Origin of the sequence: Halosimplex rarum, assembly GCF_047715405.1 — an archaeon.
GTDB classification, from domain to species: Archaea; Halobacteriota; Halobacteria; order Halobacteriales; family Haloarculaceae; genus Halosimplex; species Halosimplex rarum.
In genome coordinates, this window is the sequence record NZ_CP180412.1 from 2,507,383 (window position 1) to 2,619,872 (window position 112,490).

Here is a 112,490-nt window from a genome sequence, read left to right on the forward strand (position 1 = left end):
TGGGTATCTTCGCCGTCAAGACCACGGCCAGTCAGGAGCGCACCGTCGCCGACATGATCATGAACCGCGAGGAGGAGTCCATCCACGCCGCGCTCGCCCCGGACTCGCTGACCTCCTACGTCATGGTCGAGGCCGAGGACTCCGCCGTCTTCGAGCGCATCTCCGACGAGATTCCCCACATGCGCGGCGTCGTCCCCGGCGAATCCGGGATCAGCGAGGTCGAGCACTTCCTCTCGCCCAAGCCGGACGTCGAGGGCATCGCCGAGGGGGACATCGTCGAGCTCATCGCCGGCCCGTTCAAGGGTGAGAAGGCGCAGGTCCAGCGCATCGACGAGGGCAAAGACCAGGTCACCGTCGAGCTGTACGAGGCGACGGTCCCGATTCCGGTCACCGTCCGTGGCGACCAGATTCGGGTCCTCGACTCCGAAGAGCGGTAGAATAGCATCCGGCGGCGAAGCCGCCGGTTCTCGCGACGAACGGAGTGAGTCGCGTTTTTTGCCCCATCTATTTCCAGGCGCGCGCTCACAGTGAGCGGCGCAAATGCGTTCATCGTCGAAACCGGAGATTCAAACAGCCGTCGAACATACGGGAAGACACTTACTGGACGACTGTGTGGCAGTGGACGAGAACCACACATGCCCTCCATCCAGACGAACGGGCTGACGAAGGAGTTCGGCGACGACGTGGTCGCCGTCGACGACCTCGACCTGACGATCGAGGAAGGCGAGATATTCGGCTTCCTCGGTCCGAACGGCGCGGGGAAGTCGACGACGATCAACATGCTGCTCGATTTCATCCGGCCGACCGCGGGGTCGGCGCAGGTGTTCGGCATGGACGCCCAGGACGAGGCGGCGGCCATCCGCGAGCGCATCGGCGTGCTCCCCGAGGGGTACGGGTTCGACGACTATCTGACCGGGCGCGAGTACATGGAGTGGGCCGTCGAGACGAAAGACGCCGCCGACGACCCCGAGCAGTTGCTCGACCTCGTCGGCATCCGCGAGGACGCGGGTCGCGTCGCCGCCGGCTACTCCAAGGGGATGCAACAGCGTCTCGCCTTCGGCATGGCGCTGGCAGACGACCCCGACCTGCTCGTCCTGGACGAGCCCTCGACGGGGCTGGACCCGAACGGGATCCAGCACATGCGGTCGGTCATCCGCGACCGCGCCGAGAGCGGGACGACCGTCTTCTTCTCCAGCCACATCCTCTCGGAGGTCGAGGCGGTCTGCGACCGCGTCGGCGTGATGAACGAGGGCGAACTGGTGGCGATAGACTCTATCGAGGGGCTGCGCGAGAGCGCGAGCGGCCAGGCCACCATCGAACTGGAGTGCGCCGAGGTGCCCCCGGCCGACGGCGTCGCCGACATCGACGGCGTCGCCGCGGTCGACGTGGCGGGGACGAAACTGACCGCGACGTGTTCCGACCCGCGCGCGAAGGTCGACGTGGTCAAGCGGGTCGACGCCCGCGCGGAGGTCGTGGACATCCTCGCGGACAACACGTCGCTCGAAGAGCTGTTCAACCAGTTCACCGGCGGCGGTCGGGACGGCGACGCCGAGGTGCCGGCGGGCGAGCCGGGTCGGCGCGCGGAAGCCCAGGAGGCCTCGCCATGAGCACGGTCACCGTCGCGAAGAAGGACTTCAAGGCGGCCCGTCGGTCGAAGTTGCTCTGGGCGGCGGCCATCGCCCTCGGGCTCATCGCCGCGTTCGTGGGATACGTCTCGGGGAGTGCTGCGGGGTCAGGCACCGAACGAGTGCAACTGCTCTTCCGCGTGCTGACGATGCTCCTCGCCGTCCTCTTGCCAATCGTCGCGCTGGTGGCGAGCTACCTCGCCATCGCGGGCGAACGCGAGGGCGGGGGGATCAAGTTCCTCCTCTCGCTGCCCAACACGCGTCGGGGCGTCTTTGTCGGGAAGCTGCTGAGCCGGAACGGCATCGTCGCCGGCGGCGTCGCGTTCATGTACGTGGCGGCGGTCAGCGTCGCGTTGACCCGCCACGGAGCGTTCCCCGCGGCCGTGATCTTCGGCACGCTGCTGGTGACGCTCGTCTACGGGAGCGTCTTCGTCAGCGTCGCGATGGCGATGTCCTCGGCCGTGGCCTCGCGGAGCCGCGCCATCGCCGGCGCGTTCGGGACCTACTTCGCGCTCGTGATCCTGTACCTGGTCCCCGGCGTGTCGGTCGCCGCTATCGCCCGGTGGTTGCACACGACCCTCCTCGGCGCCGACCCTAACCCCGACCTGTACAACGCGGTCCAGTACACAAGCCCCTACCTCGCCTATCGGAAGGCGATCAACCTCGTCATGCCCGAAGAGATGCGACAGAACATCTTCCGGTCGAGCCTGCCCGAGGACCTGCGGTTCGAGCCGGTCGGGGCCAACGACGCGCTCCCGATGTACCTGCAGGACCAGTTTTCGCTGGTCGTGCTGGCGTTCTGGCTGGTGGTTCCGCTACTGATCGGATACGTGCTGTTCGAGAGGGCTGATCTGGAATGAACCGACGCGACACACTCGGTACGGTGCTGGCGGTCCTGGCGGTCGTCCTGTTCACGGTCCCGGCCTTTTTCCCGGTCCAGCCGATGCTGGTCCACGAGACCGACGAGTACATGACCGGCTCGCCCGAGGAGCTCCGACAGGAGGGGCACGAGATAATCGCCTACGAGAACCTCTCGGCCCGCGGGCAGGAACTGTATCGACAGACGCTACGCAACGACGGCGAGTACCGCGTCGCGGTCGGCGAGGGCGCCTCGGAGTTCTCCTACCTCAATCAGACCGAGCGGCGGCGCGCGTACGAAAACGACAACCGGAGCGCTGTCAGAGCGGTCGTCATCGAGCGGCCCGAAGACGACAGCGACCTGCCGCCGCCTCAGGTGCCGAGGTTCCTCGGCGACCCGGGCGAGAACGCGAGCGAGGAAGAACAACAGCGGGCAGAGATGGCTCGGCGCTACGACGCGATGGACACGTCGACAGAGGAACCGCCGCTCGGCGCGACGCCGCAGCTGATCCGACTTGCGTCCGTGCTGTTCGCGGTCCTGTCGCTCGGCGTCGGCGGCTACCTGCTCTCCTCGAAGTAGCCGGCGCCTCGGCGGTGCGGTTTTCGGTTCGGCGGATCGAGACGGGAGCGGGGGCGCTGTCCGGTGGTAGATCGAGCGGGGAGAATAGCGATCAGATCGAGCCGCTGCCGCCTTCGAGACGGTCGATGACCTCGCGGATGTCGGCCTCGTCCTCGATGGTCTCTTTGACGTTCTCGCGGCGGCGGACCTCCTTGGCGGTGGCGTCGTAGGCGCGGACGTACTCCGCGCGGCTGTGCTCGTCGAACGCGTGGCGGATCGCGAAGTAGCCGTCGGGGAGGACGGTCCCGCAGACCTTGCACTCGATGCGTTCGTGTGCTGTCGACTGGTGGACGATCAGGTCCTCGACGCGCTCGAACTGGTCGTCGTCGCCGTCGATCGCACACTCCCAGGGGGCCATCGTACCCGAGACATGCCGGCCCCTTAATAAAAACATTCCCCCTCGAACGGCGGCTCGACCGCCCGGAGCCGCTCTCGGGGGTCCGGCGTCGGTCAGACCGGGAGCGAGCCGGCCACGTCGGGGAGGTAGGTCGGGAGCACGTAGACGAGGCCGGCCGCGACCGTGAGTTCGAAGGCGGTGACCGCGAGCATCATCGCGTCGGAGAAGTCGCTGCTGACGGGGACGCCCACGGGCGCGCCGAACTCCTCGTCCCAGAGCGGGTAGAACAGGGCGATCCCGCGGGTCGTGCCGAACACGTCGAGCACGTAGTGGGTGAGGACGCCGAGCCAGACCCACTGGAGGTTGTCGAAGTAGAGTGGATAGGCGGCGACGATGCCGAGGACGAAGACATTGTGGAGCGTCTTGCGGTGTTTGCCGAAGTGCGTGTCCACGTCGGGGAAGAGAGCGCCGAGGACCAGCGGGACGAACACCGCCGCGACGGTCCGGAACGTCGCCGCGTCGCCGGCCGGTTCGAGGATGAACCCCAGCCCCACGGCGAGGAAGACCGCGTTCAACACGTGACCGCGCTTGTTCATCGGCGGTATCGACGGACGGCGGGGTGACAAGTGTTCCCCTTCGGTGTGCTCGCAGGGCGGCTCGGGGACCGCGGGATCACTCGGAACGCTCGCGAGCGGCGCGTTCGAGGTCGGCGAGCGCGCGGCGCGCGAGGCGCTCGCGGACGGCGGCGCGGTCGCCGTCGAACTCGTAGCGCGAGACGGTCGCGGTCGAGTCGCCAGACTCCCACGGCGCGGCGTAGGCGACGCCGACGAAGCAGGTGCCGACGGGTTTCTCCTCGGTGCCGCCGCCGGGGCCGGCGACGCCTGCCGTCGCGATCCCCCAGGTCGCGTCGGCGGTGTCGCGGGCGGCCCGAGCGAGGTCTCGGGTGACCGGTTCGCTGACGGCGCCGTGCTCGTCGAGCGTCTCGCGGGCGACGGCGAGCGTCGTCCGGAGCGCGTCGTAGTCGTAGGGGACGACGACGCGGTCGAGGTAGTCGCTCGCGCCCGGCGCGCTCGTGAGGAGCGCGCCGACCAGCCCGCCGGTGGCCGTCTCGGCGACGGCGACGGTCTCCCCGCGGTCGCGCAGCAGGTCTCCGACGCGCGCCTCGACGGGCGGGTCCTCGGCGAACTCGTCCATATCGGCGGAACGCGCGGCCGGCCGAAAAATCCAGGGGACCCGCGTCGGTCGTATCGATCCGACTATCGGAACTTCAGCGCCGCTCGGCGTCGACCACCGAGAGGTCGCCGTCGACGGTCAGCGCGAGTTCGTCGTCACCGGCGGCGAAGGTGAATCGCGCCTCGAAGGGGTCGGTCGAGACGACTTCCTCGTCGAAGTTGTTGTACGCGCGGCCGATCGCAGGGAGCGTCTCGGCGGTGGGAGCGAAGGGGTTCAGGCCGTGGTCGAGCAGGAAGGCGACGAGCGGGGCCGAGTCGGCGAGACCGACTACCGCGGCCCCGCTCTCGCCGTAGATGCAGTTCGTGCATTCGAGGTCGATCGCGACGGCGTACCGCCGACCGCAGGCGTCGCAGAGGCCCGCGTTCGAGTCGTGGTCCTCGCAGACGCGCGTCGAGCGGTCGAGCGTCGCCGAACAGCGCGGGCAGACGCCCGCCGACGCCGCGAGTAGTTCGAGGTGCCCCCAGACCCAGGCCGCGCGGAAGACGGCCTCGGGGTCGCGGTCGGCGACGCCGGCGGGCGGGAGCGGGTGGTACCCGAGGTAGCCGTAGTCGGCGTCGCCGTCGGTGCAGCCCTCGTCGTCCGGTTCGGTGTGGGCGTACGTTCCCGCACACTCCGTGCAGTAGAGTTCGACGCGCTCCTCCCGGAAGCGGACGGCGACCGGGGCGCCGCAGTAGTGGCAGGGTTGGTCGATCTCCGTCCGTTCGAGCACCGGCGCGTCGGTGACCGCCCCGGAGAGGACCGCCTCGACGACTCGCTCGCCCGCCCGCCGCAGTTCGTACCCGTCCTCGCCGTTGCGAACGAAGTGGCCGGTCAGGCGGTCGAGGTGATAGTTGAACCTCCCGGAGTCGGTCATGCCGACGCGCCTGCGGAGGTCGGTGAACGAGACCGGGGCGTCGGCGCCGCCCAGCGCTCGGAGGATGTCGACACGAGTCTCGTTCCCGAGGACCTCGAACGCCTCGTCGGGCGAGAGCGTCCGGTCTGCCGGATCGTCGGTCATCGCTCTCGCCAACGGGCGCCGGCACCTAAAAGTCGCTCCCGCCGGCGCCTCGACTCCGTGCGAAACGCAGCGATACCGGCGATTCGAGGCCGGGCCCTGAGCGGGTCCCCGGTACGACCACGGCCCCGGGCCAGCGGCAGGTCAGCTCTCGTCTTCGAGAGGCGTGCCGCGGGTCGCGACGCCCCGGAAGACGGAGAACCGGGGTTCGAGAAAGTCGGTGTCGTGTGTGGAAGTGTTTCCACACCGTCAACTTCACCGGTCTCGTTCGGTCCGGTTCACCCGTATTCATAGGGGCCGAGGGTCGATAGTGGGGCGATGGGTCCGAGACTCGTGGTGCAGTGTGGCCTGCCGGGCGTCGGGAAGTCGACCGTCGCGGCCGAGATCGCCGACCGCCTCGGCGTCGAGCGCGTCCGGAGCGACGCCGTCCGAGCCGAACTGTTCGACGACCCGACGTACAGCCGCGCGGAGAAAGACCGCGTCTACGCGACGATGCTGGAGCGTGCGCGGGCGTCGCTCGCCGAGGGGCGGGCGGCAGTCCTCGACGCGACCTACGAACGCAAGGTCGATCGGGACGACGCGGCCGCGCTGGCCGACGAGGTCGGTGCAGAACTGTTCCTGGTCCGGGTCTTCTGCGAGGAGTCGGTCGCTCGCGAGCGCATCCGTCAGCGGACGGACGACCCGAGCGAGGCCGACGTCGAGGTGTACGAGAACGCCCGCGAGCGGTTCGAGCCGCTCGAACGCGACCACGTCACGATCGACAACTCCGGCGACCTCGCGGAGACCCGCCGACAGCTAGACGAACACGTCTGAGCGACCGGCGAGTACGTCCGAGCGAGCGGGGCGGACGTCGGGGCGCGGCGAGCGCCAGGATTTACGTCGCGGGGGGCCAACGGTCGTCTATTCGATGGACTACGAGACGCCGCAGTTCTTCAGAGTCATGCAGTACGCCGCCCGCGCGGACCGCGACGTGGTCGACATGGTCAGCGGGAACCCCGACTGGGAGCCGCCCGCGGCGCTCCGCGAGGGGTTGCGCGAGTACGCCGACGGCGAGGTGAGCGACTTCCAGTACCCGCCGAGCGTCGGCCTGACCCCGCTGCGGGACGAGATCGCCGAGCGCCGCGGCGTCGACCGCTCGCGCGTGCTCGTAACGAACGGCGCGGGCGAGGCCAACCACCTCGCGACGACGAGCGCGCTCGATCGCGGCGAGGGCGAGGAAGTGATCATGACCGACCCGGTCTACCCCTACTACGCCGGCCGAGCGAACCTGCTGGACGCGCCGGCCACCTACGTCCCCGTCGACGAAACCGGCCAGCTCGACCCCGCCGACGTCCGCGCGGCTGCCAGCGACGACACCGCCGCCATCGTCGTCAACTCCCCGAACAACCCGACGGGAGCGGTCTATCCCCCGGAGACGATGGAATCGCTGGTCGAGGTCGCCGAGGAGCGCGACGCCGTCCTCGTCAGCGACGAGGTGTACGACCACTACGACTTCACCGGCGAGTTCGAGAGCGCCCTGGCGGCCGACTCCGACCGCGTCGTCGCCACCAACTCCTTCTCGAAGTCGATGGCGATCACCGGATTCCGCGTCGGCTACGCCGTCTTCCCGCCGGAGGACGGGCCGCTCGGCGAACTCGTCGAGCGGGCCAGAACGCGACACATGATCCAGAACGTGGCCGGGAGTCGCCCGGCCCAGTACGCCGTCCTGCGGGCGCTGCGCGAGACGCCGGTCGAGTACTACGAACGGAACCGCGAGCGCCTCCGGGAGCGCATCGACCGGTTCACCGACGCGCTCGACGCGGCCGGCGCGGAGTACACGACGCCCGGGGGATCGTTCTACGTGATGGCCCGCTTCGACGGGTTCCCGGGGACGATGGAGAACGTCGAACGGCTGGTCGACGAGGCCGGCGTCGCGGGGATGCCCGGCGAGGCGTTCGGCGAGTCCCGCGCCGACTGGCTCCGCTTCGCGCTCGTCACGCCCCGCGTCGACGAGGCGGCCGAGCGACTCACGGACTACCTGGCGTAGCGCTCTCAGTCCAGCGTCACGGGTTCGCCGCGCTCGGCGGACTCGTAGATGGCCTCGACGATGGCGACGGCCTTGCGCGCCTCGGGGCCGTCGAGCATGAACGGCTCCCCGTTCTCACGGGCGTCGAGGAACTCGCGGAGGTTCGGCAGTTCGAGCGGGTTCGGCTCGTCGTCGCCTGCGGCGGGGCCGGAGAAGCGTTCGCGGACAGCCGGATCGTCGTCACGCTCCTCTCGGAACTCCCAGGTCGAGATCTCCTCGCCGCGGACCTCCGCGGAGCCGTCGCGTCCGCCGAGTTCGTAGCGGATGTCGCCGCCGGGGTAGGTCGCGGTCGTCGCGAGCACCTGTCCGAGCGTGCCGTCGCGGAAGCGCAGCGTCGCGACTGCGGTGTCTTCGACCGCTAAATCGTCGTGTCCGCGGACGTCCGCGAACGCGAACACCTCGGCGACGGGGTTCTCGCCGGGATCCAGGTCGAGACCGGCGCCGACGATCCACTGGAGCGCGTCGACGCTGTGGATCGCCTGGCTCATGACTGCGCCGCCGCCCCCCAGGTCGGGGTCGGCCTGCCAAGTGCCGTCGTAGTAGTCGTCCGTCCGCCACCACGGGACCGCGGCGGTCGCGACGGCGAGCGACCCGAAGCGCCCGCCGGCGACCGCCTCCCGGACGGTTCGGACAACCGGTTTGTACCGGCGCTGAAAGACGCACCCGAGCCGGATCCCGTGTTCGTCGGCCGCGTCGATCATCCGGTCGACGCGCTCGGTGGTGATCTCCAGGGGTTTCTCGCTGAACACGTCGACGCCGCGCTCGGCGGCCGCGAGCGCTGGTTCCAGGTGAGCCCCGTTCGGCGTGCAGACGTCGAGCACGTCCGGGTCGGCGTCGTCGAGCATCTCCTCGACGTCGAGGTACGGATCGCAGCCGTGTTCGTCGGCGAACGACTCCGTCCGGGCCTCCTCGCGGCCGGCGCAGGCCACGACGTCGACGTCGTCCAGCTGGTCGTAAGCTCGCATGTGCGTCCCCGCTGCGCCGCCGACGCCGACGATGGCGATCCGATGTACGGACATTGACGGACAGACGCCGAACGACGGCAAAAAGGTCGGGGTGGCGCTCGCGTCAGGCCACGTCTCCGGCGTCGCCGGCGTCGAGCCGGACGGTGACGGTCGTGCCCGCCGCGTCGGTGTCGAAGGAGAGTTCGCCGCCGGAGCGATCGACGACCCAGCTGACCAGCCACAGGCCGACGCCGGTGCCGTGTTTGAGCGGCGTCTCCTCGCGCTCGTCCAGGACGTCGAGTTCCTCCTGGGAGATGCCGGGCCCGTCGTCCTCGATCCGCAGCGTGACGGAGTCGCCGTCCGCGGTCGCGGAGACGGTCACCGAGGCGTCGTCTTCGCAGTGGGTCACCGCGTTCTCGATCAGGTTCTCGACCGCGTAGGGGAAGGCTCGATGGACGCGGACGGGCACGCGTTCCGTGACCCGAACGTCGTACTCGGCCGCGGAGTGGACGGCGGAGACGTTCGCGACGCTCCGGTTGACCACCGAGCGCAGGTCGAGCGTGACGCGGCCCTCGTCGCTGTCGATGACGCGCTCGATCGCGCGGGCCTTCTCGGCGGTCCCGACGAGTTCCTCGCTTCGGTCGACGATGGTCTCCGCCATCTGGCGCTCCTCGCCCGTGGTCCGCTCGGCAAGCACCTCCGCCTGGCCGCGGACGACAGTCAGCCCGGTCCGGACGTCGTGTCTGAGCACGCGCGTGAGCACCTGTTTCAGCAGGTCGAGCTCGTCTTCGCGGCGCTCGCGCTCGGTCACCTCGTGGAGGATCCCGACCGAACCGGCGGCGTCGGTGTCACCGAGGCCCGCGACGGTCGCCTCGAACTGCCTGACCTGGCCGTCGGCGTCCGGCAGTTCGAGGTCGCAGGTGGCGCTCTCGCCGGTCTCTCGCGCGCGATCGAGCGCCGCGACCGTCTGCTCGACCGCTTCCTCCGGGACGAACTCCGCGAGTCGGGCGCCGTCGAGCGCCTCGCGCGAGCTGTCGAACAGGGAGGCCAGCGCCTCGTTGCAGATCTCGACCCGACAGTCGTCGTCGACGACGTACATCGGGTCGCCGGCGCTCTCGACGAGGCGGCGGTATCGTTCGAGCGTCCGCTCGTGATCGCGGCGCTCGGTCACGTCGCGCGCGACGTTGACGAGCCCCTCGTACTCGTCGTCGTCCTCGCGGACCGAGAAGTGGACCGCCAGCGTCCGCTCGTCCCCGTCGGCCGTCTCGAAGGTCATGTCGATGACGCCGCTGTCCTGGCTCGTCGTGCGCAGCCGCTGGATCAGCCGCTGGCCCGAGGCGAGCTCGCCGTCGGCCATGAACGTCGCGGTGTGCTCGCCGACCATGTCCTCGTGTCCGAGCAGGTCCGCGAAGGACTCGTTGTGGTACTGGACGCGGCCGTTGGCGTCGACGACCGAGATGCCGTCCTGAACGTGGCGGTCGAGCAGCTCCAGCAGTTCGTAGCGGGCGCCCGAGCGGGCCGACCAGGTCACGTCCTCGATGACGACCAGGCGGAGGGGGCCGACCGTTTCCGGGAACTCGTGCTCGCTGTAGCGAAAGCAGGCCTCGCTGTCGGCGGTCGGCACCGTGAACCGTGTCGGCTCTTCGGGGATGTCGGTGCCGCGGATCGTCCGGATCGCCTCGGGGTCGTGCGTGAGCGCGGCCGACAGCTGCTTGTAGAAGTTCGGCGTCTCCGGGAGCGTGACCGACACGTCGCGGCGGTCGAATATCTCTTCCAGCGTCGTCGTCTCCCAGATGACGGTCCCGTCCTCGTACACGAGGAAGCTCGACGACGACTGCGTGTCGGGGTCGACGCGGTCGAACGACCGCGTGAATCGCGACTCGGCCTCCGCGGCGGTGCGGACCGCGCCGAGCAGTTTCTCGACGACGAAATCGAGTCCCTCCTCGGCGGTCCACTTCTCGACGAGCGTGTCGGCCGCGCCGGAGACCGCCGGATCGACGTCGTTCGGTTCGAGGCTCGTGTAGAGGGCGACCGGCACGTCCGCGCCGGTGACCAGGTCCGTCACGTCGGTCGGTGCGTCCGGCTCGACGACCAGGACGTCGACGTCCCCCTCGGAAAGGCGCTCGTGCGTCCGTTCGGCGTCGTCCGTCCCCTCGTAGGCCACGTCGTCGGCCGTGCGATCGATGACGTCGGCCAGCCGCGATCGGACGGTCTCGTCGGGGTCGAGGTGCAGTATCAGCACCGCCGATCCGTCGCTGTCCTCCCGGCCGTCGTCCGTGTCGTCATCCGATCCAGTCATCTGTCCTCCCGGCCGTCCAGTCCGTTCCGCGGCCCCACCGGCCCGTCTCGTCGGCCGTCGATGCGGGAAGTGCTGACTCCAGAACCATAAGTGTCCCGTGGAATCGCCACCAGCGGGGCGGCAGCCGAGCGCGCGGGGAGGCAGCGACCGCGGACCGACGGGGCATCCGTGCGTTCATAGGCGAGGACGACACAGGGATCCACAATGCCCGAGGACCGCGGCGCGGGCGGCGAGTCCGGGAGCGGATCGGCGAGCGGCGGGACCGCCAGTGGCAGTGCGGGGCGCGACGAACCCGCCGCCGACGGCGCGGGAGAGGACGGACCGGACGCCGGCGCGGCGTTCGGGAGCGGCGACCCCGAGACCGCCTGGCGCGACGTGTTCGGCTTCGACCAGCCGTACGAGAGCCAGACCGATGCGATCGAGCGGGCGATCGAGGTCGGTCAGCTCGGCGGCTACTTCGCGATGGAAGGGCCCTGCGGGACCGGGAAGACGATGGCCGCGCTGACCGCAGGCGCGACGCTCGCGCGTACGACATCGAAGTACGACCGCGTGATGGTCGTCACGCCCGTCAAGCAGCAGCGCATCCAGTTCGTCGAGGACCTCCGGACGATGAACGCCGGGCTGGCCGCCGACCCCGACGCGCCGGAGCCCCTCGACGGCGTCGCCCTCGTCGGCAAGCGCGACCTGTGCCCCTACGGGCGCGAGGGCGCCTTTCCCGACGACGCCTCGACGCACGACCGCTGCGAGGACCTGCGCGAGTCGACGGCGAACCTGGTCGAGGCCGACCGCCGCTCGGGCGACGCGCCCGCGGCCGACGCCTCGCTCGAATCCGACCCGGACGACATCTGGTGGGACCCGGACCTGGCGAGCGACCTGGTGCGCGAGGCGCGCATGGACGCCGACACCTACCGGACGTTCGACAGCGCGCTGGAGACTGCGGGTGCAGAGTCGCCGTACCCGCGGAGCCAGCCCAGTGCGCCGGAGGGGATGACCTCCGGCGACGACGACCCGCTCTACTGCCCGTTCGAGGCCGACTGGTTCGCCCGCAACAAGGGCTCGCCCGTCGACTTCTCGGCGGGCGAGAACCGGGTGGTGACCGCCGACGACTACCTGCCGGCGAGCGTCGAGCGCGGCACCTGCCCCCACCGCGTGATGGGCGTGATGCTCGAACACGCCGACGTGATAATCGGCAACTACAACCACGTCTTCGACCCGGGATCGCGACCGCTGGTCGCCGCCGCGCTCGACTCCTCGACCTTCCTCGTCGTCGACGAGGCCCACCGCCTCGAAGAGCGCGTCCGTGACCTGCTCTCCGACAGGGTGGGCCGTTCGACGATCAAGCGGGCGCGCAACGACTGCAACCATCTCCTCTCGCGGGCGCGAGAGAGCGAGGACCGCAAGCGGCAGGTCCGGGACCGGCTGGCCAGTCACGACGTGCCCCTCTCCGCCATCGACCGGGCCAGGGAGTTCTACGACGACCTCCTCGACTGGCTAGACGAGCGCGTCGAGGCCTACCTCGACGAGGAGTTCGAGCGCGACTGGCGCGTCGGCGACCCGGCTGACAGCGTCCCCGCCCGCGACGTCGAGATCCCCCTGCGCGATCCCGACGAACCGGAACCCGACGAACTGACCCGCTGGGCCGAACGACAGGGCTACGACGGGGACACCTGGCGGACGCTCGCGACGGTCGGTGCGGCGGTCGAGGACGCCATCGACGGCCTCGGACTGACGCGCTCGCCCGTCTGCGCCGCCGTCGGCGCCGTGATGAACCACTGGTGGGAGCGCGACCACGACCGCTACCTCCGTGAGATCGAACTCGAACACTCGCCGAAGACCGGACAGGCCGCCGACGCCGTCGACGAGGATTACCAGCGCGTCTACACGCCGGGGCTCGTCCTGTTCGACTGCATGCCCGCCGAGTCGCTGCGGGAGATCTTCGACTCGCTGGGCGGCGGCGTCCTCATGAGCGCGACGCTCTCGCCGCTGGACGTGTTCACCGAGGTGTCCGGGCTCGAATCGCTCCGCGCGGGCGACCCCGATCCCGGACCGACGCCCGACGACGGTGACCACGGTCGCCCCGTGGAAGCGGAGAGCTACCCCCTGCGATTCCCCGCGGAGAACCGCGCGAGCTGGGCGGTCGACGCTCAGCCGTTCACCGCGCGCAACCGCGGCGACCCCGGCGACATGGACCCGCTGGGCGACGGCTGGAACCAGACGCGGGGCGAGTACGCTCACGTCCTGCGGTCGGTCGCCCGGTCGCCGGGGAACGTCCTCGTGGCGATGCCCAACTACCGGGAAGCCGAGTGGGCCGGTGCTTACCTGGAGGAAACGGTCGACAAGCCGGTCCTCGTCGACGAGAGTTCGAGCAACGAGGCGACGGAGGAACTCAAGGCCGACTTCTTCAGCGGCGACGGGAAAGTCCTAGTCACGAGCACGCGCGGGACGCTCACCGAGGGCGTCGACTACGACGGCGAGAAACTGGCCGCCGCGCTCGTGATCGGCGTCCCGCTCGTCAACGTCGGATCACCGCGTGTACAGGCGGTCCGACGGGCCTACGCGGACGAATTCGGGGAGGACAACGCCTTCGAGTACGCGCTGACCGTCCCCGCGGTCCGCCGCGCCCGGCAGGCCATCGGGCGCGTCATCCGCGGGACCGACGAGGTCGGGGTGCGCGTGTTCGCCGACCGTCGCTACACCGCGGGGACCCGTCACTCGGTCCACGAGTACCTCTCGCCCGCCGAGCGCGAGGAGTTCGTCCGGATGACCGCGGAGTTCCTCGACGGGCAGCTAGAGCGGTTCTGGGCCGACCGGTCGCAGTGAGACGCCAGCGGGCGGCGCGGTCGGCGGTTTTCTCAGGTCGCCGAAAGGTAGTGCCGATATACCCCCGGGAAGCCGGCACCTGACAGCCGTCGAAGGGGAGTTAATCGGTCTATACCGCCATCCACGGCCGGAAAGCATATGGCGGAGTATTCCCGTTACTCAAGAGATGCCAGAGTGTCAGAACTGCGGGTCGTTTGTTACCGAGGCGTACGTACGCGTGTTCACGCCCGACGGTCACACTGGCCCTCGCGTCTGTCCGTTCTGCGAAGACAAACTCCGTGACGGTGCCGAGGTGCGCGAGGCTCGGTCGTCGCGGTCATAGGCATCACGCCTACCCGCTCGTGCCGGCCGTCCGGGGGGACGGTCGACCTTTCGCTGTCCGCCGACGCGTAGTCCTGACTGTCGTCGCTGTCGGGCCCGACGTCGAGTCTCAGTGAGCGACGGAACGGAAACCGATACGGTGCCCCCTGACAACGCCGACGTATGCAGGCGTACTTGTTCGTCCACTTCAGGGAGACGCGGACGCCGGACGGTGAGCAGGTGTACTTCGGGATCAGCGAGGACGGGTTGCACTGGGAGGAAGTCAACAGCGGCGACCCCGTCCTCTGGAGTTACCGGGGCGACAAGGGCGTCCGAGACTGCACGATCACCAGGACGGACGACGGCCGGTTCGTGATCATGGGGACCGATCTCAGCCTCGCGTACGGGATGCCCAACCAGTACGACGGGTCGTGGGAGGCGATCACCCGCAACGGGAGTGATTCGCTGGTGCTGTGGGAGTCCGAGGACCTGGTCGAGTGGTCCGACCAGCGGATGGCCGAACTCGGCGACGGGCAGTTCGGCTGTCTCTGGGCGCCGGACATCACCTACGACCGCGAAAACGGCGAGTACGTCGTCCACTGGTCGTCTTCGCACCGCAGCGACGACTACCAGGACAAGGCGATCTACTACGCGACGACCGAGTCGTTCGAGACGTTCTCGGAGCCGGAACTGCTCTACGGGAAATCCGACAGCGGCGTCATCGACTCCGCGATGTACGAGGAGGACGGGTCGTACTACTGCTTCCTGAAGAGCGAGGCGAACCCTGCTGGGATCATTCTGGTGAAGAGCGAGCGGCCGACCGGTCCCTTCACCCGGGTCGAGGCGTTCGACCGGACGATGGAGGGGCTGGAAGGCGAGCGGTACGAAGCGCCGACCGCCTTCCGACTCGACGACGGGCGGTGGTGTCTGTTCCTCGATTACTTCGGCGGGAGTCCGGAGACGCAGGGGTACGTCCCGTTCGTGGCGGACTCGCTGGAGGAGGCGTTCGAGCGCGCCGACGACGAGTTCGCGTTCCCCTACGGGTTCAAACACGGCACCGTCCTCCCGATCACGGCCGAGGAGTACGATCGGCTGCAAGCCTACGAAAAGGACCCGTCGGAGCGGTAACAGAGCGACGAGACGGTAAACACCGTCCCCGAGCGGAAGGAGACGGTTCGATGAATTCATCCGTCGCGCGGGCGCACCCCGAGGCAATGAGCGACATCGACGTCGAAGCGGTCGACGACATCGACGACGCGGCGGTCCCCGCGGGAGTCGACGCGCCGGAGTACGTCCTCTACGGGGGGAAAGGCGGCGTGGGGAAGACGACGATGGCGGCGGCGACGGCGCTGGCGAGCGCCCGCGACGGCACCGCGACGCTGGTCGTCTCGACGGACCCCGCCCACTCCCTCTCGGACACGCTGGAGACCGAGATCCCGGCAGAGCCGGCGCAGATCCGCGATGAAATCCCCCTCTACGCGGCGGAGATCGATCCCGAGGCCGCGCTGGAAGACGGCCCGTTTGCCGAGGAAGGGGGCGGGATCGGCGGCGCCGGGGGCGCGCTTGGGGGCCTGGGCGGGATGCTCGGCGACGCCGGCGACGAGATGGTCGACCCGCTGGGCGGGTCGATGCCCGGCGCTGACGAGGCGGCGGCGATCCGGCTCCTCATCCGGTACATGGACGACCCGCGATTCGACCGGGTCGTCGTCGACACCGCCCCGACGGGGCACACGCTCCGGCTCCTCGAACTCCCCGACGTGATGGACTCGATGGTCGGGAAGATACTCTCGCTGCGCGAGCGGATGGGCGGGATGATGGAGAACCTCGGCGGGATGTTCGGTGGCGACGACGAGGACGTCGACCCCGAGGAGGGATTGGACGACCTGCGCGTGCTCAGCGACCGCATCGAGCAGTTGCGGTCCGTGCTCCAGGACCCGACCCAGACCGACTTCCGCGTCGTGATGGTCCCCGAGGAGCTGTCCGTGCTCGAATCCGAGCGACTGCTCGCGCGCCTCGACGAGTTCGACGTGCCGGTCGGGACCGTGGTCGTCAACCGGGTCATGCAGGATCTGGCGGACGTTGCCGACGTAGACGCGGAGTGGTTCGTCTCGCCGAACCTCGACGACTGCGAGTTCTGCCAGCGGCGCTGGTCGGTCCAGCGCGAGGCGCTCTCGCGCTCACAGGACGTCTTCCGCGGCCACGACGTGCGCCGCGTTCCCCTCTTCGCGGACGAGGTTCGCGGCGAGCGCGCGCTGCGCGTCGTCGCGGCGTGCCTCGAAGAGTAGCGCGTTGTGGCGCGTCTCGAAGAGTGAGTCGCTAGCTGCGGTACACGTCTGTGCTGCGCTCGTACTCCATCGCGTCCTCGACCTCGAAGGCGACTTCGTGGCCCCACTCGCGCTCGACGAGCCACAGCGCGGCGTCGATGCCGGCGGTGATCCCTCCGGCGGTCACCACGTCGCCGTCGTCGACGACGCGGGCGTCGATCACCTCGGCGTCGGTCTCGCGCAGGTCGTCGAGCGCGCTCCGGTGGGTGACGGCGGGGCGGCCGTCCAGCAGGCCGGCCGCCGACAGGACCATCGCGCCGGTGCAGACCGAGAGAATCGTCGCGCCGCGTTCGTGGATCGTCCGGATCGCGTCGAGGACTGCCTCGTCGCTGGCTAGCGCCCGGGCGCCAGCGTCCTCGTCGCCGTCGTTCCACCCGCCGCCGGGGACGACGAGGTAGTCGAGGTCCGCGTCGGCAGCGAGGACGTCGTCCGGTTCGACGCGGAGGTCGTACGCAGCGGTGACGAGATCGGTCTCGTCGGCCGCCAGCAGGTCGACCGTCCAGTCCGCGCCCGCCGTCCGTGCGTTCTGGAACACCTCGTAGGGGCCGATCGCGTCCAGTTCCTCGAATCCCTCGAAGGCGAGGATGCCCAGCGAAGCGTCGTCGCTCATGATCCGACGCTACCCGCGAGACGCCCGAAAAGCTACCGGCCGGTCGGGGTTGGTGGCCGTGTTACGAACGCACCGTCATTCGACGAGCAACACGCGCAGGTCGTTGACGTTCGTCCCCGTCCGGCCGGTGTGGACGAGCGCGCCCCTGTCGGCGAGGAACGGCTCCGCGTCGTTGTCGGCCAGCGCGTCGCGCGCGGCGGCGGCCGCCTCGGTGTCGGCGATCGTCTGTCCGTCGACGAGCGCACCCGCCGCGTCTGTCCCGCCGTCACGACCGTCAGTGTCGACGGTACCAAGGACGGCCCTCTCGGGGAGTTCGAGCGCCGCGCGGAGGGCGAACTCCTGATTGGGGCCGCCGGAGCCGTCGCCGCGGACGGTCACCGTCGTCTCGCCCCCCGAGAGGACGACCGCGGGCGCCTCGATCGGATTGCCGGTCGCCGCGGCCTCCTCGGCGACGGCTGCGTGGGCCAGTCCCTGTTCCCGCGCCTCGCCGCGGATCCGCGAGGACAGCACCGCAGTCTCGTAGCCCGCATCGTCGGCCACCGTGCGGGCGGCATCGATGGCCGTCCACGCGTCCGCGAGCAGGTGATAGCGGACGTGAGAGAAGTCGGCGTCGGGACCGGGCGTCTCCTCGCGGTCGCCGGCCGCGCCCGCCTGGAGGTGCGCCCGGACCTCGGCGGGAACCTGGAGGTCGTAGCGGTCGAGGACGGCGAGCGCGTCGTCGAACGTCGTCGGGTCGGGGGCGGTGGGGCCGCTGGCGATCACGCCCGGGTCGTCGCCGACCACGTCGCTGAACGCCAGCGTCACGACCGTCGCCGGGGCGGCCGCGGCCGCCAGCCGCCCGCCCTTGACGTCCGAGAGGTGCTTGCGGACGGCGTTTATCTCGCCGATCGCCGCGCCGGCCTCCAGCAGCGCGGTGGTCGTATCACGCACGTCCCCCAGGGAGAGGTCGCCAGCGGGCGCGGGAAGAAGTGCGCTCCCGCCGCCGGAGATGACGGCGAAGACGAGCGTCCGCTCGCCGGCCTCCGCGGCCAGATCGCGGACGCGACGAGCGCCCTCGGCACCGGCTTCGTCCGGCACCGGGTGCGACCCCTCGACGACCTCCACCCGCTCGGTCTCGACGGGGTCGTCGGTGACGACGACGCCGCCGCCGACGGCCTCGCCGAGCCGGTCTTCGAGCGCGGCCGCGACCTGGCCCGCCGCCTTGCCGCCGCCGAGGACGAGAATCTCGTCGTACGCGTGCAGGTCGTACACCTCGCCCGCGATGCGGAGCTGGTCGCCCGACAGCGAGAGCGCGTCGGCGAGAACGCGCTCGGGCCGCGCGGCCTCGATCCCGGCTTCGAGACAGTCCAGGACGACCTCGTGGGCGTCTGTGCGGGTCAGGTCGGCGCGGTCGCGCACGCCGACCACGTCAGATCGCCTCCGGCCCGCTACCGGGCATCGTCAGGTCACCACCCAGCGCACGAGTCGGTAGGCCGCGTCGCGCCAGCGGTCGGGGAGATGGCGCGTCGCGATCATGACGCTCGCGAGCGTCCCGACGGGGTAGCGCGGATTCGGGTCCGAAGCGCAGGCGGCGTCGCCGATGACCGCCGCGACCTCCGAGGGGTGGACGCCGAAGTCGTTGCCGCTCCCCAGCACGTCCGTGTCCTCCTGCACGCTGTAGAGGTCGTGATACGCCCCGGAGCGCTCCAGGCGGTCGAACTCCGACTCGGCCCGATCACCGAACGCCGTCGCGACGGGCCCGGGTTCGACCAGTACGACGTCGATCCCGAAGTCCTCGACCTCGACGCGGAGCGCGTCGCTCATGGCCTCCAGCGCGAACTTCGACCCGCTGTAGGCGCCGGCGCCGCCTGTGGCGACTCGGCCCTGGACGCTGGAGACGTTGACGATCGTCCCCGACCCGCGCTTGCGCATGTGCGGGAGGACCGCGCGGGTGAGCCGGTGCGGGCCGTAGACGTTCACGTCGAACTGGTCGCGGACCGCCTCGACGGGCACGTCCTCGATCGGGCCGTACTGGGCGTAGCCCGCGTTGTTGACCAGGCAGTCGATGCGACCGGTCTCCTCGGCGATCCGATCGACGACGCGCTCGACGTCGGCGTCGCTAGTCACGTCGAGTTCGGCCGTCTCACACCCCGCCTCCGCGAGGTCGGCCACGTCGTCGGTGTCACGAGCCGTCGCGTAGACCGTCCACTCCCGCCGCAGGAAGTCGACGGCGGTCGCGCGTCCGATCCCGGACGAGGACCCCGTTATCAGCGCCGTCTTCGTCATGTGCCCGACGACGAACGCCCGCAAGTTAAGTCTCCGCCGTCGGAGGCGCCCGAGGCGACCCGCGGGCAGGCCGAGTCGCTCGCGGCCCGGTCACGGGAGGTATTTCACCGCGCGACCACAACCACGACGCCATGGGCCATCACACGTTCCCCGCCGAGGACGCGGACAGACTGGAAGACGCCGCCCGGCGCTATCGCCACTGCTCGACCGAGGAGCTCTACTGGACGCTGGACCCCGACCCGGACGACGCGGTCGTCGATCTCGGGAGCGGTACCGGCTTCTACACCGACGACGTGGCGCCGCACGTCGGCGAGGTCTACGCCCTCGACGTGCAGGAGGCGATGCACGACCGCTACCGCGAGAAGGGTGTCCCCGACAACGTCGAGCTCGTCACGAGCGGTGCGGACGAGTTGCCCTTCGACGACAGCGCGCTGGACGCCGCGTTCGCGACGATGACGTACCACGAACTCCCCGGCGCGGCGGTCGAGGAAGTCGCCCGCGTCCTCCGTCCGGGCGGTCGGTTCGCGATCGTCGACTGGACCGCCGAGGGAGCGGGTTCCAGCGGTCCGCCGGTCGAAGAGCGCTACGACGCCGACCACGCCGCGGCCGCACTCGGCGACGCGGGATTCACCGTCAAGTTCCGGGCGACCCGCTCGGAGACGTTCGTCCTCGTCGGCGTCCGCGACGAAAGGTGAGACGGCTCCGAAGCGGTCTCAGAGGTCGTCTCTGACTTCGGCCTTCACGTCGTCGGCGTACTTGTCGGCGAGTCGCGTCGGTTCGGGGAGCTTGTACCCGTTCGCGCAGGCCAGTGCGACGTCGGATGCGGTGTCGGCGCTGACGCGGTGGCCGGGACTGACGATCAGCGGGTTCACGTACCGGTCGGCGTTCTCGAACTGGCGGGTCTGGACGGCGTCGCCGATGTGCGTGCCCGGTTCGGCCGTCTCCACGTCGGCGTCGGCCTCGATCGCGACGCGGGCGCCCTCGGGGAGTTTCCGGTCGAGCGACTCCCGCGGCGTGCCACAGAGCAGGCTCTTGGCGACCCCGACGGTCGGGAGGTCGAGCGTGACGCCGACGTGCGTGGCGATGCCGGCCTCCCGGAAGTGGATGCGTCCGCTCCCGTCGAGCAGGGCGAGGTCGGGCTCGCGCGCGAGCAGGTCGAACGCCGAGAGGATGGCGTTCCCTTCCCGGAAGCTCAGCAGTCCGGGGATGTAGGGGATCTCCACCGGTTCGACGGCGTAGGCGCGCTCGACGACCTCGCCGCCCCGCAGGAGCACGATCGCGCTGACGGCGTGGTCGTCGACGAACGACTGGTCGACGCCGGCGACCAGCGGCGGGCCCGCGGCCGGGTCCGCACCGGCTTCGCCACCGCTCGCGTCCACGTCGGCGAGACTCGTCTGTTCGTCGTCGGTGGCGGCGGCGTCGTCGCCGCAGACCGCCGCGGGATCGACGGCGAGGTCGTCCGCGAAGACGGCGACCTCGGCGATCTCCCGCTGGAGGGACTCCATGTCCTCGCGGGAGAGGGAGGCGTCGGGGACGAATTCGGGGCGAACGATCTCCATCAGAACGGACCGCGGCCACCGGGGCCGCCCGGTCCGCCGGGTCCGCCCGGACCGCGGCCGCCGGCGCCGAACTGGAGCTGGTTCGGCACGCGGTGGCGGCCCTTCACGTGCCGGCCGTAGAGCAGGCCGATGACCAGCCCGAGCAGGTGGGCGACCTGGGCCGTGCCACCGGCGCCCGCACCGGCGGTGAAGATCCGGAAGACGGTGTAGCCGGTGTACCCGACCGTCAGCAGCCACAGCGGGACGGGCAGGATGAAGTACAGGTACACCCGGAGGTTCGGGTTCAACACGGTGAGCACGCCCATGATGGCGAGGCCGGCGCCGCTAGCGCCGACGACGCCCGCGGTCGCCGTCTGCGGGATGCCGCCGATCTGGACGATGTAGTACCCTATCTGGGCGAGGCCTGCGAGCGCGCCGCTCCCGAGGAAGAGGAGGGTGAAGTCCCGCGACCCGACGTAGTCCTCGACGATGCGGCCGAAGAAGTAGATCACGATGCTGTTGATCCCGATGTGGAACAGCGAGAACGGCGCGTGCGCGAAGATCGACGTGAACCACGTCCAGACGTACTCCGGATGGCTCGCCCGGAGGGTGAATATCGCGCTGTAGACGTCCCCACCGGCGACGAGGATCACGACGTGCTGGAGCAGGAACGTGACCCACATCGCGCCGAGGAAGGCGTAGGTCATGTTCCCGCGGAAGTACGCCAGCGGGCCGCCGGGACCGGTGTCGATCCCGAGTCGGTCGCGGAGGCCGCCCCCGCTGGCGTCGTCGTCGACGCTGTCGTCGAAGCCGCTATCGAAGACGCCGCCGGGGTCGGACCAGTTGTCCAGGCCCGGACACCCGTGGTTCTCGGGGAGGCGGTGTTCCGCACAGAACGTGCCGCCGCAGTGGCGACACTGGTACGGCATGTTCTCCTGTTTGCCGCACTCGTCACACCTCGACATTACAGGCTCTTGGGAAGGTACCGGCAAAGGGATTGTGTTTGGCCGTGTCCGCGGCGGTCCCTCCGGTGAGCCGCCACGGAACGGGCGCTGACGGAGTGACTGGCCCGAGAGTGGCCGCCACCCACGCACTTACATGGGATCACCGCATCAGTCCCCCTCGTGAACGAGACGAGTCCCGATCCGCGGGTCCTCATCGTCGACGACGAAGCGGAGGTCGCCGACGTCTACGCGCTCCGTCTCCGCGAGGAGTACGACACGGAGACGGCCTACGGGGGGGAGGAGGCGCTGGAGGTCGTCGACGAGTCGGTCGACGTCGTGTTGCTGGACAGGCGGATGCCGCAGGTGTCGGGCGACGACGTGCTCTCGGCGATCCGCGACCGGGGGCTCGACGCCCGAGTCATCATGATCACCGCCGTCGACCCGGACTTCGACATCGTCGACATGGCGTTCGACGACTACCTCTGCAAGCCCGTCCAGAAGGGGGACCTGGTCGCCGCCATCGAACAGCAGCTGACTGCCAGCCGGTACGACGAGCGACTCACCGAGTACCTCGAAGTCACCTCGAAGATCGCGCTGCTCGAAGCCGAGAAGAGCGAGCCCGAACTCGACGCCAGCGACGACGTCGCCGACCTTCGCGAGCGCGCCGCGCGCCTGCGGGAGGACATCGACGAGGCGCTCGCGGAGTTCGACGACTTCGAGGCCGCGTTCAACGAGATCAGCCGTCACGCGGAGTGACGGCGCCGCTGGACGCAGGTCGTCGGAAACGAGACCACACGCCCTGAGCGCGAGCCACGGTCGCCGATCGCGGCGACTCGGTCAGCAGAAGTTCGCGGTGGCGAACACGTCGCCGCGCCGGGTGATGTCGACGCCGACGCCGACCTCGTCGGCCCCTGGTCGCGTCAGTCGCGGCCGATACGTCGACGTGTTCCACCACGCGTCGACGACCGCCCGCGCGACGGCGCTCTCGTCGCCGTTGAACTGGCGCTCGCCGTTCTGACGGTACGACTCTCCTGCGATCGTACGCCCAACGGCTTCGAGCGCGTTGTCGTCGGCGGTCACGAGCGAGTTCCCGTCCGGCGCGGACCAGCGACAGCGGTCGTACAGGCTGTTCTCCCGGTACCGGTCTGCGCTGGCCTGTCCGTCGATCCGGTGGATCGCCTCGTCGACGTCAGCCATGCGGACGCTGTGGCCGCGGGCCATCTCGACAAGGTCGTCGACGCTGTCCCCCTCGTAGTCGAGGCGGTCGAGGTCCCGCTCCGCTCGGCGGTCGTTGATGTACTCGGCGACCAGCCGCTCGATCTCCCGTTCGTCGAACGACTCGGCCGGGACGTCGGTCAGCGCCGGCGTGGCCGTCGGCGTGGCCGTCGGCGTCGACGTGGGTGTGAGCGTCGGATACGGCGTCGGCGTGGTCGTCTGCGTTCCCCCGTTCGCCCCAGTACCGGCGGGTGCGTCGGTCGTCGGCGGGAGCGTCGGTAACGACGTCCGTTCGACGGTCGTCGGTGACGAGTCGTCGTCCCCGACGACCGGCGCGTCGGGCTGAGTCAGCGCGGCGCCGACGAGGACCGCGACGACGATCAGCGCGACGAGGCCGCCCCCCGCGACCAGCAGCGTCGGCTTGTTCACGTCAGCCATAGTCGGGGGTGAGTCCCCCTCCCAATAACTGTTGCGTCCACGACATCCGACGGGAGCCCACGCGACGCCCGCTCGCTCGACCGCTCAGTCGTCCGCCCCGACCGGCCCGTCGAGCGCCGCCCGGATTCCCGCGGTGACGGTGTCCGGCGTGGCCGCCGCCGCGGCGTCGACCGGCCGTCCGAACCCGTCTGAGTCCGCCTTCGGGGAGTTTCTGGCGTCGGATTGCCGCGAGTCAGTCGGGTCGCTCGCGTCTCCCACTCCGGTCGCACCGGTCGTGTCGACCGCGTCGTTCGTGTCGGTCGCGGCGGTCGCGTCGGCCACGTCCGCCGGTCTGACATCCCCGGTAGACACCCGGACGACCGCGGGGTGATCACGTGCAAGCGCCCGGAGCGCGGGGGCGACCGGTTCGACGACGACGGCCGCGTCGGCGGCCGACAGCAGGTCGCGGGCGCGGGCCTCGACGCCCGCGTCGAGGGACGCGAACGCCGGCGCGGTCACCGTCTCCGCGGCGAGTTCACCGGCCGTGGCGACCGCCACGTCGCCGTCCGGGGCCGGCCCCACTGTGACTGCCGCGCCCGCCTCCGCGAGCGCCGCAATCGTCCGCGCAGTCGCCGCGCCCGTACCGACGACGTGGACCGTCCGATCGAGGTCGCCGGACTCGGAGAGCGGCGTCACGGCGGGGGTCCCTGTCACGGGGTTGGGCAGGACCGCCGCCTCCGTGTCGAAGGCGGTCCCGAGGTGCTCGGCGGTCAGGACCTCCGGCGGCGGCCCGACCGCCAGCAGGTCGCCGTCCGCGAGAACGGCCAGCCGGTCGCAAAAGCGGGCCGCAACGTCCAGGTCGTGGATGGCCGCCAGCGCGGCCTTGCCTTCGGTGTCGACCAGGTCGCGGACGAGTTCGAGCGTCTGCACCTGGTGGTTCACGTCCAGGCTCGCCGTCGGCTCGTCGAGGACGAGCGCGGGCGTCTCCTGTGCCAGCGCCCGCGCGAGCACGACCCGCTGGCGCTCGCCGCCGCTGAGCGACGCGATCGAACGGTCGCGGAACCGCGCCGTCTCCGTGCGGTCGAGCGCGCGTTCGACGGCCGACTCGGCGTCGGGATCACCGCTGAACCGGCCGTGATACGGCGTCCGGCCCATCTCGACGACGTCCTCGACGGTGAACTCGAAGGCGACTGTCGTGTCCTGCGGGACGGTCGCGACTCGGCGGCTCGCCTCCCGCGCCGACAGGCCCGCGACCCGTTCGTCGGCGACCCGGACCGACCCCGCGTCGGGGTCGAGAACGCCGTTTATCGCCTTCAACAGCGTCGTCTTGCCGGCGCCGTTGGGGCCCACGAGGCCGACGAACTCGCCGGCGCCCACGGAGAGTGACACGTCGTCAAGTACCTCTACATCGCCGTACCCCGCCGAGATGCCGTCGACCTCGATGAGGGGTCGGTCAGTCGCGCGAGCCGCGGAGTCAGCGCTCGGTTCCGTCGCGCCAGGGCCGCGCTCGGACTCGCGGCCGCCCGCGAACTCGTCGTCCCGCCCCCCGTCGCCCCCGGTGTCGCCGAGGAGACTCTCCACCGAACTGGGCAGGCCGAGGCTCACAGCGAATGCACCTCCCGCGTCCGGAGGAGATAGAGGAAGAAGGGCGCGCCCAGCGCTGCGGTGACGATGCCGACGGGCACCTCGACGCTCCCGGAGCGCGCGACGGTGTCCGTCGCGACGAGGAAGGCGGCTCCCGCGATGGCGCTCGTCGGGAGCAAGATCCGGTGGTCGGGACCGACGACGAGCCGCATCATGTGCGGGACGACGAGCCCGACGAAGCCGATTGAGCCGGCGACGGCGACCGCCGCGGCCGTGGCGACGCTGGAGACCGCGAGCAGGATCCGCTTCGTCCGTTCGACCTCGATCCCGAGCGTGTGGGCGTCCTCCTCGCCGAGCAGCAGGACGTTGAGGTCGCGCGAGTACGCCGCGAGGACGGCGAAGCAGGCCACCACCACCGGCGCGGTCACGGCCACGTCCGACCACGCGGCGTTGTGGAGCCGCCCCATCAGCCAGTACAGCGCCTGTTCGAGGCTCTCGCCGGCCTGGAGGAGGAGATAGGAGACGACCGCACCGAGGAACGTCTGGATCGCGACGCCCGCGAGGAGGAGCGTCGCCACGGGAGTTCGCCCCCCTTCGGTGGCGATGACGTAGACGACGAAGGCGGCGACGACCGCGCCGACGAACGCCGCGGCCTGGATACTGAAGGGGCCGGAGAACGACAGCGCGATCGTCGCCACGGCGCCGACAGCAGCGCCCGAGGAGACGCCGATGATCGACGGGTCGGCCATCGGGTTCCGGAAGAACCCCTGCATCACCGTCCCGGCGGAGGCCAGCGCGAACCCGACCGTCGCGCCGAGGGCGATCCGCGGCAGCCGGATCCGCCGGACGATGGTCTCGTCGGTCGAGTCGACGGGGAACGAGAAGAGGTAAGTGTACGAAAGGTCCGGGACCGGCACCGAGAGCGTCGCGCCGAAGAGGGCCACGGTGCCGCTCCCGAAGCGGACGCCGGTCGGGATCCCGACGGCGTTGAGCGCGGCTTTCGCGACCTCGGGAAGCGGGACCGCGACCGGGCCTCTGGTCGCGCTGACCAGCGCGACGGCGACCAGCGCTACGGTCAGCCCGACCGACCACCCGGTCGCCCTGGTCCGGACGTTCATGGTCATCAAGTCTGGTTGCAGTAGGTAAGTATTTATTGCAAAGAGGCACAGCCACAGACGCCATGAGAGACGCGACAGCAGTCGTCGGTGCCGCGCTGGTGCTCGTCGCCGCGTTCGGGGCGGTCGCGACCCCGGCGGCGGGTGCCGGCGTCGGAACGGGTGCAGCGAGCGCGAGTGCGAGCGGTCTCGCGGACTCGCACTGCACCTATCCGATGACGCTCACCGACGAGACGGGAACGGAAGTAACGATCGAGGAGGACCCCGACCGAATCGCCGCCCTGGCCCCGAGCGCGGCCCAGATCCTCTGGAGTATCGGCGCGCAAGACGAGGTCGTCGCGATGCCTCGGGACTACAACCTGGGCTACCTGAACGGCACCGAAGGCAAGACGGACGTCGTGCAGGACGACGGGACCGTCATCACCGAGGCGGTCGTCGGGAGCGAGCCCGACTTGGTGCTCGCGCCGAACGTCGTCCCGAACGAGACCGTCCAGGCGCTCCGTGACAGCGGGCTGACCGTCTACAAGTTCGAGAGCGCCGCCGATCTCGAAGACGTCTACGCCAAGATCGAACTGTACGGGCAGTTGACCGGCCACTACGACGAGGCCGGGCAAACCAGCGCCCGCATGCAGGGACAGGTCCAGGCCGTCCGCGACGCCGTGAGCGAGGAGGAGAACCCCCGCGTGTACTTCTCGCTCGCGAGCGGGTGGACCGCCAGCGAGAACACCTTCATCGGCCGGCTGATCGAAGCGGCCGGCGGCGACAACATCGCCGCGGGCGAGATCAACACCAGCAACGGGTACGGTCAGCTCAGCGACGAGGTCGTCACCCAGAAGGACCCCGAATGGATCGTCCAGAACGGCCAGTTCGGCACAGTGCCGAAGACCGCCGCGTTCAACGAGTCGACGGCCGTTCAGGAAGGGAACATCGTCCGGGTGAACCGGAACTTCATGAGCCAGAACGGCCCGCGGAACGTCCAGCCGCTGAAGAAGATGGCCCAGGCGTTCCACCCCGATGTCTACGAGAGCATCGACTTCTCGGCCGTTGAGACGCCCGATCCGGTCTCCTGTCCGACGCCGACGCCGTCGCCGACCGCGACGGCCACCCAGACGGCGACGGCCGAGACGGGTGACTCGACCGCGACGCCGACCACCACGCCGGAGACGGGCGACACGCCGACCGAGACGCCCGTCGTCGAGACGACCAGCGACGGCGGCCCCGGCTTCACGGCCGCGACCGCGCTGGTCGCGTTGCTCGCGGGCGCGCTGTTCGTGCGTCGACATCGGTAGGACGGCCGTCACCGTCTTCGCGGCAGGACTGATGCGAACACCTTTTTTCGCCGGAGACCGCGCCGACCGGAAAGACCCTTACGTAGGCGGGTTCTCAGGGCCGCGTATGGTCGAGAACGTCATCTGGCCGGCGGCGCTCGACGTCACCCGCACGCGCAGCGAGGGGCGTCGCGTGTCGACGGATCTGGCGGTCCCGGAGCCGACGGTCGACGAGATCGCACAGGCCGTCCAGCAGGTCGGGTACGACGCCGTGATCGAGCGCGACAAGACGTACCCCCGCGAGTACGAGCCCCGAGGACGCGTCCTCGTGAAGGACGCCGACGACGCCAGCAAGACCGACCTGCTCGGCGCCGTCGCCGCCTATCTCGGCGTCATCCGCGAATGAGCGACGCGGAAAGCGGTGCGCGGCGCAGCACGGAGGTCCGGCCGTGAAACGCGTCGGAGAGGTCGTCCGGATCGCCCAGCACCTCGCGATCGTCCGCGCCCCCGACGCCGAGCACGTCGACATCGGCACGCCCGTCGTCGACGAGAACCTCGACGGTCTGGGCCGCGTCGTGGACGTGTTCGGCCCGGTCGACCGGCCCTACCTGGCCGTCACGACCGACGACGACGTGCACCCGCCGGCGCTCGTCGGGACCCCGCTGTACGCGCGGTAGACGGCCGGCGCGAGAGCGGCCTGCATCTGTCACCCCGGATCTTACACGCTACCGGTCCGAACGTGGAGTAGATGCAGTTGTTCAGTGGCGACCGGGGCATCGGCGTCACGGAGGCGATCCACGACCTGGCGGAGTGGCCGGTCGTCCTGCTGTTCGGACTGGTCACCCAACTCGGCGACGGGTGGTTCCTGTTCGTCCTCGGCGGTGCGCTCTTCGTCGCCGGCGAGGAGTTTCCGCTCTGGGGGATCGACCGCCGCCGCGCGCTGTTCGTCTTCGCGCTCGCGCTCACCTACGTCGCCGTCATCGGCGCGCTCAAGACGTTCTTCGGGCTCGGTCGGCCGCCGGGCGCGATGGAACCGCCCGACGTAGGACTGTTCCCGGGCGCGTTCGACGCCCTGTTCGAGAGCGCCACCACCGCCGACGGTCCCGGGTTTCCGAGCGGCCACGCGCTCGGGACCACGATGGTCTGGGGCGGACTGGCGCTGGTCCTCGACCGGTGGTCGCTCCGCCGGCGAATCGCCGGCGCCGCCGCGGTGATCGGGCTCGTCTCGCTCTCGCGGCTCGTCCTCGGCGTCCACTACCTCGTGGACGTCATCGTCGGGGCGGCCGTCGGCGCGCTCCTCCTCGGCGCGCTCTACCGGTTCGCCGACCGCGGAACCGACCCGGGGCGGGTCCTGGTCGTCGCAGTCGCGGTCGGTGCCGTCGGCCTGCTCAACGGATTCACCTTCGACAGCGTCGCGGCAATCGGCGGCGCCGTCGGCGGCTGGCTCGTGTGGCGGCTCGTCGCGGACTCGACGCCCGCTCACCCGTCCGACCGGCGAGAGGTCGTGGCCGGGTTCGCCGTCCTCGCGGTCGCCGGCGTCCTCTTCAGCGCCATCGAAGCGTTCGAACCGCCCCTGGCGCTCACCTTCACCGGGACAGCGGTGGCCGTGGGCGGCGCCGTCGGCGCGCCGCTGTTGGGAGAGCGACTCGGGTGAACGGCCGGCGATAGCGGCGCCGCCCGTCTCGACCGCATGGTGCGACCGCTTCGTCGTCGACGCGGGCCCGGCGGCGGTGGTCGACGACCCGTCGGCCGTAACCCTCAAACGGGTCGTGGGCGAGGTGTGCACATGGACCAGCGGTCGCGCGCGTACGTCGCTTCGGGGGCTATCGTCGGGATATTCTTGCTCGTGCAACTCGGCGCGCTCGCGCTGGTCGGTCCGTTCGAGGAGTCGGGGAGACAGGCCGTCGAAGACCCGCAGGACCCGGCGAACAGCCTCATCTACGTGGCCGTCATCCTCGTGATGACCGGCGTCATGCTCGCGATCATCAGGTACAACGTCGACTGGCTGCTGCGGGCGTTGCTCGTCGGGACGGGCGCGTACATCGGCCTGTTCGTCTTCCTGGAGCTGTTTCCGCCAGTCGTGACCGTCCCCGTGGACGGCGTGGCCGTCAACGTCCTGCCGTGGCTCGGTGCCGCCGCCCTCGGCCTCGCGCTGTGGTTCCACCCCGAGTGGTACGTCATCGACGCCGCCGGAATCGTCATGGGCGCCGGTGCGGCGGCGCTGTTCGGGATCAGTTTCGGCGTGCTGCCGGCGCTCGTGCTCCTGACCGTCCTCGCCGTCTACGACGCCATCAGCGTCTACGGCACCGAACACATGCTCACGCTCGCCTCCGGCGTGATGGAACTCAAGGTCCCCGTCGTCCTCGTCGTCCCGCTCTCGCTGTCGTACTCGTATCTCGACGGCGGGATGCCCGACCCCGTCGGTGACGACGCGGACGAGAACGAGGCCGACGTCGCGGAGGAAACCGAGAGCCAGCGAGCGGTCGAGACGGACGGCTCGGACGAACGGCGGGCCGAAACGGACGGCCGGGACGGCGAGACCGTCTGGGAAGACGAAGCCGAGGACCTCGATATCGACAGGGAAGCGCTGTTCATCGGTCTCGGCGATGCGGTGATTCCGACGGTGCTCGTCGCCAGCGCGGCGTTTTTCGCCCCCGATTCCGTCCCGACGGTCGACCTGCTGGGGATCCCCGCGACGCTCCCGGCGCTCACGGCGATGGTCGGGACCACTGCCGGGTTGGTCGTCCTGCTGTGGATGGTTCTCAAGGGTCGCGCCCACGCCGGTCTGCCGCTGCTCAACGGCGGCACCATCGCCGGCTACCTGCTCGGCGCGCTCGCGAGCGGGCTGACGCTCGCGCAGGCGACCGGGATCGCACCGTACATCTGAGCGAGCCCGGGGCCGTGATCGGCACCGAACTGGACACCCCGTTCCGCGACCTACCGATCAATAGTATCGCCTACTTCCGAACGAAGGCGACATCGAGAACCCGATTCGCGATCGCCCCTGGGGAATATTAGGACGCTAGTGGTGCTTCCACACAACGCTTCACTGTGGTGATAGAGACTCACACACTATGAGCAAAGCAGGCAGTTCGCGGCGGAGCGACTCCGGCGGTTCGAGGGGACGGCTCGGCTTTCGCGCAGCCGACGACAGAGGGTGTCCGAACTGCGGTGAGGTCGCGCTCGTGTTCGACCTTTCGACGGACGGTCCGCGCTGTCGGGTGTGCGGGGAAGCGGCCTGACACGAGGTACTCGTGGAACGGGTGGTCCGTCGAGCAGACGAGCGATCCGGCAGCGCCGGGTGATCCGCCTGGGACGGCCGGCCCGCTCGCTGGTCCCCCTTCGGACTGACTTCCGGATACAGAACAGTGAAATCGGCGTCGCCACAACACCGGCCCATGTCGCTCGACTCGCTGCCCCGACTCGGCCTCGGCACCTACTCCGACGACAACCGCGAGCAGTGGCGCGAGAACGTCAGCACCGCCCTCGACGTGGGCTTTCGCCACGTCGACACCGCGCAGGTCTACGAGAACGAGCAGTACGTCGGCCGCGGCATCCGGGACAGCGACGTCGACCGCGACGACCTCTGGCTCTCGACGAAGACCGTCCACCACGACGTACCGCCCGAGCCCGAGCAGGTACCCGACGCCATCGACGGCTGTCTCGACCGCCTCGGCGTCGACGCCGTGGACCTGCTGTACGTCCACTGGCCCTCCGGCATCTACAGCCACGAGGAGGTCCTGCCGGCGTTCGAGGCCGCCTACGAGGAGGGCAAGACCCGCCACATCGGCCTCTCGAACTTCACTCCCGAACTACTCGACGAGGCACGCGAGTTCCTCGATGCCCCGATCTTCGCCCATCAGGTCGAGATGCACCCGCTGCTCCCCCAGGAGGAACTGGTCGAGTACGCCCAGGAGCACGACCACTGGCTGGTCGCGTACTCGCCGCTCGGCAAGGGCGCGGCGCTCGAAGCGCCAGAGGTGCAGGACGTAGCGGAGAAACACGACGCGATGCCCGCCCAGGTCAGCCTCGCGTGGGTCCTCTCGCACGACAACGTCGCCGCCATCCCCAAGGCGAGCAGCCGCGAGCACATGGAGCAGAACCTCGCCGCTCAGGACCTGGAACTCGACGACGAGGACATCGAGCGCATCGACGCCATCGACCGCCGTCACCGGGAGATCGACGCCGACCACGGCCCCTGGAACTGGTAGGTGACGCCGGTGCGCTCCGTGGAGACAGTCCAGAGACGCTCGGCGTCCGCTCGGTCGTAGGAGGCGTCGCTGGAGCGCTGTTTCTCGGGGTAGCCGCGCATGCCGAACAGACCGCCGGGACCGACGTAGTCGCCCCCGTCGACCTCGGGCGCCGTCGCGGCGTAGATCAGCGGGAGCGCGCCCTTCTCGGCCGACTGGGCGAAGACTGCGTTGAGAGCGGTCATCGCGTATCGCTTGATGGTCGATCCCTCCTGTTCCGGGCCGCGTCCCTGGAGTTCGGTGTCAGCGTAGCCGGGGTGGCAGGCCGCCGAGAGCGTGTCCTCGATATCTGCGGCGTCGAGGCGGCGCTGGAGTTCGTAGGCGAAGAGGAGGTTGGCGAGTTTCGACTGGGCGTAAGCCTCCCACTTCCCGTAGGCGTCCTCGTGATCGAGGTCCGCGAAGTCGATCTCGCCGCGCTCGTGGACGCCGCTGGACTGGGTGACGACGCGGGTCTCGCCGGGCGTCTCGACGATCCGGTCGAGGAGGTGCCCGGTCAGCACGAAGTGACCGAGATGGTTGACGCCGAACTGCGTCTCGAAGCCGTCGGCGGTCTCCGAGCGTGGGATCGCCATCACGCCGGCGTTGTTACAGAGGACGTGCAGTTCGTCGTAGTCCTCGCGCACGCTGTCGGCGAACGACTCGACCGAGGCGAGGTCGGCCAGGTCGCATTCGCGCACGTCGAGATCCGGGTCGGTGATCTCGGCGCGGATCTCGTTCGCGGCGCGGTCGCCGCGGTCCGTGCTCCGACAGGCCATCACGACCGTCGCGCCCTTCACGGCGAACATCCCGGTCGCCTCGTACCCGATACCGCTGTTCGCTCCCGTGACGACGACCGTCTTCCCCGAGAGGTCCGGTGCGTCCGCCAGAGTCCACTCGCTCATACCGACGTGTCGGTCGCCGGTCACTCAAATCCCTCGCCCGACACGGGGGACGCCACCGGTGTCCGCGGGCCGCGAGACCCGGTGGTCAGTCGATCGACTCGGCCGAGTCACCGACCGGGCCCCCCGCGACGGTCACCGTCGTCAGGAGAGCGACGATGCCGACCGTCAACAGCGCGCCGAGGACGAACGGCGACCAGTAGACCACGACGGCGTAGAGAGCGGTCATGATCGGCGGGCCGACGGTCCGACCCAGGCTCCCGGCGCCCTGCGTGACGCCGAAGGCGCTGCCCTGGCGGTCGGCGCTGGCCGCGAGCGAGACGAGCGTCGTCAACGCGACGGTCAGCAGGCTGTTGCCGAGCGAGAGCAGCGTCAGCGCGCCCAGTAACGCGACGACCCGGGGGCCGAACCCGAACAGCCGAACCTCCCCGAGGAACGCGCGCCCGATCTCGGGCGAGAAGGGGAACGCCCCGAGCGCGACGACGAGCAGGAGCGCGCCGGCGATCGCGAGCCGGCGAGCGGGGACCCGCCGGGCGAGTCGCCCGACGAGGACGCCCTGGTTGAACACCGCGAGCGCGCCGACGTAGGTGAGCAGGAGACCGGCCTGCGAGGCGTCGTAGCCGTACACGTCGGCGACGTACGGGATGAAGGCGATCTGGATGCCGGAGAACGCGATGGAAGCGACGAGGAACGCCGCCACGAGCGGTCGCAGGGTCGCGTCGCGGAACGCGTCGACGAACTCGCCGATCACGCGCGGGCGACGGGCAGGCCCCGCGCGACGGTCGGGTTCGGGCAGGAACGCCGCGGTGGCGACGAACGCGACGAGGCTCAGCAGGGCGGCGCCGAAGCTCGGGAGCGAGAAGCGCGTCGCCGGAAGGAACTGGGGGAAGACAGCGTCGGCGCCGGCGACGACAGTGTCGCTCGCGAGCACGGACCCCAGCGCCGGCCCGAAGACGAACCCGAGACCGAACGCCGCACCGACCAGACCGAGCGCGCCCGCGCGGCGGTCGGCGGGCGTCACGTCGGCGATGTACGCCTGTGCAGTGGCGATGTTGCCGCCCATCGCGCCGGCGAGCATCCGCGCGAGGAACAGCGTCGCCAGCCCGGCGGTCGTTCCCGCCACCGCGCCGACCTCGCCGCCGAGACCGAACACCGTCCAGGCGACGGCGTTGGCCGCGAGCGAGATCATGAGGATCGGACGGCGGCCCCGGCTGTCCGAGAGCTGGCCGAGCAGCGGCGCGAAGACGAACTGCATGAGCGAGTACGAGGCCGCCAGCAGGCCGTAAACCACGTCACTCGCGCCGAAGTCACGCACGTAGAAGGGGAGGATCGGGATGACGACGCCGAAGCCGAGCAGGTCGATGAAGACGATGGCGAGCACGGCGAACAGCGCCCGGCGACCGCTGGCGGCCGGCCGGACGACGGCGCGGGGGTCCTGCACGCCTCTCTCGTAGGGAGTCCGCGGCCGAATAGCTAGGGGCCAGACCGACAGGACGGCGGTACCGGCGCGGTGGGCCCCTGGCGCGGCCGGCCGCGCTCCGCCGGTCAACGCCTCCCTCGCTCGTCGAATTCGAAGGCGAACCAGCCGCCCGCGCAGGCGACTCCGCCGCGCTGGACGCGGCCGTCGGAGGCGAGTTCGACGTCGTACCCGTACAGCGTCGCCTCGCCCTCTCGCAGTTGCGCGGCGATCGATTCGAGGTCGGCGGCGATTCGGTCCTCGCGGCTGCGGCGTTCGCTCATATCGGGATATGGCGCGCCGGGGAGAAAAATCAGTCCTCGCGCGCCCGCGAGACGACCGCGCCGAGTCCGCGCGTCGCGGCCTCTGGGTCGTCTGCGCCCGTGACCGCGGTGATGACCGCGACGCCGTCGGCGCCGGCCTCGACCACCGGCCCCGCGTTGTCGGCCGTGATGCCACCGATCCCGACGACCGGGATATCGACCGCGTCGGCGATGGATCCGACGCGGTCGGGACCGATCCCGTGCTCGTCGTCGTCGATGTCGTCCTTCGACCCGGTCTCGTACACCGCGCCGACCCCGAGGTAGTCGGCGCCCGCCCGCTCGGCGTCGCGAGCGTCGTCGACGAACGAGACCGAGCGACCGACGAGGGCGTCCGGTCCCAGTTGTTCGCGCGCGACCGGGACGGGCAGGTCGTCGTCGCCGAGGTGGACGCCGTCGGCGTCCACCGCCCGCGCGATGTCCACCCGGTCGTTGACGATAAGCGCCACGTCGGCCTCGCGCGTGAGCGCACGGAGCTTGCGCCCGAGGTGATAGCGCTCGCGGGCGCTCCGCCCTTTCTCCCGCAGCTGCACCACGTCGACGCCCCCGGCGATGGCCCCTTCGACGATATCGACGGTCGTGCGGTCCGCCGAGAGGCGCTCTTCCGTGACGAGATAGACGTCCCAGTCGGGCATTACCGAGCGGTTCGGCTCCACCGACCTGTTACTTTCGAACCATCTTTTTCCGGCGGGGGTGTCCTCGCACGCCTGCGGCGCGCTGCGGGCACAGCGTGGCGGCGTAGCCGCCACGTTATTCGGTCGCGGGCCGCCGGCCCGCGACCCCCCGACGCAAAAACATGGGTGAAAACACCGTCAGAGCAAAGCTCTGACGAGGTCTCGCTCGCTCCGCTCACGAGACAGGCCGAGCGCTCGCTTCGCTCTGACGGTGAACCGCGCCTCACTTCGTTCGGCGCGGATGCTCAGTACGGGCTGTAAACGCATCGCTCGGTGTAGACGAACAATTGACCGCTCCGTGCAGAAAACGAATTATCGGTAGAGGAGCGTCATCGCTTGGCACGGACGACGAGGGTGTCGGCGGCGTGGTCTCCGACACGTTGTCTGTCCTCGCTCAGTAGCATGATAACGAGGCCGAGTGCGTAACTGAAAAGCCCATCTACGACACGAAGGAGATTTCGGGTAATCGCCTGATAAAACGTGATAGGTCCCCCACGACGGTTGACAACGACAATCCCAGCGAGGCGCTTTCCGACGGTCTGCCCAGTCGCCCCCTCGAGGGCGATATAATAACCCAATACCCCGATAGGCATGCCGATATAGACGCCTGCGACCGAATCGAGCAGAGTCGCTAACCCGACACCAAGTATCCCTCCGATGACGAGTGAGAGTATCTGGTCAAGTACGAACGCGCCGACTCTCCCAAGAATAATATCGTCTTGCGTACCGACGTAGCCGATAGATGTTTCAGACATAACTAGTGTAATAGACAAGTGAGCTAAATATTTTCTGTGGATATGAAGGCAGTAATCAAGCGTTCAATTCGCAAGATCAACTGCACGACATCGCGACTGGCCGCGGTCTTATCTCGCCGGCGCCACTACCCAGAGCCATGACTGACGACACACCGGGGATCGAACCGGAAGCGCTCCAGGCACAGATAGACGCCGGGGAATCCGTTCGTCTCCTCGATCTGCGCAACCGCGACGAAGTCGACGAGTGGCACCTCGCGGGGTCGGGCGTGTCGCTGACGCAGAAACCCTACAACCGGTTCGTCCAGGCGCGGGTGACCGGCGATCTCGACGAGTTCCTCGCGGACGTCGAGGGCGAGGGACCGATCACCGTCGTCTGCGCCCGGGGAGAGGCCAGCGCGGAGGTCGCCGCGGAACTGGCCGGGGGCGGGTACGACGCCCGCAACCTCACCGGTGGGATGGAAGGGTGGGCGCGACTCCTCCTCGCCTCGGAGGTCGAAGACGCCGTCCCGGACGACGGCGAAGCCGACGCCGAGCTCGTCCAGTACCGCCGCCCGTCGAGCGGCTGTCTGGGGTACGCGGTCGTCTCGGACGGCCAGGCGGCAATCGTCGACCCGCTGCGGACGTTCACCGACCGCTACGTCGCCGACGCACGCGAGCGCGGCGTCGATATCGAGTACGTGATCGATACGCACGTCCACGCCGACCACATCAGCGGCCTGCGCGAACTGGCCGCGGCGACCGACGCGACGCCGGTGATGCCGGCACCGGCCGTCGACCGCGGCGTCACGGACGACGTCGAGACGGTCGCCGACGGCGAGGAACTCCGCGTCGGCGACCTGTCGATGGAGGCCGTCCACGCGCCAGGACACACGACCGGGATGACCGCCTTCGCCGTCGGCGACGCGCTCCTGACCGGCGATAGCCTCTTCGTCGACGGCGTGGCTCGGCCGGACCTCGAACGGAGCGACGACGCCGCGGCGTTCGCCATCGACCTCTACCGGACGCTCACCGAGCGCTTCGCGCGGTTCCCCGACGAGACGGTCGTGGCGCCGGGCCACCACGGCGAGGGTGCGACACCCGACGGATCCGGGACGTTCACGGCGTTGCTGGGCGACTGTCGGGACCTGCCCGTCTTCGCGCTGGACGAGGAGTCGTTCGTCGACCGGATCACCGAGCGGACGCCGCCGCGGCCGGCCAACCACGAGCGGATCGTCGCGATCAACCTCGGCCGCGAGTCGGCGACCGACGACGACGCGTTCGAACTGGAACTGGGACCGAACAACTGCGCGGCCGCGCCCGCCGACGACTAATCCTCACCAACGGCGTCTCGGCATCGAATCGCCTGTCCGCGGCCGTCGGCGAACGCGATCCGACGCCGTAGTCTGACCCGCCGACGAGACGGCCGACCGGATCGCGATCCAGTTCCCACCGAGACGCGAGGACGAGAGCCGAGACGGCGGTGACGTGGCGATCCGGTTATCAGCACTGAGTTTCGGCGGAGTACCTTTTACCGTGATATCGAGCGAGTACTACCCATGCAGCGCCGAGATCTCACGAGACAGCTACTGCGGTATGCAGGGGCGGCGCCCTCGCGCGCGAGGGGGCCGATCCGCCGGGTGAGGGGATCGAGACGCGAACGCGCCGCCGGGACACTGGCGTTCGAACGAGCGCCGCACCGGCGGGGTGGGCGGTGATGGAGTCACAGACCAGGAAGCTCCTGGCGGTCTATCTGGCGGTCCTCGTGACGGCCCCGGTGGTTCTCACCGTCGGAGGCGGGCTCGCCGCGGGGAACACCCTGTCGGTGGCGAACGACCCGGTCGTCGGGGACTCGCCGATGGTCGACGCGCCGGACGCGGAGATCGATCCGAGCAGCGACTCGACGATCCCGGTCTCGTACAACGTCGAGGACGAGGGCGTACCAGCCTCCGACCTCGCGCTGTTGCTGATCGACGGTGACGGTAACCTGCTGAACAAGCAGTCGCTGCCGGCGACGAAGCAGGACAACTTCTCGGCGGTGATCCCGGCCGGCGCCGTCACCGCTGACGGCACGCTGACGGCGAGCGTGTACGACACGAGCGGCGACACGCTCTCGCCAATTTCCGGCGCCTCCGACACGTCGTCGGTGACGGTGACGGATCCGACGGCACCGACCGTCTCCGCGGTATCCCTCGGCGAGTCCGAGGGCGACCTGACGCTGACCTTCGAGTCGAGCGAACCGCTCGATACGCTGTCGGTCACCGTCGACGGGCCGAACTCAGGGACCGACTGGGTGACGTTCACCCGGAACGACTTCACCGAGCTCGACCGCCAGGACGGCTACTCCTACGAGCTCTCGGTGACCCAGGCGTACGACGACGGCGACGGCGTGTACGCGGCGACCGTCGACGACGCCGTCGACGCCGCCGGCAACAACGGCGGCGAGAACGGCGCCGGGAGCGATCTCTCGGCCACCTACGACACGTCGGGCCCGTCTGTCGAGTCCAGCAGCGTCGACGTCGTCGACGGCCCGGGGTCGGCGAGTTCGCTGCAAGTCGACGCGTTCTACGCCTCGGGTCTGCTACAGGTACAGATCAAAGACAGCGAGGGAAGCTACGAGCTCGCGGACGACGGCATCACCGCGTCGACCCGCATCGAGACGACCGTCACCGTCTCCGACGACAACCCACGGGCGCTGATCGGGAACGGCCACGACGTGTCGTGGACGCGGACCGACAACGGCGACGGGACCACGACGCTCGTGATCTCCGGGCGACCCTCCGAGACGGACCACTACTTCCCGTCGCCGGACACCTGGCCGGGCGACCTGACGGCGACCGACCACCGCGACCTCTCGATGACGTTCGCGACCGATTCGATGTCGTCGTTCCCGAGCGACCGTCGCGACCGCCTGGACGGCATCGTCTTCATGACCGACGCGCAGTCGTTCGCGCCGCCGCGGTACAACACCTCTGGGGCGACCGACGCCATCGAGTTCGACGTGAGCGCCCCCCACTACGCCGCGGACGGGAGCACCAACCAGGGCTTCGTCGAGGCGTACATCCCCCAGCCGATGCTCGACCACTGGGGCGTCTCCACGGGCGCCATCTCCGGCACCTACAACGGCGAGAGCCGAACAACGACGATCACTGAGAGGTCCGACGGCGTGCTCGCGGAGCTGTCGGTCCACTACTCGTCGGGGACGGCCGCGTTCACCGTCGACACCGAGGCCCCCACCGCTAGCGCCGGCTCCGACCGGACCGTCGAGGAGGGGACGTCGGTGAGCTTCGACGGATCGAGTTCGCAGGACAACACCGCGGTCGAGACCTACGAGTGGGACTTCGATGGCGACGGGTCGACCGACGCCACCGGCGCGACGGCGTCGCACACCTTCGCCGAGCCGGGCACCTACGACGTGACTCTGACCGTCACCGACGCCGCCGGTAACGCCGATACGACGACGGTGACAGTCACCGTCGAGTCGGCCGAAGACGGCGGGAGTTCGTCCGCCGATTCGTCGGATCGCGGCGGATCGAACGCGCCAGTCACCGTCTCGCGAAACGGAGATGTCACGAACGTGCGCGTGCGCGACGCCGCGGAGGCCGGTCCCATCGACCTCGGTGACCGCGGCGAGGTCCACGCCGTCGGCGTCGACTCCCTGTCGCTCGATACGAGCGCGAACGAGTTCACGCTCGACGTCTCCGCGCACCGCTCGGTCCCCGACGGCACGCCCCTGCCCGACCGGACCGACGTGGGCGAGTCCACTGCGGGCTACCTGCAGATCGACCACTCCGTCGCCGACGGGGATATTTCGGGCGTGACCATCGGCTTCACCGTCGGGTGGGACGCGCTCACGAGCGGAACGAACGCCAGCGAGGTCGTCCTCTACCGCCACCACGACGGCGAGTGGCAGCCGCTAGCGACCGAATTCGTCCGCTACACCGACCGGGGGGCGCGCTTCGAGGCGGAGTCGCCCGGCCTCTCCGTGTTCGCAGTCGGCTCGGAGACCGCCACCGCGTTCTCCGTCTCGCCGACCGCTCCCGCTGGAGACTTGGCGGTCGGTGACTCGGTCACCGTCTCGGCGCGCGTCTCGAACGACGGGACCGCTGCCGGGACGAAGACCGTCGCGCTGCGCGCTGACGGCGCCGTCCGCGCCACGCAGAACGTGACGCTAGACCCAGGTGAGTCGACGACGATCGAGCTGTCGACCGCGCTCGATGCGGCCGGCGACTACGACCTCACCGTCGACGGGGTCGACGCCGGAACGGTCTCCGTGACCGCGGCGTCGACGGCCGAATCGACGGTCAGCGCGACGCCGACTGCGACCCCGACGTCCGAGTCGCCATCTGTTGTGACTGCGACCGGAACGCCAGAGTCGGGGCCGGACGCGGTCGAGACGGCGGCGCCCACCGCGACAGCGACCGACAGCGCTGGCGGCCCCGGATTCGGTGCGGGCCTCGCGGCCCTCGCCGTCCTCGCGCTCGCTATCGCGCTCGCTCGGCGTCGGGACTGAGCGCTCTCACCGTTCTCACTGGATTCAGACGGCTGTGATAGCACGCCTCGGGCTGGTCGAGCGAGGATCGAGCGACTGTCGTCGACTGTCGGTCGCACTCAGAAGGGGAGCCGCTCGCGTATCTGCCCGAGGAACGAGTCGTCGTCGGGATCGACGGGACCGACGACGCCCTCTTCGGGGACGATGACGGTGCGGTGGTCTTCCTCGGTGGCCTCGATGAGGCCGTCTTCCTTCAGGTCGGCGAGCGCCGCTTCCAGGGCGTCGATGTCGACTTCCACGCGAGACCGGAGTTCGAAGACGGTCATCCCCTCCTCGCGCCGGTTGGCCAGCGCGTCGAGGACAGCGACCTCCACGTCGTCGCGGTCGCGGTACTCCGGTTTCGCCCTCATACCAGTGTGTTCGTCGGGACGGGTCTTACGCTTATCCCTCGATCCAGTCGTCCAGCGGGGCCGTGGAGGTGTCGGCGCGGTCCCGCCAAACGCCGGAACGCTCGGCGTTCGGACAAACAGCACGCTTATGTTTCGGAGACGACGAACACGTGGTAATGAGTATCAAGTGTTCGCTCCTGGGGCACAGTTTCGGGGAGACGACTGTCGAGCGGGAGCGCGAAGAAGAGGGGACGGAAGTGGTCATCACCATCACCGAGATGGAGACCTGTTCCCGCTGCGGCGAGTCGCGCGTCGTCTCCGAGAACAAGGAAGTGACGACGCTGGAGGCTCCCGACGCCGACGACGCCGCGGGGGGCGGCGCCGACGAGAGCGACGCGTCGACCGACGAGTTCGCGGCGACTCCTACCGACGACGGGGGCGGGGCCGACGACGCGGACGACGCCGCTCCCGGGGGGTCCGACGCCACCGACGCCGTCATCCTCGGCGACGACACCGGCGAGGAGTCGTCCGCCCAGGCGGAGGCCCGCGGCGCCGAATCGGCGATCCCCGACGCCGAATCAGACGACCCCGTCGAGAGCGACCCCGACGGCGAGGACGCCGTCATCATCGGCGACGCGGAAGACGACGACCGCGACCCCGGCGAGTGGCCCGACGACGACGAGACGGAGGCCGCCCCGGACGACGCCGACGGCGGCGCGGACGCCCAGAGCGAGACCGAAGCCGACGCGGACGCAGACGACGACCGCGACCCCGGCGAGTGGCCCGACGAGCCGACGGACCCCGCGGAGCGAGCGGGCGAGTCCGACGAGGTGGAGATTCTGGACGACGGGCCGAGCGCGGACGACTCGTCGACCGCCGCCGCGGGGGAAGCGGCCGAGTCCCAGTCCGCCGACGCTGACGCCGGGGGGTCGCCGGCGGAGACGGCGGACGTCGCAGAGGCGACGAGTTCGGCCGACGCGGCGGACGAGGTGGCGGCCGAGGCCGACGACGGCCGGAGCGCCGGTGCCTGGCCCGAGGAAGAGGGGACCACGAGCGGGGCCGACGCCATGGGCGAGTGGCCCGAGGCGACGAAGCGCGACAAACCGGCGGACAGCGAGGTCGCCGGCCCGTCGCTCGACGGCGAGGACGGTCACTCGATCACGGTCCCCGAGGGGATGTTCAAGTGCTCCGAGTGCGGCTTCACGACGGAAGCCGACTCCTCGTCGCTCCGCGCTGGCGACTTTTGCCCCGAGTGTCACCGCGGCACGCTGCTCCAGCCCGAGGACACGTCGGCGGCCGAGGAGTAGCGGCGGTCGCTCGCGGACCGCGATCCGTGCGGTCGCTCGCTCGAAAAAGGTAAGAACGGGGCTTGCAAAGGGTCGTCCATGCGGGAGTACAAGATGCGCCGGGGAGAGCACCTCGAAGAGCGTATCGAAGACATGGAGGCGACGATCGAGGACTACTTCGGGACCATCTCCACCACCGAGGAGTACAAGGGGAGCGACCTGCACGTGGTCGAAGACCCGGAGAACCCGGTGTTCAAGCGCATCACGGCGGGCATCGTCGAGTACAGCGGCAAGAAAGACAAACTGGCGGTCGACTTCGAGGAGCGACCCGCCGAGGAAGTCATCGCAGAGGGGAACGCCGACGCCGCCGCCGACGCGGTCGACGCGAAAAACGACTTCCTGCTCGAAGCGACCGGGCGCGACGCCAAGAGCCGCCGCGACTCGATGAAACGCTCCGTCGAAGACAGCCCCGACGAGGCCGACGAAGTCTAACGCTCGTTTTCCCGACCGCGGGGGGAAGAAGTCCGCAATCCGCGGTCCGTTGTCCGCCGTTCGAGGTCGGTATCCGACGCCGAGCCGCGGTACCCCTAAATGTGTGTGGCACGGACTAACACACATCGCCCTCCCGGAGGCGACTCACAAGTATCCCGGCCGGGCCGCCGGGCCTGTGGCCATGGGTAGGGCCTGCCACAGTTCCTGTCGGCTGCCACCTCGCGTGAGGCGGTCACCCTTCGCAACCGGCGGCCCCGGTAAATGCTTTCTGGCGGCTGTCCGGTCGGTGAGCGGAACGACCTTCTGACGGCGACCTCCGTGGGCCCCCCGTCCCGGTCGGTCGCGTCGAGAGAAACTGCGGCAGCTGGCGTCCGCTGGCCGCGGCGAGCGCCGTCGCGGTGGCCGATCGCCTACTGCCCGAGCGGGTCGCGGTTGATCGCGACGCCGTGGGGCGTGATGATGAGCTGGTCGTCGCCCTTCTGGGCGATGTCGCCGCCGACCTCGTTGGCGACCTGCTTGAGTTCGTCCGTGATGTGCTCCATCGTCCGGTCCTGGGTCGTGTGACGCGTGATGTCCGCGATGACCACGTCGCCGTCGTAGACGGCGTCCTTGATGTCGATGACGTCCTGCTTGTCGCCGATCTTCGCGATCCGGAGCTCCATCCGGGTCGCGGCCCCCCCGGCGTCGACGCCGTCGCTGTCGATCTCTACGTAGTCGTCCTTGTGGCGACTACCGGCTGAGTCCCCGAGGATCTTGCTCATTAGTCCCATACACTGTCTCCCGGTCGCTGAGGGTTTGTATTTTACGTCAGACATCCCTCGCTGTCCGGACATTCGCACGCGTTGGTCGCTTCACCGCAGCAACGCCGCTAGCGTCGTCCCCTCGACCACCCAGTCGGCGGGCACGGTCTCTCGAACCGCCAGGGTCACCAGGTCTCCGCCCCCCTCGCGACCGTGCATTGCCGCGACGGACCCCATCCGCAACGTCTCGCCCTCGGGCACCTCGACGACCGAGACGCGATAGGTCTCGGCCTCCGGCAGGGCGTACCGCTCGACGACGGCCTCGCGGTCGAGAGTCTCGTCGAACTGGTCCGCACGGTGGAGCCACCGGTCCCCGTCGAGTCCATCGGGCTCGAACCGGAGGTATCGCTCGGACCGTCCGGTCTCGAGCCCCATCACGATCGAATCCTCCGCGAACGGTCCGGTCATCGAGTGGAACTGTCGCGTCGTGGAGGGATGCGGGTTTCGGTCAGGTTCGGGTCGGCAGCCGTCGCTCGTCGCAGGCGAGAAATGCTGTCTCGAGGAGTCCGATCGGGCCTCTTCGCTGTTCTCAGTCCAGTCGGTCACCGGTCTCTGCGTCGACGACCGTGTTACGAGCGCGACTGTGAACGGCCGTGACCCTGTCGCCGTCCACGTTCAGTGCGTACACGTTGCGGTCGACCGGCACCGTCCAGCGCCGTTCGCCGTCGTCCTCGAAGCCGTAGACGACGGCAGTGTCGTCGGTCCCGTTGGCGACGACGACGTGATACCCGTCGCCGGTCGCCGTCCGGGCGGCCGGGTACTCGATCTCGTGCCAGCGCCCACCGACGTCGGTCAGGAACGCGCCCGTCTCGGCGTCGATGACGGTCTCCGGTGCGCCCGCGCGGGCGACGGTTCCCCGGTCGTCGTCCGTCGTCAGCCCCTCGACGTCCGTGTCGAACGACCGCTCCCAGCGGTTCGTCCCATCCTCGTCGAACCCCGCGATCCGGCCGCCGGCATCGCTGTACGAGTTCGCGGCCAGTACCGTGACCGCCCCGACCCGGGCGACGTGCTCGACGGGGTACGGCATCTCGATGGACTCGCCGCCGATCCTGAACGCCGACTCGGGCCAGTGGTCGATGATGGCGCCCGTGTCGGTGTCGAGTTCGAAGAAGTGGCCGGTGTCGGCGGCCGTGACCAGTCGGTCGCCGATCGCGTGGATCCGCTCGTGGCTGTAGGACACCGCGTCGACTCTGTGGGCCTCGCACACGTCGACGACCCACTCCACATCGCCGTCCGGCCCGATGCGGACGACGTTACGCTCGGACTGCTGGACGACGCCGACCGGATCGCGGATCGCAGGTTCGTCGGTGACGACGACGAGGCTGTCGTCGACGCGGCGACAGTCTCGGATCGTTGGTGTTCTGACCGCGTTCTCGTCGGTGACGAACCGCGACTCGCGCTCACTCGTCGTCACCTGAACGCCAGCATCCCGACACCACGTCCCGAGTGCGTCTGTCACTGTATGCATAGACCGGATCCCGGGAGTGAAATATCTATCTGGCTCCCGTGACCGACGTGTGGACGACACTTCCCTACGTCGGATCTAGTGGGCGTCACAGACCCCGTCGGCAGGGTACGTGTTCGTCCCCGAGTCGTCGTACTCTGCTGAATCCCAGGCGTCTTCGAAGTCCATTCCGGACGTGTCGACGTTCAGGTCTTCGATCGTCCCGAGTGGCAGCCAGCGTTCGTCGGCGATGTCTCTCCCGTTGGGGGCCTCGAACTGTATCGTCCCGCCTTCGACGGCTCCGTCACTAGACCACATCTCAGCCGATTCGATCGGTTCTGCAGGGTTGTTGAGCGCCCTGATATCGCCGGTAGTGATCTCACTCGTGTAGCTGATGCTCAACAGCGTGTCTTCGGGAACGTTGACCTTCCCGAGGCACGTGTAGTCGGCCCAGGGATAGTATTGGGCGCCGTTGCTCTCTATCATCGAGTCGTCGAGTAACGCGAGGTCCTGAACCAGCGTCTTCGTAGACCGGTACCTGGCGTCGCGAGGTCGCGTCAAGTAGCTTCCCTTGATGTTGCCCTCGTCTCCGTAGACTCTCGCCAGCTTCAGTTGTTCGTCGGTCTCGATCCGGGTCACGATCCCGGGTGCGCGGTGGGGTGGGATTCTCGTCCCAGAGGTCCTGTGATTGATATTCTCGTCGACAGCGGGCTTGAACCACTGGATGTCGTGTTCTTCCCCGAGCGGTTCGCCATCGTTGTCTCCGTCCCAGGTCAGGTATTCCAGTGTGTCTTTGATGCGTTCGGTATCGCGCAAGACGACCATCCCCTTCCAGTCGTCGGCGACTGACCTATCAGATTCATCGAATACGTACACGAACATGCTCTTGTAACTTCCTTTGACGAGCGAGCAGTACGTGTCGACGATCTCCTCCTGTTCGTCGTCGTTGGCGTCCTCGTAGCGGTCTTCCCCGGTGTCGTCGAGCGCGTCGGTGAACGTGTCCTCGTTGCAGCCCTCCATCTCCCCGTCGGCCAGTTCGATGTCGCCGTCGCTCTCGACCTCGAACTGCGAGAGCACGCCGCTTCCGCCCGATCCACCGTTGGGGAGGAACGTGTCGATCGTGTACTCCCCGCCTTCCTGCAGGTTGCCACAGGAGCTGAAGTCGACGTCCGACGGCATGAAGTCGGGACCGGCGTGGGGCCACGTGCCCGAGCACTTGTTCCGATACACTTCGGATTTCCACTGCTTGTCGCCCACCCCGAACCGCGGCTTGGGGTAGACGGTCCCGCCGGGGACGGGGATCACGACCCCCGTCTCGCTGGAGAAGTCGATCGGGTCGACGCTCCCGACGGTCCGCTGCTGGCCCTGGATCTCGAGTTCGACCGGCTGGGCCTGGCGGACGTACGTCGTGGATTTCGGGCTGGCCGGGTCGTCGTTGCTCGCGGTCACCTCGAAGCGGCCGTACTCGCCGGTGACCTTGACGTTCCAGTAGTCGATGGAGAGATACCAGTACGAGGGCCACGGGATGACCGGGACGCCGGGGTGGCCGAAGGTGTTGTGTTTGCGGACCGCCATCGGGGCGTGAGTCGTGTCCGCCACCTCAGACGGGCCGGCCTGTTCCGGCCGGACTGCCGGGGAGGTGCCGCGCATCACCGGTGTCACCGAGAGGTAGGTCGGCGCCGCGTCCACCGAGTACTCGACGTCACCGGTGAGCCCGGCGTCCTCGAACGTCCCGGGTGTGACCGTCGTCCCCTGGTTGTTGATGAAGCCGCCGGCCTCGCCCAGTAGATCGTTGAGGACGTTGGAACTCCCGTCGACCCCCTCCGATATCTCTTCGTTGACGTCGTTCGTCGAGCTCTCGCGGGCCGACTCGACGCGGTCGATCCAACCGTGGACCGCTTCGTAGTACTCCATCCGGCCCTCGACGAGGGCCTTCTTCCGAGCCGTCGAGTAGACGCTTCCGGTGTCGAAGTAGACGTAGCGCCCGGTCGTGACCTGATCCGAGAGACCGGAGAAGACGCCGTCGCCGGTCGCCATCTCCATCGAGGAGACCTGGATGGGGTCGACGTCACCCGGTGAACCCGACCCCCCCTGGCCGATCATGTGCCGGTAGATCGACTCCGCCTCGCTCTCGAGGGTCGATTCGAGGGCGCTGCGCTCACCGCTGCTCAGGAAGACGTCCGAGTCGAGTTCCGTCTCCGGAGTCACCTTCCCGTCGACCTGTCCGTCGAGGCCGCCGGCGCTCTTGATGCTGCTGATCGAGATGTCGGACTCGAGGTCCGACTCGACGGTTCCCGCGCTGGACCCGCTGACGCCGAGCCCTTCCTCGACGGACTTCTCGAGCGCCTCCTCGAAGTTCGGACCGCTCCCGGAGTACGGCTCCTCGATACCGAAGGGATCGACCTTGATCGTGTCGTCGTCGCTGTACGTCCCGCCGATTGTGACCGTCTTCTTGAACTCCACCGTCGACTCGTCGTCGAACGTCTGGCGCTCGTAGCACGGGTCCTCCTCGTTCTCGTTTTCGCACTCGACCTCCCGCCTGAACCGCGCCGAGTGTTCCAGCTTGTTGCGGACCGTTATCGTGTAGGTGTGGAGCTGTCGGGTCTTGCCGGTCTCGCCGTTCCACGTCTCCTCGTGCTGGACGTCGAACTCCTCGTTCCCGACGAACGAGATACCCCCGCTGCTGCTGATCTTCTCCCACTCGCCACCCGGGTCGGCCTCCGGGAAGGCCCCGTCGGTGTGCGACGCGCTGTCCGCCGACGCGGTCGCGGTGTAAGAGAAGACTCTGTCGACGGCGTCCCCGAGGTGATCGGTGTTCCTGAAGTCGTCCGGGAGGGTGACGTCAGTCTCGGGCTCCTCGCTCGCGAGCGGGTCCTCCGAGTTCGCCTCGTCTTCGTACTCCGCGTCGAAGTCGATCGCTTCGCCCCTGACTTCCTGAAGCGCCGGATCGGCGAACTTGTCGATCGCAATCTCGCTTTTCTCCTGTAACTTCTGTTGGGCCTGCTGTCCGATGACCTGATTGAGAACCGCTTCGATGCTCTCCGGCGTCTGGCCGGACGCGCCGCCGGTCAGGAACTTCGTCGCTTTGCAGAAGTCCTTCGCGCCGAATCCGAAGTTGTTGTACACGTCACTGACGCTGCCGGCCCCTTGGGTTCCGGTGTTGTCGCCGCCGACGTCGTCGCTACCCCCACCGTTGTTCCCGCCGTTGTTGCTCCCACCGTTGTTTCCGCCGCTGTTGCCCCCGCCGTTGTTGTTCCCGCCGCTGTTTCGATTCCGGTAGAGTTTCTCCGCGTTGCGGGCCGCGACGCAAGACCAGGCGGCGAGCATCACGCGGTCCGCGGCCGGGTCCTGGGTCCCGAAGGTCTTGCGCTGGAGGGCGAAGTTGGCGTCGTTCGCGAGTACCTCGAGCTCCTTCTTCATCACCATCTTGTCGAACACGCCGCTCTGCGCGCGCGGAGCCATCCGCTCGTAGTAGGCCTTTCCGTACATCAGCGGATACAGACGGGCTGCGAACCGTTTTCCGAACCCGTAATCGGTGCTGCCGAAGAAGTCCGCCTTGAGGCTGTCCTGATAGCTCTGGACCTTGTCGTGGATGAGGAACGTCGTCGTGCTGACGGTGACCGTCACGTCGTTGGTCTGTTCCTCGATGATCTCGCCCTCGCGCGAGACCTCGTAGGTGATGTCCTCGACCGTCGCCTTCACCGTCCCGTCTTCGACGTCAGGCGTCCCGCTATCGCTCCCGACTGTCAGCGTAACCGTGTCGATGGCTTCCTCGACCGAGGACTCGCTGTAATCGATCGGCGGTATCGACATCCGGGTCGTCGTCCCGGTCTCGGTGTACTGGGCGGCCCGGAGCCGCTCCCGCATCTCCAGGTACACCCGGAGCTTCACGTAGCGTTTGAACACCGACTCGCTGCCCGAGTCGAGCGCTCTCCCCGCGGGCGTGTCGGCGGCCACCGTCACCGGTTCCTGGGCGGCTTTCCTCGCGGCATCGGCGGTCGACTCGCGGAGGACCGTCTGGGTCGTGGCCGACGCCTGGTCGATGGCCGTCGAGACGTCGACTTCGGGCTCGGGGTCGGGTCGCGTCTCCATGTAGCCGACCACGGAGACGCTCGTGACCAGCAGGAACACCCCCACGATGGAGAACGGGATGCGCGCTCTGTCGCTCGATGCGATCGTCAGTGTTCTGGGTCGGTCTCGAGTCATTCGTTCCAGGTGTACACGGTGATCGTCACGTCGCCGGGTCGGACGACGTCTGCGAGCGTCTCCGCCTCGAAACTCCCGCCGTACTCGTCGTCGCGCAGCTCCCTGAGATCCTCCTCGATCAGCAGTGAGAGGTCGGTCTCCAGGTCGCTGTTCAGCTCCCGGGCGTTCGCCTGCGTCTGGCTGAGATAGTTCCGACCGGTGACGGCCGGTGTCGTGTCGTCGAAGTTGCTGCGGGCGTCGAGCACCTCCGCCATCCGCTGGTAGCGATACACGACCAGATCCCGCTCGAACCCGTTCCGCTCGAGCGCGAGCTGTGTCTCCCCCGGCGGGAAGTACCCGCGAATGATCGACCGGGCGACCAGGTCAGCGACGTCGGGAATCCCGCCGCGGCGGAAGGCCCGCTCGACCTCGCTGTCGCGCAGCGGCGGCATGTCGCTCGACAGCGTGATCGTCGACGTCGAGTAGTCCCCGCCGGCCGGCGGTGTCTGGCCGACCTCGACGCGACCCTCGATGGCCGACCCCTCGTACGGTCGCCAGAGCGCGACGACGTGTGCCGACTGGTCGGCGTCGGTCAGGGCGTTCCGGATCGTCCCCTGCAGGGACTTCCGGTAGTCGACACCCGACCGAGTCAGTCGCTCCGGGTCGGCCGACGGGTCCAGGAGCGTGCTGTCGTCCCCGTCGGGGAACCGCGCCTCGATCACGGTCGCGTCGGCGAGCTGTGAGAGGATCGGGCCGTGCTTCGTCCGCTCGTAGTCGGACGGGCCGTACGGATCGTCGTCGAACGGGTCGTCACGGCCGGGATCGTCTTGGATCGGGTCCGTGATCGGCTCCAGGTCGTACTCGGTGGTCACCGTCACGCCCGCGAGCGTGTCTGCCGTCTGGTCGGCCAGCCGCGGGTCGTGGGTCCGCTCGGTCCCCGTCATGAAGAACGTGAGCGTCACGACCGAGGCGCTCACCAGCATGAGCGCCAGCGAGACGTCGACGACCGTGCTGACCGCCCGCCGACCGCCACGGCCCGTCACGGTCGCCCCCGTTCGGACCGGATCCGAACCCCCGTCCGGCCCGTCCCGTTCCCCCGTCGACACGACGATACTGGCTGCATACCACTATTGGCCCCGTCATGTAACTTAAACTCAACATGGCCGGGGTCGGACGTCGGCGGATCCGCCGCCGCTCACTCCTGCCAGGCGACCACGTGGAGCCGCCCGCCGCGGACGTCACCGGGGCCGTACTTCACCGGGATCGGGCGGCTCCCGTACTGGCTCTCCTCCGGCGATCCGTGCTGCTCCATCCCGTCGACGATATCGTCCGTCGTGGCGCCCGTGGGCTCGTACCCCTCCTCGGTGACGATGTCGTACTTCTCCTCGGCTTGAGACCCGGAAGTGTCCTCGTTCGCCGTCGTGATGTTCAGATACACGTGGTACCCCTCCGGGAGCGCCGACGGGTCGAGGCTCGACAACTCGTCGGAATCCCTGACGTAGACGCCGGCCACGTTGATCTCGTCCCAGACCCGGTCGAGCGTTCCGGTGGTGACGTCCCGGTCGCTCGTCCCCGGGAGGGTGTCCGTGACGAAGCCCGCGTAGACGCCGATGGCGATGGCCATGACGCTGACGGCGAAGAGGGCGGCTAGCGGCTCCGTCTGGGCGCGCCAGTCAGACGTCGACGAGCGTAACATGGGTGTCTTTCCAGACGACGTGTCGGATCCTGAGCCGCCCGTCCGCGGGCAGCCAGTCCGCCTCGTCGCCGTCGTCGAGGCGGTCCTCCGCCGCCTCCTGACTGTCTTTGTAGGCCGTTTCGAAGTCGCTCGGGCTGCCGTAGACGTCCGAGACCTGCACGCCGTCGAGGACGTCCTTCAGGTCGTCGTCCGGCCAGACGGGCGCCAGTTCCCCGAAGGAGATCGAAGCGTACGACCTGCCCCCGTCGTTGCGGAGCCGGATTCCCTCGCTGTGGACGAAGTACTCGTCGGCATCGTGTTCGTAGGTCCCCGTCGCGTTGTACCCGCTCCCGGCGACGTCGTCGACGGTGTTTGCGACGGCGTTGCCGTCCGGCGGTGGTTCCGATGGCAGGGCCTGTACCACGCCGAACATCGCGACGCTGACGATGGACACCCCCAGGAAGACGTACCACGCGTCGGCGGGCGCTTCGAAGTCCATGCCGTGTTTGGCCGCGTGACGGTATTTAAATCCACACAGCGGGTGGAACACCGCGACGTCGCTGACTCCCGCCGTCGCGGCCGGTCACATGATCATGCCGACGAAGAAGACGGCGAGGACGTACAGCGGCGTCGAGGAGACCAGCGATCGGCCGACGTGGTAGCCGACCAGCGAGCGGTCCAGCCCGTGGCGGAGACCGATGGAGAGCGTCGTCAGGATGACCGACATCAGCACGACGTACGCCCCGACGACGAGCCCGAGCTGGTCGATGGGGAGCGGGTCGGCCGCCATCTCGCCCGCGGCGTCGAACCCGCCGGATCCGACCATCCCCTCGGCAAGCGCCACCGTGGAGCCGGCGACCATCGGGCCGAAGTAGGCCGCCGTGTTGTCGAGCGTTCCGGTGACCATCGAGAGCTGCCGCTTGGCCTCGTTCTCGACCTCCTGGAGTTCTTCGAGGTGGTCGGCCATCGAAACGATGGCTCGGCCCGCGGGCTGGCCCTCGTCGGCAGCGACGGCCAGCAGCGACGCCGTCCCGCGCGCCCGGGGACTCGGGATCCCGTTGAGGGCACCGTACTCGCCGAAGAACGCCTCGTCGACGCTGACGTGGAGTCGACGCTGGAGCCCCGCGGCCTGCTCGAACACCTCGCCGGTCTCGCCCGGGACGCGGTCGCCCGCGTGGTCGATAGCTGACTCGACCGCCTGGCCCTCCGAGACCTGTCGGCCGACGAGGTACAGCGCGTCGGTGAGGTGTTCCTCGACGGACTTGACGTACCGTCTGACTTCCATAATTGGCTGGAAGAAGGTGAGCAGCGCCGTCCCGACCGAGAGCCCGATGCCCGCGATTGGCGCCAGATAGCGCGGCCCGACGAAGTAGGTCGCCGCGGCCGCACCGCCGCCGAAGACGGCGCCCAGTGCGAGCGGCCACCATATCCGGTTCGGGACGTCCTCGTGGGTGCGGTCGATGTCCGGCGGCGGGAACGCGACCGGTCGCCTGACGAGCAGCCACACGCTCGCGGCGACCAGCCCGACCGGCAGGAACAGGTTGTAGATGAGGACGAAGAAGACGATCGAGACGTTGAACCCGGCCAGTGAGACGGCGGGAACGAGGGCGACGAGTGCCATCGGCAACATCACGCCGAAGGCGTAGAGCGCGGTCGTCGGACTCTGGATGGTGTTGGTGAACTCCGCCATCTGCTCGCGGGTGCCGTTGAGGATGGCGTCGAGCGACCGGTCGAGCGTCCGTGCGCGTTCGGCCTCCGGCGCGTCCTCGGCTGTCGCGAGCAGGTGCGCCGACCGCCGCAGCGCCGGGAAGTCCTCGGCCCAGTCCTCCGCGAAGGCGATTAGCCCGGTCCGCGGCGTCCCCATCGCCTGGTCGATGTGCGCCCCGAGGCTCTCGGCCAGCGGTCCGTAGCCCGTGTCGGCCGCGAAGCGGATCGCCGTCTCGGTGGCCGGCTGGATCTGCATCCGGAGGACGGCCCGGCCGACGAGGTTCGGCGTGTCGCCCAGCGCCTCGGTCCGGCGGAACGCGGCAGCCAGGACCGGCGCCGTGTGGACGCCGTTGATCGTCCCGACGGCCAGCAAGAGTGCGAACACCCCGAACAGCGGGGTCACCAGCCCAGCCAGGACCGGCAGCAGCAGCGCGAGGAGCGTCACGATCCCCGCTCCGTAGCCGGCGCGGACGAGCGTCTCGGGGTCGAACGGCCACTTGACGAACGCCAGCGAGTCGACCAGCTGCTCGCTCGTCTGGACCTCGTAGGGGTAGAGCCGCGCGAGTCCGTTGACGGCCAGTGCGGTCTTGCTCATCGGTGTCCTCCCCCGCGAGTCATTCCTCGAGTCCGCGGCCAGCGTAGGCCGCCGCGACCTCCGTCGGCGAGGTCAGCCCGTCGTCGGCCAGCTGTTCGAGGCGGTCGCCGCGTCGCTTGACCGCCTGCCGGACGTCCGCGTAGGCCTCGGCCGGTCCGGTCAGACGGTCGACGAAGCGACTCTCGCCGCGGTCGATTCGGTTGGTCGAGCGCGCGACGTCACCGTCGATCTGGTACAGCGGCGCGAAGCGGATCTCCTCCTCGCCGACGATGACCTCTTCGATGGCCGAGAGCCGGCGCTTGCGGCCGTCGGTGGTCTCGTAGGCCTGGACGGTCACCACCAGGTCGGTCGCGCCGAACGACGACGGCGGGACGTCCAGGTCGGAGACGACTCGCTCGAACACCTCGTCGGCGCCGTCGCCGTGGATGGTCCCCAGCACCGCGTTGGCGTTCGCGCCGACCCGCATCGCCTCGTAGAGGACTCGGGCCTCCTCGCCACGGATCTCCCCCACGACGAGCGCTCCGTCCCCCAGCCGGAGAGCGGTCCGGAGCGCGTCCGCGGCGGTGATCTCCGGGCCGGTTCCGGTCCCGGTCCGCAGCGCCTGGACGTCGCGGTCGACCCGCTGGAGCTGTCCGACCGGGAGCTCCGGCGTGTCCTCGATGACCACAGTCCGCGTGTCGGCCGACAGCTCGTACAGCAGCGTCCCGAGCAGCGTCGTCTTCCCGGCGCCTCGCGTCCCCGCGATCAGGGCGGCGGCGTTCCGCTCGATCGCTACGGAGAGGAAACCGGCCGCCTCCGGCGGGAGCGTCCCGTTGGCGACCAGCGCCGGGAGCGTGAAGGTGTCCTCGGCCTGCTCGCGGAAGGCGAAGGCGACCCCCTCCGCGACCGGGTCGGTGACCCCCGCGATGCGGACGCCGGTGCCGTTGTCGAGTCTGGCCGTCGCGTCGACGGTCGGCGTCGCACGCGAGAACGCGCGTCCGCTGGTCTTGCGGATCCGGGAGGCCAGCGCCCCGCCGCCCGCAGGGGTCAGGTGGACGTTCGTCGCCATCGCCTGCCCGTCGACCTCGACGCGGATCGGGTTGTCCTCGACCGGCGAGGTCGCGTAGACGTCGGTCACCCGCGGGTCAGAGAAGAGGTCTTCGAGCACGCCGTACCCGCGCGTGTGCTTCGCGAGGACCGCCGTCAACAGCGGGTCGGTCGGTCCGTCGCTGGCGTGTTCGATCGCCCGCGAGGCCGCCCGTTCGCCCTCGACGAGTCCGCGTGCGATGGCCTCGTAGCCGTCCAGCAAGAGGTGACGCTGGTCGACCGACAGCGAGATGTCGACCGGATCCAGCGCGTACAGGGGGACGCTGTCCGGTCGGCTGTACACCCGCGCCTGGCTCCCGGTGTCGAGGTCGATCACGTCCCGGAGCCGCGCGCCCTCGCCGACGGACTGGTCGACGAAGTAGTGGCCGATCGTCAATCCGACGTTCGGTGCGAGCACCGTCTCGTACTCGTCGAGGCCGGCAGCGGCGCCGACCAGCCCCGACTGCGCGCCGATGTCGGCGACCGGGCCGACGCGATCGGCCAGTTCGCCGGCGACGCTGATCGGGTCCTCTGCCGCGACCGATTGAAGCCGGTCGTCGCGGTCCCCGAGCAGGTCGATGAACCGCCCCGCCGACGCGAGCAGCGAAACCGCCCGGTCGTCGTAGCGGTACCTGAGCCCGTCCGAGGTGACGAACAGCGACGTCACCTTGTGGTCGACCAGCGTCTCCACGACGGCCCGGCGGCAGGCGTCGGTCGCCCCCAGGTCGCCGTCACAGTCCGCCGCGTCGACGGTGAGCACCTCGTCTTCGACCGTATGCTCGCACGAGCAGGCCTTCGTACCAGCCTCTGTGAGGAACCTGTCGGCGAGCCCGTCGAGGCCGACGGAGTCCAGCACCGACTCGACGGAGAGCCCTGACGCCTTCGACATGCCGGGAGTGGCCGCCCGTTCGGATTTAAAACTATACACGCCCGAGGCCGGCGACAGCGAACCACGACCGCGACGACGGAGCACCGACGGCAGAGGCAGCGCCGGTCCCCTCACTGCGGACGGCTGAGGACCACGACCGGCTGGTCCAGTGACTCGGACCGCTCCAGCGTCAGGACGAACCGCTGGGTCCCGGTGGAGAGGCCCAGTTTCACCTCATTGCCGTTCACGTTGACGATCGGGGCGTCTATCATCGCGGTCCGTCTCGGCCCACCCTGGACCCAGTACCGAACCACGCTGGCTTCCGCGTCGGGACCCAGTTCGATCTCGATCCGCTGGACCGGCGCCGTGAAGTACCCCTTCGTCGGGAACGGCGCCTCGACGACCCGCTGTGGCCCCCTGACTCCCGCTGGCGGGAGGGTCTCCTCCTCGATCAGCGAGGTCGCCGCCACCTCGATGTCGGCGACGGCGGTCTCGACCTGCTTCTGGCTCCGGTCGACCGCCGCCTGCTCGATCGCGGGCATCGAGATGCCGATGATCGCGACCGTCAACAGCACCGCCAGCACGTAGCGTATCACGGCAACTTCGACCGCAGCGACGAGAGGAACCCGCCGTCACTTCCGTCGTCGTCACTCCCGCCGGTCCCGACACGTTCGTCGATGGCCTGTTGGTCGGCCTCCGCCGTGGGCGACCGCTGGCCGCCACGCTGGTGGCCAGCCGCGGGCTGACCACCACCCTGCTGTCTCCCCTGGGTGGCCTGCTGAGTACCGCCTCGCTGGCGGCCGCCGCCCTGACCGCCCTGCCCGCCGTCCTGGCCGCGGCCGTCGAAGAGCCGTTTGAGCGACTCTTCGGGGTCGTCGGCACCGCCGCCATCGGCTGACTGCTGGGTCGATCCCCTGCTCCCGTGCTGTGACTGTGTCGTGCCCCCGTTCCCGGTCCGGGGGTGGTTCCCTCCGGCGCCCCCGGTCGGCGGCTGGGCCCCGCCCCCATTCCCGGTCGGGGGGCGGCTCGCGCCGGCGCCGCCCCTGTGTCCGCCCGAACCCACGGCGCCGACGGTCGCCTCCAGGTCCGCGACCCGCTGTTCGAGCCGATCGACGGTCGCCATCGCCGAGTCGGCCTGTTGTTCGATGTCCTCGTTGACCGAACGGATGTTCCCGACGAACCCCTCCATCGCCTGCGACCGCGACTCCACGTCCGCCAGGCGCTGCTCGATGTCGTCGAGGCGGTCGTCGAGGCGGTCGACGTCCTCGACGAGCGAGGAGAGATCGGCCAGCTCGTCGAGTTCGTGGTCACCGTCGACGACCGTCCGCTCGACGGCGGTCAACCGCTCGTCGAGCCGTTCGATGTCGCTCATATCCCCTTTGCTTCCGTCTTCGTACTTAAACCACAACCTGCCGCCGAGTTGCGAGGCCGGCGAACGCGCCGGACGCGGTCGACCGGTCAGTCGTCGAGCGCGACGTCGCTGGCGCTCGGACTGTCCCCGCCGTGAGGGGTCTCCCGTCGGCGGACGTTCGCCGCGTGGACCGTCTCGGTGGCGTCGTCGATGACGATCACCTCGCCGGTGCTGGTCGGGAGCCGCTCGTCCAGCGAGGTCTTCATGTACGTTGGCTGGGCGGCCTCCAGCGCGTCGAGGTCCTCCTCGGAGGTCAGGCGATGTGAGACGATCACGTCGGATTGGGAGATGGCGACGTCCGAGACGGCGCTCGGCCGCTGGGTCGCGAGGACGAGGCTCACGCCGGGGGCGCGGCCGCGGGTCAGGATCGTCTCCAGCGCAGCCTCGCCGACGCCCTGGAAGAACGTGTGGGCCTCGTCGAGCATGTACCACGGGAGCCGCGCGATCTCGTCGTTGACCCGCGCCCGGTAGAGCGCCTCGCCGACGCCGCGGACGACGGCGTTCATCGGCGCCGAGTCCAGTCCCGAGACGTCGAGGACGCTGACCTCGCCGCCGGCCAGGTCCCCCGCCGAAAGTCCCTCGGGGTCGAAGATCCCCCACGAATCGGCGATGTTGAGGTGGTTGATCGCCGCCCGCTTGTCGGTCCCCGGCGCGTCGGTCGCATCGACGTGCGCGCGCATGTCGGCCAGTGTGCTCTCTTCCTGGGCGGCCTGCCAGACGAGTCCACCCGCACCACTCTCGGGAGAGAGGTCCAGCAGCGCACACCACGACCGCGGGTCCAGCGTCGTCGGCGTCACCTGCGGGTCGGTGATCACCTCGGCCGGGACCGGGTCGCCCTCGGAGGCTTCGCCGAGCGTCGGGAACACGCCCATGGGGTCGGCGATGACCGGTGCCACGCCGCGGGCCCGCGAGAGCGACTCCGCGACGACCCCCAGCGTGTAGGACTTCCCGTAGCCGCGCTTGCCGACGACCAGCATCGCGTGGGGCCCGTCGAGGTCGAGGTGCAACGGCGCCCCGTCCGACCCGTCGAGCGCCCGGTAAGTCCCCAGGTGCCCGGACGGCCCCTTCTCGACGCCCCCCTGCCCGCGTCCGATTACGAATGTCACGAGAGACGATAGTTCGCTCACCGTACTTGTAGCTTCGGTTCAAGGTTTAAGTACGATGGCGGGGCCAAGACCGGCATGCGGTCCACAAGATCGCTGCACGGGGACGAACGAGCTATCGAAGGACTACCGATACGGCTGGTGATCGCCCTCGTCGTGGGCGTCGCGAGCCTCGCGGTCATGATGCAGATCCTTGGGGGGATCGGTCCCGTCGGTCAGCAGGAAGTGACGTTCGAACACTCGGGTGACAAGGTCCAGGAGGGATCGAGTGGCCTAACCCTCTCCGACGGCGTCGTCACCACCAAACAGGGGGACCCCGTCGAGGACGCGCAGGTGTACATCGAGGGCGACTCGCTGACGCTCGAAGATCCGGTCATACTCGGAACCTCGGACGAAGACGGGGAGATATCGGCGTCGTCCCCGTCTAGCGCCATCTCCCCCCAGTGGCGGCCCGACCAACAGAAGGGGACGGTGAAGATCACGATCGAGCCGCCGAGTTCGGGGAACTTCAAGGACGACGAACCGAACGGCCAGATCATGGTCACGCGATAGTCCGAACCGGACTATCATCCACTCACTTTCGCATTTTCATGACATCGTTTCGACGACCGGTGCAGACGGTCGAACCGTCACCGTCGCAGCCGACTGCACCCCCGGAGCCGCGACCGCTCCGAAGTAGCGACATCGCGGTCGAGGACCAGTAACATGAACGTCAGTACACAGTATGCACGTCAGGCACAATCGTTGACCGCCACTCTGTTGATCGCGCTTTGCGTTGTCGCAGCCGGCCCGGCCGCGACGGCCGGCGCCGTAGCCGTTACGGACGACAGGTCGACCGACCACGCGAACTCGCCGACCTCCGCACCGCTGGCCGGCAGCGGGACTGCACAGGACCCCTACGAGATATCGAACGCGACGGAACTGCAGTCGATGAGCGACGACCTCGACGCTCACTACGTCCTCGTCGACGACGTCGACGCGACCGGGACGGAGTCGTGGGAGGCCAGGAGCGGGTTCGACCCGGTCGGCGACAGTGACAGCGCGTTCACCGGAACGTTCGACGGACGGAATCACACCGTCCGGGGACTGACGATCCGCCGCAGCGGGAACGACTGGACCGGGCTGTTCGGCCAGATCGGTACCGAAGGCCGCGTCGAGCACGTCCGACTGATCGACGCATCGGTGCGGGGGAGCAACATCGTCGGCGTTCTCGCCGGACAGGTGGACGGAACGGTAGACGACGTCGCGGTCAGTGGTAGCGTCGAGGGCCAGAACTTCGTCGGTGGGCTCGCGGGCAAACTGGAAGCGGGCGCGACGGTGACCCGGACCTCCGCGAACACCGCGGTCGACGGCGGGACGTACCTCGGCGGACTCGCCGGCTCGTCCAACGGGGCGTCGGTCTCGGCCGCGTCCGCGACCGGCGACGTCGCCGGCTCGGAGAACCTCGGCGGGTTCGTCGGGACCGTCTCTGACGGGAGCCTCCGCGACGTGTACGCTACTGGCTCGGTCAGCGGGTCGAACCGGGTCGGCGGACTGGTCGGGTCCGTGACGGACTCGACGCTGCGCCGAGCGTACTCGACCGGTTCGGTCGACGGGGAGACGCAGGTCGGCGGCGTCGCCGGGTCGTCGGACGGCGGGATCAGCGACACCTACTGGAACGGTGAGACCGCCGCGACGGACGCCGCGGTCGGGCGAGAGCGGGGCTCGGGATTCGACGCGACCGAACTGACGACCGACGAGATGACGGGCCAATCGGCGACGGCGAACATGGGCGGCCTGGACACGTCGACGTTCTGGGCGCCGACCGACGAGTACCCGGTGTTGCAGTCGCAGGTAGACGCCGTCTCGCTATCGATCCCCGATCAGATTATCATCGACCGGCCCACGACGGCGACGGCTTCGGTGACTCTCGCGGACGGCCGCACCGTCGCGGTGACGGGGACGGCCGACTACGACGCGAACCAGTCGCACCTGTCGGTGGACGCCGGCTCTGTCGCCACGTCCGGAACCGGACCGGTCGAGGTAACCGCGACGGTCGCCGGCCACTCCGACAGTGCGACCGTCTCGGTCGTGACGCCGCCGGATATCTCCGTCGACGACGCCGCGCTCCGATACGACCGCGTCGGGTCGGAGACGGCCGCACCGGTCGACGTGACGCTGACCAACGACGGCGGCGCCGACGGCGAGTTCGACGCGCTCCTGTCGGTCAACGGGACGGTCGAGGAGACCCGGACCGTCACGGTCCCGGGCCACTCGACGCGGGCGGTCCAGTTCAACTGGTCCGCACCCGCGACGGGGACGTACTCTGTCGCGGTCAACGACACCAACCTCGGCGATCTGACCGTGGTCGAGGAACCCGAAACGAGCGTCGCCTCGGTCACGACGTCCGAGAACCTGCTCGCGGTCGGCAACGCGACGACCGTCGAAGCGACGCTGGAGAACGCCGGTGACGCCGCCGCCGGTCACACCGTCGAACTGACCGCGAACGGTGAAACGGTCGCCACGAAGGAGGTGGTCGTGCCCGCGGACGGGACGACCGTCTCGTTCGACTACCCGGGTGACTCGACCGGTGAGTACGACCTCGCGGTCGGCGGCGCCAGCGCCGGGACGCTCACCGTCGCCGAGATGGGCACCGCCTCCGTCGACAGCGCGTCGGTGCCCGAGTCGGTCGGTGCCGGCGAGAGCTACGAAGTGACGGTGACGGTGGCCAACTCCGGCGGTCTGCCGCTGTCGACCGACGTGGCCTACAGCGTCGGCGGCAGTTCGGTCGCCACCGAGACCGTGGAGGTGCCGGCCGACGGCACCACGGTCACCTTCGAAACCACGGCCCCCGAGGACGGCGACTCGGTCGAGCACTCGGTGACGGCCGGCGATTCGGAGTGGACGGGTTCGACGAGCCTCGACGGCGACACGTCGACGGCAGCCAGCGACGGCGGTGACGGCGATTCGGCCGGCGAGGAGTCCGGCGACGACAGCGACAGCGGGGGTTCGGACGCGACGGAGACCACCGCCGGCGACGGGGCCGGATTCGGCGTCGTCGCGGCGCTGTGTGCGCTACTGGGTATCGCCCGCCTGGGTCGTCGGTCGGGGTGACGAGGTCCGGTCGCCGTCGGTCTCGGTCCGTGTCGTGGGGAAAACGAGAACGAAAACGAAGGAATACAAATGAGGTCGATGGAGCGGAAACGGCACGTCGGGGTGTACAGCGGGGTCGCGCTGGTCGTCCTGCTAACGGTCGCGATGTGCGGTCCGTGTCGTGGGGAAAACGAGAACGAAAACGAAGGAATACAAATGAGGTCGATGGAGCGGAAACGGCACGTCGGGGTGTACAGCGGGGTCGCGCTGGTCGTCCTGCTAACGGTCGCGATGTGCGGGCCGTTGGTCGGGTTCGCGGGCGCGGTCCAGGAGGAGACGGAGACGCCGCGGGCGCCGCTCTCGTCGCTCGCGGGCAGCGGGACGCTCGACGATCCGTACGTGATCACGGACGCGGACGAACTGCAGGCGATGAGCCAGGACCTGTCGGCCCACTACGCGCTCGGGTCCGACGTCGACGCCGGCGAGACGGAGACGTGGAACGCCGGGAACGGGTTCGAACCGATCGGCAACGAGGACGCGGCGTTCGAGGGGTCGTTCGACGGGCGCGGCCACGATATCGATGGCCTGACGATCATCAGGCCGAGCGCGCAGGACGTCGGGCTGTTCGGTGGCTCCGAGGGAACGATTCAGAACGTCACGCTGACGAACGCGCGGGTGAACGGTGACGAGAACGTCGGGGGCCTCGTCGGCTGGAACGAGGGCTCGATCACCGGATCGGCGGTCGAGGGCGAGGTGTACGGCGCGCGCGAGAACACGGGCGGACTCGTCGGTAACAACCGGGGACAGATCGTCGCGTGTTCGGTCTCGGCCACCGTCGAGGGCGAGGAACTGGTCGGTGGTCTCGTCGGGTTCAACCGCGGACCGGTCCGCGGGTCCTACGCGACGGGGACCGCGGCGGGCGAGGGGAGCGTGGGCGGTCTGATCGGCGTCAATCGGAACGCCGTCACCGCGTCGTACGCAACGACTACCGTCGACGGCGAGATGATCGTCGGCGGACTCGCCGGAGTCAACGCCGGGACGATCACCTCGACGTTCTCCGCCAGCCCCGTGAAGACCGCGGAACGAAACGGCAGCCTCGCGGGGCGGAACCAGGGGACGATGGTCGACGTCTACTGGGACGCGGGCGCCGCGGGAACGGCCGTGACGGCACTCAGCAACGGGAAGGAGGCGGGAACCAGACTCACCACCGACGAAATGACCGGCGAGCGCGCCAGCGATTCGCTCGACGGGTTCGACTTCGCGAACATCTGGACGACCGAGGAGTCGTATCCGGTCCACCAGTGGGAACGGCCGGACGTCGACCCGCTCGACCAGTGGCAGGTGCCGACCCCGGAGCCGACGCCGACCCCCACGCCGACGGTGCCGGGCGGGAACGCGACCGTCACGACGGTGGGCAGCTCGGGGGTCGGTCCCGGGTTCGGGCCTGTGTCCGTCTTCGGGGCGCTCGCCGCGGTCGTCCTGTTCGGCCGGTACCGCAGACGGAGCGGAGGTCTCGTCACATGAACAGTTCGCGTCCGATACAGACAGATATCACAACACGGAGACAAGAGAATGACTTCATTGCCAGTTGAGGTGCTGATCGGGATCTCTTTCGGAGTCCTGATCGGGATCGTCCCGGCGTTCGTGGTCGGCCTGTCGAGCTTTCTGCTCGGCTACTACGGCGGGCGCGACGTGCCGCGAGTCGTCGCCATCGGGGTCGGGCTACCGATCGCCGCCGCGAACGGGTACTACGTGGGATTGATAGGGAGAACCGTCGAACAGGCGCCGCGGCTGCTGGTGGGGGCGCTCGTCGCCGTCATGGTCGCGCTGTACGCCAACAGCCAGGGGGCCGCGCTCGCGGAGCGAGTCCCCCGCAACCTCTCGCAGGCGACGCAGAGCCAGCGGACGCTCTCGGCCGAGGCCGTCGATGCGGTCGACGGATCGGGGCAGATCACGATCCGGACGTCGGGAGCGATCCGCGACATCGAGGGCCACCCGCCACTGTCGCCGGACCTCCGACGGACGCTGGAGAACGGGGCCTGGCGGCTTCCCGCGGACCTGCCACTGTCGGAATTGGAGACGCGGCTCGCCGACCAGCTCCGGACCGACTACGACCTCGTCGACGCGTCGGTGTCCATCGACGCACGGGGTCGCGCGTCCATCGCGGCGGCGCCGCCGTCACGGGACCTGGCGGAGCGCGTGCCCGACGGCTGGCGTGCCGTCTCCATCGACGCGCTGTTGCCGACGGGTCTCGCACCGGGCGACGAGGTCACCGTCGAAGCCGGCTCGGCGACGGCGTCGGGGCACGTCCTCAGCGCCAGCGTCGATCCCGAGCGGGGGCCGACCCCCGACGCGGCCGCGAGCGGCGCAACGCCGACCGACGGAGAGGAGGGCGCGCTCGTGCGCTCGCGTGCCGAGACCGAGGGCGGTCAGGGGCGGGTGACGGTCGCGCTTCCCACGTCCGAGGCGCGCTCGATCCTCGGCGCGGAGCGCGGGCAGATCCGGGTCACCTCGCACGGGACCAGCCACACGTTCGAGGCGTTCTCGGAACTCGAACGCGCGGGCCAGTCGGTCCGGAAGGTCCGTCTCGAAGGGGACGGGGCCGCTCTCGACGACGTCGAGGTGATCGGGGTCCGCGGCGCGAAGGGCGTCGGGACCGAGAGCGCTGGCTGGGAGTTCCAGCCCGACGAAGGCGCCGTCGAGGCGGCAGCCGAGGCGTTCGTCGTCGGTGACGTCAACAGCGAGGCGATGCGCACACTCGCCGCCGACGCCGACGCGGAGGTGACCCGATGATACCCGCGGTCCCACTCCAGTTGGTCACCGACTGGACGACCAACGCGCTGTTGCAGATCATCGGGTACGGACTGTACGCCAGCGTGACTGCGCTGGGCGTCTCGTTCGTCTACCGCGGATACACGACTCGTGCCGTCCCCGTGGGGGTCGCGTCGATCATCGGCCTGTCGTTCGTCGCCCTCTCGCTGAACATCACGGCGCTCACGGAGCCGGCGATCATCGGCGACACCGGGAAGCTCCACTACGCGACGTCGACGTACCTCCTCGGCGTGTTCATCTTCGCGGCGGTCAACGCCGAGATAGGTCGGCGGATCGGCGACCACTTCGCGTGTGACGTCTTCGACATCGACCGGCTCGACGCGACGGGCGCGGTCGCCCGGCTGTTCCGGTCGGCGAACCTGCTCGTCACCGTCGAACTCCCGGAGACCGTCGAGGACCTCGACGGCTATCCGGCCGTCGACGAGGCGACCAAGCGCGAACTCGCCGGGCGACAGATGCAGTTCCCTCGCCGGCTCTCGGACGACGAGCTGGCCTCGCGGCTGGTGACTCGGCTGGAGCGCGACTTCGGCGTCGGGCACGCCCACGTCCAACTCGCCGACGACGGCGGGGTGGCGTCGCTCGCGGTCGGCGAACGGCCGTCCGGCATCGGTCCCTCGCTCCCGCCGGGGACGGTCGCACTCGCGGTCGAGGGCGACCCCTCTCCGGACGTGAGCACTGGGGACCCGGTCGAGGTGTGGGCGACCGGGGGCGACGCCGAGCGACTCGTCGCGACGGGGAAGTTCCGGGCGACTGTCGGCGACGTCGCCACGCTCACCGTCGGCACGAGCGCCGCCGAGGCATTCGACGTCGACGAGACCTACCGCCTGGTCACCCGACCGGACACGGCCAGCGACCTGAACGAACTCGTCGCGACCATCTGGGAGGCCGACGAGACGGTCACCGCGGTCACCGTCGCGGACGCCGGGCCGCTCCACGGCGAGTTCGTCGACTGGCTCCCGGTGAGCGTGCTGGCCGTCGAGCGCGACGGCGAACCGATCCCGTTCCCCGCCGCGAACGAGACGCTCGAGGTCGGAGACACAGTGTACGTCCTCGGGACACCCGAGGGGCTCCACAGCCTCGCCGAGTACGAACCGCAACGCGACAGCGTCGCCGCGCCCGACGCCGGCGACGACGGCGAAGAGTCCGGCGACGGATTGCTCGCGAAGATTACGGGCGACTGAGACCTTGTTCGGGAGAGAGCGCCCGTTGACGGCGTTTTCCCGGTTTTCTCGTAGTCGTTCACGCGGCTTCGAAGCGGCGGTGCGTGTTGAACTTTATACAAGAGCGGGGAACCAATGACGGTATGGTAACGGTCGAGACGGACACGGACCGGCGCGACGGGGTGACCCTCGTCACGGCGCGGGTGACGAACACGCTCGGAACGGCACAGACGGTCCGCCTCGTGAATCGACTGGACGGCCCCGTCTGGCCGCCGCGGTTCGGCGACGTCACCGCACCGGAGTGGACCGACGGGACCTGGGAGGGGACGATCCAGCCCGGGCAGTGCATCGGCGTCGGGTACGCGACGCCCGCCCCGCCGCTCGACGACCCCGACGAGGAACCGTTCGAGGTCGCGTCCTCGGCCCGGTCGACGGCCGAGACGGAGGTCGACTCGCGCGAAGTGCTCGCGTCGCTCGACGACTGGTCGCCCCCCAGCGACAGCATCCTCTCGGACCGATGATCCTGGCAGTCACCGGCGGGAAGGGCGGCGTCGGGAAGTCGACGACGTCGCTGAACCTCGCGCGCGAGCTGGACGCGGTGCTGGTCGACGCGGACCTCGCGACCCCGGACCTCCCGCGGGGTCGCGGCCCCGACCTGCACGACGTGCTGTCGGGCCGCGCCGGCCCGCTCGAAGCTGTCGAGGAGGTCGGGTCGATCCGATTGTTGCCCTGTGGACGGAGCCTCGCCGGCGCGCGCGCTGCGGACCTCGGGACCCTGGAGCGCGCCGTCGCGACCGTCGACCGCCAGTTCGGGCGAGTCGTCATCGACTGCCCCGCCGGCCTGGCGCGCGACGTCGGCTACCAGCTCCACAGCGCGGACGCGGCTGTCATCGTGACGACCGCGAACCGGCCTGCGCTGCTGAACGCCTTTCGCACCAGCCACCTCTCGCGGAAGCTCGACACCCCCGTCGTCAGCACGGTCGTCAACAAGGCGACTGCCGAACGCGACCGGACCATCGCCTCCAGGGTCGAAAACGAGATGGGCGCCCCGACGACCGTCGTTCCGAAGCGGTCGGCGGTCGCCGACTCGGTGGAGGCAGGCGTCCCGGTCCGCGACGCCGCACCCGACTGCGACGCCCTCGACGCCTTCGAGACGCTCGCCGAGCGGATCGAGCGGAGCGAACGGCAGATGAGCGAACGGGCCGGCCCGGCCTGACAGCGACGGCGCGACCGGCCTATCTGCACCTACGCCGCGAAAACCGGCTCTCTCGCCGTTCGCTCTCACGCCGTTTCCGCACCCGTCGTTCAGTTTCTCGCCGTCTATCCCCCGCACAGCGTCCGTTCGAGCCGGTCAGCGGTCGCCCTGGTCGGTTCCGTCGCCGTTCGTGGGACCAGCGAGTTGTTCGTCGATATTCGTACCGGTGCGCCGGCCGGTAGCGTGTTCGGCGGCCCGCTGTGCCCCCGCACCGTTCACGAACGAGAGTTCGAGCGGGTCGGTGCAGGCCCCCGCGTACCGGAACTTGGGGACGGCCAGTCGATCGAGCCCGGAGTCGGTGGTCTCGAACTCGAAGACGGCGTCGGCGACGTGCTCGGTCGAGGGCCTGTTCTCGGGGGTCGTCGGTCGCGACAGACAGTGGAGGAGCGCGAGGCCGTCCGACGCCACCATCCGCTCTTTGAGCGCGTTGACGAACGAGAGATACGAGTCGCGGTCTGCGCGTTCGAGCCTCGCCGTGCCGTCGACGATCAGGTTCGAACCGTCGGGAAGTTCCTCGACGAGTTCGGTCGCCTCGTCGAGGGCGCCGTCGCCGGTGAGCGACCTGATCGTGGGACTGCCGACGTCGACGTCGACGGCGTCGAGCGCGTGTCTGACGCTCTCCTCGGTGCGTTCGGTCGTGATGTACAGCGTGCCGCGCGTCGCGGTGAACTGAGCGAGCAGGTACTCGGACTGGCTGGCCGGGTCGGCCGAGAGCACCGCCACGCTGCCCGGCGGCAGTCCGCCGACGGCCTCGTCGAGTGCGCCGATCCCGGTCGCCACGTGGTCGGTGGGATCGCCGTGCCACTGGAATCCCCCGCTGTCCTCCGCTGCGGGGCCGTCCTGGTCGACGCCGTCGGCGCGCGCGTCCCCGCTCGTGTCGTCGGGCACACCAGCTGGGGAACCCCCTGTCGATGCCGGGTCCGCCGCCTGGGTTCCGTCGGCCGGATCGTCGCCGGTTCGAGCCTGCGTGGCATCCGACAGCGCCGCCACGGCCTCGTCGTACGCCTGGCGAGCAACGTCTGACGAGCGTGGAGATTCGAGCTCGGGGACGACCGCCAGGACGGGAACCTCCAGCCGCGACTCGGTGGACGGCGGCAGTTCGTCGCAGTGGGTCACCACCGCGCCCACCACGGGGACCTCTAAACGCCGGGCGACGTCGACGGTGGTCTGCGCGGCGCTGAGGCTCTGGTCGCTCCCGGTCGTCACGACGACGACCGCGTCGGCGACCGCGATCGGTTCGATGACGTCCGGGCCCGCCCCCGAGGGGCAGTCGAGCAGGACCGCCGCCGAGTCGGCGTCGAGCCACTCCAGCACCGTATCGATCTCCACGTTCTCGGAGCGCTTGGGCCCCGGGAGGACGTGGACGCCGGACTCAGCGGGGATCTCTTGCGCGACCGACTGCCAGCGGGTGTCCCTGTCCAGGGCCGTCACCGTCGGCTCGCGGTCGACGCCGGAGGTGACGTGGAGATCTGGCAACTGACGGTCGGTGTCGATGGCCAGACTCTGTCGACCGGCGCGGGCGAACGCGCCTGCGAGTCCGAGTGTCGTCGTCGTCTTCCCGCATCCGCCTTTCGCGCCTGCGATGGCGATCATGCCCCTAGTGGTCCCCTCATCCGTTTTTAACCTACACACGACCGGGAGTGTCAGCGGGCCGTGGCGCGGGCCGACGCACTCCCGCACGGTCGGCGGCAGACCACGAGCGTCGACGGCCTCACGTGAGCGATTCGAGGTCGGAGACCGTCGAACCGATCGTCATCCGTGAGACGTCCGCCAGATCGGCCGCTTCGCTCTGTTTCACCTCGATGCCGCGTTCGTTCGCGGCCTTGTAGAGACAGGCGGCGGCGACCCCGCTGGGGTTCTTCCCGCCCATGCGACCGGACTCGACGAGCATGACCGCGTATTCGCGAGCGCGGCTCTCGACGTCGGCCTCGACGTCGAGGCTCGACGCGTACCGCGGGAGGTACTCCGTCGGGCTTATCGGCCCGATGGGAAGTCCCAACTCCCTGTTCAACGCGTCGTAGGCGGTCTTCAGCTCGCTCCGGTCGGCCCGGGCCACGTCGACGACCTCGTCCATCGTCCGGGCGATCGACTGGGTTCGGCAGGTGGCGTACACCACCGCCGCGGCGAACCCCTCCAGCGATCGTCCGCACAGCAGGTCCTCGGACTGCGCCGAAGAGAACAGCGAGCACGCCTGGTCACGCACCGAGGTCGGCAGCGACATCGCCGACACCAGCCGGCGGATCTCCGTGTAGGCGTAGAGCTTGTTTCGCTCGGCCTTGGAGTCGAGTCTGGCCCGGTTGTGCTGGCGGCGCATACGCACCAGCTGTCGCTGTCGGGTGCCCGACACTTCCGACCCGGTGCCGTACCCTATCTCGGTGGAGAGCCCGCGGTCGTGCCGCGAGGCCGTCAGCGGCGCGCCCGTGCGGCGTCGGTCGGTCTCCTCGCCGAGCGATCGCCACTCGGGGCCGCGCTCGACGGCGTCTTCCGCGAGCACGAGTCCGCAGTCCTCGCACACCGTCTCCGTCTCCGACTCGCGAAGCGCCCCACCGCATTCCGTACACGTCTGGTCTGTCACCGAACCCGCTTCGGCGTCGATGCCCCTCCGTTGTCGCTCCGTTCGTTCCCTCAAGCGTACTCCCCCGTGCAACCAACTGAGTAGATCTCGTGTATTGACATAACTTTTTATATTTTATCTACACATATGTTTGATGACACGCGCGGCTGTCCGGAGTGGGGTCGGTCGGCTACCGCCGGAGTCGTGACTCACCGACGGAGACGACGGCGAACGCCCCCATCACCGCGGACTTCCACCCCATCGGCCCCTGCCGATGTCCGCGATATCCCGCAGGAGAAACAAAAACGTACCGGAACAATCGATCCATTGGTACGACCAGCGCGGAAACACGAACGGCGTCGACCACGCAACGGAGTGGCCAAACACTGAGGGGTGTCGCGCCCGAGGTGACGGGCGTGACCTTCAGCATCTGCGTTCGCGAATCCTACACCGACGAGGCTGGTGACGAGCAGACCCGGTTCGGCGTCGCGGTGACGACGCGGCTGGCCGGCGTCGGGACGCTCTGTCCGTTCGCCAGCGAACACGGCGCGGTGGCGACCCAGAGCCTGGTCAACGTCGATCTCGGTCGCAAGGGCGTCGAGTACCTCGGAGACGGGCTGGCCGTCGAGGACGCCCTGGAGGCGCTGTTGAACGCCGACGACGGACGGTCGCAGCGACAGCTCCACGGCGTCGGCGCCGACGGCGAGTTCGCGTTCTCCGGCGAGGAGTGTCGACCCTGGTACGGCCACGTCGTCGGCGACAACTACACCGTCGCCGGCAACCTGCTGACCGACGAAGACGTCGTCGAGGCGACCGCGACGGCCTACGAGGCGAGCGTGGCGCGGAGCGCCACGTCGGAGCGAGCGGGGAGCGAAGCGACCCGCGAGCAGCGCGCCCCGGACGATCCCACGACCGATCCCGACTCGCCGCTGGCCGAGCGGCTGATCGACGCGCTCGCCGCCGGGTACGAACTGGGCGGCGACAAGCGCGAGGACCTGCACGTCCAGAGCGCGGCACTGCTCGTCCGGACGACCGAGGACCGCGACATGGCGCCGTACTACGACGACCTGCGCGTCGACGCGACGGAGACGCCCATCGAGGACCTGCGCGAGACCTACGAACTCGCCGCCGAAGGCTACGAGATGGCGATGGAACGCTACGCCGACGAGTACGCTGACGACGAGGACGCCGGCGACTGAGGCACGCCGGCGGTTCGGACCGCGGGATACGGCGCTCAGTCTGACAGGAACCGTCTGGCGGTCTCGACCAGCACCTCGCCGGCGGTGAGCACGTCCGGCCACCGGATCGACTCGTCGGGGAAGTGCGCCTCCTCGATGCGGCCGGGGCCGAAGACGACCGTCGGGATTCCTGCCTCGATGTAATGCCGGGCGTCGCTGCCGTACGTCTCGCCGACGGGTTCGGCCCTGGGGAGTCCAGCGGCGGCCATCGACTCCCGCAGGGCCACCACGACGGGCTCGTCCGGGTCGATCTCGGCGGATTCGAACTGGACGCCGAACCGACCGAGCGTCGGCGGGTCAACCGTCCAGTCGTCGGCCGCCGCGAGGTCGTCGAGTGCGTCCCGACACGCGGCCTCGACGCTGTCCAGCGACTCGCCGGGGGCGACGCCGGCGCGAAACTCGGCGGTCAGCGTCCCGGGCACGTTCGACGCCCAGGTGCCCGCTTCGACCCGTCCGATCACGATCGGCCAGGGCACGTCGAAGCGGTCGTACAGCGGGTGCGTGACCGCGTCGGCGCGCTCGGCTTCCAGGTCCACGAACGCCCGGCGCACGCGCTCGAACGCCGGCAGGACCGATTCGCCCTCCCACCGTCGGGCGGCGTGGGCGGGCGTGCCCTCGATCCCGATGCGTCCCATCAGACACCCCTCGGTCGCAGTGACGACACGCATGTCAGTGGGTTCGGCGACGACGGCGGCGTCACGCTCGAAGGGGTACGGGTTCGAGCGGGCGGCGGTGGCAGCACCGATACCGCCGTCTTCCTCCCCGGCGACGCTCTCGACGACGATCCGGCCGTCGAGGTCGAACTCGCCCGCCTCGACGAGATCAGCGAGGTACCGCGCGGCGAAGACGCAGATCGCGAGCTGGCTTTTCATGTCCACCGCGCCGCGGCCGATCAACCTGTCGCCCTCCCACCGCGGTTCGAACGGATCGCCGGTCCACCCCGATTCGCCCGCAGGAACGACGTCGACGTGGCCGTTCAGGACGAGCGTCCGCCCCGCGTCGGGATCGCCGAGTTCGAGGACGCCCGCGACGCTCGGCCGGTCCTCGGTCGACAGGTCTCTGGCCGGAGCGAAGGAGGGGTGGGACGCCAGCGCGTCGGCGTCCGCGGTCCACGTGTACGTCTCGAAATTCAGGTCGGCGAGCCGGTCGCCTACCCACTCCTGGGCAGGCGCCTCGTCGCCGGCGGTCGTCTCGAACCGGACGAGCCGCTCGGCGACGGCCCGCACCCGGTCGCCGTAGGCGGCCGCGAAGTCCTCCATCGTTCGCTCTTCGTGCGCCTGGCGCTATCAGTCCTCGGGAGCCGGGCACCGGCCGTCGGACCCCTGGGCGCGCCCGACTGCGGAGGCCCACGGACGTTTCCGGATTCCGTAGCGTTACACCGGACCCCGCACACTGTCGAAACATGGAGTACACCAAACTCGGTTCGACCGGCGTCGACGTCTCGAAACTCTGTTTCGGCACCTGGCGCTTCGCCAAGGAGTCCGGCGGGACGGTCGAGACGGACAGGGAGACCGCCCACGAACTGCTCGACACGTTCGACGAACACGGCGGCAACTTCATCGACACGGCGAACGTCTACGGCGACCCGAACGGGACCAGCGAAGAGTGGATCGGCGAGTGGCTCGCCGAGCGCGACCGCGAGGACTACGTCGTCGCTTCCAAGGTCTACTGGAGCGCGCGCAGCCGCTTCGGCGACAACCTCTCGCGGAAGAACATCCGCGCTGAGATCGAGGGCACCCTCGACCGTCTCGGGACGGACTACGTCGACGTCTACTACATCCACCGCTGGGACGACGAGACGCCCATCGAGGAGACGCTGCGGACGCTGACCCGGCTCGTCGAGGAAGGCAAAGTCCACTACCTGGCGGCGTCGTCGATGGCGGCCTGGCAACTGACGAAGGCGCTGTGGACGAGCGACGTCGAGGGGCTCGAGCGGTTCGAAGCCACCCAGCCGCGGTTCAACGCCGCCGACCGCCCACAGGAGTACCTTGACGTCTGCGCCGACCAGGATATCGCGGTCTGTCCGTGGTCACCGCTCGACGCCGGGTTCCTCACCGGCAAGTACGACACGAGCGACCCCGAATCGGGGTCCCGCGCGGACCTGCAGGACTGGGATCTGGAGTTCTCCGACCGGCAGTGGGAGGTCCTGGACGCCGTGCAGGAGGTCGCCGACGAGGCCGACGCCTCGCCCGCCCAGGTCGCGCTCCGGTGGCTGATCGACCAGCGCGAGTTTACCTGTGTCCCGATCTTCGGCGCCCGAACCGTCGACCAGATGGAGGAGAACCTCGGTGCGGTCGAGATCTCGCTCTCGGACGACCAGTACGACCGCATCGACGAGGCCTACTGAGCCGGCGTCGAGCGAGCGATCGGCAGTTTAGCCCGAGAACTCGAACAGATCCTCACGCAACCACCTTTTTCGGGCCGGGTGGAAACCGCACACCCGGGCCCGAAAAATCTGGACCAAAACCGCTCGCTTCGCTCGCGTCCTCAGACCGAGAACTCGAACAGGTCGTCGCCGACGTGGTGGATGGACTCGACGACCTTGCCGGAGTCGCCGACCATGTCGTCGCCGCCGGTCTTCGCGCGGCCGATGGCGAGGAACTTCCCGTGGCCTTCTTCGTTGATCGCGACGAGGTCGCCCGCTTCGATGTCCTCGTCGGCCTCGACGATACCGGGGCGCATCACGTCGGCGCCGTCGGAGACGAAGGAGATGGCGCCGGCGTCGACGGTGACGACACTGCGCTCGGGCGGGTAGGCGTTGGCGCCCTGGACAGTGAGAAACGGTTCGTCGGCGTCGCCGGAGTCGGCGGCCTCGACGTAGAGCACGTGGGGTTCGCCGTCGACGAGGACGACGTTCCAGTCGCTGTCGTCGAACTCGACTTTCTCGAAGCTGTCGGCGTCGAGGTCGACGCCCAGCCGGTCGGCGAGGGCGTCTTCGATCTCCGCCACGGCGTCCGCGCGGAGGTGGTGGCGCGACTTGACGTTCATATCTCGACGTGGGCCGGGACGGGAGATAAATCGACCGCTCCGCGGCGACGGCTCAGCGGCGCGGACTCCCGGAGCCGTCGGACAGGTAGCGTCGACCGGCGAGGAGCGCGGCCCCGTGGACGGCCCAGAGGGCGACGAGCAGCGGCATCGTCTCCGGGGAGAACCCGTGGAGCGCGAGCAGCGGCAGGTGGACGCAGGGGAGGGCGACGCCCGCCCAGAATGCCAGGCGCTCGGCGACGCCGACGGCGTCGGCGAGGGCGCGTGCCAGCCGGCGGCGGGAAGGAGTCGGGGCGCTCATCCGTATCGGACGTTCACCCCCGACCCCCCAAAAGTCGGCGAACGCTCAAACCGGGATTTGAGTCACGCCGCGACGGCCGCGAGCGGCCTGTCCGTCGACGGGGTGCCATCGGTCGATCAGGACTCCCTCGCGTCGGCGTCGGCGACCGATTCCGCGCGCTGTTCGTCTCGCTGGATGACCCGCCCGCTGACGTAGGTGAGGAGCGTCAAGAGCACGAGCGGCACGAACGTGAGCACGTGCGCCCAGAACACGAACCAGAGGTCCCATCCCCAGGGGTTGTACACCCAGAACATCACGTCGAGAAAGGCCAGGATACCGATCGGGATGAAGTTCACCGTGAGATCGAGCCAGGTTTCGTCGGTGAGTTTCAGGAAGCTCATTGGTCGGACCCCGGCGCGGTCCGCGCGCCGTACAGTTGTTTGGGCCGCTACCAGCAAAGCGCCCGGGCTTGCGATGCAAAGCCGTACGCTCGGTGTCGCGTAAAGCCGGAACAGGGAGTCGTTCGGGGGAGAACGGCGGTCGGGGACGGGACCGCCTCAGGGGTCGACGTCGAGTTCGCGCAGCGCGGCGTCGTACGCGTCGTCGCCGTCGAGGCCGCGGAAGACCTCGTCGAGTCGCTCGTCAAGTTCCGCCAGGCGGCGGTCGAGGTCGTCCAGTTCGCTCTCCTCTGCGCCGGCGCGCTCGCTCGCCGCCCGGTAATACGCTTCCAGCGTCGTCCGGTAGGTCGCGCGGCGGCTGAGTCGGTCGACGGTGTCTTCGAGGAGGTCGTGGGCGACCGGTTTGACGAGGTAGTCGTCGAAGGCGGTCGAGCCGACGTCGAGCGCCTCGTGGGTGAGCGCGGCGACCTGGCAGTCGGCGGCGTCGGTGCGGACGCGGTCGAGGACGCGCTGCACGGAGAGCCCGGGGATGTCGGGGTCCAGTAGCGCTACGCTCACGTCGGGGTCGAGACTCGCCAGCGCGTCGGCGCTGTCGTAGGCCGAGCGGACGGTGTAGCTGTCTCTGAGCACGGCCGCGATCTCGTCGGTGACGGACGGGTCGCGGTCGGCCACGAGCACGACCGCCGGGGACGGCTCTCCGCCCGCCCGTTCGGCCTCGCACGACCCGGATCGTGTGGTTTCGTCGGTGTTCATCTGTTCGTGAGTCACGGGTCCGGAACGGTCAGTCACCGCTGACGCTGGCCGTTCGGAGGTCGACGACGCTGTCGAACAGTACCTCGAACGTTCGGACCGTCTCGGCGTCGTGGACGTCCGGGTTCATGTGGTAGTGCGCGACGGCGTCCGCGCCGTCGACGCTGCTGGTCAGCACTTCGAGGAACTTGAACACGGCCCGCTCGTCGGCGCGCTGGAGCAGGTCGCTCACCGAGTGGACACAGACAGCCGTCTCGCCGTCGGTGGTCAGCCGGCTCAGATGCCGGTCGACGGTCTCGCCGAGGTCGACGAGGTCGGCCTCCGCGGGGACGACCTCGACCACAGCGTTCGTCGGTGCAGTGGCCTCCGCGTCGACGGCCGCGGTCGAGCGCGCGGCCGTCTCGACGTCGATGACCGTCGCGTCACCCGGCTCGGCGTGGTCGTGGTCCGTCCAGGCCGCCAGTCGCTCCGCGGGCGACTCCATGCAGGTGACCAGGAGGCCGTGGCTGCGCCCGTCCGGGCCGTGCAGTAGCTCGCCGCAGATGTCGGATTGCTGTCCACCCACCGACGGCGCCAGTACCAATACGTTCGACGGCATCTCTGTACCCTCCCTGTCAGCGTCCGGTCTCGTGCTCATTGCGATGTCCCCGGAGTTGGTTTCGACGTAACTCCGCTGTCTGAGATAAGGGACTTCGCCACGCAAGTAAGTTCCGTTGACGTTATCAGTTATGAGATGTCGATCAGTTAGTCATTAATTCGTACCACTATCGCGTCGGAGGAGGGGGATCCAGTCGTTTCAGTGTCACGACGCAGTCACAGAGATGACAACGGAGTCCGGTCACGTGGGTTGGTCCGCCGTAGCACAGGGCGCTCGTTTGGAAAGTCTTAAATCCAACTCCGGCGAAGCGATGAATGCGTGCCCGGGTGGTGTAGTGGCCCATCATACGACCCTGTCACGGTCGTGACGCGGGTTCAAATCCCGCCTCGGGCGTCTCTCCGAACTCAACTGGCAAGCGGCGCGTTTCATCGCGCCGCGTTCTGAGTTCGGTGTACGCCGTACTGGATTTGAACCCTATCAGTCGCGCGCAGCGAACGGAGTGAGCGAGCACGTCTGATTCCGGTTCAAATCCCGCCTCGGGCGCTTTCTGCTGCGAACAATTCCGCTAGCACCGCGTAGCGTGTGCTCGCTACCGTGAGCAGCGAAACGCCCTCAAGAAGGGATTTGAACCACGGCAGACCGAACGCAGTGAGGTCTGGCATCGGGTTCAAATCCCGCCGGTAGAGAGGGCATTTCCAGAGCGACTGCACTCAACAGTGAGCGTCGAAAGCCCTCGGCGCGCTCGCGGTCGCTGAGCGACATACCCTCGCTCCCTTCGGTCGCTCAGGTAGGGGTCGCTCAGGCGACTGAACTACACGCGAGCGCGCCTCGCCCTTTCAGTCCGCCAGGGTCCGCACCCGCACAGCACCGCGCCTCACGCCTCCCCAACCGATTCGCTCCCTGCGGTCGCTCATCCCTCGCACGGCTACGCCTCGCGGCCTCACTCTCGTTCGGCACGTTCACGGGTCACTTCGTTCCCCGTTCACATCGAGGCGTTCGCTTCGCTCACGCCTCGCACCGCTCGGCAGCGTGCGCCACTGCGGAAATTCACCTGGTCACACCCACTCGATGCCGTCGTCGAGGTCGAGCGGGACCTCGCCGTGGCGGTAGCCTTCGCAGCGGCCGTCGGGGCGGTAGCGGAAGACCACGGTGGGTTCGTAGCCGAGCGAGGGGCGCTCGGCGCGGATGGGATTCCACTCGTCGTCGCGGAAGGAGGTGCAGTCGACGAAGAGGACGGCGTCGTCGTGGATGGCGAGCTGGTCGCGGGTCTTCGAGTCGACCGTCCGGCGGAGGGAGGCGATGGCGGTCCCGGCGTTGCGGTCGCGGGGGGGCATCGGGCGGGTGACTTCGACGAGGCGCTCGCCGCCGGGGGTCTCGACGGCGAAGTCGAGGGCGTGCCCGGAGTCGCGTTCGGACTCGGGGACGAACGGGATACCGGCGTCAGTGAGGAGTTTGGCGGCGTTGAACTCGCCCATGGTGGCGCGCATGCGGTTGAACTCGTTGCGTTCGCTGGTGCCCAGCTTGGCGGCCATGGTGTAGCGGTGGTCGTCGAGGACGCCGGTCGAGAGGAAGCGCTCGTAGAATTCGAGGCCGTCCTCGCGGGTGGCGTCGGGGAAGCCAGCGGCGTCGCGGTCGAAGAACGCACGGGTGGTCTCGCGGCCGTCCTTCGAGAAGAGGACGGGGAGGAAGAACCACGCGACGTACTCGTAGGCGGCGAGCCAGGGCGCCTGGCGTTCGAGGTCGTAGGTGAGCTCGCGCTGGGCCCAGCGGGCGATGTCGAAGGGCGCCTCGTCGAAGGTCTCCTTGTCGGTGCGCCAGAGGACCTCCGGGGTGACGGTGTTGCCGAGCCAGAAGGCGTCGGTGTCGGTCCAGGCGAACAGCGCGAGGTCGCCGTTGTCCATCTCCAGCCGACGGGCGGTGTAGCCCTCGGGGGCGTCGATCTTCGGCGTCGTCAGTCGGGCGCCGAAGCGGTCGTCGAGCGAGGCGAGGAGCTGGCGGCGCACGCGGTCCTCGTCCCAGCGCTCGGTCGACCGCCGAAAGCGAACCGGTCCGGCCATACCGGAGACCGGACCGCCAGTCGTATACACTGTTCGGACTCGCCGTCCCGCGGCTCGCCGACCACCTCGCTGCCAGCCCGCCGACTGCTCGGCACCCGTTCATCCGGCGATATCGTAACTCACCGGACCGCTCCGGGGATATTCGCACTGACCGTTACATTGATAGGTGTTAAATTACAAGTGTGGGTGTGGTACACAATGTCTATGGGTGCATACGACGAAGTGGAGCATGAACGGCGGGAGCGGAAGAACAGCGAAGTGGACGTGAGCGACGAGGACCGGCGGACGGAGTACCGCGGGAAGGTCGAGTACGAGAGCGACGAGTCGACGGAGGAGCTGCTCGATCAGTTCAAGGAGATAAATTCGTAATCCCGGCGTCGCCTTCTGTGCGTCTGTAGAGGACGACCAGCGACAGCGACGTGACCGTCGCGACCGCGAGGACGTGACCGACGACCGCGACCAGCAGGAGGGTGTGGTCGAGCAGGAAGGGAACGAGGAGCAACTGGAGGAGGCCGAACCCCAGCGTCTCCAGATCCGCTCGCGCGAGCGAGCGCGTCTGTTCCGGCGAGAACCGATAGCTGGCCGACCGCCAGAGGGCGGCAACGCTCGCCCACCAGCCCGTGCCGATGCGGTAGCAGACGTCCCACAGCACGAGCAGCGTCAGGTACGTCGCCGCGAGCGGCGGCTCCGGGCCGAGCAGTTCGGTTACGAGCGGCCGCGCCGAACGGGGGTCGAGGACGAACAGGTAGGTGACCAGGGCGACGAACGCGAGCACGCCGAGGACGACCTCGATGCTGGACCCGAAGAGGAGTCGCTCGTACGCCTCCGGCGGGTCCGCTCGGCGGACGTGCCTGCTGATCCGCAGCATCTCGACGCTCCCGCTGGTCGCGACGAACACGGCGACCGTCCCCGCGACCGCGCCGTCCCAGAGGCCGTAAACCGCGGCGAGGACGAGCACGCCCGCCTCGAACAGGGAGAACTGGATCGCGAGCGCGACGCGCTCTGGGACGTCCACGCCCGGGAGCGCGCCGAAGATGCTCTCGTACACCCAGGTCTGCCCGTACTCCGGGCCGGGAACGCCGGTCCCGTCGTCGACCACCGCGTCTTCCGGACCCGACCCGCTCATCGACGGCGCCCCTCCGAAGTCCGGGGCAGTGACCGACGGCGCGCCATCAGTTCCGACCTCCGCGTTCGTCGGCGGTCGGGGCTCCCCGCGGTGCCGACTCTCGGGCGGTCGGACCGGGCGCCAGGGCGCACCTGACGGCGTCGTCGAACGGCGTCAACTCGACCGCGACGTGGTCGCGGATGCTGTCGTCGGTGACCACGACCGGGTTCTTCAGCCCGAGGATGAGCGGGCGCGCGACGGCGCTCGGGACGTCGGTCACGAGGCCGACCCAGTACGAGGAGAGGTTCGGCGTCAGCACCGGGACGGAGAGGACGAACGGGCGGCGACGGCCCATGGCCTCGGCGGTCCGGCTGAGCATCTCCTGGTAGGTCAGCACGTCTGGACCGCCGATACCGTACGTCTGCCCGGCCGTCGCGGGGGCGTCGAGGACCCCCACGAGGTAGGCGACGACGTCGTCGATGGCGATCGGCTGGCACTCGTTGGTCACCCAGCGCGGCGTCACCATCACCGGCAGCCGGGAGACGAGCTGGCGGACCATCCGGAAGCTGGCGCTCCCGTCGCCGACGATGACGGCCGCGCGGAGCGTCGTCAGGTCGTACGACCCCTCCGAGAGGACCGCCTCGACCTCGCGGCGCGACCGGAGGTGCGGCGAGAGGTCGTCGCCGTCCTCGCCGAGCCCGCCGAGGTAGACCGCCCGGTCGACGCCCGCTGCGCTCGCGGCGTCGGCGAAGTGTCGGGCCGCTCGCCGGTCGCGCTCCTCGAAGTCGCCGCCGGCGCGCATCGAGTGGACGAGGTAGTAGGCGGCGTCGATCCCGTCGAAGACCGGGCCGAGCGTCCCGGGGTCGAGCAGGTCGCCGCGGACCACCTCGACCCCCGGCGGCGGGTCGTACCCCGCTGGGTCGCGGACGAGCGCCCGCACGTCGTGGCCGGCCTCGCTGAGCGCTGGGACGAGCCGGCCCCCGACGAACCCGGTCGCTCCCGTGACGAGCACGTGCATACCCGCTCCACGGACTGTATCCCCTTAACCACCCGAGCCGCCCGAGAACGGAGTCGATGCAGCGGCCGGGCGGCTCCCACGCACCGCCGACTCGGAACGTCGTCACTCCCAACCGGGCGTCCCGGGCGCGCCGCGGTCCTTCTCGACCGCCGCGGCGGTCTCGGGATCGGGCGATTCGCCGGCCGCGACGCGCTCGGACCACTCCGCGATAGCGCCGTCGACCCAGGAGTCGGCCTCCCCCGCGCGCTCGCGAGCGCGCTCGTAGCGGTCGTCGTTGACGGCGAGCGTCCCGGGGCTGGAGGCGGCGGCGACGGCGACGAACTCGGCGTGGTCGGTCCGTGTCGCTTCGCCGGCGGCGAGTCGGCTGACGGCGTCCTCGATGCGGTCTGGATCGGGGTGGACGAACACGCGCGAGCCGATGGACCCGGGCCCGATGGCGGGGTCAGAGTCCGCGGGCGGGTCGTCGTCGACGAGTCGGTCGCCGCCGTGAGCGCGCTCGACCCGCTCGCATTCGGTCTCGGCGTCGAGCGCGAGGTTGTCGCCGGGGTACGTCGAGCAGGTCTCTGGGTAGGTGTCTTCGTCGTGGATCCGACACTGGAGGGTCGCGGGGTCGAGGAAGACGCAGCTGGGGAGCCAGTGCGGGTCGGCGTCGAATGGCGCGACCGGTTTGGGGACCTTCGCCAGACCGACGAGGAAAGCGGGGCGTCCGCGGACGGCGGCGACGTCGACGCCGCCGACGGCGACGCTCGGGCCGTCGTCGATCCGGAAGAGGCGCGCGACCATGGCGCCGGCGTGGCCGGCCGCGAGGAACGCGCGCACCTCGTCGCACGACAGCGGGACGAGGTTGTCCACGTCGTCGAGAGGCCGGTATCGTCCGCGGCGCTCGTGGCCGTGGTCGAATCCCTCCGGAGCGAGCGCTCGCCAGTCGAGACAGCAGCCGGCACAGCCCTCGCAGTGCACCTCCATACGCGTCGTTCGCGGCCGAGGCGGAAAAGCGCGGCCCCGGTCAGTCGCCGTCGCGGTCCAACGCGTCGTCTCCGACCTCGCCGAACTCGAAGCGTGCCCCGCCCGCGTCGCCTTCGGTCACGTCGACTTCCCAGCCGTGTGCCTCCGCGATGGTCCGGACGATGCTCAGTCCCAGGCCGGTCCCGTCCTCGCTGGTCGAGTAGCCGGGGTCGAAGACGCTGTCGCGGTCGCCCTCGGGGACGCCCGGGCCGTCGTCGGCGACGAAAAAGCCCTGTCTGACTCCGAGGTCGCCGACGGTGACCGCCACGTCGGGGCCGCCGTGCTCGATCGAGTTGCGGAAGACGTTCTCCAGCAGTTGCTGGAGGCGTCCGCCGTCGGCCAGCAGCGTCGCGTCGGTCTGGATATCGAGCGAGGCGTCGACCGTCTCGACGACCTTCCAGGCGTCGCGCGCGACGGGCGCGAGGTCGGTCGGCTCCGGGTCGCTGACGGTCTCGCCCTCGCGGGCGAGCGTCAGCACGTCCTCGACGAGGTCGTCGATGCGGTACAGCGAGCGCTCGACGGCGTCGAAGTGCGCCTCGTCGCCGTCCGCGCGGGCGAACTCCAGGCGGCCAAGCGCGACCTCCAGGGGGTTGCGCAGGTCGTGGGAGATGACGCTCGCGAACCGTTCGAGGCGCTCGTTCTGGCGTTCGAGCTGTTTCTCGTACTTCTTGCGGTCGGTCACGTCGCGGGTCACGCCGACGACGCCGAGGACGTTCCCGTGTTCGTCCCGCCAGGGCGCCTTTGCCGTCGTCACGTACGTCTCCTCGAGGTCGTCGCCGTAGGCCCGCTCGATCCGGTCCTCGATCGATTCGCCGGTCTCGACGACGTGTCGGTCGTCGGCGACCGCCCCTTCCGAGAGCGTCGGCGGATAGAGGTCGAAGTCCGTCTTGCCGACGATGTCTTCGGGGGAGTGGTGGCGCTTGCCGTCCGGGCTCTCCAGGTACGGCGGACCGTTCAGGCCCAGCGCCCCGTCGCTGAGGCGGACGTGACGGCTCTGGCGGTCCTTGATGTAGATGGACAGCGGGACGTTCTCCAGCAGGGAGTCGAGCATCGTCGACTCGCGGCGCTGCTCGCGGCGTCGTTCGATCGCGGGACGGAGTCGTTCGAGGGTGGCGACGCGGTCGGCGTCGGCGTCGGCCTGGAGATACGTCTCGACGCCGAGTTCGGTGGCGGTCGCCAGCGGGAACGAGTCGCCGCCGGCGAGCACGATCACCGGCAACGACGCCGAATACTCGCGGACCGCTTCGACGACGCCGGGGCCGTCGAACGAGTCGTCGCTATCGCAGACGACGGCGTCGAACCGGCCGTCGGCGAGCGTCGCGTCGACGTCGACTGGCGGGGTCGCGCTCTCGACGACGAGGCCCTCGCCGGATTCGCGCCACGACTCCGCGACTGACTGGGCGTTCGCCCCGACGTAGAGGACCGTTGGTGAGGTGTGCATCTGAAGGGCTCCGAGACGATAGAACGGGTTACCGCTGGGGCGTCATAAGTGCGTGGGTCGGTTCAGCCGCGACCGCGGTCCGGCCGATCCGAGTCTGGCCGAGGCCACGGCCGGGGCCGTCCGCCTGTCGCCCGCGGTGCTTTTCCCGACCCCCGCCCTACGCCGGGTATGACGACCCAGCCATGCGACGGCTGTGGCGACGACGTGAGCATCGCCGGCGGCATCGCCAACATCTGGACGCTGGAGAAGTCGACGACCGACGGCATGACGCTCGAACTCGCCGACGGCACGGAGCACTTCCTCTGTTACGGCTGCATGGAGCGGCTGCCCGACGACCGCGAGCCGACGGCCGACGACGTGGCCGACCTGTAGGCGCGACTCGGCTCTCGGTTTCCCGCGTCGCTCAGGCGTTGGGTCCCTCGTGAGTTGCGAGGACCGCCGACGTGTCGCCGCTCGACGGCTCCCAGACGACGCTGACCTCGTAGTCGTTGGCAACGCCGACGGCGACCGAATCGCCAGCGACGACGCTCCCCTCGTCGCCGCTCGCGCTCCCCTGCCAGGGGCCGGCGCTCGTCTGGTCCGCGCCGTCGACCGTCGCGAACCCCGTCCCACGGACGAACAGGGCGTCGCTGTCGACCGTTTCACCGCTGTCGTGGGTGATCGTCACCGTCCCGACGCCGTCGCCCGTCTCCGCGTAGTCGAACCCGAACGAGACCGCCGGCGGCGCCGACGACTCCGACTCGATGTCGGGGCCGGGGAACTCGGCGGGGAACTCGGTCACCTCGCCCGTCGCGACCAGTGCGGTCGCCGTGACGACGCGACCGTCGGATCTGACGGTGGGCGACCCGCCGAGGAACGCGTCCGACTCGCTCGCCCAGTCGGCGACGAGGCTCCGGTCGGTCTCCTCCTCGGCGAAGGCGACGGCGGCGTGGACGCGGGTCTGCTCGCTCTCGACGTGGTAGCCCATCCCCTCGCCGACGCCGCCGGCGAACGTCTCGCCCGCCTCGTGAGTGCGACCCTGGAGGAGGTGCGCGCTCCCGAGCGTCTCGACGAGGCGGTCGCAGTCGGCGACGGCGTCGACGTAGCGCTCGCTGTTGCCCGTGCGGGCGTCGACGATCGCCTCGACGACGGGTGTCTTGTCGGCGGTGTCCCTGCTGGAGAAACTCCCGACGGTGACGAGCATGTTGTTCCGGACGGCGGCCGCTCGCGCGTCCTCGGCGCTGAATATCCGGAAGCCGTGGCGCGCTTCGCCGGCCGTAAAGCCCAGGTCGCGCAGGTCGTCTTCGACGGGCGTCCGGTCGAACTCGGCCTCGATGACCGACGCCGAGCGGGCGAAGCGGTGAATAGCCGCCGCGTCGCCCATCGTGTCGATGGCTGCGAGCGGGTAGGACTGATCGAATCCCTCCAGCGCGTCGGATCCGAGGGTGCCCTCGAATTCGAGCATCGCCCGCGGCGCCATCGACATGAAGGCGTACCCCGACTGGTCGATGGCGCTCGGCCCGGGCATCCACTTCGTCAGCTCCGCGACGGGCGTCTCCGGACGGCTCCCGATCGGCGTCGCCGTGGGCGTGCCCGACGGCGTCGGCGTCTCGGTCGGCGTGTCGCCGCTTCCCGCTCCGTCACTCCCGTCGGACCCCCCGTTCCCCTCCGGTCGATCGGTCTCGCCCCCGCCCCCGACGCCCAGACACCCTCCGAGCGACGACAGGACGGCGATAGCTGCTCCCCCTCGCTTCAGTGCGTTCCGACGCGTCTCAGGCATCGACGCGTTGTTTCCCGAGTACGTTCAAATTGGTTGCGGAGTTGACCCGTCGTCTCGATGACGACGCGATAGGGCGCTGGCGCGCTGCGCGGACCACCGAGGCCCCGACGCTACGCGTCCGGGCCCTGGCCTTCCACAAGCGTCGAAGACGTGTCCCCGTCGCTGCTCTGCCAGACGACGCTGATTTCGTAGTCGCTGGCGACGCCGACCTGGACGCGGTCGCCAGCGACGACAGACTCGTCGTCGCCGCTGGCGGTCCCCTGCCACTGCCCGGCGGCCGTCTGGTCGGCTCCCTCGACCTCGGCGAAACCCGCCCCGCGGAGGAAAAGCCGGTTCCGCCGGATCGAGTCGCCGGCCTGGTGAGTGATATCGAGGAGGCCGGCGCCGTCGCCGGTCGCCTCGTAGTCGAACTCGAACGAGGCCGTCGGAGTCCGGTCCGTGGCGCGGTTCGCCTCGCCGGGGAGCTGAGGGTGAAACCGCTCGACGTCCGCGCTCGGCACGGTCGCCGCAGCGGTCACGACGCGGCCGTCGACCGACGTGTCGGGTTTCCGGCCGTAGAAGGCGTCCGCGTCGCTCGCCCACTCGACGACCGGCCCTCGGCTGGCCTGCCCCTCGCGAAAGACGACGGGGGTCGCGACGCGCGTCTCCTCGGTTCCGACCGAGAACGCCACGCCGCCGCCGACCGCGCCGTCGAACGTCTCGCCCGGCTCGTGGGTCCGCCCGCGGATCAGGTGTCCCGTCCCGAGCGCGTCGGTCAGCAGGTCACAGGCCGCCGAGGCCTCCGCGTAGCGGGTTTGCTCGTCCGCCTCCGCGTCGACGACCGCCTCGACCGTCGAGCGGGCGGTGTCAGCGTCCTGCAATCCGAGAGCGGAGACGAGGGCGTCCTCGCGGGCGGCCGCCGCGCCGCTGTCCCCGGCGTAGAGGGTGAAGCCGTGGCGCGCGTCGGCCTCGGAGAGGCCGATCTCTTCGAGCTCGGCCGCCGCATCGTCGGTCGCCACGTCGGTCTCGAACACCATCGCGCGGTCCGCGACCACGTGGACGGCGCTCGCGTCTGCGTAGGAATCGACGCCGGGAACGCGCACTCCCCGTTCGAACTCGCTGACGGCGCCGTCGCCGAGGCTCGCCTTCAGGTCGACGAGCGCACCCGTCGCGATGGAGACGAACGGATAGTGCGAGCTGGCGAACGCGTCCGGCGCCGGCAGCCACGACGCGTAGTCCGCGTTGCCGAGCGAGCCGTCGGGCGTCGCGGTCGGGGCGTCGGTGGCAGTCTCCGTCTCCGTCTCGGTTGCAGTGGGGGTATCGGTCGCCGCAGCCGTCGCGGTCGGCGTGTCGCTCGGCGCGTCGGTCCCGTCGCCGGCCCCGGCGGAGGGATCGGTCGCGGTTCCGCTGCCGTCGCCGAGACAGCCGGCCAGCGAGCCGGCGAGGAGGGCTGCGCTCGTCCGCTTCAGGAATGTTCGTCGCGGGGATGTCATCTCCGTATCGTGACAGCGGAGATCCAAAAACGATTCCGGTCCGGGGAGGCCGCCGCCGTCCCCGAAAACCCTCGACCGCGGTCCGGCGACGACCGGCAGTTTTAGGCGGACCGCCCGCCTGCCTCCGTGCGTGCAACCGGGTCGGATATTCGACGAGTTCCCGGCGCCTTCCTACCGCGGCGCGCAGGAGCAAGCGCTCGCTGACATCCGCGACGCCTTCGAGGCCGACAACGACGTGGTCCTCGTGCGCGCGCCGACCGGCAGCGGCAAGTCCCTGCTCGCCCGCGCCATCGCCGGCTGCGCCCGGACCGCCGGCGAGAGCGAGGCCGGCGAACCCATCGACGCCTACTACACCACCCCGCAGGTCTCGCAACTGGACGACGTGGCCGGCGACGACCTGCTGGCCGACCTGAAGGTCATCCGCGGGAAGAACAACTACGACTGCATCCTCCCCGGGGAGACCGACACCCCCGTCGACCAGGCGCCCTGCGCCCGCGAGCGGATGTTCGACTGCCAGGTCCAGCACCGCTGCCCCTACTTCTCCGACCGCGCCATCGCCGCGAACAACCGTATCGCCGCGATGACGCTCGCCTACTTCATGCAGACCGCCGGCTCGGACGTGTTCGGCCAGCGCGACGTGCTCGTTATCGACGAAGCGCACGGGCTGGGCAACTGGGCCGAGATGTACGCGACCATCGACCTCGGTCCCGACACCGTCCCCATCTGGGACGCCTGCGAACCCCCCGATATCGACGGTCTCGACGACGCTGTCAGCTACGCCGACACTCTCCACACCATGGCCGGCCGCCGACTCACGGAGGTGCGCCAGCAGGCCGAACTCGCGCCCGAGGAGGCCGCCGAGCGGGACAAGCTCGTCCAGCTCCAGTCCGACCTGTCGTGGTTCTGTGAGGACTACCGGGACCCCGAGAGCGCGACGACGTGGGTCGTCGACCAGCCCGACGGCGGGGGCTCGCGGGTGACGATCAAGCCGATGGCGCCCGAGAAGTACCTCAAACACACCGTCTGGGACCGCGCGAGCAACTTCGCGCTGCTGTCGGCGACCATCCTCAACAAGGACGCCTTCTGCGCCAACGTCGGCCTCTCCGCGGACCGGGTCGCCCTCGTGGAGGTACCGCACACCTTCCCCGTCGAGAACCGACCGCTGTACGACGTGACCCAGGGGAAGATGACCTACGAGGCCCGCGACCAGACCATCCCCCGCGTCGCCGAGACGCTCGTCCGGATCATGCAGGCACATCCCGACGAGAAGGGACTGGTCCACTGCCACTCCTACGCCATCCAGGAGCAACTGCAGGAACACCTCCGCGACTTCGGCGTCGACTCTCGCGTGCGCGCCCACGACTCCGCGGACCGGGACGCCCAGCTGTCGACGTGGAAGCGCGTGGACGACCCCGACGTCTTCCTCTCGGTGAAGATGGAGGAGGCGCTGGACCTGGAGGGGGACCTCTGTCGCTGGCAACTGCTCTGCAAGGCGCCGTATCCCAACACGCGCGACTCCAGGGTGGCGGCGCGGCTGGAGGACGACCAGTGGGGCTGGTACTACCGGACCGCGCTCCGGACGGTCATCCAGGCCTGCGGCCGCGTGGTGCGGGCGCCGGACGACCACGGCGCGACGTACCTCGCCGACACCTCCCTGCTCGACCTCTTCGAGCGCGCCCGCGTGGACATGCCCGACTGGTTCGCCGAGCAGGTCGACCGGATGAGCGAGCCCGACCTGCCCGCAGTCGACACCGCCGCCGCGACCGGTTCGAGCGGCGGGACGACCGGCGGATCGAGTCGCTCCCGGTCGCCGGGGTCGAACGGTGGGTCCGGCTCGGGGGCATCCTCGGGTGCGTCAGCGTCGACCGGGGGCTCCGACGATGACGACGGCGGGAGTTCGCGGAGCAGACGCCGCTCCCGGCGGTCGAAGTCGAAGTCCAACCCCATCGCCGACGTGTGGGACACGGAGTGAACGCGCCGTTCTCGTCCCGGCTCACGTCCGGATGGTGACGACGTACCAGCGAGCGGCGCTCGTCACACCTCGGAACCGAGCGCGTCCATCGCAGCGTCGACCAGCTTCGCCTCGGCCTTCCGGAGGTGGTCCCCGGCGGTCTGCGCCGAACACCCCAGCACGGCAGCGACATCTTGGTGGGTCGCGCCCCGGGGCTGGTCGTAGTAGCCCAGTTCCTGCGCCGCGACGACGGCTTCTCGCTGTCGGTCGCTCAGAGACCGACTGGTTCCCCGGTCAGCAGTGGGCGTCGAGGATATCTCGTCGACCCGGACGTCGATGTCGTCGCCCTGGCGCTCGAAGGCGTCCTGCAGGGGGCCGGGGTCGCCGACGATCCGGGCGTGTACCTCGCCGTCGCGGAAGACGACCGGCGTGCGGACGATCAGCCCGCCGGCTTCGAGCGCGCTCGCGAGGCAACTGAATATCGGGACCGCCGACCGCCGGACGTGAACGAGCACCTGTGCGTCGCCGCCGTCGCCGCCCTCGTCGGGCCGGCCCGACACCTCGCAGCCCTCGACGCCCTCGGTTTCGGGCGCCGCTTCGGCCAGGGGGACGGGGTCGCCGTCGACCGCGAACAGGAGCATCGCGTCCGCGGCGGTGAGGTTCCAGTCGCGGACGGCCACTCGCTCGATCGCCGGCGTGTTCGCGAGAAGATCGAAAAACGCCGGCGCCCGCTCCGGATCGAGGCGGGCCGTGAGACGGACGTGTTTCATCGCCCGACACGTCAGGCGAGGGGGTAATAAAACCCGATTCTATGCCGCCCGGAACGCCCACCCGGGCGCCGCGCCAGCCGCCGATACGGATGTCGGACACAGCGAATCCACCCGAGCGGACCGGGACCGATGGAACGGAGGCGACGAACGGCGGAGCGGACGCGACGACCGACCGGCCGCTCTCTATCGATGTCGAGGGGCTCGAACTCACGTACGCTGACGGCACGACGGCCGTCGAGGACGTGACGCTCGCCGTCCCGCGCGGGGAGTTCTTCGGCTTCCTCGGCCCCAACGGCGCGGGGAAGACGACGACGATCAAGGTGCTGGCGACCCTGCTGGATCCGACGGGCGGGACCGTCCGGATCAACGGCCGTGACGCGGTCACCGAGCGGACCGCAGTCCGGGCCTCGATCGGGTACATGGCCCAGGAGACGAGCGTCGACGAGGAACTGTCCGCCCGGGAGAATCTCGCGTTCGCCTGCGACGCGTACGGCGTGGCGCGGGCCGAGCGGGCCGAACGCATCGACGAGTTGCTCGAACTGATCGACCTCGCCGACGTGGCCGACACGCCGGCGGGGAACTTCTCCGGCGGGATGAAAAAGCGGCTGGACGCGGCGACCGCGCTGGTCCACGACCCGGAACTGGTCTTCCTCGACGAGCCGACGACGGGGCTGGACCCGAAGGCCAGAAACCGGCTGTGGGACTACTTCCGGCGGATCAACGCCCGGGGGACGACGGTGTTCCTCACCACGCAGTACCTCGAAGAGGCCGACCGTCTCTGCGACCGCCTCGCAGTCATCCGCGACGGCCGCATCGTCGAGGAGGGGTCACCCGACGCCCTGAAGCGTCGCGTCGGCGGCGAGATACTCGAACTCTCGGTCGGCGGCGAAAGCGGCGGCCCCGACGCGGTAGCGGCCGCCGCATCGGTCGTCCGGGAGGCGCCCGCGCTGGGAGCGGAGGCGTCCGTCGAGACGACCGAGAGCGGTCTCAGGGTGACGACCCGGGACGCCGGCGAGCTCGGGCCGGCCCTCCTGCTGGCGCTCCGGGACGCCGGCGTGACGGTCTCCGGGTTCGCCGTCGAAGAGCCGACCCTCGACGACGTGTTCCTCGCCATCGCCGACGAGTCGGTCGCTGGGCTCGCCGCGAGCGACGATCGAGCTGCGAGCGACGAGGAATCCGCTACCGAAGCGGACTCCGGGTCCACGGCGACGTCGGAGGTGGACGCGTGAGTTCGCACGAGAGGACGGCGACTGTCTCGGAGACCGGGAATACGTTCCTCGGCGACGTGCGGGTAAACGTCGAGCGGTGGACGCGAAAGGCGGTCCACAACCCCACCGCGTTTGTGCTGGAGATCGTCGTGGCGGCCTTCTCACTGGTGCTGTTCTCAGCGGTCTTCGGCGACGTGGGCGCGGTCGCACTCGAACGCGCCGGCTTCGCCGACGTGGACTACGTGACCTACCTCCTGCCCGCGGTCCTCCTGCAGGCGACGATGGGGTCGGCCTTCTCCTCCGGGATGGGGCTGGTCGACGACCTCGAGAGCGGCATGTTCGAGAAGAGCCTCGTCTCGCCGATGTCCGCGACGGCGGTGTTCACGGGCAAAGCCGCCTCCGAGCTGGCTCGGATCGTCGTCCAACTGCTCGTCGTCCTCGGACTGGCGCTCGCGATGGGCGCGCGGATCGAGACCGGCGCCGCCGGGCTGGTCGGTATCCTCGCCGTCTGTCTGCTGGTCGGGCTGCTGTTCATGGCAGTTTCGAACGTCGTGGGGCTGCTAGCGCGGGACGACGAGGTGGTCAACGCCGCCTCGCTACTGTTCATGTTCCCGCTGCTCTTCCTCTCACCGGCGTTCGTCCCCCTGTCGTCGGATATCGAGTTCGCGGCGACGTTCAACCCGGTGACCTACGGCGTCGACGCGGTGCGGGCGCTGGTCCTCGGCGAGGACGTCCTCACGGTGCTGTCGGTTAGCCGGTTCGGCGGCGTCGCCGACACGCTCGTTCCCGCCGTCGTCGTGCTCGTCGCCCTGAACCTGCTCGTCGGCGGGCTGGCCGTCAGACTGCTCGGTCGCGCCACGAGTTCCACGGCGGTCTGACCGCCCCGGGTGCACCGACCGACTTCGCGCGATCGACGATTCGCGCGCGGAGAGCGCCGGTCCCCCGCGCGTTCGACACCCCGTGCCGAGCGCGTGCGCGCCGCTGACGCGTCTGCGAGCGGTTTCGACCCGATTGCCGCAGTGGTGCGTACAACGGAGTTTCGCGTGGCTCGCCGGTGCGCCGGAACAAACGGTCACACGTTCTGTATTTATCCACCATTGTATTACATTGACATTATTTATTTATACTATTGTTCGGAATCGGTTTCCGCATGACTGATAATACCATGCAAGACGCGTGTGGCGGCGAACAGACACTGAGAACCTCCCGGCGGTCCGTCCTCCGGGCGGCAGGGGCCGGGGTGGGGGCGCTGGCGCTCGGCAGCCTCAGCGGCACGGCTGCGGCGGCGCCCTCGCGGTTGCACACGGAGGGGAAGTGGATCAGGGACGCCGACGGCAACGACGTCAAGCTCCGGGGCATCGCGATGGCGGACGCCGGGTTCTACGAGCGCTTCCATCCGAAGTCGTCGATGGACGTGGCCGAGTGGGCGACCGACGCCGACAGGGGCTGGCACCCGAACCTGCTGCGCATCCCCTGCACGCAGGACTCGATCTCCCACTACGGGGCCGCGAACTACGTCCAGAACTACGTTCGACCGATCGTCGACCTGTGCGCCGACCGCGGCATCTACGCCATGGTCGACCTGCACCTCGTGCGGCCGTACACGGAGCAGGCGACGGACGACTCGGACACGACCTACGACAAGTATCCCGACGAAGTCGTGCGGAACTTCTGGAACGAGGCGGCGCCGGCGTTCGCCGACGACTCGCACGTCCTCTTCGAGCTGTTCAACGAGCCGACCGAGCCGGCCTACTGGGACGACGACCAGCAGGCCTGGAGCACCTGGAAGGGCGTGGCTCAGCCGTGGGTCGACCGCGTCCGCGAGCTCGCGTCCGAGACGCCGATCGTCATCGGGTCGCCGCGGTGGACCTCCGTCCCCGACGCGGCGCCCGACGACCCCTTCAGCGGGAACGACCTGATCTACTCGGGCCACATCTACCCGTCGAACGGCCAGCCGTCGGACTTCGACGGGACCTACGGCGCCCCCGCGAGCGAGGTCCCCATCTTCATCACCGAGTTCGGCTGGGACCCCGACGGCGACGCGAACGTCGACCAGGGGACCACATCCGGGTGGGGCGAGCCCTTCCGGAACTGGGTGGAAGGCTACGAGAACATGGGCTGGGCAGCCTGGTGTTTCGACGACTCGTGGGCGCCGACCTTTTTCAGTTCGCCCGACGCGGGCGCGAACGAGCCCTGGACGCTCAAGGACGGCGACGAGCAGGCCGGCGGGTACATCAAGACGTGGCTCGACGAGACCGTCAACGGCAGCGGGGGCGACGACGGGGGCGGCGGAGACGACGGCAGCGACGGCGACTCCGGCGGCCTCGCCGACGGCACCTACCAGGTCGCCAACGTCAACAGCGGTCAGGCGATGGACGTGTCCGGGGGCGACACCGGCGACGGCGGCAACGTGCTCCAGTGGCCCTACGGCGGCGCCGAGAACCAGCAGTGGACCGTCACGCAGAACGGCGACGGCACCTACACGTTCGAGGCGGTCCACAGCGGGAAGGTCCTCGAAGTCGCCAACGCGGAGACCGGCGATGGCGCCAATGTCCAGCAATGGACCGACAGCGGCGGGGACCACCAGCGGTTCGAACTGATCGACCAGGGGAACGGCGAGTACCGGGTCCAGCCGGTCCACAGCGGGATGGCCGTCGGCGTCGCCGACGCCGCCACCTCCGACGGCGCGAACGTCGAACAGCAGTCCTGGAGCGACGGCGCCCACCAGCGCTGGACGTTCTCGTCGGTCTGAGACGGGGAGCTGCCGGGCCGTGACCGGCCCTCGATCCGTGATACGCCCTCGCACGCGGACCGAACTGGTAAGTGACGGCGAGCCGACGGGCGCGGCATGGACGAACTGCCTGCCGACGCGATCTACGACCGGACGCGGCCCGGCGAACTCGCCGTCTCGCCGGACGGCGAGCGCGTGGCGTTCGCCGCGAGCGAGGCCGATCCCGACGAGGACGAGACGCACCAGTCCGTGTTCGTCGCACCCGCAGACGGGAGTCGTGACCCGCACCGACTGACCCGCGCCTCCGGTGCGTGGAACGTCGAGTGGTCGCCCGACGGCTCGAAACTCGGCGTCGTGATGGTCCGCGACGAGGACCTATCCCTGCGGGTGGGACGGGACGACGAAAACGGAGACGCCGACCAGGCTGGCGAGGGCGACGAAGACGGGGCCGACGAGGACGAGGCAGACGACGAGGAAGCCGACGAATCGAACGAAGCGAACGGCGACGACGAACCCAAACCGCAGGTCTGGGTGTACGACCTCGAACTCGGGGGCGACGCCCGGCAGGTGACCGACCGCGAGGAGGGCGTCAGCGACTTCGACTGGGGACCAGAGGGCGAGCGCGTCGTGATCTCGGCCCGCGACCCGACCGACGAGGAGCGAGAGTACCTCGACCAGCGCCGCGAGGACGGCCCCATCGAGACCGAGCGCCTCCAGCACAAGTACGACGGCAAGGGGTGGCTCGACACGGTGACGACCTACCTGTTCGTCGTCGACGTGGCGACCCGCGAGGAGCGCCGGCTCGACGACGCCACCGCCGGCGGGATCGGCGGCGAGGGGACCGGCATGCAACCGGCCTGGCACCCCGACGAGGACCGGATCGCCTTCGTGAGCTACGACGGCGAGAACGGCGACGACACCTACGTGCAGGACGTGTTCGTCGCGGACGTCGAGACAGGCACCGTCGAACGGATCACGGACGGCGAGTACCGCGCGTCGGGCCCGGTCTGGAGTCACGACGGCGACCGGCTGGCGTTCGCCGGACGGGCGCCCGACAACCTCTACGTTCCGTTCGACGTGTTCGTCGCCGACGCCGAATCCTGGGCGTACGACGCGGTCACGGGGGACCTCGACCGAACGATCGGCTGGTTCGGCATGCCGATCTGGCTGGACGACGGCCGACTTCTCGCGACCATCGGCGACGGCGGCTGGACGCGCTTCGTAGAAATCGACGCCGCGGGCGGGACGGAACGCGTTTTCGACCGCCAGCCCCGCGACGAGACCGTCTGGCAGTTCGACGCCGAGGGCGAGTCCGTCGCGTTCGTTCGCAGCGACCCCTCGGAGGGGATAGACGTCTACGCGATGGACGCGGCCGATCTCGACGCGGGCGCTGGCGACGAAGACCCCCGCCGCCGGCTCACCGAACTGAATCCGGAGCTGATAGCCGACTACGACCATCCCGAGACCGCCCGGCTGGCCTTCGAGAGCGACGACGGCACCGAGGTAGAGGGGATCGCCTCCTACCCACCCGACTTCGATCCCGAGGACCCCGACCCGCGGCCGACGCTCCTGTGGATCCACGGCGGGCCGATGGCCTACGACCAGCCGCAGTTCTCGCTCATGACGACGTTCTGGACGACGCGGGGCTACCTCGTCTACAACGTCAACTACCGCGGGTCGACCTCCTACGGTCGCGAGTTCTGCGAGGCGCTCAAGGGCGCGTGGAACACGCTCGAAGTCGCGGACCTGCTGGCGGGAACGGAGGACCTGGTCGAGCGCGGCTGGGCCGAGCCGGACCGGCTGTTCGTCGGTGGGTTCTCACAGGGCGGGGTCAACACCGCCTACGTCCTGACGCGGACCGACCGCTTCCGCGCGGGGCTGGCCGAACACGGCGTCTACGACATGCGCTCGTCGTTCGGCACCGACGACTCCCACAAGTGGTTCGAACACGATTTCGGCCTCCCGTGGGAGAACCCCGAGGCCTACGAGGCCGCCTCGTCGATCACCGACGTCGACCAGCTAGACACGCCGCTACTCTTGACCGCCGGCGGGAACGACTGGCGGTGTCCGCCCACCCAGTCCGAACAGCTCTACCGCTCGCTCCGCAAGCGCGGCGTCGAGTCGAAACTCGTCGTCTACCCCGACGAACACCACAACGTCGGCGACCCCGACCGCGCGATCCATCGGTTCGAGACGCTCGACGAGTGGGTCGCCCGGTTCGACCCCGAGCGGCCGTCCGACGAGGATCGGGACTCGTGAGGTGGCCGCTCGGCTAACCGAGGGCGTACGCGAGGACGTAGACCACGGCGGACCCGATCATCAGGAACACCATGATGAGCGCCATGATCTGCTGGCGGTCCAGTCCGATGAAGTTCATACGCGAACGTTTGCACGGGGACGGTTAGGGTTTTCGCGCCGACGTCGGCTCCCGGTGCGGGTCGGATTCGACTCGAATACCGGAAAGTGGTTCGGCCAGTAACAGGTCTAATATGTGACCGGTCCGAAGCGACGGTATGGAAGGCTCCGTCGAACGTGAGCGGCTCGTCTCGGTCGGAGGAACGCTGCTCGGCTACGGGCTGTTGGCGCTCGGTGTCGCGATGGTCGGTGTCACGGCCTACGAACTCCTGTTCGCCTCGGGGCGGACGCTCGCGTCCGCACAGGCGAGCCCGCGAGCCGTCGTCGGGCTGGCGCTCGGCGCCGCGGGCTATCTGGTGCTTAGGTATACGCTCGACAGGGACGCCGACGTCGACGAACCGGACGTCGAGCCCTCGGAGGCCAGCGCGGCCGACGCCTACCAGTTCGACACCTGAGCGGGACGGCCGTCGCGACGCTTCCGGCCGCCGTCCCCGCCGATCGAGTCGTCGAGGAAGGCGTCCCCAGGTCCGCGATTCTCGACTACGTCGCGGAGAGCGACCCGGATCTGGTCGTCATGGGTACCCACGGCCGGACCGGGCTGGACCACTACCTCATCGGCAGCGTCGCCGAGAACGTCGTCCGCGAGTCCCCGGTTCCCGTGATGACGATTCGCGTCGACGAGTAACGAGCAGCAGGAAGCCACGAGGCGACGCTCGCTCTCCTTCGTCGGTCCCGACGTCTCGTAGTCCCGCCGCCGGTGGCGTCTTCGCCCGTCCTTCGACATCGACCGGTCGTGCGAAAAGACAATAAATATACACGTCGTACTGCCGATATGGCACCGCTACTGCCTTCGAAAACGTGGGTCGTCTCGGCCGCTGGGACGCTGGTCGCGATGGCGTCGGTGCTGGTCGGCGGGTTCCTGACGCTCAGGGCCCTTCACTTTCTCGTATCGGACGTGGTGCCCGTGACAGCGGAGATCGTGCTCGTCAACGGAACGGCCGGAATCGTCCTTACGGTCGTCGGGTACCTGGTCTTCCGGTTCGTCGCTCGCAGGGATATCTCACCGCGGTCCGATGACGAGGAGAGCCATTCGAATCCGTCGAGCGAGATGCTCTGGCCCTGGTGACGCACGCCGTCGCTGCGTGCGACGCCGTCGACTCGCACCCTGTCCGCCGCTCGAACCCCTTTTTGGCCTGCTATCTCGGATTTCGAGTGCACCGCCCGCGAGGCGTCGCCCGACCACGAACGTTTATCATCGAGTAGTATAACCTAGTAATCGATGTCGACCCAGCTACAGCGCGCACGAGAGGGGGAGGTCACGCCGGCGATGGAGCGAGTCGCCGAGCGGGAGAATCGCGACTCCGAGTTCGTCCGCGAGCAGGTCGCCGAGGGCCAGGCAGTGATCCCCGCGAACCGCGGCCACGAGTCGCTGGACCCGATGATCATCGGTCGGGAGTTCGGGACGAAGGTCAACGCCAACATCGGCGCGAGCGAGACGACCAGCGACCTAGAGGACGAACTGGAGAAGCTCCACACCGCCGTCCACTACGGCGCGGACACGGTGATGGACCTCTCCACAGGGGGCGACCTCGACCGCATCCGTGAGGCCAACGTGGAGTACTCGCCGGTACCGGTGGGCACTGTCCCCATCTACGAGGCAGTCACGCGGGTCGACGACGTGGCCGACCTGACCCACGAACTCCTGCTCGACGTCATCGAGAAACAGGCCGAGCAGGGGGTCGACTACATGACCATCCACGCCGGCGTCCGGATGGAACACCTGCCGCTGACCGACGGCCGCAAGACCGGCATCGTCTCCCGCGGCGGTTCGATCCTCGCCCAGTGGATCGAAGAGAACGGCATGGAGAATCCCCTGTACACGAAGTTCGAGGCAATCTGCGAGATATTCGCCGAGCACGACGTGACCTTCAGTCTCGGCGACGGCCTGCGGCCCGGCTGTCTGGCCGACGCGAGCGACGAGGCGCAGTTCGCCGAACTCGACACCCTCGGAGAACTGACCCGGACCGCCTGGGACTACGGTGTCCAGGTCATGGTCGAGGGGCCGGGCCACGTCCCGATGGACGAGGTGGCCGACAACGTCGAGCGCCAGCAGGAGGTCTGCGACGGCGCGCCGTTCTACGTGCTCGGCCCGCTCGTGACCGACGTGGCGCCGGGCTACGACCACATCACCAGCTCCATCGGCGCGACCGAAGCGGCGCGAGCCGGCGCGGCGATGCTCTGCTACGTCACCCCCAAGGAACACCTCGGGCTGCCGGATGCCGAGGACGTCCGGGAAGGGCTGGCTGCGTATCGGATCGCCGCCCACGCCGCCGACGTGGCGAACGGTCGCCCCGGGGCACGGGACTGGGACGACGCCCTCTCGGAGGCGCGGTACGAGTTCGACTGGCGCCGGCAGTTCGAACTCGCTCTCGACCCCGAGCGCGCACGCGAGTTCCACGACCAGACGCTCCCCGGCGACAACTACAAGGATGCCCGCTTCTGCTCGATGTGCGGCGTCGACTTCTGCTCGATGCGCATCGACCAGGACGCCCGCGAGGCCGACGGCGAGGGGACGATGGACTCGCTCGACGACGAGACCGACATCGAGTCCTCGCCCGCCGCCGAGGTCAACCGCCCGCCCGTCGGCGAGCACGACGGCGCCGACGTGCCCGACCTCCCCGAATTCGTCGAGTATCCCCATCCGGATCACGAGGAACCGGCCGACGATTGAGGCGTGGTCTGACCGCAGGGAAGACCACGTTATTGCGAGCGGCGAACGGAGTGAGCCGTGAGCAGCGGGGCGCGAACGGAGTGAGCGCAGACTCGGACGACGAGCGGATCGAGTCTTCAGGCGAACGGAGTGAGCCACTCCCGATTTCAAACGCCGGACGAGTTGTCGGGAGTGCTACGCACCTATTTGGACCTGCGGGCCCCGTGAACGAGTATGCGAAGAAGTACCACAGCGGAGGGGAGACGGTGACCGACCGGTTCTCCGTGGCCGGGCAGACGGCCGTCGTCACCGGAGCGACGAAGGGGATCGGCCGCGCCGTCGCCGCACAGTTCGTCGCCGACGGCGCGGACGTGGCGATCTGCGCCCGCACCGAGGACGACGTGGACGAGGCCGTCGCCGCGCTGAACGAGGGTGACGGCGGTAGCGCCGTCGGCCGAGCGTGCGACGTCCGCGACCGCGCGGAGGTCGAGGCGCTCGTCGATGCGGCGGCCGACGAGTTCGAGGCGGTCGACTGCCTCGTCAACAACGCCGGTGCGAACTTCATGGCCGGGTTCGCGGACATCTCCGAGAACGGCTGGGAGAGCGTCGTCGACGTGAACCTCACCGGGACGTACAACTGCACGCAGGCGGCCCGCGAGCACCTCGCCGACGGCGGCGGGACCGTGATCAACGTGGCGAGCGTCGCCGGCCAGCAGGGCGCCCCCTACATGAGCCACTACGGCGCCGCGAAGGCGGCGATCATCAACCTCACGAGCACGCTCGGCTACGAGTGGGCCGGCGACGGGATCCGCGTCAACTGTATCGCACCCGGCTACGTCGCCACGCCCGGTGTCGCCAGCCAGATGGGTGTCGAACCCGGCGAGATCGACCGAGAGAGCTTCGACCGCAACGTCGGTTTGAGCGAGGAGATCGCCGACGTCGCGCAGTTCCTCGCCAGCGACGCCAGTTCGTTCCTCGTCGGTGAGACGGTCACCGCCCGCGGCGTGCCTGACATCGAGGAGACCCCCGACCTATGACTGAACATTCCACTCCGACGCGCGACGTGTTCCTCCCCGTCGCCGCCCAGCCGTCGATAGACACGCTCGTCGAGTACGCACGGGACGCCGAAGAACTGGGCTACGACCGCGCGTGGCTGCCCGAGACGTGGGGCCGCGACGCCGTCACGGTGCTGACCGCCATCGCCGAGCACACCGACGACATCGGTATCGGCACCTCCATCGCGAACGTCTACTCGCGCTCGCCCGCACTGATCGGTCAGACCGCGGCGACCCTGCAGGAGGTCTCCGACGGCCGGCTCAGGGTGGGTCTCGGCCCGAGCGGCCCAGCCGTCGTCGAGGGCTGGCACGGCGCCGACTACGACCGTCCGCTGCGCCGGACCCGCGAGACCATCGATATCGTGCGCCTCGTGCTCTCGGGCGAGCGCGTCGAGTACGACGGCGACATCTTCACCCTCTCGGGTCTGCGTCTACGCTGTGATCCACCGGATACGCCGCCGGGGATCGACGCCGCCGGCATGGGGCCGAAGTCGGTGGAGTTGGCAGGCCGTTTCGCCGACGGCTGGCACGCGCTCATGCTGACCCAAGAGGGGTTACGGGACCGGTTAGCGGACCTGGAGCGCGGCGCCGAACTGGGGGACCGGGACTTCGAGGACCTGCGCGTGACGCTCTCGCTCCCCTGTATCGCGCTGGACGACCGGGAACGCGCGCGGGACCTGGCCCGGAATCACCTCGCGTTCTACGTCGGCGCGATGGGCACGTTCTACCGTGAGGCGCTCGAACGCCAGGGGTACGAGGACGAGGCCGTCGAGATCGCCAGCGAGTGGGCCAACCGGAATCACGACGCCGCCCAGGACGCCATCTCCGACGAGTTGCTGGACGACCTGGGCATCGCCGGAACGCCCGATGAGTGCCGCGAGCGGTATTCGGCGTGGGAATCGATCGGCGGCGTCGACGCCGTCTCAGTGTCGTTCCCGCGGGGCGCCGAACCCGACGAGATCGACGCGACGATGCGCGCGCTCGCTCCGGAGTAGTCCGAGGAGTGAGCGGAGCAGTCGTTGTTGCGCGCTCTGTCGCGTGGTTTTCCGCCCGAGTAGCGGACGAGGAAGCGCGGAATGTGCTGCAGTCCGCGAGCGTGGTGGGACTTTCGACGCTCTCGTTCCGTCACCACCGGCGTTGAAAGCCCCCGGCCGCTGCGGTCCCGGGCCTCGCTGCGCTCCTCGGCCTAACGGCCTGCGGTGCTTACGTCGTCCGGGTTCTCGCAGCGGCCGGCCCCTTTCAGTCCCACCCCCCACGGCACCGCCACGCACCACACGCCTCCCCAGCCGATTCACTCGGTCGCTGCGCTCCCTCGTTCATCCACCGGAAGACTCGCTTCACTCGTCTTCCGAGCCTTCGGTCACTACCCTCCCGAAGACCTCGCACGGCTCCGTCTCGCGGCCTCGCTATCGCTCGGCACGCTCACGGGTCACTGCGTTCCCCGTTCGCATCGAGGTCTCCCTGCGGTTGACCTCGCACCGCTCGACGGCGCGCGCCACTGGAAAATTCGGGCCCGATAGGGCTCGAAGCCGCCTTACTCTGACTCGTCCGGGAAGATCTTCCCGGGATTCAGAATGCCGTCGGGGTCCAGCGCGTCCTTGATCGAGCGCATCACGGCCACGGAGTCGCGGCCGTGCTCGCGGTTCATGAACTGCCGCTTGCCCAGGCCGACGCCGTGCTCGCCGGTGGCGGTCCCGCCGAGTTCGATCGCCTTCTCGACGACGCTGGCGTAGACGGCGTCGCCCGCCGCCACCATCTCGTCGTCGTCGGGGTCGACGAGTATCTCGTAGTGGAGGTTGCCGTCGCCGGCGTGGCCGTAGCAGGCCATCGGGAGATCGGCGGTCTCGGCCTCGCTGCGGGCGTGGCGGATGATCGCCGGGAACTCGCTGATGGGGACGGTCACGTCGCCGGGGTGGAGCGGACGCAGGTGTTCCCGGTAGTCGTCGAGGGCGTAGGCCATCTCCCGGCGCAGTTCCCACAATTCGGCCATCTCCTCGTCGGCGGCCATCTCGAACGAGAGGGGGTCGTAGTCGGCGAAGACCGCCCGACAGAAGTCGATCTCCTCGTCGACGCCGTGGTCGGCGTGGAACTCGACGAACACCATCGGCGCGTCGGGGAGGTCGGTGCCGACGTACTCGTTGGCGACCTCCGCCGCGAACGACCCCAGCAGTTCGATCTTCGCCACGTCGACGCCCGACTGGATAGCGTCGGCGATGGCGCCCGCGGCGTCCTCGAACGTCTCGAAGACCGCTCGACCGCCGCGGACCTGCTGCGGGCGGCCCGCGAGTTGCAGCGTCGCACGAGTGACGACCGCCAGCGTCCCCTCGCTGCCGACGATCAGGTCTTTGAGGTTGTACCCCGCCGAGCTCTTGACGGCCTCGCTGCCGGCCGAGATCACGGTCCCGTCAGCGAGCACGGCTTCGAGTTCGAGTACCCAGTCGCCGACGACGCCGTATTTCACCGCCTGCATCCCGCTGGCGTCGGTCGCGATCATCCCGCCCACGGTCGAGATGTCGCCCGACGAGGGCAGCGGCGGGAACGTCAACCCGTGCTCGGCGGCTGCCTCGTCCACCGCGCTCCCGAGGACGCCCGGCTGTACCTCGATCTGGAGGGCTTCGGGCCGAACGTCGAGAATCTGGTCCATTCGCGTCGTATCGAGGCTAATGCCCTCGTGGGCAGGAACCGCGTTGCCCTCCAGACCGGTCCCTGCGGCGAAGGGTGTGACGGGGATACCGCGCTCGTGGGCGCCCGCGAGGATAGCCGAGACCTCCTCCGTCGAGGTGGGCCAGACGACGACGTCGGGGCGGACCTCGTCCTCGGGATGGGTGCCCCAGTCGCCGGCGTGTTCGTCGCGGACGTACTCGTCGACCGACACCCGCTCGTCCCCGACGGCGTCGGTCAGAAAGGCGTACTCGGTCATTGCCTGTGAGAGCGACCTCGTCGCATTTAGCTCCGTCGGCGGAAAGTCCGCTCCCGACGACCGTCGGTCACTGATTCACCGAGTGTCGCGTGAGATCACGCTGTGTCAGCGAGTGGCCGAGGAGGACCAGTCCGACGCCCGCGAACGCCGCGGCGCCCCAGCCGCCGAGCCCGGCCGGCCAATCGCCGGTCGCCGCATGCAGCGCGACCGAGACCAGTGCGGTGAAGACGAGCAACACGCCGAAGTTCCGGGCGGTCCAGAACTGTTCGTCGCGCGTCTCCCTCGATCGGTCCATAGCGGATCAGGCGAGCGATAAGAGGCGGACGCCAAAAACCGGACCGCCAAAAGAGTTAGAGCCCCCGGACGACCGCCGCCATCGGCTGAGACACCGAGGTACGGCCGATCGAGAGCGGTGATAGCGGTTCCGGCACGCACGGGCGTGTGACGGACCGCCGTGGCGCTACAGGTCCGACAGCGGTTCGAACTCGTCGTTACCGCACTGACAGACCCCGTCTGTCCCCATCGGAACGACGGTGCCGTCCGCCCCCCGTTGCAACGAGTACACCTGTCCGCACTCGGTACATTCCCCGACCAGCGCCTCCTCGTCGGTTTCGGGTCCGTCCCTCGCCCTCCGCTCTTCGTTCATCACGCTGATACCACGGCGCCCGCCCATAAATTGTCACCTGCTAAATCTGTACAGAGTAGTTACCAGATGGCGACGCGTTCGGAACGGAGTCGCGTCCGATCGGCGCGGCGCGCCTCGCAGTACCGTCAACGGGACGTGTGAGAATGCGGAAAACACGTCGGGAGGCTGTCCTGACACGATACAGGCCATCGATCACTGAGTGCTGACGGTTCAGATCGCGGGCGGAGGCGATATTCAAATAGGCTCCCGGCGCGAGATCTCGGATAACTCGGTAATCGCCAGCGGGCGTCCACGACTCGGAGCATCCAGTGAGAGCACGAGACGTCCGTGGCGGCGTTTCTGGTATTCCTATTCTTACAATGTAGCCGCGGCTACAAACGAGTTCTCCGCGATCGGGCCCCGAGCGCGGCTCCGGGGGAGTTTGCGGACCGCTACCGCCCGACCACACGCGGCCGCCCTCCGCCGACGGAACGAGTTCAGACAGGGAGAGTCGACTCGTCGATCCCGTTGCGTCGACCGTCGAGCACGTCGAAGCGCTCCCCGCGGCGGAGTTCCAGCCACCGCAGCAGTCGCTCGGCCCAGACGAGTTTCCGGCGCTTGATCGGTCCGACGTCCGGGTCGTCGAAGTCCCAGCCGGCGAAGACCAGTTCGGCGGCGCCGCAGTGGTCGGCCAGGAACGCGGCGCGGTCGCCGTCCGTGAACCCACCGGTGTTGTGGATCGGTCCGATAGGGGCGGCCTGGGTCGTCGGGAGCACGTACTCGACCGCCAACCGCGGCACCCGCTCGCGGAGCGCCGGTTGGTTGTCGCCGTGGGCGTGGACGACGACGGGCGTCCCCTCCCGCGTCAACTCGCGGGCCACGTCGCTCTCCTCGTCGAGGTCGGTCACCATGCAGTCCACCGCCAGACCGGCTTCCCGGAGCCGCGTCGCGGCGTCAGAGGCTGCGACGACGCTCTCGGCCGCGTCGACGCGGTCCAGTTCGTTGTCGAGAGAGGGGCCCGCACCGACGACAGCGACCGTCTCACGGGAATAATCGAGGTCAGCTGGTTCGAGCGGCCGCACGTCGACGCCGTTCGCGTCCGGGGCGGCAGCACCGCTCGTGTCTGACGCGTCCGCGTCGCTGTTCGACCCGTCAGCGCCAGCGTCTGACGCGCCCGCGCCTCCGTCAGACGCTCGCCCACCGGGGGGATCGCCGTCGCTGACGAGGTCGGCGAGCAGGTCGCGAGCCCGTTCGTCGGCGGTGCGGTCTAACCCCATATCGGACAGAATCGCCGCGTAGACGGGTTCCCAGTCGTGAAATTCCATAGCTGTCGCTACGAACGTTGGTCACCAATAAACCGGATTAGCCGAAGTGGCACGGACAAGGTACCCCTACCCAGGTGCCCTTTCGGCCTTCACCCACTCGTTTTGGCGCATCCGGTATAAGTTTTCTCACCTCTTTTCGCCCCCGCCGCCCGGCAGCGTCCCGGCGAGCGGACGTGGCACGTCCGTTCTGTCCGCCATCGCCGCCAGTGCCGCCGTCGTTCCGCATAAAAACCCCTCGTCGCCCCCGTCGGCGGTCAGGAACCGACACTCCGCCGCGCTGGCGACCGATCGCAGGCGTTCGCGGGTCGACTCGTCCAGTCCGCCGACGGCGTACACCCGGCTCACGGCCGCCGTCGGATCCGCGTCGGCGACGCCCGCCCGCTCGAAGTGCCGGGCCGCCTCGGCCGGGGTCGTCACGTCCAGTTCCTCGACGGTGAGACCGCCGTCGGCGCCCCGACCCGAACCGCCGCGGAACCCGGGGCCGCTCCGTTTGCGCTCCCGGGCGAACGCGTCGCCGACGAGGGCGGCGTCGCGCGTCTCTGCCACGTCGTGTGTTCGGATCACGTGCGCGCCCCGCTCGACGGCCATCGACGTGGCCGCGAGGCTCACCGGCAGGGCCTCCTCGGTCGCGCGGTCGGCGATCGACCGCAGGAAGTTCTTCCGGTTGATCGAGACGAGCATCGGCCGGTCGAGGCCACGGAACTCCCGCAACCGCCGGAACGTCTCGCGGTCGTCCTCCAGGGTCTGGTCCTCCGCCCACCCGCCGAACGCCGGGTCGACGATGGTCTTGTCGGTCAGGCCGTTCTGTTTCAGCGCCTCGTACACCTGATCGACGTAGTCGGCCCGCTCGGCCCATTCTTCCGAGTGGCGCTCGGCCCACGGCGTCGCCCGCACGGCGCCGGGTTTCGTCAAGTCGGGCGGACTCGCCATCTTCGCGACCGCCACGTCGTAGTCGCGACAGACCTCCGGCATCTCCGGGTCGGCGAAGCCGGCGATGTCGTTGACCATGTCGAACCCGCGGTCCAGCGCCGCCTCCGCCACCTCGGCGTAGCGCGTCTCGATACTCCAGACCGCGTCACCGGAGGTCGAGTGCAGCGTCTCGACGGCGGTGTCGAGCCGGGCGAGTTCCTGGTCGGCCGAGAGCACGTCGAAGCGCTTGTTGGCCGACTCCAGGCCGACGTCGACGATGTCGGCTCCCTCGCCGATCAGTTCGTCGTCGACGTACGCCGCGGCCTCGCCGGAGTCGTCGAAGACGCTCGGATCGTAGGGCGACTCCTCGCTGACGTTGAGGACGCCCATGAGCCGTGGCGGGTAATCGTCGCCGATCCCCAGACCCGCGGCGGTGACGTTCTGCATGCGCGCCTCTGAGAACTGAACCCGCAAAAACGGTGCGATGCGTCAACCGGTCCCGGCCGGTCGGGACCCCTCCGCCCCGTTCACCGACGCGGCGACTGGTCCGCGCCGCGACGCGGTCACTGCTTCAGGAAGCTGTTCGGCGCCTCCGCCGTACGCGCGGAGCGCGGCTCCGGCAGCTTCGACGAGCAGTTCTTGCAGACGCTGTACTCCGGGTCGTTGGTGGTCCCGCAGTTCGGGCAGTATCCCGGGTACTTCGACGGTGTCGCGCTGACTAAACTGGCGTAGTGCGACGGCAACACCTCGCGATCCCGCGGCGCACGCGCCGCCAGCCGACCGAACGCGAGCCACGCCCCCATCGCCACCGCGCCGAGCGCCAACCCCGCGGCGACCACCAGCGCCAGGAAGACGACGAAACTGACCATATGTGTTACCAAGTGACGTACTACCATAAATCGCCTGCCGGGCGTGACCATCGTCGGCCCGTCGCGCGAGCGCCAACACGGGCGCTTTTTGTCGGCTCGTCGTCTACCCGCCGGCATGAGCAAGGTATCGATCGGTCTCCGGGGCTGGCGATTCGACGAGGACGCGGTGTTCGACGCCGACGGCCGGATCCGGCCGCTCGGAAACATGGACGCCGAGACGCGCGAGCAGATCGTCCGCCTCTCCGCGATGATGGGCGAACCCTGTGACTGCTGCTATCTGGTCTACGGCGACGAGGAGATCCAGCGCTGCAACCCCGCACAGGCTATCTACGGCGAACCCCTCGGCGAGGTCCTCCTCTGCGACGACCACGAGGCCGACTTCGTCTACTGGTTCCAGGAAGAGGGCGGCAAGCGCTTCGCCGGCGAGCGCGAGCTCCAGGCGCAGTTCCACGACTGGTTCGCCGACGGCGGCCGCTCGCCCGAGGACTTCGAGCTCGAACACGTCGAGGAGGACCCAGACGGCGTCCCCGAGGCGCCCGACCCCGACGACGAGCTCCCGGGGCTGGAAGAGGAGATCGAGGAGATGGACGACGAGGAACTCGACGCGCTCGACCTCGACCTGACCGACCTGGACTTCGAGTGATGACCGACGAAGCAGCCCGGCGCCCCGCGGACGACGACACAGACCCCGCCGCCGGCGGTCCCTCGATCACCGTCGCTATCGTCGACGCCGAGACGCCCGGCAACGTCGGCACCATCGCGCGGTCGATGAAGAACTTCGGCCTCTCCGACCTCCTGCTGGTCGACCCACCGGAGCTCGATCCCGAGGGTGAGGCCTATGGCTTCGCCGGGCAGGCCCGCGAGGACATCCTCCCGAACGCCCGCGAAGTCACCTTCGACTCCCTCGTCGAGAACTTCCACACCGTCGGCTGCACCGCGGTGACGAACGAGGACGAGCGGAGCCACACGCGCTACCCCTTCCGGACGCCCGCCGAACTCGCCGACAGTCTGCGCGGCGTCGAGACCGACACCTGCATCGTCTTCGGGCGCGAGCGGGTCGGCCTCACCAACGACGAACTCGCCCGCCTCGACGAGGTCTGCTCGATCCCCGCCGCCGCCGACTACCCCGTCCTCAACCTCGGCCAGGCGGCCACCGTCGTCCTCTACGAACTCCGCGACCTGACCGTCGTCGAGACCCAGCACCCCGACGAGCGCCACCAGCGCGCCGAGGAGCGGGCGGTCGAGGGGCTCAACGACCAGTTCGGCGACTTCCTGGAAGCGATCGATCACCCAGCGGAGAAGCGGCCGAAGGCCCAGCGGCTCTGGCGGCGGCTGGTCGGCCGCGCGCACCCGACCGGGCGCGAGGCGACGACGCTCCGCGGCATCTTCCGCCGGGCGACGCGAGCGGTCGAGCGGTCGGACGACGAGAACTGAAGGCGACACCGTGTCTACGGAGCCGTTTCCGCGGCCTCCCCGTCGGGCCCGCTCCAGCGCAACTCCAGCCAGGCGACGCCGACGAGGAACAGTAGCGTACCGACGACGTCTACGTGTCCGCCCCCGTGACCGACCATCGCGAGGGGGGCGCCGCCCAGAAGGAACACGGGCGCGAGCGGCGCACCGGCCCGCCGGTACAGGATGCCCACGGCGATCACCGCCACGAGTCCCCCGGCCGTCCCGATCAGTGCGAGGGCGACGACCGCCGGGTTCGTACCTATTCCCTCCGCGATAGCGGTCGCGGCCTCTTGCTGGACGCCGGAGAACGCCTCCCCCTCGTGGAGGACGATGCCCACCGCGATACCCGCGATCGCCTCGAACGCGACGTAACAGACGCCGTACACGGCGGTCCCGGCCCGTCCCACGGTGGCCGTCGTCCCGTCGAAGTCCGCGAGGAGAACGAACAGACAGACCCCGAGGAGCCCGAGGAGGGGAAGCAACACTAGATGATACCGGAACCACCAGTCGGCAGTCGCGTCGCCAGCCGCGACCAGATCGGCGCCGCCGTGGGGATGCGCCGCGAACGCCGCAGCGAGGAGAATCGGACTCCCGACGAGCAGGAGTAGCCGACCGAGACGGCGTCCGTCAGTGCCGGAGTTACGGCCGTCGACGACGCCGGGCTGGTACTCGTCCATCAGTCGACGCCCCTCCGCGGACTATCAGTCGGGGTTCCCGGACAGTGGGGTCCGCGACCGGCGGTCGGAGGAGCGGCGAGCGGGGCAGGGGATGACGTGCGTTCGACCATCGTCGTCTCGCGTCCACCTCGTCGGGGCTCGTACGTAAGTATTATCAAATATCGAATATATGTTCGATCTCGAGCAAAAGAGGTCTTGACCCGCACCCGGCGTGCGCGGCGGGGGTCTCACTCGCTGCGGTCGACTCGTCGGCGTCCGGTCAACAGTCGTTGAGAACGGAACCTGATAGGTCAGGCTTCGCGGTCCGGGCCGCGGCGGATGCGTTCGGTGCGCAGGACCGACAGCTCCTCGTCGGCCCGCAGACGGAGGCGCTCGTCGTCGAGGCGGTAGGTCACCGCGTACTCGTCGCCGACGCGGTCGGTCTGCCAGTCGCCGCGCTCTCGCCTGTCGAGCAGGTCGCCGACGCTGAGCGAGAGGGCGTCGACGCCGTGATCCCAGTGAAATGCGACCGTTGCCGGGTGGGTCGCCAGCCAGATTGGAAGTGGGCCGTTCAACCCCCGCCAGCACTGCTCGCACTCGGCGACGCCGATCGACTCGCCCGGGATCGGCTCCGCCGAAACGTCTCGAACCCAGCAGTCGGCCGCGCTGCCGCACTCGGGGCAGACGCCCTCCCGGAACCGCCAGAAGTAGGTGACCATCCGGGCCTCCGCGCTTGCGAGGAGGGACTGCGCGTCGCGGCCGTGGACCTGTGCCGGCGTGACGGGCATCGTCCCCGTCCGCTCGCCGCAGTCGTCGCACTCGCGGTACAGCACGAGGCCCTCGACGGCGACCCGGAGTGACTCGGCCCCGCAGTACGGGCAGGGCTCGTCGACCGGGACGGGGTCGAACGCCGCGTCGTCTGCGTACGCGTCGGACAGGTACAGGCGGACGACCGCATCGCCGGCTGTGGTAAACTGCCAGCCGTCGTCGGTGCTCCGGAGGTAGGTGCCGTCCAGCCGTTCCAGGTGGTACGACAGTTGTGAGGTCGAGTCGACGTCGACGCGTTCGTAAATCTCCGAGAACGGCAGTTCCGGGACGATCCCCGGAGAGTCGTGGTCCCGTTCCCGCATCGCCGCGGCGAACTCGCGGAGGATCGTCACCCGCGTCGGGTCCGCGAGGGCGCCGAACGCCTCCGCGGCCGCTTCGGGATCCGTCATGCTCGACCGGTCCGACGGACAGGGCGTAGTCGTTTCGGTGGTTCCGACCCGTACCGCGGCGTCGGTGCCTGCTCCGTCAGTCGTCTTCGTCCACGGACGTCGCCCCCACGTCCGCCGATCCGGCCACGTCCTCGTCGTTCGCCGGGTTCGCGCCCGCGGCTGTCACGTGCTCGGCTGCCTCCTGGACGACCACGCCGTGGCGCGTGGTCGAGACCAGATCGGCGAGCAGGTGGGCGTACAGCGAGGCGCCGACGATGCCGGCGAGGTACGGCCGCCACAGCCACAGCGCGGGCACCGCGACCCCGCCGATGACGACGTGGCTCAACAGGCGGTTCAGCGCCCCGACGGTCCCCTCCTCGAAGATCGCGTCCTGATCGAAGACGACGATCCGCGGGTCGCGGAGACAGCGGCGGACGGGGCCGAGGTCGCCCGCGTTGTACCACGCGAGGAAGAAGTGGTCGAAGTCGATGCCGACGCCGACGGCGACCGCGATCGCGACGACGGCCCACGCGGGGATCGGGGGCGTCGTGACCGCGACGGCGACGAGGCCGACGACCAGCGAGATCGCGGCGTGAGCGCCCGATTTCATCGCGGGGCCCCGGAGTCGTCGACCGCGGCGCTGGGCTCGGGTCCGCCTCGTTCCGGGACCGTCCGCTGGACGACCCAGAGCCCGGCCGCGCCGGCGAGGAAGGTCCCGGTCGCGAGCAGTTGCGCCCACGAGTCGGGCGCCGGCCACAGTCCCATCCCCGCGGCCTCGACGGCGCCCATCGGCGTCGCGGTCGCGCCGACGAGCACGACGCCGAGCCCCGCGCTGAGCACGCCGACAGCGATGCCGAGGACGACGAGCACAAGCCAGACGGCGGCTGCTCCGCCGACGACCGACCGGGCGTCCGCGCCGTCGACCGCGAGCGCGAGGAACGCGACGATGAGGACGCCGTAGTCGACGGCCCCGCCCAGCCCCCCGACGGCCGATTCGCCGACGGCGAGCCAGAAGTACGGCACTCCAAGCGCCAGCCTGGAGGCCACCTCGATCCCGAACCAGAGCCCGGCGGCGACACCCATCACCCGCGCCACGCGACCGACGGCCCGCGGACTGACCCGGGGGAGCCGCCGCTCGCTCGGTGCGAGCGGGAGTCCGCCGCCGGCCCTGTCGCCGAGCGCGTCTCGGAGGGCCGCGCCGCCCGCAGCGGTCCCGACGAAGAGCCCGGCGGCGAACAGCCCCTCCTGCAGGGCGCCCGCGACTTCTTCGACGAGGACGGTGGTCGTCACCGCCGACGGTTCGGCGACTAACCTGACGAGCGGTGACGCCTCGATGGCGACGCCGCCGACGAACACCGCGAGCGCGAGTCGTCGGACGGTCGCGCGGGTGATCGACTCCTCACCGGTTGCCACCCGCTCGCCGAGGCTCAACAGCGCGACGACGGCCAGCCAGTCGGTCGCGACGCGTAGTCCGAGCGCGTGGACGAGGGTCACGACGCTCCGGAGCGGCCGCGGCGGGACCGACGCCAGCGTCACGGTCGCGACCGCCAGCAGCAGCGTCGCGACGAGCGCACTCGCGCCGCGTCGCCGGGTCGCCCTCATCCTACCCCGCTCGCTCCTGTATCTCCTCGCGGAGGACGCTGCTGACCGTGTCGCCGTCGGCCTTCCCGCGGAGTTCGCCCATGCACTCGCCCATCAGCCCGGAGAAGGCGCCCATCCCCTCGGTCTCGACCTGCTCGGCGTTGCGCTCGACGACCGTCACGACCGCTTCCCGGACTTCGTCCTCGCCGACGCCGCCCAGGTCCTGCTGCTCGACCGCTTCCGCGGCGGTCAGGTCGGGGTCGGCCGCGAGCGCTCGCAGGAGGTCGTCGAGCCCCTCCTGGGGCACCTCGCCGTCGTCGACCAGCGCGAGCGCGTCCGCGAGGTGGTCGTCGGTCAGGTTCTCGACGGCCACGTCGTCGCGGCGCAGTTCCGTCAGCGTCGACTCGAACGTCGTGGCCGCCAGCGTCGGGTCGATTCCGTCGGCGACGACCGCCTCGAACAGCGGCATGTACTCGCCGTAGGCGACCTGTTCGGCCAGCCCCGAGTCGAGGTCGTACTCCGCCTGATAGCGCTCGACCTTCTCGGTCAGCAGTTCCGGCCGGTCGACCTCGGTGGGGTCGGGTTCGACGGGCGGCACGTCCGTCTCGGGGTACATCCGCGCCGCGCCCGGCAGCGGCCGCAGGTAGCGGGTCGTCCCCTCCTCCGTGGCGTCGCGGGTCTCCTCGGGCACCAGTTCGAGAGCGTCGCCCGCTCGCTCGACCACCGCGTCGATGGCCAGATCGGCCGTCTCCGGGTCGTCGGCGACGAGCGCGACCGCGTCCTCGGCACCGGCGTCGACCGCGTCGCGGAGCGCGTCGACTTCCGCTTCCGTCACGCCGTAGGCCGGCAGTTCGTCCGTGTGGAAGATGCCGCCGGCGCCGTGGCGCTTGGCGTGGTCCGAGAACTCGGTCCCCAGGCGGCGGTCGGGCTGGATCTCCCGACCGACGAGGCCGTCGAACCCGCCGAGGCGGACGGCCATGACTTTGCCACCGCCGGAGAGCGCGCCGCCGATGACGCCGGAGTCGGTGTCCGCGAAGACCTCGGTCACGTCCTGGGGGTCGCCGATAGACGCGTCGCGCGCCTGCAGTTCGTCGGCGATCTCCAGCAGTTCGACCTGCCGGCGCACCTCGTTGCGGACGATGTCGTCGATGTCGTCGAGGCTCTGGACGCCCTTGATCTCGACGCGGGCGCCCTCGGCGATGGAGACGTTGACGTCTTGGCGGATGGTCCCCAGGCCGCGCTTGACCTGCCCCGTCGAGCGCAGGAGCATCCCGATGCGCTCGGCGGCGTCGCGGGCCTGCTCCGGCGAGCGGATGTCGGGTTTCGTCCCGATCTCGACGAGCGGGATGCCCAGTCGATCGAGCGAGTAGCGCACGCCCGCATCGGTCTCCTCGACGCGCTGGGCGGACTCCTCTTCGAGCATCAGGTCCTCGATCCCGACCGTGCCCTCGTCCGTCTCGATGGCGCCCTCGCCGGCGACGCGCATCGTCCGCTGGAACCCCGTGGTGTTCGACCCGTCGACGACGATCTTCCGCATGACGTGGACCTGATCCGCCACCGTCGCGTCGAGCAACTGGGCGATCTCCATCGTCACGTCCATCGCCTCGCGGTCGACGCGGTGGGGCGGTTCGTCGTCCTCCTCGACGAGACAGGTTGTGTCGTAGGCGAGGTACTCGAACTCGCGGTCGACCATGCTCTCTTCGAGGGCGGCATCGTCGATCTCCCCGAGTTCGCTCTTGGTCGGGTGGAGGTACCGCGAGAACGTCCGCTCGGCATCTTCCGGCTCCCGGAGTTCGGTCGGGCACGGACAGAACAGCTTGTGCGCCGTGTCCAGCTGCTGGTGGATCTCAAGCCCCGCCACCAGCCCCAGGTCCTCGTAGTCGTAGTCGGCGTCGCTCATTGATCTGGTCTGCGAGGGCGTCGGGCAAAAAACACACCCTTCGGTCGCCGCGCATGGGACGACACCGCCGGATCGCTCCCTGCCCTCGTCACTGGCTCACCTCCGCGCACCGTCTTGCAGGTGTTCAGTTCAGCCTACGGAGTGACCAATCGCGGTGGCGCGCGCTGTCGCGGGTTTCATCCCGCGACAGCATCGCGCGAGGGATGACTGAGCGAGCGTAGCGAGCGAGGGAATCGGCTGGGGAGGCGTGAGGCGCAGTGCTGTTGCGGTCGTCCTGGTGGACTGAAAGGGCGAGACCAGGTCGCGCTGTCTGTGCGGGCCCTATCCGAGGGAGCGCCAGCGACCGAGGATATCCCGCACAGACAGCGCGAGCGGGTCGAGGGCTTTCATCGCCTGCTGCCGTCCGCGGTCACTGTAACTTCTAGCGAGCGGGTCGAGGGCTTTCATCGCCTGCTGTCAGTAGCGCTCGCGTCCGTTCACCTTCCTCCCACACTACTCCGCACAGAAACCACTACTCCACTCACACGCGATACAGAACAGTCCGTTCGATGCGACGGTTTTTGCCGGCCGAACCCGTATTCCCGCCGATGCGGTGGCGCCTCCTCCTCGCGCTCGCGGTCGTCGTCACCGCCGGCTGCGGCTCGCTGGTCGGCGCCGACGAGCGCCCGGACGCCGCGACGGACACGCTCACGCCGGCGCCGATCCCGGAGGTCACGCCGACGCCCGAGCGGTGGGGCGTCGCGCCCGGACTCACGGGCAATTCGGTGGCCGACCTCGACGCGCTGGTCGCGGCCCACCGCGCGGCGACCGCGAACCGCTCGTACGTCTGGCGCGAGCGCCGCGGGTCGACCACCGGTCCGAACGGGTCCGTGCCGCTATTCAACCGAACGGTCGCACAGATCGAGTCGCAGTCGGTCTATCACGTCCGGGCCGGTGACGAGCGCGTCCGCCTCCGCTCCGGGACGACCACCGTGGCCGACTACTCGGAGTACGCCGACGGCACCGACCGGTTCGTCCGCTACCGCCACGTCGGCCGGCGGGACTACGAACGCGAACGGCGCCACCCGATCGACCCGAACGGCCACCCCCATATCGGCCTGAGCGCCGCCGGGGCCATCGAGCGATACCTCGACGTCGAGTCCGCGGCGGTCGCCGCGGTGACCGTCGACGACCGACGCCACTACGAGGTCGTCGCGCACAACTGGTCTCGCGCCGACGACGACCGCGTGAGCGGGTACGCCGTCACGGCCGTCGTCTCGCCCGCAGGGTTCGTCCGGTCGCTCGACGTCTCCTACACCGTCCACGCGGCGGGCCAGTCACGCCGCGTCCGCTACGCCTTCGCCTACGAGCGCGTCGGCGAGACGACCGTCGACCCGCCCGAGTGGTACGCCGAAGAGAACTGACCGGTCGAAAAAGTCCGAACCGGGCTCGTATTTAGGAGGGGGTCGCTCCACTCGGACCTCCCTACTCACGGCTCGCTGCGTTCGCCGTTCGGTTTCCCGAGATTCTCGCTCCGCTCGCACCTCCCTACTCGCGGCTCCTCGCAGTCGCCGCTCGTATTCAGGAGGCGCTCGCGCCTCCCTATTCGTCGCCCAGAATGACCCGCTCGGTCATCTTCCGCGGGTCGAGCACCTCGTCGGCCTCCTCCTCGCTGAGGTAGCCCTCGGCGACGACGACCTCCCTGATCGTCTTGTCTTCGGCCATGGCCTGCTTGGCGACCTTGCTGGCCTTGTCGTAGCCGATGGCGGGATTGAGCGCGGTCGCGAGCGCCATCGACTGCTGGACGCGCTCCTCGCAGTGCTCCTCGTCGGCTTCGAGTTTCGCGACGAACTTCTCGGCGAACACCTCGCTCCCGTTTGCGATCAGTCGGGCGGACTGCAGGAAGTTGTTCGCGAGAATCGGCTTGTACAGGTTGAGATCGATCTGGCCCTCGGCGGCGCCCGCGGAGACCGCGGCGTCGTTGCCGACGACCTGCTTGTGGACCTGGTTCACCGCTTCGGCGACGACCGGGTTGATCTTCCCGGGCATGATCGACGAGCCGGGCTGGTTCTCGGGCTGATCGATCTCGCCGAGGCCGTTCCGGGGGCCGGAGGCGAGCAGGCG

Annotated in this window: 105 protein-coding genes, 1 tRNA gene and 1 pseudogene (2 of these 107 only partly in view); 47 read left to right on the plus strand and 60 right to left on the minus strand. The window is 69.4% G+C overall.

Annotated elements, in window-relative coordinates; translation table 11 throughout:
- The 4 genes from ACMGFH_RS12075 to ACMGFH_RS12090 all read left to right on the plus strand — a co-directional run.
- Positions 1-437, plus strand: the 3' portion of a protein-coding gene (locus tag ACMGFH_RS12075; protein ID WP_274325850.1) for a transcription elongation factor Spt5. The gene continues 1 nt to the left of window position 1, outside the view; only the last 437 of its 438 coding nucleotides appear in the window; its start codon straddles the left edge of the window (only 2 of its three bases are visible, at positions 1-2); its stop codon occupies positions 435-437.
- 198 nt (positions 438-635) lie between these two features.
- Positions 636-1,607, plus strand: coding sequence for an ABC transporter ATP-binding protein (locus ACMGFH_RS12080; protein ID WP_415378694.1), 972 nt, complete (start codon positions 636-638; stop codon positions 1,605-1,607).
- Positions 1,604-2,485 (plus strand): ABC transporter permease, encoded by an 882-nt coding sequence (locus ACMGFH_RS12085; protein ID WP_415378695.1) that lies wholly within the window; start codon positions 1,604-1,606, stop codon positions 2,483-2,485. Before ACMGFH_RS12080 ends, ACMGFH_RS12085 begins: the two co-directional genes overlap by 4 nt.
- The gene (locus ACMGFH_RS12090) at positions 2,482-3,063 is read left to right on the plus strand and encodes a hypothetical protein (protein ID WP_415378696.1); all 582 of its coding nucleotides are present in this window, start codon (positions 2,482-2,484) and stop codon (positions 3,061-3,063) included. The genes ACMGFH_RS12085 and ACMGFH_RS12090 overlap by 4 nt, the downstream gene beginning before the upstream one ends.
- Before the next feature lie 91 nt (positions 3,064-3,154).
- Here the strand turns inward: ACMGFH_RS12090 and ACMGFH_RS12095 are convergent, their stop codons facing one another.
- The 4 genes from ACMGFH_RS12095 to ACMGFH_RS12110 form a co-directional block, all read right to left on the minus strand.
- A complete protein-coding gene (locus ACMGFH_RS12095) occupies positions 3,155-3,460 on the minus strand; it encodes a hypothetical protein (RefSeq protein WP_415378697.1) in 306 nt (101 codons plus the stop codon).
- A gap of 92 nt (positions 3,461-3,552) precedes the next feature.
- Complete coding sequence (locus ACMGFH_RS12100; protein ID WP_415378698.1) at positions 3,553-4,035, minus strand: metal-dependent hydrolase; 483 nt, start codon at positions 4,033-4,035, stop codon at positions 3,553-3,555.
- A gap of 76 nt (positions 4,036-4,111) precedes the next feature.
- Complete coding sequence (locus tag ACMGFH_RS12105; protein ID WP_415378699.1) at positions 4,112-4,633, minus strand: CinA family protein; 522 nt, start codon at positions 4,631-4,633, stop codon at positions 4,112-4,114.
- Positions 4,634-4,706: 73 nt separating this feature from the next.
- Complete coding sequence (locus ACMGFH_RS12110; RefSeq protein WP_415378700.1) at positions 4,707-5,669, minus strand: hypothetical protein; 963 nt, start codon at positions 5,667-5,669, stop codon at positions 4,707-4,709.
- Positions 5,670-5,984: 315 nt separating this feature from the next.
- On the opposite strand from ACMGFH_RS12110, the gene ACMGFH_RS12115 reads away from it, so the two are divergent.
- Both ACMGFH_RS12115 and ACMGFH_RS12120 read left to right on the plus strand, forming a co-directional pair.
- Positions 5,985-6,479 (plus strand): AAA family ATPase, encoded by a 495-nt coding sequence (locus ACMGFH_RS12115; protein WP_415378701.1) that lies wholly within the window; start codon positions 5,985-5,987, stop codon positions 6,477-6,479.
- A gap of 94 nt (positions 6,480-6,573) precedes the next feature.
- A complete protein-coding gene (locus tag ACMGFH_RS12120; protein ID WP_415378702.1) occupies positions 6,574-7,692 on the plus strand; it encodes a pyridoxal phosphate-dependent aminotransferase in 1,119 nt (372 codons plus the stop codon).
- Between the two features lie 5 nt (positions 7,693-7,697).
- Here ACMGFH_RS12120 and ACMGFH_RS12125 read toward each other — a convergent pair whose 3' ends face one another.
- Both ACMGFH_RS12125 and ACMGFH_RS12130 read right to left on the minus strand, forming a co-directional pair.
- Positions 7,698-8,750 carry a Gfo/Idh/MocA family protein gene (locus tag ACMGFH_RS12125; protein WP_415378703.1) on the minus strand — a complete coding sequence of 351 codons (1,053 nt, stop codon included), beginning with the start codon at positions 8,748-8,750 and terminating at the stop codon, positions 7,698-7,700.
- A 49-nt stretch (positions 8,751-8,799) separates the two neighbouring features.
- A complete protein-coding gene (locus ACMGFH_RS12130) occupies positions 8,800-10,974 on the minus strand; it encodes a PAS domain S-box protein (RefSeq protein ID WP_415378704.1) in 2,175 nt (724 codons plus the stop codon).
- A 204-nt stretch (positions 10,975-11,178) separates the two neighbouring features.
- Here ACMGFH_RS12130 and ACMGFH_RS12135 point away from each other — a divergent pair, with 204 nt between their 5' ends.
- From ACMGFH_RS12135 to ACMGFH_RS12145, 3 genes are all read left to right on the plus strand, one after another.
- Positions 11,179-13,794, plus strand: coding sequence for an ATP-dependent DNA helicase (locus tag ACMGFH_RS12135; RefSeq protein WP_415378705.1), 2,616 nt, complete (start codon positions 11,179-11,181; stop codon positions 13,792-13,794).
- A 483-nt stretch (positions 13,795-14,277) separates the two neighbouring features.
- Positions 14,278-15,222: a glycoside hydrolase family 43 protein gene (locus tag ACMGFH_RS12140; RefSeq protein ID WP_415378706.1), complete on the plus strand. Its 945-nt coding sequence runs from the start codon at positions 14,278-14,280 to the stop codon at positions 15,220-15,222.
- Between the two features lie 86 nt (positions 15,223-15,308).
- Positions 15,309-16,379, plus strand: a complete 1,071-nt coding sequence (locus ACMGFH_RS12145) for an ArsA family ATPase (RefSeq protein WP_415378707.1) — start codon at positions 15,309-15,311, stop codon at positions 16,377-16,379.
- Positions 16,380-16,410: 31 nt separating this feature from the next.
- Here the strand turns inward: ACMGFH_RS12145 and ACMGFH_RS12150 are convergent, their stop codons facing one another.
- From ACMGFH_RS12150 to ACMGFH_RS12160, 3 genes are all read right to left on the minus strand, one after another.
- Complete coding sequence (locus tag ACMGFH_RS12150) at positions 16,411-17,028, minus strand: DJ-1/PfpI family protein (RefSeq protein ID WP_415378708.1); 618 nt, start codon at positions 17,026-17,028, stop codon at positions 16,411-16,413.
- 75 nt (positions 17,029-17,103) lie between these two features.
- Entirely contained in the window at positions 17,104-18,435 is a 1,332-nt protein-coding gene (locus tag ACMGFH_RS12155; protein ID WP_415378709.1) for a glycerate kinase type-2 family protein, read from the minus strand.
- A 33-nt stretch (positions 18,436-18,468) separates the two neighbouring features.
- On the minus strand, positions 18,469-19,293 hold the full coding sequence (locus ACMGFH_RS12160; RefSeq protein WP_415378710.1) for an SDR family oxidoreductase: 825 nt from the start codon (positions 19,291-19,293) through the stop codon (positions 18,469-18,471).
- Between the two features lie 131 nt (positions 19,294-19,424).
- Here ACMGFH_RS12160 and ACMGFH_RS12165 point away from each other — a divergent pair, with 131 nt between their 5' ends.
- Positions 19,425-19,988 carry a class I SAM-dependent methyltransferase gene (locus tag ACMGFH_RS12165; RefSeq protein ID WP_415378711.1) on the plus strand — a complete coding sequence of 188 codons (564 nt, stop codon included), beginning with the start codon at positions 19,425-19,427 and terminating at the stop codon, positions 19,986-19,988.
- Positions 19,989-20,006: 18 nt separating this feature from the next.
- Here the strand turns inward: ACMGFH_RS12165 and ACMGFH_RS12170 are convergent, their stop codons facing one another.
- Both ACMGFH_RS12170 and ACMGFH_RS12175 read right to left on the minus strand, forming a co-directional pair.
- Positions 20,007-20,852: an endonuclease V gene (locus tag ACMGFH_RS12170; protein ID WP_415378712.1), complete on the minus strand. Its 846-nt coding sequence runs from the start codon at positions 20,850-20,852 to the stop codon at positions 20,007-20,009.
- Positions 20,852-21,796, minus strand: a complete 945-nt coding sequence (locus tag ACMGFH_RS12175; protein WP_415378713.1) for a rhomboid family intramembrane serine protease — start codon at positions 21,794-21,796, stop codon at positions 20,852-20,854. The genes ACMGFH_RS12170 and ACMGFH_RS12175 overlap by 1 nt, the downstream gene beginning before the upstream one ends.
- Positions 21,797-21,955: 159 nt before the next feature.
- Here ACMGFH_RS12175 and ACMGFH_RS12180 point away from each other — a divergent pair, with 159 nt between their 5' ends.
- Entirely contained in the window at positions 21,956-22,531 is a 576-nt protein-coding gene (locus tag ACMGFH_RS12180) for a response regulator (RefSeq protein WP_415378714.1), read from the plus strand.
- Positions 22,532-22,612: 81 nt separating this feature from the next.
- On the opposite strand, the gene ACMGFH_RS12185 is transcribed toward ACMGFH_RS12180, so the two are convergent.
- The 3 genes from ACMGFH_RS12185 to btuC form a co-directional block, all read right to left on the minus strand.
- The gene (locus tag ACMGFH_RS12185) at positions 22,613-23,428 is read right to left on the minus strand and encodes a CAP domain-containing protein (protein ID WP_415378715.1); all 816 of its coding nucleotides are present in this window, start codon (positions 23,426-23,428) and stop codon (positions 22,613-22,615) included.
- Between the two features lie 84 nt (positions 23,429-23,512).
- On the minus strand, positions 23,513-25,012 hold the full coding sequence (locus tag ACMGFH_RS12190; protein ID WP_415378716.1) for an ATP-binding cassette domain-containing protein: 1,500 nt from the start codon (positions 25,010-25,012) through the stop codon (positions 23,513-23,515).
- Positions 25,009-26,109, minus strand: coding sequence for a vitamin B12 ABC transporter permease BtuC (gene btuC / locus ACMGFH_RS12195; protein WP_415378717.1), 1,101 nt, complete (start codon positions 26,107-26,109; stop codon positions 25,009-25,011). Before btuC ends, ACMGFH_RS12190 begins: the two co-directional genes overlap by 4 nt.
- 62 nt (positions 26,110-26,171) lie before the next feature.
- Between btuC and ACMGFH_RS12200 the strand changes: the two genes are divergently transcribed.
- The 6 genes from ACMGFH_RS12200 to ACMGFH_RS12225 all read left to right on the plus strand — a co-directional run bounded on the left by ACMGFH_RS12200 (position 26,172) and on the right by ACMGFH_RS12225 (position 31,585).
- Entirely contained in the window at positions 26,172-27,395 is a 1,224-nt protein-coding gene (locus ACMGFH_RS12200; protein ID WP_415378718.1) for a PGF-CTERM-anchored ABC transporter substrate-binding protein, read from the plus strand.
- A gap of 106 nt (positions 27,396-27,501) precedes the next feature.
- Positions 27,502-27,780 (plus strand): signal recognition particle subunit SRP19, encoded by a 279-nt coding sequence (gene srp19, locus ACMGFH_RS12205; protein ID WP_415378719.1) that lies wholly within the window; start codon positions 27,502-27,504, stop codon positions 27,778-27,780.
- Positions 27,781-27,823: 43 nt separating this feature from the next.
- Positions 27,824-28,051 carry an H/ACA ribonucleoprotein complex subunit GAR1 gene (locus tag ACMGFH_RS12210; RefSeq protein WP_415378720.1) on the plus strand — a complete coding sequence of 76 codons (228 nt, stop codon included), beginning with the start codon at positions 27,824-27,826 and terminating at the stop codon, positions 28,049-28,051.
- Positions 28,052-28,122: 71 nt separating this feature from the next.
- Positions 28,123-29,028, plus strand: a complete 906-nt coding sequence (locus tag ACMGFH_RS12215) for a phosphatase PAP2 family protein (RefSeq protein WP_415378721.1) — start codon at positions 28,123-28,125, stop codon at positions 29,026-29,028.
- Positions 29,029-29,160: 132 nt separating this feature from the next.
- A complete protein-coding gene (locus ACMGFH_RS12220) occupies positions 29,161-30,261 on the plus strand; it encodes a presenilin family intramembrane aspartyl protease PSH (RefSeq protein WP_415378722.1) in 1,101 nt (366 codons plus the stop codon).
- Positions 30,262-30,772: 511 nt separating this feature from the next.
- Entirely contained in the window at positions 30,773-31,585 is an 813-nt protein-coding gene (locus ACMGFH_RS12225) for an aldo/keto reductase (protein WP_415378723.1), read from the plus strand.
- Here the strand turns inward: ACMGFH_RS12225 and ACMGFH_RS12230 are convergent.
- The 5 genes from ACMGFH_RS12230 to ACMGFH_RS12250 all read right to left on the minus strand — a co-directional run bounded on the left by ACMGFH_RS12230 (position 31,543) and on the right by ACMGFH_RS12250 (position 35,707).
- Positions 31,543-32,505, minus strand: a complete 963-nt coding sequence (locus ACMGFH_RS12230; protein ID WP_415378724.1) for an oxidoreductase — start codon at positions 32,503-32,505, stop codon at positions 31,543-31,545. The two genes, ACMGFH_RS12225 and ACMGFH_RS12230, sit on opposite strands and share 43 nt — an antisense overlap.
- A gap of 85 nt (positions 32,506-32,590) precedes the next feature.
- Positions 32,591-33,943: an MFS transporter gene (locus tag ACMGFH_RS12235; RefSeq protein WP_415378725.1), complete on the minus strand. Its 1,353-nt coding sequence runs from the start codon at positions 33,941-33,943 to the stop codon at positions 32,591-32,593.
- A 104-nt stretch (positions 33,944-34,047) separates the two neighbouring features.
- Positions 34,048-34,242 (minus strand): hypothetical protein, encoded by a 195-nt coding sequence (locus tag ACMGFH_RS12240; RefSeq protein ID WP_415378726.1) that lies wholly within the window; start codon positions 34,240-34,242, stop codon positions 34,048-34,050.
- A 29-nt stretch (positions 34,243-34,271) separates the two neighbouring features.
- Positions 34,272-34,913, minus strand: a complete 642-nt coding sequence (thiE, locus tag ACMGFH_RS12245; RefSeq protein WP_415378727.1) for a thiamine phosphate synthase — start codon at positions 34,911-34,913, stop codon at positions 34,272-34,274.
- Positions 34,914-35,281: 368 nt separating this feature from the next.
- Positions 35,282-35,707, minus strand: a complete 426-nt coding sequence (locus tag ACMGFH_RS12250) for an RDD family protein (protein WP_415378728.1) — start codon at positions 35,705-35,707, stop codon at positions 35,282-35,284.
- Positions 35,708-35,844: 137 nt separating this feature from the next.
- Between ACMGFH_RS12250 and ACMGFH_RS12255 the strand changes: the two genes are divergently transcribed.
- Together ACMGFH_RS12255 and ACMGFH_RS12260 are read left to right on the plus strand one after the other, a co-directional pair.
- Positions 35,845-37,017, plus strand: a complete 1,173-nt coding sequence (locus tag ACMGFH_RS12255; RefSeq protein ID WP_415378729.1) for an MBL fold metallo-hydrolase — start codon at positions 35,845-35,847, stop codon at positions 37,015-37,017.
- Between the two features lie 383 nt (positions 37,018-37,400).
- Complete coding sequence (locus tag ACMGFH_RS12260; protein ID WP_415378730.1) at positions 37,401-40,196, plus strand: PKD domain-containing protein; 2,796 nt, start codon at positions 37,401-37,403, stop codon at positions 40,194-40,196.
- Positions 40,197-40,294: 98 nt separating this feature from the next.
- On the opposite strand, the gene ACMGFH_RS12265 is transcribed toward ACMGFH_RS12260, so the two are convergent.
- Positions 40,295-40,585, minus strand: coding sequence for a DUF6432 family protein (locus tag ACMGFH_RS12265; protein ID WP_415378731.1), 291 nt, complete (start codon positions 40,583-40,585; stop codon positions 40,295-40,297).
- A 155-nt stretch (positions 40,586-40,740) separates the two neighbouring features.
- Here ACMGFH_RS12265 and ACMGFH_RS12270 point away from each other — a divergent pair, with 155 nt between their 5' ends.
- Entirely contained in the window at positions 40,741-41,871 is a 1,131-nt protein-coding gene (locus ACMGFH_RS12270) for a hypothetical protein (RefSeq protein ID WP_415378732.1), read from the plus strand.
- Positions 41,872-41,949: 78 nt separating this feature from the next.
- Entirely contained in the window at positions 41,950-42,342 is a 393-nt protein-coding gene (locus ACMGFH_RS12275) for a DUF5611 family protein (RefSeq protein ID WP_415378733.1), read from the plus strand.
- Between the two features lie 410 nt (positions 42,343-42,752).
- Here the strand turns inward: ACMGFH_RS12275 and sepF are convergent, their stop codons facing one another.
- The 12 genes from sepF to ACMGFH_RS12335 all read right to left on the minus strand — a co-directional run bounded on the left by sepF (position 42,753) and on the right by ACMGFH_RS12335 (position 57,198).
- Complete coding sequence (gene sepF / locus ACMGFH_RS12280; RefSeq protein WP_415378734.1) at positions 42,753-43,112, minus strand: cell division protein SepF; 360 nt, start codon at positions 43,110-43,112, stop codon at positions 42,753-42,755.
- Positions 43,113-43,193: 81 nt separating this feature from the next.
- Positions 43,194-43,517, minus strand: a complete 324-nt coding sequence (locus ACMGFH_RS12285; RefSeq protein WP_415378735.1) for a hypothetical protein — start codon at positions 43,515-43,517, stop codon at positions 43,194-43,196.
- Between the two features lie 154 nt (positions 43,518-43,671).
- Positions 43,672-44,601 carry a hypothetical protein gene (locus tag ACMGFH_RS12290; protein WP_415378736.1) on the minus strand — a complete coding sequence of 310 codons (930 nt, stop codon included), beginning with the start codon at positions 44,599-44,601 and terminating at the stop codon, positions 43,672-43,674.
- A gap of 84 nt (positions 44,602-44,685) precedes the next feature.
- Positions 44,686-48,792 (minus strand): hypothetical protein, encoded by a 4,107-nt coding sequence (locus tag ACMGFH_RS12295; RefSeq protein ID WP_415378737.1) that lies wholly within the window; start codon positions 48,790-48,792, stop codon positions 44,686-44,688.
- The gene (locus ACMGFH_RS12300) at positions 48,789-49,814 is read right to left on the minus strand and encodes a hypothetical protein (protein ID WP_415378738.1); all 1,026 of its coding nucleotides are present in this window, start codon (positions 49,812-49,814) and stop codon (positions 48,789-48,791) included. Before ACMGFH_RS12300 ends, ACMGFH_RS12295 begins: the two co-directional genes overlap by 4 nt.
- 152 nt (positions 49,815-49,966) lie before the next feature.
- Positions 49,967-50,467: a hypothetical protein gene (locus tag ACMGFH_RS12305; RefSeq protein WP_415378739.1), complete on the minus strand. Its 501-nt coding sequence runs from the start codon at positions 50,465-50,467 to the stop codon at positions 49,967-49,969.
- Positions 50,445-50,945: a hypothetical protein gene (locus ACMGFH_RS12310; protein ID WP_415378740.1), complete on the minus strand. Its 501-nt coding sequence runs from the start codon at positions 50,943-50,945 to the stop codon at positions 50,445-50,447. Before ACMGFH_RS12310 ends, ACMGFH_RS12305 begins: the two co-directional genes overlap by 23 nt.
- Before the next feature lie 84 nt (positions 50,946-51,029).
- Positions 51,030-52,748: a secretion system protein gene (locus tag ACMGFH_RS12315; protein ID WP_415378741.1), complete on the minus strand. Its 1,719-nt coding sequence runs from the start codon at positions 52,746-52,748 to the stop codon at positions 51,030-51,032.
- 19 nt (positions 52,749-52,767) lie between these two features.
- Entirely contained in the window at positions 52,768-54,702 is a 1,935-nt protein-coding gene (locus tag ACMGFH_RS12320) for an ATPase, T2SS/T4P/T4SS family (RefSeq protein WP_415378742.1), read from the minus strand.
- Between the two features lie 110 nt (positions 54,703-54,812).
- The gene (locus ACMGFH_RS12325) at positions 54,813-55,277 is read right to left on the minus strand and encodes a hypothetical protein (protein WP_415378743.1); all 465 of its coding nucleotides are present in this window, start codon (positions 55,275-55,277) and stop codon (positions 54,813-54,815) included.
- Complete coding sequence (locus tag ACMGFH_RS12330; protein ID WP_415378744.1) at positions 55,274-56,053, minus strand: hypothetical protein; 780 nt, start codon at positions 56,051-56,053, stop codon at positions 55,274-55,276. The genes ACMGFH_RS12325 and ACMGFH_RS12330 overlap by 4 nt, the downstream gene beginning before the upstream one ends.
- Positions 56,054-56,139: 86 nt before the next feature.
- Complete coding sequence (locus tag ACMGFH_RS12335) at positions 56,140-57,198, minus strand: ATP-binding protein (protein ID WP_415378745.1); 1,059 nt, start codon at positions 57,196-57,198, stop codon at positions 56,140-56,142.
- 75 nt (positions 57,199-57,273) lie between these two features.
- Between ACMGFH_RS12335 and ACMGFH_RS12340 the strand changes: the two genes are divergently transcribed.
- The 7 genes from ACMGFH_RS12340 (at position 57,274) to ACMGFH_RS12370 (ending at position 65,475) form a co-directional block, all read left to right on the plus strand.
- Positions 57,274-57,747 (plus strand): carboxypeptidase regulatory-like domain-containing protein, encoded by a 474-nt coding sequence (locus tag ACMGFH_RS12340; RefSeq protein WP_415378746.1) that lies wholly within the window; start codon positions 57,274-57,276, stop codon positions 57,745-57,747.
- Between the two features lie 153 nt (positions 57,748-57,900).
- Positions 57,901-60,288: a GLUG motif-containing protein gene (locus ACMGFH_RS12345; protein ID WP_415378747.1), complete on the plus strand. Its 2,388-nt coding sequence runs from the start codon at positions 57,901-57,903 to the stop codon at positions 60,286-60,288.
- Positions 60,289-60,492: 204 nt separating this feature from the next.
- Positions 60,493-61,791, plus strand: a complete 1,299-nt coding sequence (locus tag ACMGFH_RS12350; RefSeq protein ID WP_415378748.1) for a GLUG motif-containing protein — start codon at positions 60,493-60,495, stop codon at positions 61,789-61,791.
- Between the two features lie 48 nt (positions 61,792-61,839).
- Positions 61,840-63,060 (plus strand): potassium transporter TrkA, encoded by a 1,221-nt coding sequence (locus ACMGFH_RS12355; protein ID WP_415378749.1) that lies wholly within the window; start codon positions 61,840-61,842, stop codon positions 63,058-63,060.
- The gene (locus ACMGFH_RS12360; protein ID WP_415378750.1) at positions 63,057-64,280 is read left to right on the plus strand and encodes a cation:proton antiporter regulatory subunit; all 1,224 of its coding nucleotides are present in this window, start codon (positions 63,057-63,059) and stop codon (positions 64,278-64,280) included. Before ACMGFH_RS12355 ends, ACMGFH_RS12360 begins: the two co-directional genes overlap by 4 nt.
- A 122-nt stretch (positions 64,281-64,402) precedes the next feature.
- Positions 64,403-64,780 carry a hypothetical protein gene (locus ACMGFH_RS12365; protein ID WP_415378751.1) on the plus strand — a complete coding sequence of 126 codons (378 nt, stop codon included), beginning with the start codon at positions 64,403-64,405 and terminating at the stop codon, positions 64,778-64,780.
- Positions 64,777-65,475, plus strand: a complete 699-nt coding sequence (locus ACMGFH_RS12370) for a MinD/ParA family ATP-binding protein (protein ID WP_415378752.1) — start codon at positions 64,777-64,779, stop codon at positions 65,473-65,475. The genes ACMGFH_RS12365 and ACMGFH_RS12370 overlap by 4 nt, the downstream gene beginning before the upstream one ends.
- Positions 65,476-65,610: 135 nt before the next feature.
- Here ACMGFH_RS12370 and ACMGFH_RS12375 read toward each other — a convergent pair whose 3' ends face one another.
- Positions 65,611-67,107 carry a P-loop NTPase gene (locus ACMGFH_RS12375; RefSeq protein WP_415378753.1) on the minus strand — a complete coding sequence of 499 codons (1,497 nt, stop codon included), beginning with the start codon at positions 67,105-67,107 and terminating at the stop codon, positions 65,611-65,613.
- 118 nt (positions 67,108-67,225) lie between these two features.
- Complete coding sequence (locus ACMGFH_RS12380) at positions 67,226-68,089, minus strand: transcription initiation factor IIB (protein ID WP_415378754.1); 864 nt, start codon at positions 68,087-68,089, stop codon at positions 67,226-67,228.
- A gap of 395 nt (positions 68,090-68,484) precedes the next feature.
- On the opposite strand from ACMGFH_RS12380, the gene ACMGFH_RS12385 reads away from it, so the two are divergent.
- Positions 68,485-69,267 carry a DUF1028 domain-containing protein gene (locus ACMGFH_RS12385; RefSeq protein ID WP_415378755.1) on the plus strand — a complete coding sequence of 261 codons (783 nt, stop codon included), beginning with the start codon at positions 68,485-68,487 and terminating at the stop codon, positions 69,265-69,267.
- Positions 69,268-69,302: 35 nt separating this feature from the next.
- Here ACMGFH_RS12385 and ACMGFH_RS12390 read toward each other — a convergent pair whose 3' ends face one another.
- Positions 69,303-70,565: a M20/M25/M40 family metallo-hydrolase gene (locus ACMGFH_RS12390; protein ID WP_415378756.1), complete on the minus strand. Its 1,263-nt coding sequence runs from the start codon at positions 70,563-70,565 to the stop codon at positions 69,303-69,305.
- Positions 70,566-70,708: 143 nt separating this feature from the next.
- Between ACMGFH_RS12390 and ACMGFH_RS12395 the strand changes: the two genes are divergently transcribed.
- On the plus strand, positions 70,709-71,653 hold the full coding sequence (locus tag ACMGFH_RS12395) for an aldo/keto reductase (RefSeq protein WP_415378757.1): 945 nt from the start codon (positions 70,709-70,711) through the stop codon (positions 71,651-71,653).
- Between the two features lie 140 nt (positions 71,654-71,793).
- Here the strand turns inward: ACMGFH_RS12395 and ACMGFH_RS12400 are convergent, their stop codons facing one another.
- The 5 genes from ACMGFH_RS12400 to ACMGFH_RS12420 all read right to left on the minus strand — a co-directional run bounded on the left by ACMGFH_RS12400 (position 71,794) and on the right by ACMGFH_RS12420 (position 74,356).
- A complete protein-coding gene (locus ACMGFH_RS12400; protein WP_415378758.1) occupies positions 71,794-72,294 on the minus strand; it encodes an RNA-binding protein in 501 nt (166 codons plus the stop codon).
- A 52-nt stretch (positions 72,295-72,346) separates the two neighbouring features.
- The gene (locus ACMGFH_RS12405; RefSeq protein ID WP_415378759.1) at positions 72,347-72,592 is read right to left on the minus strand and encodes a hypothetical protein; all 246 of its coding nucleotides are present in this window, start codon (positions 72,590-72,592) and stop codon (positions 72,347-72,349) included.
- Positions 72,593-72,708: 116 nt separating this feature from the next.
- Complete coding sequence (locus tag ACMGFH_RS12410) at positions 72,709-72,972, minus strand: DUF6684 family protein (protein ID WP_415378760.1); 264 nt, start codon at positions 72,970-72,972, stop codon at positions 72,709-72,711.
- 156 nt (positions 72,973-73,128) lie between these two features.
- Entirely contained in the window at positions 73,129-73,722 is a 594-nt protein-coding gene (locus ACMGFH_RS12415; protein WP_415378761.1) for a response regulator, read from the minus strand.
- A gap of 28 nt (positions 73,723-73,750) precedes the next feature.
- The gene (locus ACMGFH_RS12420) at positions 73,751-74,356 is read right to left on the minus strand and encodes a hypothetical protein (RefSeq protein WP_415378762.1); all 606 of its coding nucleotides are present in this window, start codon (positions 74,354-74,356) and stop codon (positions 73,751-73,753) included.
- Positions 74,357-74,637: 281 nt separating this feature from the next.
- Here ACMGFH_RS12420 and ACMGFH_RS12425 point away from each other — a divergent pair.
- Positions 74,638-74,710, plus strand: a tRNA-Asp gene (locus ACMGFH_RS12425).
- A 662-nt stretch (positions 74,711-75,372) separates the two neighbouring features.
- Here the strand turns inward: ACMGFH_RS12425 and ACMGFH_RS12430 are convergent.
- Entirely contained in the window at positions 75,373-76,374 is a 1,002-nt protein-coding gene (locus ACMGFH_RS12430; protein WP_415378763.1) for a DUF5784 family protein, read from the minus strand.
- Positions 76,375-76,572: 198 nt separating this feature from the next.
- Between ACMGFH_RS12430 and ACMGFH_RS12435 the strand changes: the two genes are divergently transcribed.
- On the plus strand, positions 76,573-76,743 hold the full coding sequence (locus ACMGFH_RS12435; RefSeq protein ID WP_415378764.1) for a DUF5786 family protein: 171 nt from the start codon (positions 76,573-76,575) through the stop codon (positions 76,741-76,743).
- Here the strand turns inward: ACMGFH_RS12435 and ACMGFH_RS12440 are convergent.
- The 4 genes from ACMGFH_RS12440 to ACMGFH_RS12455 form a co-directional block, all read right to left on the minus strand.
- Positions 76,724-77,500: a hypothetical protein gene (locus tag ACMGFH_RS12440; RefSeq protein WP_415378765.1), complete on the minus strand. Its 777-nt coding sequence runs from the start codon at positions 77,498-77,500 to the stop codon at positions 76,724-76,726. The genes ACMGFH_RS12435 and ACMGFH_RS12440 overlap by 20 nt on opposite strands.
- Before the next feature lie 46 nt (positions 77,501-77,546).
- Positions 77,547-78,497 (minus strand): NAD(P)H-binding protein, encoded by a 951-nt coding sequence (locus tag ACMGFH_RS12445; protein WP_415378766.1) that lies wholly within the window; start codon positions 78,495-78,497, stop codon positions 77,547-77,549.
- Positions 78,498-78,599: 102 nt separating this feature from the next.
- Positions 78,600-79,463: a YkgJ family cysteine cluster protein gene (locus ACMGFH_RS12450; RefSeq protein WP_415378767.1), complete on the minus strand. Its 864-nt coding sequence runs from the start codon at positions 79,461-79,463 to the stop codon at positions 78,600-78,602.
- Positions 79,464-79,503: 40 nt separating this feature from the next.
- Positions 79,504-80,943 carry an ATP-binding protein gene (locus ACMGFH_RS12455; RefSeq protein WP_415378768.1) on the minus strand — a complete coding sequence of 480 codons (1,440 nt, stop codon included), beginning with the start codon at positions 80,941-80,943 and terminating at the stop codon, positions 79,504-79,506.
- A gap of 168 nt (positions 80,944-81,111) precedes the next feature.
- Between ACMGFH_RS12455 and ACMGFH_RS12460 the strand changes: the two genes are divergently transcribed.
- Entirely contained in the window at positions 81,112-81,315 is a 204-nt protein-coding gene (locus ACMGFH_RS12460; protein ID WP_415378769.1) for a hypothetical protein, read from the plus strand.
- Positions 81,316-81,346: 31 nt separating this feature from the next.
- On the opposite strand, the gene ACMGFH_RS12465 is transcribed toward ACMGFH_RS12460, so the two are convergent.
- Both ACMGFH_RS12465 and ACMGFH_RS12470 read right to left on the minus strand, forming a co-directional pair.
- Positions 81,347-82,702, minus strand: a complete 1,356-nt coding sequence (locus tag ACMGFH_RS12465; protein ID WP_415378770.1) for a hypothetical protein — start codon at positions 82,700-82,702, stop codon at positions 81,347-81,349.
- 110 nt (positions 82,703-82,812) lie between these two features.
- On the minus strand, positions 82,813-84,174 hold the full coding sequence (locus ACMGFH_RS12470; protein ID WP_415378771.1) for a hypothetical protein: 1,362 nt from the start codon (positions 84,172-84,174) through the stop codon (positions 82,813-82,815).
- Between the two features lie 130 nt (positions 84,175-84,304).
- On the opposite strand from ACMGFH_RS12470, the gene ACMGFH_RS12475 reads away from it, so the two are divergent.
- Positions 84,305-86,146 (plus strand): helicase C-terminal domain-containing protein, encoded by a 1,842-nt coding sequence (locus ACMGFH_RS12475; protein ID WP_415378772.1) that lies wholly within the window; start codon positions 84,305-84,307, stop codon positions 86,144-86,146.
- Positions 86,147-86,208: 62 nt separating this feature from the next.
- Here ACMGFH_RS12475 and ACMGFH_RS12480 read toward each other — a convergent pair whose 3' ends face one another.
- Positions 86,209-86,895: a helix-turn-helix domain-containing protein gene (locus tag ACMGFH_RS12480; RefSeq protein ID WP_415378773.1), complete on the minus strand. Its 687-nt coding sequence runs from the start codon at positions 86,893-86,895 to the stop codon at positions 86,209-86,211.
- An 89-nt stretch (positions 86,896-86,984) separates the two neighbouring features.
- Between ACMGFH_RS12480 and ACMGFH_RS12485 the strand changes: the two genes are divergently transcribed.
- The 10 genes and pseudogenes from ACMGFH_RS12485 to ACMGFH_RS12530 all read left to right on the plus strand — a co-directional run bounded on the left by ACMGFH_RS12485 (position 86,985) and on the right by ACMGFH_RS12530 (position 97,949).
- Complete coding sequence (locus ACMGFH_RS12485; RefSeq protein ID WP_415378774.1) at positions 86,985-88,124, plus strand: ATP-binding cassette domain-containing protein; 1,140 nt, start codon at positions 86,985-86,987, stop codon at positions 88,122-88,124.
- Entirely contained in the window at positions 88,121-88,981 is an 861-nt protein-coding gene (locus ACMGFH_RS12490) for an ABC transporter permease (protein WP_415378775.1), read from the plus strand. The genes ACMGFH_RS12485 and ACMGFH_RS12490 overlap by 4 nt, the downstream gene beginning before the upstream one ends.
- A 272-nt stretch (positions 88,982-89,253) precedes the next feature.
- On the plus strand, positions 89,254-90,855 hold the full coding sequence (locus ACMGFH_RS12495; protein ID WP_415378776.1) for an RICIN domain-containing protein: 1,602 nt from the start codon (positions 89,254-89,256) through the stop codon (positions 90,853-90,855).
- A gap of 96 nt (positions 90,856-90,951) precedes the next feature.
- Entirely contained in the window at positions 90,952-93,093 is a 2,142-nt protein-coding gene (locus ACMGFH_RS12500; protein ID WP_415378777.1) for a S9 family peptidase, read from the plus strand.
- 254 nt (positions 93,094-93,347) lie between these two features.
- Positions 93,348-93,644, plus strand: coding sequence for a hypothetical protein (locus ACMGFH_RS12505; protein WP_415378778.1), 297 nt, complete (start codon positions 93,348-93,350; stop codon positions 93,642-93,644).
- Positions 93,645-93,652: 8 nt separating this feature from the next.
- Positions 93,653-93,874, plus strand: a pseudogene (locus ACMGFH_RS12510) (universal stress protein); the annotation flags it as partial.
- A 147-nt stretch (positions 93,875-94,021) separates the two neighbouring features.
- Positions 94,022-94,315: a hypothetical protein gene (locus ACMGFH_RS12515; protein ID WP_415378779.1), complete on the plus strand. Its 294-nt coding sequence runs from the start codon at positions 94,022-94,024 to the stop codon at positions 94,313-94,315.
- A gap of 153 nt (positions 94,316-94,468) precedes the next feature.
- Positions 94,469-95,920 (plus strand): phosphomethylpyrimidine synthase ThiC, encoded by a 1,452-nt coding sequence (gene thiC / locus ACMGFH_RS12520; protein ID WP_415378780.1) that lies wholly within the window; start codon positions 94,469-94,471, stop codon positions 95,918-95,920.
- A 245-nt stretch (positions 95,921-96,165) separates the two neighbouring features.
- Positions 96,166-96,936 (plus strand): SDR family NAD(P)-dependent oxidoreductase, encoded by a 771-nt coding sequence (locus ACMGFH_RS12525; protein ID WP_415383243.1) that lies wholly within the window; start codon positions 96,166-96,168, stop codon positions 96,934-96,936.
- Positions 96,933-97,949: a TIGR04024 family LLM class F420-dependent oxidoreductase gene (locus tag ACMGFH_RS12530; protein WP_415378781.1), complete on the plus strand. Its 1,017-nt coding sequence runs from the start codon at positions 96,933-96,935 to the stop codon at positions 97,947-97,949. Before ACMGFH_RS12525 ends, ACMGFH_RS12530 begins: the two co-directional genes overlap by 4 nt.
- 539 nt (positions 97,950-98,488) lie before the next feature.
- Here the strand turns inward: ACMGFH_RS12530 and ACMGFH_RS12535 are convergent.
- From ACMGFH_RS12535 to ACMGFH_RS12560, 6 genes are all read right to left on the minus strand, one after another.
- Positions 98,489-99,874, minus strand: a complete 1,386-nt coding sequence (locus ACMGFH_RS12535; protein WP_415378782.1) for an FAD-binding oxidoreductase — start codon at positions 99,872-99,874, stop codon at positions 98,489-98,491.
- Positions 99,875-99,941: 67 nt separating this feature from the next.
- The gene (locus tag ACMGFH_RS12540) at positions 99,942-100,169 is read right to left on the minus strand and encodes a hypothetical protein (protein ID WP_415378783.1); all 228 of its coding nucleotides are present in this window, start codon (positions 100,167-100,169) and stop codon (positions 99,942-99,944) included.
- A gap of 165 nt (positions 100,170-100,334) precedes the next feature.
- A complete protein-coding gene (locus ACMGFH_RS12545) occupies positions 100,335-100,520 on the minus strand; it encodes a hypothetical protein (protein WP_415378784.1) in 186 nt (61 codons plus the stop codon).
- 476 nt (positions 100,521-100,996) lie between these two features.
- Positions 100,997-101,824, minus strand: coding sequence for a 6-hydroxymethylpterin diphosphokinase MptE-like protein (locus ACMGFH_RS12550; protein WP_415378785.1), 828 nt, complete (start codon positions 101,822-101,824; stop codon positions 100,997-100,999).
- 126 nt (positions 101,825-101,950) lie between these two features.
- Complete coding sequence (folP, locus tag ACMGFH_RS12555; protein ID WP_415378786.1) at positions 101,951-103,180, minus strand: dihydropteroate synthase; 1,230 nt, start codon at positions 103,178-103,180, stop codon at positions 101,951-101,953.
- Positions 103,181-103,296: 116 nt separating this feature from the next.
- Positions 103,297-103,602 carry a zinc ribbon domain-containing protein gene (locus ACMGFH_RS12560; protein ID WP_415378787.1) on the minus strand — a complete coding sequence of 102 codons (306 nt, stop codon included), beginning with the start codon at positions 103,600-103,602 and terminating at the stop codon, positions 103,297-103,299.
- A 115-nt stretch (positions 103,603-103,717) separates the two neighbouring features.
- On the opposite strand from ACMGFH_RS12560, the gene ACMGFH_RS12565 reads away from it, so the two are divergent.
- Positions 103,718-104,245: a hypothetical protein gene (locus ACMGFH_RS12565; protein ID WP_415378788.1), complete on the plus strand. Its 528-nt coding sequence runs from the start codon at positions 103,718-103,720 to the stop codon at positions 104,243-104,245.
- A complete protein-coding gene (locus ACMGFH_RS12570) occupies positions 104,245-105,036 on the plus strand; it encodes an RNA methyltransferase (RefSeq protein WP_415378789.1) in 792 nt (263 codons plus the stop codon). Before ACMGFH_RS12565 ends, ACMGFH_RS12570 begins: the two co-directional genes overlap by 1 nt.
- Before the next feature lie 14 nt (positions 105,037-105,050).
- Here ACMGFH_RS12570 and ACMGFH_RS12575 read toward each other — a convergent pair whose 3' ends face one another.
- The 5 genes from ACMGFH_RS12575 to gatE form a co-directional block, all read right to left on the minus strand.
- Positions 105,051-105,731, minus strand: a complete 681-nt coding sequence (locus ACMGFH_RS12575) for a hypothetical protein (protein WP_415378790.1) — start codon at positions 105,729-105,731, stop codon at positions 105,051-105,053.
- Positions 105,732-106,021: 290 nt separating this feature from the next.
- Positions 106,022-106,927 (minus strand): hypothetical protein, encoded by a 906-nt coding sequence (locus ACMGFH_RS12580; protein ID WP_415378791.1) that lies wholly within the window; start codon positions 106,925-106,927, stop codon positions 106,022-106,024.
- Positions 106,928-107,003: 76 nt separating this feature from the next.
- A complete protein-coding gene (locus ACMGFH_RS12585) occupies positions 107,004-107,516 on the minus strand; it encodes a hypothetical protein (RefSeq protein WP_415378792.1) in 513 nt (170 codons plus the stop codon).
- Positions 107,513-108,508 carry a hypothetical protein gene (locus ACMGFH_RS12590; RefSeq protein WP_415378793.1) on the minus strand — a complete coding sequence of 332 codons (996 nt, stop codon included), beginning with the start codon at positions 108,506-108,508 and terminating at the stop codon, positions 107,513-107,515. The genes ACMGFH_RS12585 and ACMGFH_RS12590 overlap by 4 nt, the downstream gene beginning before the upstream one ends.
- Before the next feature lies 1 nt (position 108,509).
- Complete coding sequence (gene gatE, locus ACMGFH_RS12595) at positions 108,510-110,387, minus strand: Glu-tRNA(Gln) amidotransferase subunit GatE (RefSeq protein WP_415378794.1); 1,878 nt, start codon at positions 110,385-110,387, stop codon at positions 108,510-108,512.
- A 587-nt stretch (positions 110,388-110,974) separates the two neighbouring features.
- Here gatE and ACMGFH_RS12600 point away from each other — a divergent pair.
- Positions 110,975-111,790: a hypothetical protein gene (locus ACMGFH_RS12600; RefSeq protein ID WP_415378795.1), complete on the plus strand. Its 816-nt coding sequence runs from the start codon at positions 110,975-110,977 to the stop codon at positions 111,788-111,790.
- A 178-nt stretch (positions 111,791-111,968) separates the two neighbouring features.
- On the opposite strand, the gene ACMGFH_RS12605 is transcribed toward ACMGFH_RS12600, so the two are convergent.
- A protein-coding gene (locus ACMGFH_RS12605; RefSeq protein WP_415378796.1) for a class II fumarate hydratase crosses the window boundary here: on the minus strand, positions 111,969-112,490 show its 3' end. It continues 888 nt past the right edge of the window; only the last 522 of its 1,410 coding nucleotides appear in the window; its start codon lies off the right edge, out of view — the gene reads right to left on this strand; it ends in the stop codon at positions 111,969-111,971.

Excerpts from the sequence above, each read along its gene's own strand:
- ACMGFH_RS12570 (WP_415378789.1), top strand. The coding sequence starts at position 104,245 with ATGACCGACGAAGCAGCCCGGCGCCCCGCGGACGACGACACAGACCCC.
- ACMGFH_RS12265 (WP_415378731.1), bottom strand. The coding sequence starts at position 40,585 with ATGAGGGCGAAACCGGAGTACCGCGACCGCGACGACGTGGAGGTCGCT.
- ACMGFH_RS12120 (WP_415378702.1), top strand. The coding sequence starts at position 6,574 with ATGGACTACGAGACGCCGCAGTTCTTCAGAGTCATGCAGTACGCCGCC.
- ACMGFH_RS12600 (WP_415378795.1), top strand. The coding sequence starts at position 110,975 with ATGCGGTGGCGCCTCCTCCTCGCGCTCGCGGTCGTCGTCACCGCCGGC.
- ACMGFH_RS12170 (WP_415378712.1), bottom strand. The coding sequence starts at position 20,852 with ATGGAGATCGTTCGCCCCGAATTCGTCCCCGACGCCTCCCTCTCCCGC.
- ACMGFH_RS12430 (WP_415378763.1), bottom strand. The coding sequence starts at position 76,374 with ATGGCCGGACCGGTTCGCTTTCGGCGGTCGACCGAGCGCTGGGACGAG.
- ACMGFH_RS12365 (WP_415378751.1), top strand. The coding sequence starts at position 64,403 with ATGGTAACGGTCGAGACGGACACGGACCGGCGCGACGGGGTGACCCTC.
- ACMGFH_RS12255 (WP_415378729.1), top strand. The coding sequence starts at position 35,845 with ATGACTGACGACACACCGGGGATCGAACCGGAAGCGCTCCAGGCACAG.
- ACMGFH_RS12090 (WP_415378696.1), top strand. The coding sequence starts at position 2,482 with ATGAACCGACGCGACACACTCGGTACGGTGCTGGCGGTCCTGGCGGTC.
- ACMGFH_RS12315 (WP_415378741.1), bottom strand. The coding sequence starts at position 52,748 with ATGAGCAAGACCGCACTGGCCGTCAACGGACTCGCGCGGCTCTACCCC.
- ACMGFH_RS12165 (WP_415378711.1), top strand. The coding sequence starts at position 19,425 with ATGGGCCATCACACGTTCCCCGCCGAGGACGCGGACAGACTGGAAGAC.
- ACMGFH_RS12375 (WP_415378753.1), bottom strand. The coding sequence starts at position 67,107 with ATGATCGCCATCGCAGGCGCGAAAGGCGGATGCGGGAAGACGACGACG.
- ACMGFH_RS12345 (WP_415378747.1), top strand. The coding sequence starts at position 57,901 with ATGAACGTCAGTACACAGTATGCACGTCAGGCACAATCGTTGACCGCC.
- ACMGFH_RS12470 (WP_415378771.1), bottom strand. The coding sequence starts at position 84,174 with ATGACATCCCCGCGACGAACATTCCTGAAGCGGACGAGCGCAGCCCTC.
- ACMGFH_RS12550 (WP_415378785.1), bottom strand. The coding sequence starts at position 101,824 with ATGGAATTTCACGACTGGGAACCCGTCTACGCGGCGATTCTGTCCGAT.
- ACMGFH_RS12420 (WP_415378762.1), bottom strand. The coding sequence starts at position 74,356 with ATGAGCACGAGACCGGACGCTGACAGGGAGGGTACAGAGATGCCGTCG.
- ACMGFH_RS12395 (WP_415378757.1), top strand. The coding sequence starts at position 70,709 with ATGGAGTACACCAAACTCGGTTCGACCGGCGTCGACGTCTCGAAACTC.
- ACMGFH_RS12150 (WP_415378708.1), bottom strand. The coding sequence starts at position 17,028 with ATGAGCGACGACGCTTCGCTGGGCATCCTCGCCTTCGAGGGATTCGAG.
- ACMGFH_RS12185 (WP_415378715.1), bottom strand. The coding sequence starts at position 23,428 with ATGGCTGACGTGAACAAGCCGACGCTGCTGGTCGCGGGGGGCGGCCTC.
- thiC (WP_415378780.1), top strand. The coding sequence starts at position 94,469 with ATGTCGACCCAGCTACAGCGCGCACGAGAGGGGGAGGTCACGCCGGCG.
- btuC (WP_415378717.1), bottom strand. The coding sequence starts at position 26,109 with ATGAACGTCCGGACCAGGGCGACCGGGTGGTCGGTCGGGCTGACCGTA.
- ACMGFH_RS12445 (WP_415378766.1), bottom strand. The coding sequence starts at position 78,497 with ATGCACGTGCTCGTCACGGGAGCGACCGGGTTCGTCGGGGGCCGGCTC.
- ACMGFH_RS12530 (WP_415378781.1), top strand. The coding sequence starts at position 96,933 with ATGACTGAACATTCCACTCCGACGCGCGACGTGTTCCTCCCCGTCGCC.
- ACMGFH_RS12565 (WP_415378788.1), top strand. The coding sequence starts at position 103,718 with ATGAGCAAGGTATCGATCGGTCTCCGGGGCTGGCGATTCGACGAGGAC.
- ACMGFH_RS12225 (WP_415378723.1), top strand. The coding sequence starts at position 30,773 with ATGTCGCTCGACTCGCTGCCCCGACTCGGCCTCGGCACCTACTCCGAC.
- ACMGFH_RS12355 (WP_415378749.1), top strand. The coding sequence starts at position 61,840 with ATGACTTCATTGCCAGTTGAGGTGCTGATCGGGATCTCTTTCGGAGTC.
- ACMGFH_RS12480 (WP_415378773.1), bottom strand. The coding sequence starts at position 86,895 with ATGAAACACGTCCGTCTCACGGCCCGCCTCGATCCGGAGCGGGCGCCG.
- ACMGFH_RS12500 (WP_415378777.1), top strand. The coding sequence starts at position 90,952 with ATGGACGAACTGCCTGCCGACGCGATCTACGACCGGACGCGGCCCGGC.
- ACMGFH_RS12260 (WP_415378730.1), top strand. The coding sequence starts at position 37,401 with ATGGAGTCACAGACCAGGAAGCTCCTGGCGGTCTATCTGGCGGTCCTC.
- ACMGFH_RS12200 (WP_415378718.1), top strand. The coding sequence starts at position 26,172 with ATGAGAGACGCGACAGCAGTCGTCGGTGCCGCGCTGGTGCTCGTCGCC.
- ACMGFH_RS12230 (WP_415378724.1), bottom strand. The coding sequence starts at position 32,505 with ATGAGCGAGTGGACTCTGGCGGACGCACCGGACCTCTCGGGGAAGACG.
- ACMGFH_RS12340 (WP_415378746.1), top strand. The coding sequence starts at position 57,274 with ATGCGGTCCACAAGATCGCTGCACGGGGACGAACGAGCTATCGAAGGA.
- ACMGFH_RS12580 (WP_415378791.1), bottom strand. The coding sequence starts at position 106,927 with ATGACGGATCCCGAAGCGGCCGCGGAGGCGTTCGGCGCCCTCGCGGAC.
- ACMGFH_RS12110 (WP_415378700.1), bottom strand. The coding sequence starts at position 5,669 with ATGACCGACGATCCGGCAGACCGGACGCTCTCGCCCGACGAGGCGTTC.
- thiE (WP_415378727.1), bottom strand. The coding sequence starts at position 34,913 with ATGCCCGACTGGGACGTCTATCTCGTCACGGAAGAGCGCCTCTCGGCG.
- ACMGFH_RS12275 (WP_415378733.1), top strand. The coding sequence starts at position 41,950 with ATGCGGGAGTACAAGATGCGCCGGGGAGAGCACCTCGAAGAGCGTATC.
- ACMGFH_RS12360 (WP_415378750.1), top strand. The coding sequence starts at position 63,057 with ATGATACCCGCGGTCCCACTCCAGTTGGTCACCGACTGGACGACCAAC.
- ACMGFH_RS12505 (WP_415378778.1), top strand. The coding sequence starts at position 93,348 with ATGGAAGGCTCCGTCGAACGTGAGCGGCTCGTCTCGGTCGGAGGAACG.
- ACMGFH_RS12080 (WP_415378694.1), top strand. The coding sequence starts at position 636 with ATGCCCTCCATCCAGACGAACGGGCTGACGAAGGAGTTCGGCGACGAC.
- ACMGFH_RS12450 (WP_415378767.1), bottom strand. The coding sequence starts at position 79,463 with ATGGAGGTGCACTGCGAGGGCTGTGCCGGCTGCTGTCTCGACTGGCGA.
- ACMGFH_RS12100 (WP_415378698.1), bottom strand. The coding sequence starts at position 4,035 with ATGAACAAGCGCGGTCACGTGTTGAACGCGGTCTTCCTCGCCGTGGGG.
- ACMGFH_RS12240 (WP_415378726.1), bottom strand. The coding sequence starts at position 34,242 with ATGAGCGAACGCCGCAGCCGCGAGGACCGAATCGCCGCCGACCTCGAA.
- ACMGFH_RS12250 (WP_415378728.1), bottom strand. The coding sequence starts at position 35,707 with ATGTCTGAAACATCTATCGGCTACGTCGGTACGCAAGACGATATTATT.
- ACMGFH_RS12295 (WP_415378737.1), bottom strand. The coding sequence starts at position 48,792 with ATGACTCGAGACCGACCCAGAACACTGACGATCGCATCGAGCGACAGA.
- ACMGFH_RS12390 (WP_415378756.1), bottom strand. The coding sequence starts at position 70,565 with ATGGAGGACTTCGCGGCCGCCTACGGCGACCGGGTGCGGGCCGTCGCC.
- ACMGFH_RS12130 (WP_415378704.1), bottom strand. The coding sequence starts at position 10,974 with ATGACTGGATCGGATGACGACACGGACGACGGCCGGGAGGACAGCGAC.
- ACMGFH_RS12175 (WP_415378713.1), bottom strand. The coding sequence starts at position 21,796 with ATGTCGAGGTGTGACGAGTGCGGCAAACAGGAGAACATGCCGTACCAG.
- ACMGFH_RS12095 (WP_415378697.1), bottom strand. The coding sequence starts at position 3,460 with ATGGCCCCCTGGGAGTGTGCGATCGACGGCGACGACGACCAGTTCGAG.
- ACMGFH_RS12160 (WP_415378710.1), bottom strand. The coding sequence starts at position 19,293 with ATGACGAAGACGGCGCTGATAACGGGGTCCTCGTCCGGGATCGGACGC.
- ACMGFH_RS12400 (WP_415378758.1), bottom strand. The coding sequence starts at position 72,294 with ATGAACGTCAAGTCGCGCCACCACCTCCGCGCGGACGCCGTGGCGGAG.
- ACMGFH_RS12460 (WP_415378769.1), top strand. The coding sequence starts at position 81,112 with ATGACGACCCAGCCATGCGACGGCTGTGGCGACGACGTGAGCATCGCC.
- ACMGFH_RS12540 (WP_415378783.1), bottom strand. The coding sequence starts at position 100,169 with ATGGACCGATCGAGGGAGACGCGCGACGAACAGTTCTGGACCGCCCGG.
- ACMGFH_RS12575 (WP_415378790.1), bottom strand. The coding sequence starts at position 105,731 with ATGGACGAGTACCAGCCCGGCGTCGTCGACGGCCGTAACTCCGGCACT.
- ACMGFH_RS12215 (WP_415378721.1), top strand. The coding sequence starts at position 28,123 with ATGCAGTTGTTCAGTGGCGACCGGGGCATCGGCGTCACGGAGGCGATC.
- ACMGFH_RS12285 (WP_415378735.1), bottom strand. The coding sequence starts at position 43,517 with ATGGGGCTCGAGACCGGACGGTCCGAGCGATACCTCCGGTTCGAGCCC.
- ACMGFH_RS12115 (WP_415378701.1), top strand. The coding sequence starts at position 5,985 with ATGGGTCCGAGACTCGTGGTGCAGTGTGGCCTGCCGGGCGTCGGGAAG.
- ACMGFH_RS12465 (WP_415378770.1), bottom strand. The coding sequence starts at position 82,702 with ATGCCTGAGACGCGTCGGAACGCACTGAAGCGAGGGGGAGCAGCTATC.
- ACMGFH_RS12560 (WP_415378787.1), bottom strand. The coding sequence starts at position 103,602 with ATGGTCAGTTTCGTCGTCTTCCTGGCGCTGGTGGTCGCCGCGGGGTTG.
- ACMGFH_RS12405 (WP_415378759.1), bottom strand. The coding sequence starts at position 72,592 with ATGAGCGCCCCGACTCCTTCCCGCCGCCGGCTGGCACGCGCCCTCGCC.
- ACMGFH_RS12125 (WP_415378703.1), bottom strand. The coding sequence starts at position 8,750 with ATGTCCGTACATCGGATCGCCATCGTCGGCGTCGGCGGCGCAGCGGGG.
- ACMGFH_RS12350 (WP_415378748.1), top strand. The coding sequence starts at position 60,493 with ATGGAGCGGAAACGGCACGTCGGGGTGTACAGCGGGGTCGCGCTGGTC.
- ACMGFH_RS12140 (WP_415378706.1), top strand. The coding sequence starts at position 14,278 with ATGCAGGCGTACTTGTTCGTCCACTTCAGGGAGACGCGGACGCCGGAC.
- ACMGFH_RS12305 (WP_415378739.1), bottom strand. The coding sequence starts at position 50,467 with ATGTTACGCTCGTCGACGTCTGACTGGCGCGCCCAGACGGAGCCGCTA.
- ACMGFH_RS12415 (WP_415378761.1), bottom strand. The coding sequence starts at position 73,722 with ATGAACACCGACGAAACCACACGATCCGGGTCGTGCGAGGCCGAACGG.
- ACMGFH_RS12495 (WP_415378776.1), top strand. The coding sequence starts at position 89,254 with ATGACTGATAATACCATGCAAGACGCGTGTGGCGGCGAACAGACACTG.
- ACMGFH_RS12105 (WP_415378699.1), bottom strand. The coding sequence starts at position 4,633 with ATGGACGAGTTCGCCGAGGACCCGCCCGTCGAGGCGCGCGTCGGAGAC.
- ACMGFH_RS12485 (WP_415378774.1), top strand. The coding sequence starts at position 86,985 with ATGTCGGACACAGCGAATCCACCCGAGCGGACCGGGACCGATGGAACG.
- ACMGFH_RS12085 (WP_415378695.1), top strand. The coding sequence starts at position 1,604 with ATGAGCACGGTCACCGTCGCGAAGAAGGACTTCAAGGCGGCCCGTCGG.
- ACMGFH_RS12535 (WP_415378782.1), bottom strand. The coding sequence starts at position 99,874 with ATGACCGAGTACGCCTTTCTGACCGACGCCGTCGGGGACGAGCGGGTG.
- ACMGFH_RS12145 (WP_415378707.1), top strand. The coding sequence starts at position 15,309 with ATGAGCGACATCGACGTCGAAGCGGTCGACGACATCGACGACGCGGCG.
- ACMGFH_RS12310 (WP_415378740.1), bottom strand. The coding sequence starts at position 50,945 with ATGGACTTCGAAGCGCCCGCCGACGCGTGGTACGTCTTCCTGGGGGTG.
- ACMGFH_RS12410 (WP_415378760.1), bottom strand. The coding sequence starts at position 72,972 with ATGAGCTTCCTGAAACTCACCGACGAAACCTGGCTCGATCTCACGGTG.
- ACMGFH_RS12585 (WP_415378792.1), bottom strand. The coding sequence starts at position 107,516 with ATGAAATCGGGCGCTCACGCCGCGATCTCGCTGGTCGTCGGCCTCGTC.
- ACMGFH_RS12220 (WP_415378722.1), top strand. The coding sequence starts at position 29,161 with ATGGACCAGCGGTCGCGCGCGTACGTCGCTTCGGGGGCTATCGTCGGG.
- ACMGFH_RS12135 (WP_415378705.1), top strand. The coding sequence starts at position 11,179 with ATGCCCGAGGACCGCGGCGCGGGCGGCGAGTCCGGGAGCGGATCGGCG.
- ACMGFH_RS12590 (WP_415378793.1), bottom strand. The coding sequence starts at position 108,508 with ATGAGGGCGACCCGGCGACGCGGCGCGAGTGCGCTCGTCGCGACGCTG.
- ACMGFH_RS12515 (WP_415378779.1), top strand. The coding sequence starts at position 94,022 with ATGGCACCGCTACTGCCTTCGAAAACGTGGGTCGTCTCGGCCGCTGGG.
- ACMGFH_RS12455 (WP_415378768.1), bottom strand. The coding sequence starts at position 80,943 with ATGCACACCTCACCAACGGTCCTCTACGTCGGGGCGAACGCCCAGTCA.
- folP (WP_415378786.1), bottom strand. The coding sequence starts at position 103,180 with ATGCAGAACGTCACCGCCGCGGGTCTGGGGATCGGCGACGATTACCCG.
- ACMGFH_RS12270 (WP_415378732.1), top strand. The coding sequence starts at position 40,741 with ATGAGTATCAAGTGTTCGCTCCTGGGGCACAGTTTCGGGGAGACGACT.
- ACMGFH_RS12435 (WP_415378764.1), top strand. The coding sequence starts at position 76,573 with ATGTCTATGGGTGCATACGACGAAGTGGAGCATGAACGGCGGGAGCGG.
- ACMGFH_RS12330 (WP_415378744.1), bottom strand. The coding sequence starts at position 56,053 with ATGAGCGACATCGAACGGCTCGACGAGCGGTTGACCGCCGTCGAGCGG.
- ACMGFH_RS12440 (WP_415378765.1), bottom strand. The coding sequence starts at position 77,500 with ATGAGCGGGTCGGGTCCGGAAGACGCGGTGGTCGACGACGGGACCGGC.
- ACMGFH_RS12370 (WP_415378752.1), top strand. The coding sequence starts at position 64,777 with ATGATCCTGGCAGTCACCGGCGGGAAGGGCGGCGTCGGGAAGTCGACG.
- ACMGFH_RS12320 (WP_415378742.1), bottom strand. The coding sequence starts at position 54,702 with ATGTCGAAGGCGTCAGGGCTCTCCGTCGAGTCGGTGCTGGACTCCGTC.
- ACMGFH_RS12545 (WP_415378784.1), bottom strand. The coding sequence starts at position 100,520 with ATGAACGAAGAGCGGAGGGCGAGGGACGGACCCGAAACCGACGAGGAG.
- srp19 (WP_415378719.1), top strand. The coding sequence starts at position 27,502 with ATGGTCGAGAACGTCATCTGGCCGGCGGCGCTCGACGTCACCCGCACG.
- gatE (WP_415378794.1), bottom strand. The coding sequence starts at position 110,387 with ATGAGCGACGCCGACTACGACTACGAGGACCTGGGGCTGGTGGCGGGG.
- sepF (WP_415378734.1), bottom strand. The coding sequence starts at position 43,112 with ATGGGACTAATGAGCAAGATCCTCGGGGACTCAGCCGGTAGTCGCCAC.